Genomic DNA, 99,919 nt, shown 5'->3' on the forward strand with positions numbered 1-99,919 from the left:
GTCAGCTACGCGCTGTCGGCCGCCGCGGCCGGCCTACCCAACCTGCTTCCCGCCCCGTAACCACCCCGGTTTTCCCTCGTCCCCCCTGGAGGTACTCATGAGACGTCGCCTTTTCCTCGCCGGAGCGCTCGCCGCGGCCCTGGTCGTCGGCACCGCCGCCTGCGGTGGTGGCGACGACGCGGCCGACGGCAGCGTCGAGTCGCTGACGATCTACACGGCCCGTGACAAGAAGGTCTCGACCTTCGTGGTCGACCAGTTCACCGCGAAATTCCCCGAGTACAAGGGGAAGGTCGAGGTCCTCAACCTCGGCGCCCAGGAGATCCTCGAGCGGGTCCGGGCCGAGAAGGCCAACCCGCAGGCGGACATCTGGTGGGGCGGCACCCAACAGGGGCTGGCCGCCGGCGCGTCCGAGGACCTGCTGACCGCCTGGCAGCCGACGTTCGCCAGCAAGATGGACGCCCGGTACAAGGACGCCGAGGGCCGCTGGTTCGGCGAGATCCTGCTGCCCGAGGTCATCATGTACAACAACAAGGCGCTCACCCCTGAGCAGGCCCCGAAGGACTGGGACGACCTGCTCGCGCCGCAGTGGAAAGACAAGATCGTCATTCGCGACGTGGCCGCGTCCGGCACCATGCGGTCGATCTACGCCTCGATGATCCAGCAGCAGTCCGCCGACGGCAGCAACCCCCAGCCGGGCTACGACTGGCTCAAGAAGCTCGACGCCAACACCGGCGCGTACGCCGCGAACCCAGCGGACCTGTACCTGAAGCTCTCCCGGCAGCAGGGCCTGCTCAGCGCCTGGAACCTGCAGGACATCCTGCTCCAGGCCAACCAGTCGAACATGCCGTTCGGCTTCGTGATGCCGGCCTCCGGCGCGCCCGTGCTGGTCGACGGTCTCGCCGCGGTCAAGGGTGGCAACACCACGGGCACCCAGAAGTTCATCGAGTTCCTCTTCGACGACAAGCTCCGCGCCGACCTGGCCAAGGACTACTACCAGATCCCCGCGGTGGACATCGCCGAGGAGCCGGAGTGGCTCGCCCAGCTCCAGCTCAAGCCGATGGACGTCGACTGGGACGTGGTCGGTAAGAACGAGACCGACTGGATCAACCACTGGAACGGCGAGATCAAGAACAAGGGCTGACCGGATCGGCGCCGGACCGGGAAATCCCGGTCCGGCGCCGCGCCGGGGACGTACCGGCGCTGGACGGCCGAGGTGACTCGCGTCCGACCGGCTCCCCGGCCCGCCCCACCCCTGCGACCGGCCACGCCCGGTTCCGGACTGAGGAGAGACATCATGATCGATGTCACGCTGGAGTCGGTGAGCAAGCGCTTCTCGCGCGCCGGCGACACCGCGGCCGTCGACGACGTCGACATCACCATCGCCGCCGGGGAGTTCTTCACCCTGCTCGGCCCGAGCGGTTGCGGCAAGACCACCACCCTGCGGATGGTGGCGGGGTTCTACTTCCCGACCTCCGGGCGGATCCGGTTCGGCGACCAGGACGTCACCCGGCGCCCGCCGAACAAGCGCGACACCGGCATGGTGTTCCAGAACTACGCGCTCTTCCCGCACATGTCCGTCGCGCAGAACGTCGCGTACGGGCTGAAGATCCGCAAGGTCGGCCGGGCCGAGTCGAAGCGGCGGGTCGAGGAGGCGCTCACCCAGGTCCACCTGGCCGGCTACGGCGAGCGTCGGATCGACCAGCTCTCCGGCGGCCAGCAGCAGCGGGTGGCGCTGGCCCGCGCACTGGTCATCCGACCGCGGACCCTGCTGCTCGACGAGCCGCTCTCCAATCTCGACGCCAAACTCCGTGAGGAGACCCGGGTCGAGATCCGGCGGATCCAGCGGGAGGCCGGCACCACCTCGCTCTACGTCACCCACGATCAGGCCGAGGCGATGGCGATGTCCGACCGGATCGCGGTGATGGAGTCCGGTCGGGTGCGGCAGATCGGCGCCCCGCAGGAGATCTACCACCGTCCGGCGACCAGCTTCGTCGCCCGGTTCATCGGCCGCAGCAACGTGCTGAGCCTGCCGGTGCTGGGCGTCGGCCCGGAGACGGTCACGGTGCGGCTGCCCGACGGCAGCCAGGTCGGCGTCGCCGCTCCCGCGGATCACGGGTTGGGCACGGGGGCGACCGCCCTGGTCTCGATACGCCCCGAGCACATCGGCCTCACCTCGGCCACCGAGCCTGGCGTGGTCACCGGCCGCGTCACCGAGCTGGAGTTCACCGGCATGTCCACCAACCTCCTGGTCGACGTGGCCGGCGAGGCGGTGCAGGTGGCCGCCGTCGATCCGCCGGCCGGCCTGTCGGTGGGCGACCAGCTCGGGCTGCGGCTGCCGCGGGAGCGGATGTGGGTGGTGCGTCCATGAGCACCATCCCCGCCACCCCGAGCCCGGCCACCATTCCACCGGTCACCGGGAGCCCGGCGTCCTCCGGCGACGGACGGCGGCGACGCTTCACCGATCGGTTCACCGGCGGGACGAACTCGCGTTGGTTCCCGTACCTGCTGGTGCTGCCGCTCGCGCTGATCCTCTTCGGGTACGTGGTGCAGCCGATGTTCGCCACCTTCGCCGAGAGCGTCGGCGTCGACGGGGTGGCGAACTACACCAGCTTCTTCACCAGTTCGGGCGTCGCGCGATCATCCCTGGTCACCTCCCTGATCATCTCCGCTGCCAGCGTGCTGCTCTGCGGGATCGTCGGGGTCGCGATGGCCTTCCTGCTCAAGCGCTTCTCGTTTCCCGGCCGGCGGTTGATCGAGGCGATCATCCTGGTGCCGGCGGCGCTGCCACCGCTGATCGGCGCGATCTCATTCCAACTGCTGTACAGCGAGACCGGCATCCTGCCGCGCGGGCTTCAGCAGGTCTTCGGCACCGCCGAGCCGGTGTTGCCCTTCAGCGGCATCGCCGGGGTGCTGGTGGTGCACACCTTCACCATGTACCCGTTCTTCTACCTGTCCGCTGCCGCGGCGCTGGCCGGGATGGACCCGTCGGTGGAGGAGGCCGCCTACAACCTCGGCGCGGGTCGGGTCCGGGTCTGGCGGACGGTCCTGCTGCCGATGCTCACCCCGGCGCTGGTCTCCGCCTCGCTGCTGGTCTTCATGACGTCGCTGGCGTCGTACACCGCCCCGCTGCTCTTCGGTGTGGACCAGACCATGACCATGCAGATCTACATCAACCGCACCAACGGCGACCTGCCGATGGCGTCCACCTACGCCTCGGTGCTGGGCGTGGTCTCGGTGCTGTTCCTGCTCGGTATGCGCTGGTACGAGGGGCGGCGCAGCTACCGCTCCCAGTCCAAGGGGGTCGCCGCGCACCGCCGCGAGATCACCAACCCCTTCGGGCGTTGGGTGGCTCTGGGCGCGTCGCTGCTGGCCACCGTGGTGCTGCTGGCCCCGGTGGCGACCATCGCGCTGGTGGCGTTCTCCGCCGACGGCTCGTGGACCACCGAAGTGGTGCCCGCGGCGTACACCATGCAGAACTTCGTCACGATCTTCTCCGATCCGAACGCGTTCCAGCCGATCCTCAACTCGTTGCAGATGAGCCTGCTGGCCACCGTCGGCTGCGTCGTGGTCGGCGTACTGATCGCCTACGCGGTGCGCCGGCTCGACTTCCGTGGGCGCGGCGTCCTGGACGTGGCGGTGATGCTGGCGTGGGCGCTGCCCGGCACGGTGGTGGCGATCAACCTGATCTCGGCGTTCAGCACCGGTAACGCGTTCAGCTTCGGCCAGGTCCTGATCGGCACGTTCTGGATCATGCCGCTGGCGTACTTCGTGCGATTCCTCCCACTGGTCTTCCGGTCCAGCTCGGCCACGCTCGCCCAGATCGACCCCGCGCTGGAGGAGGCGGCCCGCAACCTCGGCGCCTCGTGGTGGCGCGCCTTCGGCTCGGTGACCCTGCGACTGATGCTGCCGGGCGTGATCGCGGGCGCGCTGCTGGCCTTCGTGCACGGCGTTGGCGAGTTCGTCGCCTCCGTGCTGATCTACACCTCGCAGACCGCGCCGATCTCCGTCGAGATCAACAACAGGATGTACTCGTTCGAGGTCGGCACCGCCGCCGCGTACGGCATGCTCCAGGTCGTTTTGATCTTCGTGGTGATGGTGGTCTCGGGTCGGCTCGAAACCGGCCGGCGGGCCTCCCGGGAGGCGGCGCAGTGGACGGCATGAGGATGTGGCCGGCCACCGGCGCGCTACTCCCGGCGGTCCGGGTGCCCGGCGGTGAGCTGGCGGCCGTGGCCGAAGCGGCGGACTTCGCGGTACTGCCGGTCGGCGCCGTCGAATGGCACGGCCCGCACCTGCCGCTGGGCACCGACCTGATCCTGGCCGAGGGCTTCGCGGGCGAGAGCGCCGCCACCTCCGGACCCCGGGGAGTGCTCTTCCCCGCCGTGCCCTACGCCGCCTGCCCCGGGCAGACCCGGCCCTGGCCGGGCACGGTGGCGATCCGGCCGGAGATCGCGGTCGGCTACCTCGCCGACGTCATCGAGGGAATCGTCGCCGCCGGGTTCCCCCGACTGCTCATCGTCAACGGCCACGACGCGAACATGTCCACGGTCCGGGCCGCGATGGAGTGGGTCTCCGGCCGGCGACAGGCCAGCCTGCTGTTGGTGAACTGGTTCCAGCTGGTCACCCCCGCGGAGACCACCGAGATCTACGGCGCCCTACCGGCGCGGGGCCACGGCGGGGCGTACGAGACCTCCGGTGTGCTCGGCTTCGACCCGGAGGCGGTGCGCCTCGACGCGGTCACCGACCTGCCGCCGAAGCCGAAACTGCCGGTGACCCACCCGTACGTGCTGGTGGAGTCCCGACCAGACCCCTGGCAGGGCTGGTCCGGGCACATCTCACTGGCCAGCGAGGAGGCCGGTCGGCGGGTCCGCGAGCTGGCCGGCGGCCGGCTGCGGGAGATCGTCGAAGCCTGGGTGGCCGCACCGCTGCCCGCGCCGCCGACCGACGACCCGCTGCCCACCTCGTCGACCCCCGGATCAGACGCGGGCCGACCGACAACCCCCACCCAGCCCGGCGACACCGCACCGATCAGGGGAGCATCATGAGCGGCGACCGTGGACTCGAGATCGTCGACTTCCACCTGCACTTCCGGATCGGTGCCGACGAGACCATCCGGGCCCGTGAGCACGAGGCCGGGATGCACCCCGGCGGTGATCACGAGCGGAGCGTCCGGGCTGCCGGTGCCGCACCGTACGCCGCCCAGTGGCGTCGGGCGTGGAGCTTCCCCGACCCGGAGCCGCCCGCCGAGCGCTGGCAGGACGAGGCCGACCGATGGGCCGAGGAGCTGCGCACGCACCACATCAGCAAGGCGGTCTTCGTCACCGGCGGCGGCAACGACAGCGTCGCCGACGTCGTCGACCGGCATCCGGACCTGCTGCTCGGCTTCGCCCATCACGACCCGTACGGCCCGGACGCCGCCGCCGAACTGGAGCGAGCGGTGACCGAGCGCGGCCTGCGCGGGCTGAAGCTCTTCGCCCCGCTCCTGCGCGGTCCGCTCGACGACCCCGCGCTGGATCCGCTCTGGGGCACCGCCCAGCGACTCCGCGTGCCGGTGCTCATCCACATCGGGCACTACGGCAGCGCGGGTGGCCTGACGTTCGGCCGGTACGGCGGCCCGGACGAGCTGGCCCGGATGGCCCGGCGCTTCCCCGAGCTGTCGGTCGTGGTGCCGCACTTCGGCGTGCAACACGTGCAGGAGCTGTTCTTCGCCGCGTGGGGCTGCCCGAACATCCTCATCGACACGTCCGGGTCCAACCAGTGGGTGCGGTGGATGCCGTACAAGCTCACCTTGGAGGATCTTTTCCGCCGCTGCTACGAGACCATCGGCCCGGACCGCATCGTCTACGGCAGCGACTCGTCGTGGTTCCCCCGGGGCTACGTCACCCGCTACCTCGACGACCAACTGCGGGTTTGTCGCGAGTTGGGCATGCCCGACGACCACCTGCGAGCCATCTTCGCCGGAAATGCCGAACGACTACTCGGCCTGACCGACTGACCGGCTGACGCCCCGGAGGCGGCGGACCCGCCGCCCCCGGCCTGGAAGGAAGTAAGGACCCTCATGAGCACCTCCGCGCTGACCACCTACCAGCGGCACCACCTACGGCCCACCTACGAGCACCACGTCGAGCACCTCTTTCCGGCGATGGTGCGAGCCAGCCAGGCCCACGTGGTGATGCTGACCGAGCGGGGGCTCATCCCCGCCGAGCGGGGCGCCGGACTGCTGCGGGGACTGGCCGTGCTGCGTGCCGACACCGCTTCCGCGCCGATCTACGACGGCAGCTTCGAGGACGTCTACTACCTGATGGAGAAGCGCCTTGCCGAGGCGTGCGGCATCCCGGCCGCCCAGCTCGACGTGCAGCTCGCCCGCAGCCGCAACGACCTCGACGCCGGGGTGTTCCGGATGCTGCTCCGTGACCAGTTGCTCGGCGTGCTCGACCGGGTGCTCGCCACCGGTGCGACCGCTCTCGACGTCGCGGACCGCTACGCCGACGTGGTCATCACCGGCTACACGCACCGCCGGCCCGCGCAGCCCACCACCATCGGCCACGCACTCGCCGGCTACGCCGAGGCGCTGGCGGGTGAGGCGGTCGCCTACGCCGACCTGATCGACCAGCTGAACATCTCGCCGCTGGGCTCCTGCGCCTTCGCCGGCACGGACCTGGACATCTCCCCGGCCCGGGTGGCCGAGCTGCTCGGCTTCAACGGCCTGGTCACCAACTCCTACGAGGCGGTGGCCGGTGCCGACCACCTGGTGCGGGTCGGCACGCTCAACGCCCAGTCGCTGGCCACCGGTGCCCGACTGGCCCGGACCCTGATGGACTGGCTGACCTGGCGCTGGGTGGCCACGCCCGGCGACTTCACCCAGGGCAGCAGCATCATGCCGCAGAAGCGCAACCCGGTGGTGCTGGAGCATCTGGTGTCGATGGCCGGCGCTGCCGCCGGGGACGCCGCCTCGGTGCTCAACAACGTCGGTGCGGCCTGGTGGGAGGACTCCAACAACGCCACCACCGACGTGCAGGTCCGGCTCTGGGACAGCAACGACCGTACGGACCGCTTCTTCGCCCTGCTCGGCGGCTTCCTGGCCGAGCTGGAGCCGCTGGAACCGCCGTCCCGGGAGGAGATTGTCGCCTCCGGTGCCACCACCACGGCCGCTGCCGACGCGCTGACCCTGCACGGGGTGCCGTTCCGGGCCGCGCACTCCGTGGTCGGCCGGCTGGTTCGGAGCGGCGCGCCGGACTCCTGGACGGAGAGCGACGTGCGCGCAGCCGCCGACGCGGTCGGCCTGAGCGCGCCGTTGGACGACGCGGCGGTCGCCGACCTGATCGCCGCCGCCGTCCGCCCGGAGCTTGTGCTGCGCCGGGCCCAGATCGACGGTCCCGGTTCGGACGCCGTCCGCGCCCAGGTGGGCGAGCTGCGCGGCGCCTTCGACACCGTCGCCGGCCGGCTCGCCGCCGTCCGGGACCGTCTCGCGGCGGCCGACGCCGCGCTGGACGAGGTCGCTGAGGTGACGGCCAGGTGACGGTACGACTGGCCGACCGCGCCGAGCAGGCCGCCGGAGCCGGAGACGTCGGCGGTCTGCTGCTCGGCATCGACTTCGGCGGCACGAAGATGGCGGTCGGGGTGGCCGACGGCTCGGGCCGGCTGCTGGCCAGCGAGCGGGTGCCGACGCACGCCGACCGGGGTGCCCGCCAGGCGCTGGACCGGGCGCTGGAGGTGACGACGAGGCTGCTCGGAGAGGTCGGTGGCCCGGTCGCGGCGGTCGGGGTCGCCTCGCCCGGTGTGGTCCGACCCGACGGCATCGACCTGGCGCCGAACGTGCCGGGCTGGGACCGGCTGCGGCTGGTCGACACGGTCCGCGACTGGCTCGGCGTACCGGCGGTCGCGGTCGACAACGACCTCAACGCCGCCGCACTGGCCGAGCTGCGGCTCGGCGCGCTACGCGACGCCGACCCCGGCCTGGTGGTCGGGCTGGGCACGGGGGTGGCGGCAGCGGTCACCGTGCGCGGCACGGTACTGGCCGGACGGCACGGGGCCGCCGGTGAGATCGGGTACGCCCTCGCTGGCGCCGCCCGTCCCGGCAGGATGCTCGAGTCGGTCTTCTCCGGGCGCGCTCTGGACCAGCTCGCCGCCGAGTTGGACGTACCGGACGGGGCGGCCGGGCTGGCTGCCCGGGCCGACCAGCCCGGCGAGGTCCGGGACGTGCTGCGCGGCAGGGTCGACGAGATCGCCCGCCATCTGATCACCTGTTGTCTGTTGGTGGATCCGCAGCGGGTGGTGCTGGTCGGCGGGGTGGCCGGCAGCGAGCTGATCCGCGGGCTGATCGTCGAACGGCTCGCCGAGGTGCTGCCATATCGGCCGGAGATCGTGCTCTCCAGCTTCGCCGCCGACGCGGCGCTGCTCGGCGCGGTGCTCCTGGCTCGGGAGGCGGTCCCGGCCGCCGGCTGACTCGACGCGGCCTGTGCCGGCCCGTACCCCCGGCCGGCACAGGCGTCGACCCGCCCGGCCGGAATCCGGTAGCGCCGCCCCGGCCGACCTGGCAGCCTGGCCGGCATGGGTCAGGCGCGGGACTTCTACTGGGTAGAGCGGGCCGACGGCGCCGTCGTGATCACGCATCACGGGCGGGTGGCCACCACGTTGCGCGGCGGCCGGGCGGCGGAGTTCCTCGCCGAGGTGGACGACGACCCGCAGCTGGTGATGGCCCGCTGGACCGGCAACTACCGCCGGGGCAACGAGCGCACCGCGAAGCACCACCCGCGCAACCGGGCCTGAACGTGAGGAAGGGCCCTTTGTTATCGCGAGGCGATAACAAAGGGCCCTTCCTCACACCGCTACAGCGGGATGTTGCCGTGTGCGCCGCGGGCGGCCGGGGCGCCGGCCAACGCCTCGGCGATCCGCCGACGGGTCTCCGCTGGCTTGATCACGTCGTCCACCACGCCGATCTCCAGCGCCCGGTTGACCCCGCCCGCCGTGCGGGTCTGCTCCTCGATCAGCTGCGCGCGCAGCGTCTCCCGCTCCTCCGCCGGAGCCGCGGCGAGCTTCTTGCGGTACAGGATGTTGACCGCCGCGCTGGCGCCCATCACCGCGACCTCCGCGTCCGGCCAGGCGAAGACCGCGGTGGCACCCAGCGAGCGGGAGTTCATCGCGATGTACGCGCCGCCGTACGCCTTGCGGGTCACCAGGGTCACCCGCGGCACCACCGCCTCGGCGAACGCGTGCAGCAGCTTCGCCCCGCGCCGGACCACGCCGTCCCATTCCTGGCCCAGGCCGGGCAGGTAACCGGGCACGTCGACGAGCACGATCAGTGGTACGCCCAGCGAATCGCACATCCGGACGAACCGGGCAGCCTTCTCCGCGCTGGACGCGTCCAGGCAGCCGCCCAGGCGCAGCGGGTTGTTGGCGATCACCCCGACCGTCCGGCCGGCGAACCGGCCCAGCGTGGTCACCACGTTCGGCGCCCACCTGGCGTGCAGCTCCACGCCGGGGGCGTCGAGCAGGGCCTTGACCACCGGCTTGACGTCGTACGCCCGGTTGGTCTCGGCCGGCATCTTCGCCGACAGGTCGTGCCCGTCCGCGTCGACGGCCGGAACGTCGTCGGGGGAGAGCCGGCCCTGACGGCCGAGCAGCGCGGCGAGCTTGCGCGACTCGACCATCGCCGCCGCGTCGTCGGCGCAGGTCACGTGCACCACGCCGGAGCGCCGGCCGTGCGGCTCGGGGCCGCCCAGGCGCTCCATGTCGACCTGTTCACCGGTGACGCTGCGGACCACCTCGGGCCCGGTCACGAAGATCCGCCCGGCGCCGCTCATCACCACGATGTCGGTCAGCGCCGGCCCGTACGCCGCGCCGCCGGCCGCCGGCCCGAGCACCACGGAGATCTGCGGTACCCGGCCCGACGCGCGGACCATGGCCGCGAAGACCTGCCCGACCGCGTCGAGCGCGACCACGCCCTCGGCCAGCCGGGCGCCGCCGGAGTGCCAGAGGCCCAGCACCGGCACCCGCTCCCGCACGGCGGTGTCGATCGCGTTGACTACGTGCCGGCACCCGTCGGTGCCCATCGCGCCGCCCATCCTGGTGGCGTCGGTGGCGTAGGCGATGGCCGGCCCGCCCTCGATCTCGCCGCGCGCCCACAGCACCCCGGAGCTGTCCCGGGGGGCCAGCAGGCGCAGCGAGCCGGCGTCGAACAGCGCCCGGAGGCGGACCTCAGGATCCCGGTAGTCCACGGTGCGGGTGTCCGCACCGAGGGCGGTGGTGGTCACGTGCGCGCCTCCAAGCTGTGGTCTCAGGGCCGGGTGAAGACCAGAGCCACGTTGTGGCCCCCGAAGCCGAACGCGTTGTTCAGCGCGGCCGGGATCTCCATGTGGCGCGCCTTGTGTGCGGCCACCTCCAGGGTGAGACCGTCATCCGGGTCGTCGAGGTTGACCGTCGGAGGTACGACACCGTCGCGGATGGCCAGGATCGTGGCGATCGACTCCAGCGCGCCGGCCGCACCGAGCAGGTGACCGGTCATCGACTTGGTCGCGGCCAGCACCGGGTGGTCGCCGAGAGACTTGTGCAGCGCGCCGATCTCCAGCATGTCGCCGACCGGGGTCGACGTGGCGTGCGCGTTGACGTGCACGATGTCCCGCTTGGCCACGTCCGCGTCCGCGATCGCCTTGGCGATGGCCCGGATCGCGCCCTCGCCCTCGGCGTGGGGCTGCACGATGTCGTACGCGTCGGAGGTGATCCCGGCGCCGGCGAGGCGCGCGTACACCCGGGCGCCCCGGGCGGCGGCGTGCTCGGCCCGCTCCAGCACCACGATGCCGGCGCCCTCGCCGAGGACGAAGCCGTCACGGCCCCGGTCCCACGGGCGGGAGGCCCGCTCCGGCTCGTCGTTGCGGGTCGACATGGCCCGCATCGAGCTGAACCCGGCGATCGGCAGCGCGTGGATGACCGCCTCGGTGCCGCCGGCCACCACCACGTCGGCCCGGCCGGCGCGGATGATGTCCAGGCCCAGCGCGATCGCCTCGGCGCCGGTGGCGCAGGCGCTGGCCACCGAGTGCACGCCGGCCTTGGCTCCCAGCTCCAGCCCGACCCACGCGGCCGGACCGTTCGGCATCAGCATCGGGATGGTGTGCGGGGAGACCCGCCGCGGCCCGGACGCCTCCAGGATGTCGTCCTGGGCGAGCAGGGTGATGGCACCGCCGATGCCGGAGCCGACGCTGACCGCCAGCCGTTCACCGTCGAGGCCGGAGTCGGCCAGGCCGGCGTCCGCCCAGGCCTGCTGCGCCGCGATGATCGCGATCGCCTCGGAGCGGTCCAGCCGGCGCAGCCGGACCCGGTCCAGCACCTCGGACGGCTCCACGGCCAGCTGGGCGGCGATCCGGACCGGCAGTTGCGCGGCCCACTCCTGGGTGAGGGCACTCACCCCGGAGCGGCCGGCGAGCATGGCGTCCCAGGTCGACGCGACGTCCCCGCCAAGCGGGGTCGTCGCGCCGAGCCCGGTGACGACGACGTCAGGACGACTCATGATCAGGACTGCGCCGCGATGTAGGTAACGGCGTCGCCGACGGTCTTGAGGTTCTGCACCTCGTTGTCCGGGATCTTGACGCCGAACTTCTCCTCGGCCGCCACCACGACCTCCACCATGGAGAGCGAGTCGACATCGAGGTCGTCGGTGAAGGACTTCCCCTCGGCCACGTCGTCCGGGTTCACCCCGGCAACCTCTTCGAGGATCTCGGCGAGTCCGGTGGTGATCTCGTCACGGGTCATTGCGGTTGGTTCCTTTCATCGGGGGGTTCTCCGGCGGCCGGCGTTGCCAGCCGCCACTCCTGGGCGCCTGTGCGCCCGAGGGGTCCTCAGGGGCAGCGGACGACCTGACCGGCGTAGGTCAGGCCACCGCCGAAGCCGAACAGCAGCACCGGGGCGCCCGAGGGCACCTCCCGCCGCTCGACCAGCTTGGACAGGGCCAGCGGCACGCTCGCCGCGGAGGTGTTGCCGGACTCGACGATGTCCTTCGCGATGATCGCGTTGGGGATGTTGAGCCGCTTGGCGATGCCGTCGATGATCCGGGCGTTGGCCTGGTGCGGCACGAACGCGGCCAGCTCCGACGGGTCGACCCCGGCCCGCTCGCAGGCCTGCAGGGCCAGCGGCGCCAGCGCGGTGGTGGCCCAGCGGAAGACCGACTGCCCCTCCTGCTGGATGTACGGGCGCCAGCCCTCGATGCGGACCGCGTCGCTCTTCTCCGGCGCCGAACCCCAGACCACCGGACCGATCCCGGCCGGCTCGTCGTCGGCGGTCGCGGTGACCACCGCGGCACCGGCGCCGTCGCCGAAGATGATGCAGGTGGAGCGGTCGGTCCAGTCGGTGAAGTCGGAGAGCTTCTCCGCGCCGATGACGATCGCGTTGCGCGACGCCCCGGCCCGGATGGCGTGGTCGACGGTGCCCAGCGCGTACGCGAAGCCCGAGCAGGCGGTGTTGACGTCGTACGCGCCCGGCGCGGCGATGCCCAGCTTGGCGGCGACCCGGCAGGCCACGTTGGGGCTGCGGTCGACCGAGGTGCAGGTGGCGACCACGACCAGGTCGATGTCGGCGGCGGTCAGGCCGGAGTTGGCCAGCGCCTTGCCGGCCGCGGCGGCGGCCATGTCGGCCACCGTCTCACTGTCGGCGATCCGCCGGGTGACGATGCCGACCCGGTCCCGGATCCACTCGTCGTTGGTGTCCACGAGCTGGGCGATGTCGTCGTTGGTCACCACCCGGGAGGGCTGGTAGTGCCCCATCGAGACGATGCGACTGCCAGTCATGAACGACCTCCGATGCGGGCGAGCGGTTGGCCCGGCGCGACCGGGTCGTCGTGGTGGGCGAGCCATTCGGTGAGGACGCCGCCCTGGTGGGCGGTCACCTCGACCGGCCCCTGCCGGGTGCCGATGTGCCCGACGACCTGGCCGGCGCGGATCGTCTCGCCCTCGGTCAGCTCGGCGGACGGGGCGAAGGTGCCGGCGGACGGCGCCACCACCACGCGGAACTGCATGGTCGGCTCGTGGCTGGGCGCCATGCCGTGCCGGGCGATCAGGTCCCGTGCGGCCGGCAGGTCGTCCGGGGTGTTCAGGGTGACGATCTCCGGTGCGCCGTCGCCCTTGAGCTCCCGCTTGACCAGCCCGGCCAGTGTGCCGGCCGGCGGTAGCTCGATCACGCCGGTCACACCGAGGTCGGCCAGGGTACGCATGCACAGGTCCCAGCGGACCGGCGCGGTGACCTGGCGGACCAGGCGCTGCAGCATGTCGCGGCCGTGGTCGACCGCGGCGCCGTCGAGGTTCGACAGCAGGATCCGGGCCGGGTCGGCCGGGGTGATGCCGGCGGCCACCGCAGCCAGCGCGGTCTCGGCCGGCGCCATGTACGGGGTGTGGAACGCGCCGGCAACCTGGAGCCGGATGATCCGGGTCTTCGCCGGCGGCTCGGCGGCGAGCTTGTCCAGCCCGTCGAGGGAGCCGGCGCCGACGATCTGCCCGGCGCCGTTGCGGTTGGCCGGGTGCAGCCCGTGTGCGGCGATCGCGGCGAGCACCTCGTCCGGGTCGCCTCCGAGCACGGCGGCCATCCCGGTCGGCTCCAGCGCGCACGCGGCGGCCATCTCCCGGCCCCGTACGCCGGCGAGGGTGATGGCGGCCTCGGCCGGCAGCACCCCGGCCAGCGCCGCGGCGCCGAGCTCGCCGACGCTGTGCCCGGCGGTGAGCGTCACGTCGTACAGCGGCAGGTGCTCGGCGGCGAGCAGCGCCGCGGCGACCAGCAGCGGCTGGGTGCGGGCGGTGTCCTTGATCTCGTCGGCGTCGGCGGCGGTGCCCAGGTGCACCAGGTCGACCCCGGCCAGAGCCGACCACCAGCGCAGTCGCGCCTCGGTGCCGGTCAGGTCGAGCCAAGGGGTCAGGAAGCCGGGTTTCTGGGAACCCTGGCCGGGACTAAGTACGGCGAGCACGACTATGACTCTCCCGGATACGCGTGGGTAACGCTGTGCCGCCCTCGACCAAACCACACTAGAAGCTTTGGAGGGTTTCTACAAAGATCGGCGGTGATCGTCGCCGGTTTGGGTGGCTTTCCGGACTGCCGGGGTCATTGTCTGGGTCGGGACCGGCGCGGTCATCGGGGTCACCGGATCCAGCCGGCCGACGGTCAGCGCCACCTGCAGGGCGAACGCGTCCCGGGGCGACAGCGGCGAGAAGCCGGTCACCTCGGCGATGCGGCGCAACCGGTAGCGCACCGTGTTCGGGTGCACGAACAGCGCCCGCGCGGCGCTCTCCAGCGTGCCACCGGCGGCCAGGAACGCGTCCAGCGTCTCCAACAGCTCGCCACCGGCGCGCACCAGGGTCGCGTACACGTCGTGCCGCAGCCGGCGGCGGGCCTCCGCGTCGCCGGCCAGGGCCCGCTCCGGCAGCAGCTCGGCGGCCGGCACCGGCCGGGGCGCCGTCGGCCAGGCCGGCGCCGCCCGGAAGCCGGCCAGCGCGGCCCGCGCCGACTCCGTCGCCTCGTCCAGACTGGGTACGGCCGGACCCACCACCACCGGCCCGTCCCCGAACGCGGTCAGCAGCTTGCCGGTGGCTCCCAGCGGGTCCGCCGCGCCGCCCAGCACGATCACCAGCCGGTCGCCGTGCACCCCGCCGATCACCTCCACGCCGATCCGCCGGGCCTGCCGGTAGACCACGTGCAGCACCGCGGAGACCTCTCCGCCGGGGGAGCGGCCGACCGCCACCGCGACCGGCGGCGCGTCCGTCCAGCCGAGCGCCGCCGCCCGGCTGGCCAGCACGTCCGGCGAGTCACCACGCAGCAGCGCGTCGACCAGCAGGGCCTGCAACCGGGCGTCCCACGCGCCGCGTGACTCGGCGGCCCGCGCGTACACCCGGGCGGCGGCGAACGCGATCTCCCGGGAGAAGCGCAGCACCGCCTCGCGCAGCTGCTGCTCCTCGCCCTCGGCGGCCAGGTGCGACACCTGCTCCTCGACAACGTCGATGGTCACCTTGATCAGCGCCACCGTCTGCTGGAGGGTGATCGACCGGGCCAGCGCCTCGGGAGCGGCGGCGAAGACCTCGTCGGAGACCTCCTGGGTGCTGTCCGCCGTGCCGCCGCCGTCGCGCAGCCACTGCACCAGCGACCGGGCGCCCGCCTGGGCCACCAGCATCACCCAGGAGCGCTGGTCGGCCGGCAGGGCGCGGAACCAGGGCAGGGTCTCGTCCATCCGGGCCACGCTGGCGGTGGCCAGCGCCCCCGCCGCGCGCTCGATCTGACGCAGCGTGGCCGTCAGCTCCCCACCGCCCGGCGTACTCACCGCCCTAGCCTGACACGCGCTGACCTGGATCTTCATGCCGGGCCGCCATGGCCCGGGATCACGGCGGCGGAGCGGGGGCGGGCAGGCCCAGCTCCTGGGCCAGGATCGCGGCTGCGCAGGTCCAGCTTCGCCAGGATCCGGCTCACGTGCGTCTTGGTGGTGCTCTCCGCCATCGCCAGCCGGTCGGCGATCTGCTGGTTGGACAGGCCCAGGCCGAGGCAGGCCAGCACGTCCCGCTCGCGCGGGGTGAGCCCGTCCAGGGCGGCCCGGGTGGCCGCCGACGACCCTGGCGCGGTGGCCGCGAAGGCCGCGATCAACCGGCGGGTCACCGCGGGGGCGATGAACCCGTCGCCGCGTGCCACCGTCCGTACCGCCGCGACCAGCCCCGCCGCGTCGGTGTCCTTGAGCAGGAAACCGGCCGCCCCGGCACGCAGCGCCCCGAAGACGTACTCGTCGAGGTCGAAGGTGGTGAGCACCAGCACGTCGGCGAGCCCTTCGGCGACGATCGCCCGGGTCGCGGAGATGCCGTCCCGGCGCGGCATCCGGATGTCGAGCACGGCGACGTCCGGTCGCAACTCCCGGCACAGCCGTACCGCCTCGTCGCCGTCGCCCGCCTCGCCGACCACCTCGACGCCCGGAGCGCCGGCCAGGATCAACGTCAGCCCGGCTCGTACCGCCGGCTGGTCGTCCGCCACGACCACCCGGACCGCCGTACCCGCGTCCCCCGGTGCCCGGGCTGTGCCAGCATCGCCCGGTGCCCGGGCCGGCCCGGTCACCCGTCCTCCCGGGTGGGCAGCGCGGCCCGGACGAGCCACCGGCCGTCGTGCGGCCCGGCGTCGAACCGGCCCGCCAGCAGCGTGGCGCGTTCCCGCATCCCGATCAGCCCGGCCCCGGCGCCGGTCAGCCCGGCGCCGCCCCGGCGCACCGGATTCTCCACCGTCAGCACCACCTCCGTCGGCCGGTACGCGATCGTCAGCTCCGCCTCGCCCGCGCCGTGCTTCAGCGCATTGGTCAGTGACTCCTGCACGATCCGGTACGCCGCGAGGTCCACGCCCACCGGCAGCGGGCCGGGCGTGCCGTCGGTGTGGACCCGTACCGCGAGGCCGGCGGCCCGGATCCGCTCGACCAGCCGGTCCGCCTCGGCGAGCCGCGCGGTGGCCGCCTCCGGCAGCGCGCCGCTGCCATCCGTCGGCGCCCGCGTGCCACCGGCACCCGGCTCGCGCAGCAGTTCGATCATCTGCCGCATCTCCGCCAGGCCCTGCACGCTGCTCTCCCGGATCACCCGCAACGCCGACTCGACCTGGCCGCGGTCCAGCCCGGGCACCGACAGCACGGCGGTGGCGTGGATGGCCACCGCGCTGAGATGGTTGGCGACCACGTCGTGCAACTCCCGGGCCATCCGGGCCCGTTCGGCGCTGACCGCCTGCCAGCGGTCCAGCTCGACCAGCCGGGCGGTCTGCTCGGCCCGAGCCCGCTCGGCCGCGGCCTGGTCGCGGTACTGCCGCACGCTGATCCCGGTCAGCACCGGCAGCAGGCCGACGAGCACCACCAGCACACCGACGGCGACCCCGCGCCACTGGTCCGAGAGGAGCACGCCGACCACCGCGCCGACCAGGCTCAGCCCGACGGTCAACCTCAGCAGCCACCGCCACAGCCGCGCCGGGCCGTACACGCAGGCGTCGTAGAGCACCTGGGTGTAGACCAGGATCGTCCCCAGCGAGCCGCCGAGCGCGATGTCCACGACCAGCGCCCCCGTGCCGACGCCCAGGCTGGAGCGCGGCGCGACCCGGCGCAGGCCGACGGCCACGCACACCGTCAGCAGCGGCGGCAGGAACAACGCGGGCGGCACGTCCGGGTGCGGACGGATCTGCGGTTGCCAACCGAGGGTCCACAGCACCAGGCCGCCGGCCAGCGACGCACCGGCCAGCGCGAGATCCCGGCCGAGCGTGCCGGAGCCGAGCCACGGTGGCGGACGCATGGTCCCGATCCCATCACAGCCGTCGAGCCCCGGACTCCGACCCGGGGAGGACTCTGCCGCAACCGGCATGCGCCGAAAGGGGTACGCCCAACGGACGCCGACCCGGAGAGAATGATCATCATGACGCACGCAGAGACCATGACCGCGCTGGCCCGCGAGATCGACACCACCTGCCGGCTGACCGGCGAGTTCGTGCTCCGCTCCGGCCGGATCGCCGACGAGTACTTCGACAAGTACCGGTTCGAGGCGAATCCCCGCCTGCTGGACCGGGTGGCCGCTCACCTGGCGCCCCTGGTGCCGGCGGACATCGAGGTGCTGGCCGGGCTGGAGATGGGCGGGATTCCGGTGGTTACCGCGCTCGGCCGGTACACCGGGCTGCCCTGCGCCTTCGTCCGCAAGGCCGCCAAGCCGTACGGCACCGCCCGGCTGGCCGAGGGGACGGAGCTGGCCGGGCGGCGGGTGCTGGTGGTCGAGGACGTGGTCACCTCCGGGGGGCAGGTGGTCACCTCCACCGGGCAGCTGCGCGAGCTGGGCGCCCGGGTGGATCACGCGCTCTGCGTCATCGACCGCGCGGAGGGTGGCGCGGCCCTGCTGGCCGAGCACGGGGTCGCGCTGCGGGCGCTGTTCACCCACGCCGACCTGGAGGCCCACCGCAGCCGCTGACCGGTTCCGGCCGGGCCGCCGCTACCGACCGTCGGCGACGATCTTGCCGGTCGCCTTCCCGGTCTGGGAGACCCTGTTCCCTCGCCGCCCGAAGCGCTGACCCCGGGGTACGCCGTGCAGACCCGTCGGTCCCTGCCAGTACGGTGGCAGGGCACGTCGGGGGGAGCACCCGCGGGTGAGTGCGAGCGTGAGGAGACCGGGATGGCGCACGGGGAGGCCGAGAACGGCTGCGCCCAGGGCGAGCCCTGCCGGCCGGGGCACCACGACCCGCAGGCGGTCGCCAAGCACCGCCGGACGGTCGGCGGCGTGCCGTCGCACCCGGCGGAGCCGACCACCGGCCGGCCCGCGGACCGGGCCGACGACGACGCCGTGGTGCCCCGCCAGCGGGCCGCCGAGCCGGTGCTGCCCGGGGAGCCCGAGCCCGACCACGCCGGCGGGTGCCGCAGCGAGATGCCCGGGTGGGCCGGCGCCCACCGGCACGGCCCGGTCCGGCCGCGCCAGCGGGCCACCCGCCGGGAGCGCCCACCGCGCCGCTGGTGCTGACCACACGACCGCCCGCGTGACATTGCAGCGGGCGGCCGTGAAGGTGGGTCGTCGGTGACGGGTCAGCGGGTGCGGCGGCGGATCAGCAGCGCGATCCCGGCGAGGCCGACCGTAATGGTCAGCATCACCGCGACGTTGAGCAGCAGCAGTCGCTGCAACTCGCCGAGCGCCTCGTCGAGGTCCCTGGCCGGGTCGAGAGTGTCCTCCGGGAGCACCCGCTCGCCACCGCCCACGCCGCCGCTGACCGTGTCGAACTGCCGCTCCAGCGGCACCCCCGCGGTGCGCAACGTCTCGGACATGCTGAGCCGGCCGAGGAACCAACCCGCGGCGGCCTTGCGGGAATCCGGCTGCTTCGCCGGCCGGTAGATCCGTGGACCGCCGGCCGCCTTGGGATACAGGTCGTACGTCTGCTTCGGGGTCTCCCCGGCGAGCACCACGACCGTGTACTTCGGACCGAGGCCGGTCGCCTTCGGCCCCTTCGCCTGGCCGGTGCGGCCGAGGAAGTTGACCTGGTCGATGACCGCTGCCACGTGCGCGGGCTGACCGTCCACACGCAACCGCAGCGGCTCGGACAGCCCCGGGCCGGTGATGTCCACCCCGGCGGGCGCCGGCTTCGGTGCCGCCTTGGCCGGGCCGGCGGTGCCGAGCGACAGCAGCGCCGCCGCCAGCGTGCCGGCCAGCACAGCGGCCCACCGCCTCATCTGTCGGACCATCCCGCCTCCTCGCCCCGTTCGATGGATGGCTTCGCCGTGACGTCCGGATCGATTGCTCGGTAGCGGAACCGACCGGGCGGTCGGTGCCACTCCTCACAGAGTCGCAGAACGTCGATGATTTGCAGCTTGTGGAGCGGTAATTGGAACTATCTGCGATCTCTGCTCGACTAATGAGGAGCCGTTGATCAGCGGGCGGATCGTACCCTTACGGAGGGGTTCATGGGGGGCAGGGTTACACGAGTGGCGCGGGTCGTGCCAGTGGTGCTCGGCGTGGCGTGCGGTGTGTCGTTGCTGGTCCCGGCGACGCCGGCCGCGGCGCACAATTCGCTGACCGGCAGCGATCCGCGCGACGGCGCCCGGGTGGCCACCGCGCCCACCCGGATCGAGCTCCGTTTCCTGGCCAAGCCGGACCCGGCTACGACGAAGATCACAGTAACCGGACCGGACAATGTGGTCGCCGGCGGGCTGCCGGCCTTCGCCAGCAGCCGCGTACGCGTGCCGTTCAAGCCCGGCGCCGCGGGGCTCTACATCGTCGGTTACCAGGTCGCCTCCGGCGACGGGCACCCGGTGAAGGGCGAGGTGCGCTTCACCCTCACCACCGGCACGGCCGCCGACCCGTCCGCGAGCCCGTCCCCCCTGCCATCGATCAGCGGTGGCACTGCCGCGACGCCGGGTGCTGCGGGCGGCTCGCCGTCGGCCGGGCCGGCCTCGGCGTCACCCGTCGCGGTGGGCGGCAGCCCGACGGCGGTCGTGCCGCTGGCGCAGGAGCGCGCCGACTCCGGTCACCGCTGGTGGCTCTGGGCACTCGGCGCGTTGGTGCTGCTCGCCGCCCTGGCGGGCGGGTTCCTGCTCCGCCGCCGGGCCACCCGCGGCTGAGCCCGATCCACAGGCTCGATCAGGTGACGCCGCCAGTTCGGTGCGGATGGCGACGTCGACGCAAGCCGCCCCACGGTGTCGTCGAGCGGGGCGGCTTGGCGCGGCGGAGGCGGTCAGACCAGGCGGAGCCGGGCGGCGCGCATCCGGGTCAGGGTGCGCTCGCGGCCGAGCACCTCCAGCGACTCGAACAGCGGCAGGCCGACGGTGCGACCGGTGACGGCGACCCGGACCGGCGCCTGCGTCTTGCCGAGCTTGAGGCCCCGCTCGGCGCCGACCGCCTCCAGCGTCGACTTCAGCGACTCGGCGTCCCAGCTGTCCAGCGCCTCGAACGCGGCGATGGCGGCGTCCAGCAGGTCGGCGGAGCCGTCCTTCATGGTCTTGGTCCAGGCCGCCTCGTCGATCAGCGGCGAGGCCAGGAAGAGGAAGTCGACGTTCGGCACGATCTCGCTGAGCACCGCGATCCGGGTCTGAGCCAGCGGCGCCACGGCGGCGAATGCGTCGGCGTCGAACTCCTCGGGCTGCCACGGCGGCGGCGCGATGGTCCCGGTGCCGGTCAGCCACGGCTGGCAGGCGTCGATGAACTCGGCCACCGGCAGCGCCCGGATGTACTCACCGTTGAACGCGCGCAGCTTCTTCTCGTCGAAGAACGCCGAGGAGAGGTTGACGTCCTCCAGCCGGAACTCGTCCTCGATCACGGACCAGGGGACGATCTCCCGGTCCCCGGAGGGCGCCCAGCCGAGCAGCATCAGGTAGTTGCGCATCGCGCCGGCGAGGTAGCCCTCGTCGCGGTACGCCTCCAGGGCGACCTTGTCCCGGCGCTTGGAGAGCTTCTGCCGCTTCTCGTTGACCACCACCGGCACGTGCGCCCAGATCGGCGGCTTGACCCCGAGGGCGTCCCAGAGCAGCTGCTGCTTGGGGGTGTTGGGCAGGTGCTCCTCGGCGCGGATCACGTGGGTGATACCCATGGTCAGGTCGTCGACGACGTTGGCCAGCAGGAAGACCGGCGAGCCGTCGCCCCGGGCGATGATGAAGTCCTCGATCAACCGGTTCTCGAAGGTGGGCTCGCCGCGGATCAGGTCGACCACCACGGTCGCGCCCTCGTCGGGCGTACGGAAGCGCAGCGCCCGGCCCTCGCCCGGGCCGAGGCCGAGGTCGCGGTGGTAGCCGTCGTAGCCCTGGTACTGCGAGCCGGTGCGGGCCTGCACGTCCTCGCGGGTGCAGTCGCAGTAGTACGCGCGGCCCGACTCGTAGAGCCGGGCGGCGGCGGCCCGGTGCTCGCCGGCGTTCTGTGACTGGAAGTACGGGCCCTCGTAGCTGCCCCTGGAGATGCCGATCCAGTCCAGCGCGGAGAGGATGCCCTCGGTCCACTCGGGCTTGTTGCGCGCCGCGTCGGTGTCCTCGATGCGCAGCACGAACACCCCGCCCTGCTGCTTGGCGTAGATCCAGTTCTGCAGCGCCGAGCGGGCGCCGCCGACATGGAACATACCGGTCGGGGAGGGGGCGAAGCGCACACGTACCGTCACGCCCCCAGCCTACGGCGACCGCCGACTGAGTAAGGAAGGGCCCCTTCTTATCGCCTGGTGTTGTACAAGGGTCCCTTCCTAACGCTTAGGGGACTGAGCGGATCTTGACGACCAGGGCGCTGCCGACCAGGGTGACCGCGGCGGTGACCGCGTAGAGCGTCGGGTAACCGCCCAGATAGACCACTAGCGGGGCGGAGAGCGCCGGGCCGAGCACCTGTGGCGCCGAGTTGGCAATGTTGATCACGCCGAGATCCTTGGCCCGGTCGGTGGCCCGGGGCAGCACCTGGGTGATCAGCGCGGCGTCCACCGAGAGGTAGACGCCGTAGCCGGCGCCGAGCAGCAGCGCGGCCACGATCGCCATCGGCCAGACCGGCGCGACCGCGAGCAGCAGCGCCGCCACCGCCATGATCAGCCCCGACGTGATCACGTAGATCTTGCGTCGCCCGGATCGGTCCGACAGCCGACCGGCGACCACGGCGGTCAGCATCATGCCGAGCGTGTAGAGCAGGATCAGGACGAGCAGGCCGCCCTCGGGGTCGGGGTGGCGTACCCCGTCGGTGAGGAAGTACAGCAGGTAGAGGGTGCCCAGAGCGTTCCCGAGCTGGACCAGGAACCGGGTGATCCAGGCCCAGGCGAAGTCCGGGTGCCGGCGCGGGTCGATCCACATCGAGGCCAGCAGCGCGCGCGTCCGCAGCACCGGCCGATGCGCGCGGGGCAGCGGGTCGTCGGGGGTGAACAGCGCGAACGGCAGGGACAGCAGCAGGATCGCCACCGCGATGGCCAGGTAACCGGCGCCGTTGCCGGTGACCAGGGCGGTGACCAGCACCGCGCCGAGCACCAGCCCGAGCGCCTGCGGGATGCCCACCCAGCCGGAGACACCGCCGCGCTGCACGACCGGCACCCGGTCCGGGATGGCCGCGGTGAGGCTGGCCAGCATCGCGTTGAAGCAGACCTGGGCGGCGACCCAGCCGAGGGCGACGCCGAGGATGGTCCGCTGCTGGGCCAGCAGCACCAGCGCCGCCGCGCCGAGCAGCGCCCCGCCGGCGGTCCAGACGTGCCGGCGGCCGAACTCCCGGCCGAAGATCCGCAGGCAGGTCCGGTCGGACAGCGCGCCCGCGAGGGGGTTGGCCAGCACCGCGGCCAGCGCGCCCAGGCCGGTGACCACGGCCAGCATGTTCTCCTTGTCGCCCGGCGCGATCTGCTCGATCTGCTGCGGCAGCAGCACCTGGATCGGGGTGAAGAACGCCATCCAGACCCCGAGGTTGGCCGCGAAGATCAGCCCGATCCAGCCGCGTCGTACCGGCGCGGTCGGCTCGGCGAGCGCGGCCGGCAGCGACGCCGGGGTCGGGTCGAGGGTGGTCACCGCGCCGACCCCGGCCGGCTGGCCGCGATCACGTCCCGCAGCCAGGTGTACGAGGACTTCGGCGTACGGGTCTGGGTGGCGTAGTCGACGTGCACCAGACCGAAGCGCTTGGTGAACCCCTCGGCCCACTCCCAGTTGTCCAGCAGGGACCACACGAAGTACCCGCGTACGTCCACCCCGTCGTCGATGGCGGCCCGCACCGCGCGCAGGTGCCCGTCGAGGTACGCGATCCGGTCCGGGTCCGCCACCCGCCCGTCCGGGTCGGGCGCGTCGTCGTACGCGCAGCCGCTCTCGGTGATCTCGATCGGGGGCAGGGCCTCGCCGTACGTGAGGCGCAGCCAGCGGAGCAGTTCGTGCAGCCCGTCGGGGGCCACCGGCCAGTCGAAGGCGGTGCGCGGGTAGCCGTCGAGCGGGACCAGTTCGAACGGCAGCGGCGACCCCTCCTCGGCGGCCCGCACGCCGGTCGGGTTGTAGTAGTTGACCCCGAGCACGTCGATCGGCGCGGCGATCGTGTCCAGGTCGCCGGCGCGGACCACGTCGGCGTCGAAGCCGGGCAGTTCCGGGTAGCCCCGGCCGAGCAGCGGGTCGGTGAAGAGGCGGTTGTGCAGGGCCTGGTACGCGGCCCCGGCGGCCCGGTCGGCGTCGCTGTCGCCGAGCACCCGCACCGGCGAGTAGTTGTTGGCGATCGCCACCGGGCTGGCGGTGCGGGCCCGCAGCGCGGCGACCGCGAGCCCGTGCCCGAGCAGTTGATGGTGGGCGACCGGAAAGGCGTCGAAGAGCAGCATCCGGCCGGGGGCGTGCACACCCATGCCGTAGCCGAGGCTCATGTGGATGAACGGCTCGTTCAGCGTGATCCAGAGCCGGACCCGGTCACCGAGCCGGGCGGCGGTCAGGTCGGCGTACTCGGCGAAGCGGGCGGCGGTGTCGCGGTGCAGCCAGCCGCCGGCGTCCTCCAGCGGTTGGGGCAGGTCCCAGTGGTAGAGGGTGGCCACCGGGTCGATGCCGGCGGCCAGCAGCTCGTCCACCAGCCGGTCGTAGAAGCCCAGGCCGGCGGCGTTGGCCGGGCCTGCGCCGGCGGGCTGCACCCGGGGCCAGGCGATGGAGAACCGGTACGCCGAAACGCCGAGCCCGGCCAGCAGAGCCACGTCCTCGGTGTGCCGGTGGTAGTGGTCGCAGGCCACCTCGCCGCTGCTGCCGTCGCTGATCCGGCCGGGGGAGTGCGCGAAGGTGTCCCAGATGGACGGCCCGCGCCCGTCGGCCGTGGTGGCGCCCTCGATCTGGTGTGCCGAGGTGGAGACGCCCCAGCGGAAGCCGGCGGGGAACTCGGGCATCGGTGCGGTCGACATGCGCCCTCCCGGTCAACGTGAAACGTGTTCGGGACTCTAGGGCGCTCCGGATGAATGCGCCATAGGCCGGGATGACGCGATGCGCAATGGTTGATCGGCGTGTCTTTTTCCAAACCCGTCCAGGTACGTCCGAATTTGCGCATAGAGTGCCGATATCGTGGGATGTCCTCAGTGGGGGAAGACGGAAATGATCCTCGTGGAACGCAGTGCGCACGTGGCGGCGCCGGTGGAAGTGGTCTGGGACGTCGTACAGCGGGCTGAGCAGTTGCCGGCCTGGCTGGCGGGGGTTCGCGCGGCCGAGGTGCTCTCGGGGGAGGGCTTCGGACGGCGGCAGTTGGTCCAGGCGGGGCGCGGCTCGGCGCACGAGGCCGAGGTGATCGCCTACCAGGAGCCGACTCTGATCGGCTGGCGGGAACGCGCCAAGGGCGCGGGCGCCCGAGCGGAGGCGCGCACCGAAATCTACGTCCAGCTCACTCCGGACGAGGAGGAGGAGGGCGGGACCATCGTGCGGCTCATCGTGGTCCGCTGGCCGGCCGGCCCGGTCAAGGCGGCCATGCTGCGCCTGGGGCTGCGTCGGGTCGGCGCGGACCTGGAGGACTCGCTGGCCCGGCTGACCGACCTGGCCGCCGTCGGCTGATCCGCCGAGTCCCCGGCGTCACCCGCCCCGGCGGTGGCCCCGGGTCCCCGCCAAGGACCCCGGACCGCCGCCGCCCCCATCTCACCCGCCGTCCGCCCGGTCGGTCGGGAGTGCGGGCGAGGGTGCGGGTGCACCAAAAAGGGCCCGGCGCACGCGCGCCGGGCCCTTCCTGGATGGTGCTGGATCAGCTGTCGCCGCCGGTCTCGCCGACCGGGGCGGCGTTCACGTCGTCGATCGCGTACTTCTTGGCGGCCTCGGCCGGCACGGTGGCCGCGACCGCGCCGCTGCGGGCGAGCTGCCGCAGCGTGGCGACCACGATCGACTCGGCGTCGACGTGGAAGTGCCGGCGCAGCGCGTGCCGGGTGTCCGACATGCCGTAGCCGTCGGTGCCGAGCGACGTGTAGTCGCCGGGCACCCAGCGGGCGATCAGGTCCGGCACCGCGCGCATCCAGTCGCTGACCGCGACCTTCGGCCCGTCCGCGTCGGCCAGCTTCTGCTGGACGTACGGCACCTTCGCCTCGGCGCCCGGGTTGAGCAGGTTGAACTCCTCGCACTCCACCGCGTCGCGGCGCAGCTCGGTCCAGGAGGTCACCGACCAGACGTCGGCGGCCACCCCCCAGTCCTGGGCGAGCAGTTGCTGGGCCTTGAGCGCCCACTGCATGCCGGTGCCGGAGGCGAGCACGTTGGCCTTCGGGCCGTCGACCTGCGGTGCCGGCGAGTAGCGGTAGATGCCCTTGAGCAGGCCCTCCACGTCCACCCCGGCCGGCTCGGCCGGCTGAAGGATCGGCTCGTTGTAGACCGTCAGGTAGTAGAGGACGTTCTCCTGCGCGTCCCCGTACATCCGGTGCAGGCCGTTCTCCAGGATGTGCGCGATCTCGAAGGAGAACGCCGGGTCGTACGCGACCACCGCCGGGTTGGTGGCGGCGATCAGCATCGAGTGGCCGTCCTCGTGCTGCAGGCCCTCACCGTTGAGCGTGGTCCGCCCCGCGGTCGCGCCGAGCAGGAAGCCCCGCGCCATCTGGTCCGCCGCCGCCCACAGCCCGTCGGCGGTCCGCTGGAACCCGAACATCGAGTAGAAGATGTACATCGGGATCATCGGCTCGTCGTGCGTGGCGTACGACGAGCCCGCGGCGGTGAACGAGGCGACCGAGCCGGCCTCGTTGATGCCCTCGTGCAGGATCTGCCCGGTCGTCGACTCCTTGTACGACAGGAACAGCTCCCGGTCGACCGAGGTGTAGCGCTGACCGTGCGGCGAGTAGATCTTCGCGGTCGGGAAGATCGAGTCGAGGCCGAAGGTGCGCGCCTCGTCCGGGATGATCGGCACCCAGCGCTTGCCGAACTCCTTGTCCTTCATGACGTCCTTGAGCAGGCGGACGAAGGCCATGGTGGTGGCCACCCTCTGCTTGCCCGAGCCGCGCTTGACGTCGGCGAACCGCTCCGGGCCGGGGATGGCCAGCCGCTTGGTGCTGGTCCGCCGGGACGGCAGGTAGCCGCCGAGCTGCTCGCGACGCTCCTTGAGGTACGCCAGCTCATCGGACTTCTCGCCCGGGTGGTAGTACGGCGGCAGGTAGGGGTTCTCCTCCAGCGCCGAGTCCGGGATGTCCAGGTAGAGGCGGTCGCGGAAGGTCTTCAGGTCCTCCAGCGTCAGCTTCTTCATCTGGTGGGTCGCGTTGCGGCCCTCGAAGTGCGAGCCGAGCGTCCAGCCCTTGATCGTCTTCGCCAGGATGACGGTGGGCTGCCCGGTGTGCTCGGTGGCCGCCTTGTAGGCCGCGTAGAGCTTGCGGTAGTCGTGCCCACCCCGCTTGAGGTTCCAGATCTCGTCGTCGCTCAGCGGCTCGACCATCTTGCGCGTGCGCGCGTCCCGGCCGAAGAAGTGCTCCCGCACGTACGCGCCGGACTCCGCCTTGTAGGTCTGGTAGTCGCCGTCGGTCGTGGTGTTCATGAGGTTGACCAGCGCGCCGTCGGTGTCCGCGGCGAGCAGCGGGTCCCACTCCCGACCCCAGACCACCTTGATCACATTCCAGCCGGCGCCCCGGAAGAACGCCTCCAGCTCCTGCATCACCTTGCCGTTGCCGCGGACCGGGCCGTCCAGCCGCTGAAGGTTGCAGTTGATCACGAAGGTGAGGTTGTCCAGCTCCTCGCGGGCGGCCACGCCGATGGCGCCCAGCGTCTCCGGCTCGTCCATCTCACCGTCGCCCAGGAACGCCCAGACGTGCTGCTGCGAGGTGTCCTTGATGCCGCGGTGCTGCAGGTACCGGTTGAACCGGGCCTGGTAGATCGCGTTCAGCCCGCCGAGACCCATCGAGACGGTCGGGAACTCCCAGAAGTCCGGCATCAGCCGCGGGTGCGGGTACGACGGCAGCCCGCCGCCCGGGTGCGACAGCTCCTGCCGGAACCCGTCGAGCTGGTGCTCGCTGAGCCGTCCCTCCAGGAACGCCCGCGCGTACATACCGGGGGAGGCGTGACCCTGGTAGTAGATGTGGTCGCCGCCACCCGGGTGGTTCTTGCCCCGGAAGAAGTGGTTGAAGCCCACCTCGTAGAGCGACGCCGAGCTCGCGAAGGTCGAGATGTGCCCACCGACGCCGATCTCCGGGCGCTGCGCCCGGTGCACCAGCATCGCCGCGTTCCAGCGGACGTAGGCCCGGATTCGCCGCTCGACGTGCTCGTCGCCCGGGAACCAGGGCTCGCGCTCCGGCGTGATGGTGTTGATGTAGTCGGTGGTGGTCAGGGGCGGAACCCCGACCTGGCGTTCGCGAGCCCGCTCCAGCAGGCGCAGCATGACGTAACGGGCGCGTTTGGCACCTCGCTCGTCAATGACACCATCAAGCGACTCGACCCATTCGCTGGTCTCTTCAGGGTCGATGTCCGGAAGCTGGCTCGGTAGGCCGTCGCTGATCACCGGGCGCTTGCGTTCCGTAGCCACAGGCGTTCCCTCGGTTGTGTGTGGGATAGGTCTCTAGCGCCATCCTGCCCCCTGGTGGCACCGGTCGTCACGTCTAGGTCCCCCCGACGCGACGAGAGACACAGGTACCCGCCGGTAACTTAGCGCTACGAGGCCTCCGCGCCGCCGTGCCCGGCGGGGGGAGACTCCGACGGGGGTGACGGTGGCGGCGGCTACTGAGCCGGCACTGCGGCAGAATGCGACGTATGCGCAGTGACGTGATCACCGTCCAGACCGGGTCCCGGCCGGCCGTCCGGGACATCACCGCTGAGGCCCAGGGGTTCGTCTCCAGCGAGGGCGACGGTCTGCTGCACGTCTTCGTGCCCCACGCCACCGCCGGCCTGGCGATCATCGAAACCGGCTCCGGCTCCGACGACGACCTGCTCAGGGTGCTGGACGACCTGCTCCCCACCGACGACCGCTGGCGGCACCGGCATGGCTCACCCGGGCACGGTCGGGACCATGTGCTGCCGGCGTTCGTCCCGCCGTACGCCACGCTGCCGGTGCTCGGCGGCCGGCTGGCGCTGGGCACCTGGCAGTCGCTCTGCCTGGTCGACACCAACGGCGACAATCCCGTCCGCCAGGTCCGCTTCTCCTTCCTCCCGGCCTGACCCGCCTCTCCCCACAAGATCCGCGCAACGTTCCGGACGTGCTGCCTCAACACGTTCCGAGGCAGCACTTTCCCTGATGTTGCGCGGATCTCGATCGCTGAGCTGAGCGGCCGGCGCCGTGCGTACGATGTGGCCGTGACGCAGGAGGTCGTTCCCGGAGCGGGTGGGCCGGTGGACCGCGCCGGCCTGGCCGCCGACGTGGTGCGCCGGATGGCACACGTGACGGCCTCCCAGCGGCACCGGCAGGGCGTTGCGTTCGCCGAGCTGGGGCTCACCCCGGCGACGGCCCGGGCGCTGCACGAGCTGAACCCGGACCGGCCGCTGCCGGCCCGCGACCTCGCCGAGCGGCTCGTCTGCGACCGGTCGAACGTGACCGCGCTGGTCGACAGGCTGGAGCAGGCCGGTCTGGTCGAGCGTCGCACCGACCCGGCCGACCGGCGGCAGAAGACGCTGGTGGTGACCGCGCGGGGCCGGGACGTGCGGGACCGGGTGGCCGCGGTGATGTCCGACTCCCGACTCCTGGCCGGGCTGACCGACCGGGAGCTCGACACCCTGCGCGACCTGGTGTGGAAGGTGTCCGACGGTGGCTGCCCGGAGCCCTGCGGCCCGGAGTGAGTCGACCCGCGCCGACCGTGTCCCACTGGGCGACCAGGGCCTGCGTCGGTAATGCTGTGCGACGTGACCACGCCGCAAGATCTCGACGACCGGTTCCGGGAGACGCTGGCGGCGCTGCCCGCCGCCGAGCGGCGGCGTGACCCCGACGACCCGGTCACCGACGACGCCCCGCTAACCGGCGCGCGACTGCTGGATCTGTTCGACGCGCAGGTGACCAGCCGGCAGCTCGACCTGGCCGGCCGCTGGTTGCGCAGCTTCGGGGAGGGCTTCTACACCATCGGCTCCTCCGGGCACGAGGGCAACGCGGCGGTCGCCGCCGCGCTGCGCCCCACCGACCCGGCGCTGCTGCACTACCGCTCGGGTGCCTTCTACTGCGTGCGCGCCGCGCAGACCACCGCCGAACCGGCGCCCGGCGCTGACGCGGCGCCACCCGACGAGCCGACCGAGCCCGAACCGGCGCCGGCCGGCGGGTTCGCGGCGTACGCGGGCGCGGCCCGGGACGTGCTGCGCGGGATGGTCGCCTCCAGCCAGGAGCCGGTCGCCGGCGGCCGGCACAAGGTGTTCGGCCGGGCCGACCTGGCCATCGTGCCGACCACCTCCACCATCGCCTCGCACCTGCCCCGGGCGGTCGGTATGGGGCTGGCCGTGGAGCGGCTGCGGCGGCTGGACAGCGCCGGACGGCGCACCGGCGCCGGAGTGCGGGTCGGCAGCGGGGCCGGCGCCGAGCACGCCCCGTGGCCACCGGACGCCATTGTGGTCTGCTCGTTCGGCGACGCCTCGGTCAACCACGCCAGCGCCAGCGCCGCCTTCAACACCGCCGGCTGGTACGACCACGCCGGGCTGCGCATCCCGGTGCTCTTCGTCTGCGAGGACAACGGGCTGGGCATCAGCGTCCGCTCCCCGGAGGGCTGGGTGGAGGCGACCCTGCGGGCCAAGCCCGGCATCCGCTACTTCAGTGCCGACGGAGCCGACCCGGTGCAGGCGTACGCGGTGGCGGCGGAGGCCGCGGCGTGGGTACGCCGGCACCGCCGGCCGGCCGTGCTGCACCTGCGCACCGTCCGGCTGATGGGGCACGCCGGGGCCGACGCGGAGTCGGCGTACCGCAGCCCGGCGGAACTGGCCGCGGACCTGGACCGGGACCCGGTGGTCGCGACCGCCCGGCTGCTCGTCGACGCCGGCGTGGCGACGGGCGAGGAGTTGCTGGCCCGGTACGACGAGACCGGCTGGCGGGTACGCCGGCTCGCTGAGGAGGTGCTGGGCGAGCCGAAGCTGACCTCCGCGGCCGACGTGGTGTCCGCGCTGGCCCCCCGCCGGCCGGTGCGGGTCGCGCGGGCGGTGGCCGACGCGGCGGCCCGGGCCAGCGGTCCGGGCGCGGGCGCCCGGGCGGAGGCGTTCGGGGGCAAGCCGCCGGAGCTGGCCGGCCCGCTGACCCTCGCGCAGAGCATCAACGGGGCGCTCGCCGACGGGCTGCTCGACCACCCGCAGATGGCGGTCTTCGGCGAGGACGTGGCCGCCAAGGGCGGCGTGTACGGGGTGACCAAGGGGCTGCGCGACCGGTTCGGGCCGGCCCGGGTCTTCGACACCCTGCTCGACGAGACCTCGGTGCTCGGGCTGGGCCTGGGCGCCGGGCTGGCCGGGATGCTGCCGGTGCCGGAGATCCAGTACCTGGCGTACCTGCACAACGCCGAGGACCAGCTGCGCGGTGAGGCGGCCACCATGCAGTTCTTCTCCCAGGGCGCGTTCCGCAACCCGATGGTGGTGCGGGTGGCCGGGCTGGCGTACCAGGAGGGGTTCGGCGGGCACTTCCACAACGACAACTCGGTTGCCGTACTCCGGGACGTGCCAGGGCTGGTGGTCGCGGTGCCGGCGCGGCCGGACGACGCCGCGCCCATGCTGCGGACCTGCCTGGCCAGCGCGGCGGTCGACGGTAGCGTCTGCGTGTTCCTGGAACCGATCGCGCTCTACCACACCCGCGACCTGTACGCCGAGGGCGACGGGGAGTGGCTGGCCGGGTATCCGGAGCCGGGCGCCTGGGTGGCCGGGCACGTGCCGATCGGCCGGGCCCGGGTCTACCGGGTCGGCTCGGCCGACGACCTGACGATCATCACCTTCGGTAACGGGGTACGGATGTCGCTGCGGGCCGCGGCCGTTCTCGCCGAGGAGGGGGTGGGCACCCGGGTGGTGGACCTGCGCTGGCTGGCCCCGCTGCCGGTGGCCGACATCATCCGGGAGGCCTCGGCGACCGGCCGGGTGCTGGTGGTGGATGAGACACGCCGATCCGGCGGGGTGGGCGAAGGGGTGATCGCCGCGCTGGTCGACGCCGGATATGTCGGTGCGGCGCGACGAGTAGCCGGAGTTGACTCGTTTGTACCATTAGGTCCAGCAGCACGTCAGGTTCTGGTCTCCGAGGAAGCCATTACCGACGGTGCCCGTACGCTGCTGGCACGGTAAATTCCGTTCCACCCGGTGCGCCACTTGCGCGCGGACGCACAACTGTGTGGACTTTGCCTGACGGCGTCGGTTCCGACGCCGCGAGCAGGGACGAGATGAGGAGGCACGCGACAGTGAGCGCGACCGCTGGTCAGGCCGCCGACGGGGTACGCAGCCTGGCGGACCGGTTCGGAATCGAACCGGGGATGGTCGTCATGGAGATGGGGTACGACGACGACGTCGACCAGGATCTCCGGGACGCCCTGACCGACCGCTGTGGAGATCTGGTCGACGAGGACACCGACGAGGTGGTCGACGCGGTGCTGGTCTGGTACCGCGACGGCGACGGTGACCTCTTCGAGCTTCTCGTCGACGCCCTCGGCCCGCTGGCCGACAACGGGGTCGTATGGCTGCTCACGCCGAAGGCCGGGCGTGACGGGCACGTCGAGCCGAGCGAGGTCGCGGAGTCCGCGCCCACCGCCGGCCTTCAGCAGACCTCGACCATCAACGCCGGGCGGGACTGGAGCGGCGCCCGCCTGGTGCTGCGCCGAGGGGCCAAGGCCAAGAAGTAGCCCAACTCGTTCCCCTCGCGCGCCCGGCGGTCCGTGCCACCGGGCGCGGCAGGCTCGTGCCTTCCCCTGACTCGACCCGAGGAGTTCGCATGCCCGTCGAGGTTGGCGCCGAGGCGCCGGACTTCGTGCTGAAGGACCAGAACAACCAGGAGGTCCGGCTCTCGAACTTCCGTGGCCGGCGCACCGTGCTGCTGGTCTTCTACCCGCTCGCCTTCACCGGCACCTGCCAGGGCGAGCTGGCCGAGGTGCGGGACAACCTCGACGAGTACGCCAACGACGACGTCCAGGTGCTGACGGTCAGCGTCGACTCGGTCTACAGCCACAAGGTCTGGGCCGACCGGGAGGGCTACCAGTTCCCCATGCTGGCCGACTTCTGGCCGCACGGCGCCGTCGCCCAGGCGTACGGGGTCTTCAACGACGTGGCCGGCTTCGCCAATCGGGGCACGTTCGTCATCGACAAGACCGGCGTCGTCCGCTTCGCCGAGCTGAACGGTCCCGGTGAGGCTCGCGACCAGCAGGGCTGGCGCAAGGCCATCGCCGCGGCCGCCTGACCACCACCGGACCGGGGTGAGCCGTGCGTCCGGGCCGGCGGCGAGCAGGGTAAGCTTGCCAGCCTCCGGCCCGCCGTACGGGCGTTCCGGGCGCGTAGCTCAGTGGGAGAGCACCCGCCTTACAAGCGGGGGGTCGCAGGTTCGAAACCTGCCGCGCCCACCCCTTCTCGCATCAGCACCGATCCGGGCGGCCGGCCAGTGACCGGCATGGGCAGCGCCCCGCCACGTCGAGCGGTAACGTCCGTCTCCATGACCAACGCGGACGAGCACGGTCACCCCGAACCGCCGATCGCCGGCGACGAGACCGCCACGCTGCTCGGCTCCCTGGACCGCCAGCGTGCCACCCTCGCGTGGAAGACCGGGGGTCTCGACGCCGCCGGCCTACGGGCGACGCTCGGCCCGTCGTCGATCACCCTGGGTGGGCTGCTCAAGCACCTGGCCCTGGTTGAGGACCTCTACTTCTCACTGAAGCTGGCCGGGCGCTCGCCGGGGCCACCGTGGGACACGGTCGACTGGGACGCGAATCCGGGCTGGGACTGGCGTTCGGCCGCCGAGGACACCCCCGAACAGCTCTACACACTCTGGCGGGAGGCGGTGGCCCGCTCCCGCGCCACCGTCGCGGAGCTGCTGGCCAACGCCGGACCGGAGCAGTTGGCCCGGGGCGACTGGCCGGACGGTCAGGCGCCGAGCCTGCGCCGGATCCTGGTCGACCTGATCGAGGAGTACGCCCGGCACGTCGGCCACGCCGACCTGATCCGGGAGTCGGTGGACGGACTCACCGGCGAGGACCCGCCCCGCTGACCACGCCTTCCTCCGTCGCCCACGTCTGCTCGACCTTGTCCGACGACCGGCGGCTCACGCCGGATGGTTCCCGACCTGGGGGCGTCAGGTGCGATCGGCGACCATCACCCGGCTGTGTGCCAGCGACCTGGCGTGGTGGATCGGCGTGTGCAGGGCCCGCGCCGTGTCGAGCAGGTCGTCGTCCCGGGTGACGGTGAAGCCGTGTCGGGCCAGCAGGGCGGCCATGGCGGCGGGCGTCCAGGTCGAGCGCCACGGCTCGTTCGCCCACACGCTCGACCGGCCGGTGGACGCCGTCAGCAGCCGTGCGATGAGGCGGCCCAGGACCACGGACGTTCCGGGCAGCTGGAAGTTGACGATCAGGCGGCTGTTCGGCGCCGAGCAGCTGGCGAGAGCCGTCACCGTGGCGGTCACCTGCACCGTGGTCAGGTATGGCACGACCCCCTCCCAGACCCAGGTCGTCGCCTGGTCGGAACGGTGCCCGGAAGCCGCCAACGCCTCGGCCAGCCGGTCGCGACCGAAGTCCACCGGAACGAACCTCGGCGGGGTGCCGGGCAGGCCTTCGGCGCGCTCGCGCTTGTCGCGCTGGGTGGCCGGCTGGTCGACCTCGAAGACCGTCACCCCGGCGAGTTCCGGCATCCGCCAGGCACGACCGTCCAGCCCCGCGCCGAGGATCACCACCTGTGGGCCGGGGTGGGCGCGTACGGCATCGTCGATGGCGACCGTACGGGGCACGATCAGCTCGGCGTTGGCGCGGACCGTCTCGTAGTCGACCCGCTGCCGCCACGGCCGGGGAGCGACGCCCTCGCGTACCCACTGGACGGCCTCCCGCTCGTCGGGACGCAGCAGGGGCATGGCCGTCGGATCGGCGAAGCGGCCGGGAGCGATCAGCCCGTCGGCGGCCGCGCGACCCTGGCAGACCAGGACCGCCGTGCGACTCGTCCGCGGGGTTGTCGGCATCAGTCGTTCCTCCGTGTCCGCCTGACCCGCCGGTCGTCGAGCCACAGCGCGATCCGATGACGGCTCGCGTACAGCACGCCCACGGTGACCAGCACCATGATGAGACCGCTCCAGAGCCAGAACCGGCCACCCACGCCGCCGGGTGGCTGCGCGTCGCGGACGCGTCCGCTCCGGACCACCTGGTCCGCGACGTCGACGGCGACCACCTGGTCCGGTGCGGTCAGCACGGTTCGCGGCGCGGTGGCGCCGGGCGTCAGTGCCAGGACCCGCACGGTGCGCACGCGCTGGTCGCTCATGGGCGGGTCGGACTGCTCCTCCAGCGGCAGGTCGGGGGCGAGGGGGTCCGGCTGATAGGCCGCCACCAGCGCCGACCCGTCCGGCGCCCAGCCGAGCAGCCGGATGGCGACGACCCCGGGCACGGCGGGCAGGCGCAGTGGACCGACGTCCCGGCCGCTGGTGGGATCGACCTGGCGCAGGGTCCACTCGGTGGTGTCCGCCCGACGGGCGGCCAGTGTCAGGTTCGTGCCGTCGGGACGCCACGCGCCCTTGCCGGCCAGCCAGGTCCCGTCGGGTAGGGCGAACGAGGAGAGCTCCCGGCCAGCCAGGTCGGTCACGGCGACCGTGCGGCCGTACTGGTAGGCGAGCCGGCCCGGCGCGGCGGCGACGACCGAGCCGACGCGCGCCTCCTGGTCGCCGGCGGCCAGCCTGGTCCAGCGCTCCCCGCCGAGGGTCACCGCACTCAGCACGGAGGTGTAGGTGGCCCCGTCGAACGCGACCGGCACGTCGTCGCGGACCACCAGCGACTGGCCGTCCGCGGACCAGCCGACCGGTATGCTCCAGACACTGCGGTCGACGGTCGACGTCAGCCGTTGGGTCCGGCCGGTGACCAGGTCGATGACCTCGACGCCCGGATCGTCCTGGTCTCCGTCCGGCCGGGCCACGTACCGGCCGTCGGGGGAGAGGTGGACCGACTCGCCGGCCAGCGACTCCCCGCCCATCCGCATGATCCGGTAGCGGTCGGAGTCCGCGTCGACCACGCCGACGACGTTCACGTCGTTCCACCCGTGCAGACGCGGTGCCGGCCCGTCGAAGATGACCGACGCGGGACCGATCCGGGGGCGGTCGGTGACGTGCAGCGTGCCGATCGGCGGCAGGGCGATGTGGTCGGGCAGCGCGGCGTCCGCCGCGGCCGGATCGAGGCCAGGGGTACGGGTCAGCGGCACCACAACGCCGGCCAACGCGAGCACCAACAACGCCGCCGCGCTGGCGGCTGACCGGCGCAGACGGTCGCGGCGCGCGGTGGCGAGCGCCCGCTCGTACACCGGGTAGGCGGGCACGTCTTCGGCGGTGGAGCGGAGCGCGTCGCGGAGTTGGGCGGTCATCGGATGCTCCTCTCCGCGACGGTGTCGACCAGTTCGGGAGCGACCGCTCTGAGCCGCCGTATCGCGTCGTGGGCGTGGCGTTTGACGGTCCCGATGGAACAGCCGAGCATCTCGGCCACCTGAGCCTCGGTGAGGTCCTCGTAGTAGCGCAGCACGATGACGGCCCGTTGGCGGGGAGTGAGGTGACGCAGCGCGGCGGTGAGGGTCAGCCGCAGCGCGGTGGTGTCGCTGTGGTCGGCGCCGGCTTGTTCGGTGGGTTCGGCTTGGAGGCGTTCGGTGAGGCGGCGGCGTCGCCACCAGGAGACCTGCTGGTGGTACATGACGCGGCGGACGTACGCCTCGGGGTCCCCGTCGCGGATCCGCCGCCAGTGCCGGTAGGTGCGGGCCAGGGCGGTCTGCACCAGGTCCTCGGCGAGCTGGTGGTCGCCGGTGAGGAGGTAGGCGGTCCGGGACAGAGCCGGCGAACGGTGCACCACGAACTCGTGGAACGTCTCGGTCATGCCCACCCCCTCGTCAGGAGAGACGCCTCCCGCCCCGGAGATGGTTGAGGCCGGGCGCGCCGGATCCTGCCCGGCGCGCCCGGTGTCCTCAGCTGGTGAAGCCGCCGTCCACGTTGACCACGGCACCGGTCACGTAGCTGGCCTCCGGGCTGGCCAGGTGCGCGATGGTCGCCGCGATGTCGGCGGGGCGAGCGTACCGGCCGACGGCGGTGAAGCCGGCGATCGCCGCAGCGTTCGGCCCGTCCGCCGGGTTGGCGTCGGTGTCCGTCGGTCCGGGGTTGACCAGGTTGACGGTGATGCCCCGAGGGCCCAGCTCGCGGGCCAGGCCCCGGGTCAGCCCGACCAGGGCGGTCTTGCTCATCGAGTAGAGGGCCAGCCCGGGGAAGACGGCCCGCTCACCGACGTTGCTGCCGATGCTGATGATCCGCCCACCGTCGCCCAGGTGCCGCAGCGCCGCCTGCGCGGCGACGTACGGCGCCCGGACGTTCACCGCGATGGTCTGCTCCAGCTCCGCGGTGCCGAGGTCGTCCATCGCGCCGACCAGGAACACCGCGGCGTTGTTCACCAGGATGTCCAGCCGGCCCAGCTCGGCGGCCGTCCGGTCGACCGCGTCCCGCACTGCGGTCGGGTCGGCGCCGTCGACCTGGATGGCCAGCGCCCGCCGGCCCAGCGCCTCGATCTGCTTCACCACGCTCGCGGCCTGCTCCGCGTTCTGCCGGTAGGTCAGCGCCACGTCGGCCCCGTCCTCCGCCAGGCGCAGCGCGATGCCCGCTCCGATGCCCCGGGAACCACCGGTCACCAGGGCGACCTTGCCGTCAAATGTCGTCGTCGTCATGCAAACGATCATGTCGCCGGGCCGCCCCCTCGTCTGGCGGCCATCAGACCCCTCGTTCCCATCCCGAGGTCCGTTTCCCGCCATCGCACCGATCGTCCGGCAGCACCCGGCCGGGCCGGGTGAGGCGGACCGCGGTCAGGGCGATCAGGAGCAGGGTCAGGGCGAAGAGCAACGCGTTGAGGACGACCGTGGGATAGCCGAGTCGGGGTACGTCGAGGAACGGGTAGAGGTAGCGGTCCTCGTTCCGGCCGAGGGCGCCGCGGACCAGGATCACCGTCAGCCACACCAACGGATAGCCGAGCAGGCTGACCGCGTACACCGGACGCAGGGCCGCTCGGGGACGGCGGGTGAGCCACTCCGCGGCGGCCAGCGGCGGCGCGACCGCGTGCAGCAGCAGGTTTCCGGCGTCGGAGACCGGCCCCCGCGCGTCGGTCGTCGCCACCATCGCGTAGCCGCTCCACGGATTCGCCAACACCAGGACGAAGACCAGGGCGGTGCCGACCAGGTAGACGGTGAGCGCGGTGCGCAGCCGGTCGCCGCCGGCCAGCAGCGCCACCAGGTAGGCCAGGTCGACCTGCACCGTGAAGTAGAACAGCAGCTCGACGGGCTCGTCACGCGCGGCGATCACGGAGAGGGCCAGCCCGACGGCGACCACCGCGCCGACGCTGACCCGCAGGACCCGGCCCGACACGCGGCGGACGCTACCATCGCCGCATCGACGGACGCCATGACGAGCAACTGCGCCGGGTGCGGGCGATCCTGGCCGCCGACGTCGACCGGGAGCCGGACTCCGGGCTCGCGCTCCTCGGCGACAAGCGGTTCCACTTCTCGCCGTCCGGGGCCAGCTTCCTCATGTACGGGGTGTGCGGCCGCTCGTGGATCGCGTTCGGGCCGCCGGTGGGGCCGGCCGCCGAGCGGTACGGGCTGCTGGCCGACTTCTGCGCGACTGCCCGGCGGGCTGGCCGACGCCCGGCGGTGTACCACGTTGGCGCGTCGCTGCTGCCCGAGCTGCGCCGGCTGGGTCTCGCCGTGCACCCGGTGGGGGAGTCGGCGAGCGTACCGCTGGCCGACTTCGCCCTGACCGGGCCGGCGCGTGGGGCGCTGCGCCGCAACTGGCAGCGGCTGGCCCGCCGCGACGACCTGTCGTTCGCGGTGCTGCCCGGCGCCGGCCTGCTCGACGAGCTGCGCCCCGTCTCGGACGCCTGGCTGGCCGGGCGGCCGGACATGTCGTTCTCCCTCGGCGGGTTCGTCCCCGGCTACCTGGCCCGGTTGCCGGTCGCCGTGCTGCGACAGCGCGGCCGGGCGGTGGCCTTCGCCGCGCTCATGCCGACGCCGCACCGGTGGGGCGTGGACCTGCTGCGGTACCACCCGGACGCACCACCCACCACGATGGACCATCTCCTCGTCGAGGTGCTGCACGAGGCGCGGGACCGGGGGCTGACCAGCGTCGAGCTGGGGCTGGCCCCGCTGTCCGGGCTGACCGGCGCGGACCCGCTGTGCCGGCTGGGCCGGGCGGTATACGAGCACGGCGAGCGCTGGTACCGCTTCCGGGGGCTGCGCCGGTTCAAGGCGAAGTTCGCGCCGGTCTGGTCCCCGCGTCACCTCGCCGCGCCTCGGGGATGGCAGCTCCCGCTGGTGCTGGCCCAGGTGGGTCGGCTGTCGTCGCGTCCGCTGCGATAACCGGCCGCAACGTCGCGTACAGGGCTGCCAGCTCGGCCAGGTAACGCGGCCCGGACCAGGCCGCCACCGCGGCCCGACCGTCCCAGATCACCGCCGCGCGCAGCTCCGGCTCGGTCAGCAGCCGGGTCAGCAACGCCCCGAACGCCGCCGCCGTGGGCTCGGCGACCGGCCGGGTGGTGGCGGCGCCGGGCCGCTCGGCCAGGGCGGCGTCCACCATGGCCACCGGCAGCCCGTGCGCCTCGGCCTCGGAGAGCGTCAGGCCCTGGGTGTCGGTGGTGGAGGCGAACGCGAGCACGTCCGCCGCCCGGTAGTGCGCGCCCACCCGGTCGTGCGGCACCGGGCGAAGCAGGTGCAGCGCGTCAGCCACGCCGAGCCGGCGGGCCGCCCGGCGGACCGCGAGCCGCTGCCGCCGCGCCCCGAGCAGCACCAGCCGTGCCGCCGGCAGCTCGCGCCGGACCCGGGCGAACGCGGCCAGCAGCAGGTCCGGGTTCTTCTCCGGCGTGGTCCGGCCCACCGCGAGCAGCACCGGCGCGTCCGCCGCGATGCCCAGCCGGGCCCGCACCAGCCGCCGGTCGTCGGCGTCGACACCCGGCGCGGCGACCGGGGTCGGCAGCACCACGATCGGGGTCCGCCCGGCCATCGGGGCCATCAGCGCCGCGGTCTTCGCCGAGGGGGTGATCAGCACGCTGGTGTGCGCCAGCAGGCACCGCCCGAGCGCCGCCAACCGGTCCTGTCGGGCCGGCCCGGGGCGGGCCAGCGCCCACAGGTCCCGGACCCGCCAGCGCAGGCCCAGCCGCAGGCCGGCGTACGCGGCGCCGATCGGCACCTCGGGGTAGTGCGCCGCGTACGCCACCAGGTCGGTGTGCCAGGTGAGCACGGTGGGTACGCCTCGCTCGGCCGCCCAGCGCAGCCCGGCAACGCCGAGCGGGCCGGTGGTGTGGACGTGCACCACGTCGGTCGGCGCGTCCGGCGGCCGGGGCGGCGCCAGCCGGTACGGCCGGGTCGGCACCGGCAGCGAGGGCACCTCACCCGGTTGGCGGCGCCGGCGGAACAGCGGGCCGGGGCAGTGCAGGACGACCCGGTGGCCGGCGGCGCGCAGCAGCGCCACGGTGGTGCCGACCGAGGTGGCCACCCCCTCCGGGTTGGCCAGGTGGCTGTCGCTGACGTGGGCGATCCGCACCCTGCCATTCTCGCCGGGCCGCGCTCATCGGGTCGCCCCGTCGAGCCTGGATCCACAACAGCGAGGCGCAATCCGGCGCAGCGGCGCCGGGGGCGCGTGTCGGATGAGCCAGCTCATGGAGGCGGAAATGGGCTGATTCGGGTCGGTGCGGGTGTGCGTACCGGCCCAGCGCAGTCTCCTCGGCAGGACTGTTCACCGGCCCAGCGGGAAACCGCCGGCGGACCGCACCCGGGAGGAGCGACGGATGACGCATGGTGCCGGACTGACCATTGGTGTGCTCGGCTCGTACGGTGGCCGGAACCTCGGCGACGAGGCGATCCTCACCGGCCTGCTCGCCGACCTGCGCGCGCAGGAGCCGAACGCCCGCATCATCGTCTTCTCCCGCCACCCGGAGCACACCCGAATCGCCCACCCCGACGTCGAGGCGGTGCCGTGGGAGGGCGTCAGCCGCACCGACTCCGCCCTGGTCCTGGCCCAGCTCGACCTGCTGATCCTGGGCGGCGGCGGGATCCTCTACGACCGGGAGGCCCGTCGCTACCTGCGGGTGGTCCGGGTCGCCCAGGAACGCGGGCTGCCCCTGATCACGTACGCGGTCGGGGTCGGGCCGCTGAGCGACGCGGTGGACACCGGGATGGTCCGGGAAACGCTCGCCAGCGCGGTCCAGGTGACCGTCCGCGACCAGGAATCCCGGATGGTGCTGGAGGAGGCGGGGCTGCTCAACCCGATCACGGTCACCGCCGACCCGGCGTTCCTGTTGCAGCCGGAGGAGTTCCCGCTCGACCTGCTCCGCGAGGAGGGGGTGCCGGCCGGCAGGCGGCTGGTCGGGATCAGCGTGCGGGAGCCGGGACGGGCCGCCGAACGGCTCGACGTGGACGGCTACCACCGGCTGCTGGCCCAGATCGGCGACTTCCTGGTGAACCGGATCGACGCGTACGTGCTGTTCGTGCCGATGGAACGCGACGACATCCGGCACGCCCACGGGGTGCTGTCCCACATGATCGCCGCCGACCGGGGGCGGATCCTGCACGGCACCTACTCGCCGCAGCAGGTGCTCGGGCTGATGCGCCACTTCGACCTGGCCGTGGGCATGCGCCTGCACTTCCTGATCTTCGCGGCGATGGTCGGCACCCCGTTCCTGCCACTGCCGTACGCCGGCAAGGTCTTCGATCTGGCCCAGCGGCTCGGCGTGCCGGCGCTGCGCGGCGTGGAACGGGAGGTCGAGGGGCCACTACTGGCCGAGGTCGACCGGCTCTGGGACGAGCGGGAGCAGCGCGCCGAGGCCACCGCGCGGCGGGTGGCCGAGGCCTGCGAGCAGGCCCGGGGCACCTCCGACGTCACCCGTGGTGTCCTCGACAGCCTCCGCAGCCAGACCCTCACCCGGGTCTGAGCCGGACGGTCACACCGCCGGGCCGGTCCACCGGTAGACCCACTCGCTGGCGTCCTCGCCCGCGGACTGCAGCTCGTAGATCTGCGCCTCGGCCAGCCCGCCGGACCCGAGGTGGTGGTGGGTCATCGGTGGACGGCCGTTGCTGTCCAGCTCGACGGTGACGCTCTCCCCGTCCGCCGTGCCGCCGACGAGGAGGATCTGCACGGATGAGGCCATACGCCCATCCTGCCCGCCGCGCCGGGACCGCGCAGCGGATAGCGGGGCAGCGGGACGGCTGGCCTGTCGCTAGGGTCGGCGAATGGCGAAGCAGACCATCGATCCGACGCTCGCCCCGGTGCTCGCCCGCACCAGCGATGAGCGCGCCGTTCTGGACTCGTTCCTCGACTTCCACCGTGCCGTGGTGGTGCGCAAGCTGCGCGGCCTCTCCGACGCCGACGCCGGCCGCCGGCTGGTGCCCTCGGCGACCACGCTCGCCGGGCTGGTCAAGCACCTGACCCTGGTCGAGCGGAACTGGTTCCCCACCCTGCTGGCTCCCGAGCCCGGAGACGTCTACCTGACCTCGGAGGAGGACGCGGTGGCGAGCTTCACGCTCGACGCACAGGACACCGTCGTCGGGCTCATCGCGGCGTACGAGCGGGCCTGCGCCCGGTCCCGGGCGGTGGCCGCGAGCTTCGACCTCGACCACGTGGTGCCGCACCCGCAGCTCGGCGAGGTGTCGCTGCGCTGGATCCTGGTGCACATGATCGAGGAGACGGCCCGGCACGCGGGTCACGCCGACATCCTGCGGGAGTTGACCGACGGCGACTCCGGCGCCGTCTGACCCCGCGCACGGTCGCCACGCCGTCAGTGCGCTGTGGCGTCAGTCGGCGGGTAACAAGCCCGGCGGGTACTCCATGCCGTCGTGGGTGCAGGCGGCGGCGGCCACCCGGGCCGCGTACCGAGCCGCGTCCGCCAGCGGCCGGCCGCGCAGCCGACCGGCGATCAGCCCGGCCGCGAAGGCGTCGCCCGCCCCGTTGCTGTCCACCACCGGCCCCGGCTGTGTGGCCGGCGGCACCGGCACCGCCGTTCCGTCGCCCGGGTACAGCTCGGCGCCGTCCGCGCCCCGGGTCACCACCACGGTGCGGGGCGCCAGCCCGCCGGCGAGCGGCACGGCCCGGTCGGCCAGCCGCACCCCGCTGACCAGGATCAGGCCCGCGACCTCGGCGAACGGCCGGTGGTAGGGGTTCGCGCCGTCCCAGTCGTGCAGGTCGGTGGAGAGCGCCACGCCCGCTGGCAGGGCGGCCCGCACCGTGGGTAGCAGCGGCACCATCCAGTCCATGATCGAGAGGTGTACGTGCCGGGCGTTCCGGACCAGCTCGGCCAGCTCCGTCGGCAGGAACGGGGAAGCACCCCGCCACCCACGCGGGTCGTACAGCGACATGCGCCGCCCGCCCGGGTCGACCAGGTTCACCGATCGCCGGGTCCCGGCGGGATCTTCGGCCAGCACCGCCGGCACGCCGGCCCGGGTCAGCGCCGCCCGGACCAGGTCCCCGGCCGGGTCCGCGCCGAGGGTGTCGACCACACGTACCCGCAGGCCGAGTGCCCGCCCGGCGAGCGCCACCCCGGCGCCGGTGTTGCCGATCCGCAGCTCGATCGGCTCGACGATGTGTGAATCGGCGGCCGGTAGCGGCAGCGCGGGCACCCGGACCCGTACGTCCACTCCGAGCCCGCCGATCACCAGCAGGTCGACCATGGCGCCGACGCTAGCTGACCGGCACCGCCTATCCTGGGCGCGGGCGGCGACGAGGGGGAGTACGTGCTGGTCATCCACGGGCTGTGGTTGCCCGGCGACGGCTCGACCGCCGGCCTCGCGGTCTGGGCCGAGGACAGCGCCGCCCCGGCCGCCGCCGCGCCACGCTCCGGCCGGGCGCCCCGCGAGCGCCCGCACCCCTTCGCCGCCGGGCACGCCACCCTGGTCACCGCCCTCGCCGACGCCGCCGAGCCGGCCCGTCCGGACACCGCGCTGCTCACCCTGCCCACCCGGGGCGGCGCGCCGACCGACTCACCGGAGCTGATCCGGACCGCCGTCGCGCCCACGGCCCGGGGAAAGCTCACCCTGGCCGGGTGGCGGGTCCCCGTGCTGGTGTACGCCCCGGACGACGCGCTGCCGCTGCTGCGCGCCCTGGACGAGCTTGCGGTGGTGCCTGGCGCCACCCTGCGTCACCTGGCAGAGCTGGCCGATTTCGCCGCCGACCTGGTGGCCCGGGGCCGTGTCCTGCCCGGCGTCGGCGCGATGCCGGGTGCGGGCGTGGCCGAGTCGGGGGACCGGCCCGCCGGAGCGTCATCGGCGGACGCTGACGTGCAGGTGCCGGCGCGGGCCATCTGGCGACCGCTGCTGACCGGCACCGATGCCGCGTGGGCGCGGTCCCTGGCGCTGGCCCTGCCGCCAGCCGCCCGGGCCGTCACCGTGCCGGCCACCACCGCATCGGCCGCTGCCTCGGACGCGATCGCGCCGGCCGCTCCCGAACCGGACAGCACCGAGTTGACGGCCGGTGCGCTGGTCGCGGACGCGCTCGACGCGCTGACCGACGCGGCCGCGCGGGCCGCCCTGGCGACCACCACGCTGGCCCGGGGGCTGCGGCCGGGCGGCCCGGCGCCGGCGTGGCTGGCGGCGCTCGCCGGCCCCCGTCGCGACTTCACCGTCGATCCGGCGGCGCTGGCCACCCTCCGCGTCGAACTGGACGCCTGGCAGCGCGACGCCGCCGGCGGTCCCGTCCGGGCCAGTTTCCGGCTGGTGGAACCGGCGCCCGACGAGGTCACCGAACCGATCCTGGCCACCCGCCCGGTGCCGGCCGGCACCGCGCCGTCGACAGCCGGAGTCGGCCTGGCCGAGGGCGGCCCGGTCGAGGCTGAGCCGGTCGGGGCTGGGCGGTGGCGGCTGGAGTTCGGGTTGCAGGCGGCCGACGAGCCGGGCCTGCACGTCGACGCCGGGCAGGTCTGGCGGGCACCGCAGACGCTCGGCGGCCTGGCCGGTCGTACCGCCAGCCCGCAGGAGACCCTGCTCGCCGAGTTGGGCCGTGCCAGCCGGCTCTGGCCGGACCTCGACGCCGCGCTGCGCACCGCCGCCCCCGAGGCGATGGACTTGGACGTCGAGGGAGCGCACCGGTTCCTCAGCGAGGGCGCCCCGGTGCTGCACGCCGCCGGCTTCGGGGTGCTGCTGCCCTCCTGGTGGCAGCGCCCGTCAGCGCGGCTCGGCGCCCGGCTGCGTGCCCGCAGCCGGACCGCACCCGGCACGGTGGCCGGCGCCGAAGCAGGGGTCGGCCTGGACGCCCTGGTGGACTACCGCTGGGAGGTGGCGCTCGGCGACCAGCCGTTGTCCGCCGAGGAGTTGGCCGCGCTGGCCGAGGTGAAGACCCCGCTGGTGCGCCTGCGCGGCAGGTGGGTGGAGCTGGACCCGGGGCGGCTCGCCGCCGGGCTGCGCCTGCTCCGCTCGGCCGGCGAGCTGACCGTCGCCGACCTGCTCCGCCTCGGGCTGGCCGACGGCGAGGACACCGGAGCGCTGCCGGTGCTGGAGGTGACCGCCGACGGGGCGCTGGGCGACCTGCTCGCCGGTGCGGTCGAGCGACGACTCACCCCGCTGGACCCGCCACCGGGCTTCGAGGGCACGCTGCGGCCGTACCAGCGGCGCGGGTTGGCGTGGCTGGCGTTCCTGCGGTCGCTGGGCCTGGGCGGCGTGCTGGCCGACGACATGGGGCTGGGCAAGACCGTGCAGTTGCTAGCGCTGCTGGCCGGGGACCCGCCGGACGCCGGACCGACCCTGCTGGTCTGCCCGATGTCCCTGGTCGGCAACTGGCAGCGGGAGGCGGCCCGGTTCACCCCGGGGCTGCGGGTGCACGTACACCATGGGGCGGAGCGGGCCCGGGGTGCGGAGTTCACGGCGGCCGCGCACGGTGCGGACCTGGTCCTCACCACCTACTCGGTGGCCGCCCGCGACGCCGTCGATCTGGCCGGCATCGACTGGCACCGGGTGGTGGTGGACGAGGCGCAGGCGATCAAGAACGCCTCGACCCGGCAGGCCGAGGCCGTCCGTGCGTTGCCCGCCCGGCAGCGGGTGGCGGTGACCGGCACGCCGGTCGAGAACCGGCTCGCCGACCTCTGGTCGATCATGCAGTTCGCCAATCCGGGCCTGCTCGGCCCGGCCGCGACGTTCCGCAAGCGGTTCGCCGAACCGATCGAGCGGCACGGCGACGCCGAGGCCGCCGAGCGGTTGCGCCGGATCACCGGCCCGTTCGTGCTGCGCCGGCTCAAGACCGACTCGTCGATCATCTCCGACCTGCCCGAGAAGCTGGAGATGGAGGTGCTCTGCAACCTCACCGCCGAGCAGGCCGCCCTGTACCGGGTGGTGGTCGACGACATGCTCGCCCGGATCGAGTCCAGCGACGGCATCGAACGGCGAGGGCTGGTGCTGGCCACCATGACTCGCCTGAAGCAGGTCTGCAACCATCCGGCCCAGATGCTGCGGGACGGTTCGCCGCTGGAGGGTCGCTCCGGCAAGCTGGCCCGGCTGACCGAGATCCTGGAGGAGGTGCTGGCGGCGGGGGAGCGGGCGCTGCTGTTCACCCAGTACGCCGAGTTCGGCGCGATGCTGCGCGGTCACCTGTCGGCCCGGTTCGGGCGGGAGGTGCTGTTCCTGCACGGTGGGCTCGGCAAGGCCGAGCGGGATGCCATGGTGCAGCGGTTCCAGTCGGCGGACGGGCCACCGCTGTTCGTACTCTCGCTCAAGGCCGGTGGCACCGGGCTCACCCTGACCGCCGCGAACCACGTCGTGCACGTGGACCGGTGGTGGAACCCGGCGGTGGAGGACCAGGCGACCGACCGGGCGTTCCGGATCGGGCAGCGGCGGCGGGTGCAGGTCCGCAAGTTCGTCTGCGCCGGCACGGTGGAGGAGAAGGTGGCGGCGCTGATCGCCGACAAGCGAAGCCTCGCCGAGCGGGTGGTCGGCACCGGCGAGCAGTGGATCACCGAGCTGTCCACCGGGCAGCTGCGCGAGCTGTTCGCCCTGGAGGCCGGGGCGGTGGTGGAGTGAGTACCGACCGGTTCGCCGACTACGGCCGTCCCCGGCGCGTCGACGGCGGCCTGCGGGCGCGCAGCGCCCGGGGAGCGATCGGCCAGTCCTGGTGGTCCCGGCGCTTCCTGGAGGTGCTGGAGTCGTTCGCGCTCGGCACCCGGCTGACCCGGGGTCGGTCGTACGCGCGAGCCGGTCAGGTGCTCCGGCTCGACATCGCGCCCGGGCTGGTCAGCGCCGTGGTGCAGGGCTCCCGGCCGAAGCCGTACCAGGTCTCCATCGCGCTGGCGCCGTTCCCGGCCGCGCTCTGGTCCCGGATCGAGGTGGAGCTGGCGGGGCAGGCGTTCTTCAGCGCCCGGCTGCTCGCCGGGGACCTGCCCGACGAGCTGGAGGAGCTGTTCGTCGCCGCCGGCGCTCCGCTCTTCCCGACCGGCGTCAAGGAGCTGACCCAGCGGTGCAGCTGCCCCGACTTCGCGGTGCCCTGCAAGCACCTTGCGGCCACGTTCTACCTGCTGGCCGAGGCGTTCGACGCGGACCCGTTCGAGCTGCTGCACTGGCGCGGCCGGGCTCGCGCGGAACTGCTCGAGCGGCTCCGGGCCCGACGCGCCGAGGCCACCGGCGCGGAGCTGTCCGGACCGGTCACCACCCCGCCCACGGATGCGGACGACGGGTCCCTTCCGGACCGGGACTTGTCCGTTGTGGACGATGCCGGGACGCCGGCCGGCGCGGCGCGGGCGCTCGCCGGGATGTCGGCGGCCCCGTTGGTCGAGGCGGTGGACCGGTTCTGGTTGCCACCGGTGCCGCTGTCCGACCGCCCGCCCCGGCTGGCGACCGGACCGGATCTGTTGCTGCGCCAGCTCGGCCCGCCAGCGCCGGCCATCGGCGGGCCGGGACTGCTGGAACGACTGCGCCGGGCGTACCGGGCGTTCGGCCCGGCCGGCCGGTGAGCGGTTACGTCCAGCGGCGGCGGAACCGCCACATGATCGCGGCGTTCGCCACCAGCACCACCGCGCAGATCGCGCCGGCCAGCCGGCCGGCGAACACGGTCATCGCTGGCAGCGACGCCCACAGCAGGATGGTCAACAACATCAGGTAGCGGCCTCGGCGGGCCCGAACACGGTGATCCAGTCGGTTGAAGAACGCCGGGTCACTCTCCCGGAGCTGACGGGTGATCTGGTCGAACCTGCGCTGATCCTCTTTGCTGAGCATGGCGCTGCCTTCCCCTCACGCGTTCAGCGGTTCGGCGGCATACCCGCTGTGGCGGCGGCTCACGCTCACCCGTTGCTGCTACTTTCCTCCGCGCGAGGGCACCTCACCTCCGGCTTATCCGAGCCTTAAGTTTGCCTGTGGTGGTGGACGGCGCTGAATGTGCCGCGTACGGCGGCGGGGCCCGTTCCGTACCCGGCTGGCGTGCGTCCGCCCTGCTGGGAAGGTACGGCCCCGGCCCCGGTACGCGGCACGCCGACACCGCGGCGCTGAGCGGTGTCTTAAGTGCCCTCGCGGGGGTCTTCCGCCCACCTTGAAGGCACCTGAGGCCTTGGTTACTTTGCCGTAGCAACCCCCTCAGGCAACAGTCGCCGCACCTGTCGCACCTGCCCGGTCGCAGCTTCCGGCGCTCTTCAGAAATCGGGATTGGTACATGGCCGACCAGAATGTGCCACCACGTCGACCGCGGGACGACCGCGGCTGGGACGGACGCCAGCACCACACCTCGGACGGGTACGACTCGCTCCACCCCCAGGATGGCTACCCGGCTCAGGCCGACCCGCGTGAGCAGTACACCGACGGGTACGGGCAGCCCGCCCCCGCCCCGCGCGGGCCGCAGTGGGTCGGCCCGGAGGGTCTCGGTCGCCCGGCCCTGGCTCGGCCGGCCGGAACCGGACTGCCCACCTTGGACGATGACGACGAGCCCGGCCCCAGGGTTGGTCGCCGCAGGGCCATGGTCGCGCTCGGCGGCACCGCCGCGGTCGTCGCCGGTGGCGCGGCGCTCGCCATGATCCCGCAGTTCCGCGGCCTCTTCGGTGACGACGCGGTGGCCGACGCGACCGGCAGCACCGTCACCGACGGCACCGCGGCCCGGCCCAGCGGTCAGCAGCCCAGCACGGTGCGCACCTACACCGAGCAGAACGAGAGCTACATGGGCTCCCGCGCCGGTGAGGCGCTGAAGAAGAACGCGCCCTCCGGCGGCCGGACGTTCTCCGGCCCGGCCGCCGCCGCGGCGGCGACCAAGGTGACCGTCAAGACCGTGCTGGCCAAGGATCCGATCCTGCACCTGGCCCGCAGGGCCACCTTCGGTGCGACGCCCGCGGTCGTCGCCGACATCAAGAGGCTGGGCATCGACGGCTGGATCCGCGCCCAGCTCGAACCGGACAAGATCGAGCCGAGCAAGGCCGAGCTGAAGCTCGCCGAGCTGCCCACGCAGAAGCTCTCGGTGCAGCAGCTGCGCGACCAGCGGGACAAGCTCAACGAGCAGGGCGCCCAGCCCGAGCGGGAGATGATCGACGCCACCCTCGCCCGGCAGATCTGGTCGAAGCGCCAGCTGTTCGAGGTGATGGTCGACTTCTGGAACGACTTCCTGCACGTCGCCGCGGAATTCGACGGCGGCGAGGTGTACCGCAACTCGTTCGACAAGGACGTGGTGCGGGCGCACGCGCTGGGCAGCTACCCGGAGATGCTGGTCGCCGCGAACAAGCACCCCGCGCTGCTGATCTACCTGAACCAGAAGGACTCCCGCAAGGACGCGATCAACGAGAACCTGGCCCGGGAGAACCTGGAGCTCTACTCGGTCGGCGTGGACGGTGGCTACAAGGAGCCGGACGTGCGCCAGGCGGCCATGCTCCAGACCGGCCGCGGCGTCGAGGACGGCAAGTACGCCTTCAAGCCCGAGCAGCACTACGTCGGCAAGGTGAAGATCCTCGGCTTCACGCACGCCAACAACTCGGCTGACCCGAAGAAGGCCGAAGCGGCGATCGACCGGTACATCACCTACATCGCGCTGCACCCGTCGACCGCGAAGTACGTGGCGCAGAGCCTGGCGACCCGGTTCGTCTCGGACACCCCGCCGAAGTCCCTCGTGGACCGGCTGGCCAAGACGTACAGCACCAACAACGGCCTGATCAAGCCGGTGTTGATGGCCCTGTTCAGCTCCTCTGAGTTCTGGGCGGGGGTCGGCCAGAAGGTACGCCGGCCGATGGAGTACCTGGTCTCCACGTACCGCGTCCTGGGCGTCTCGCCGGACCCGTCGGCGAAGAACGACAACGGCGACAACAAGCGGACCCCGTTCGCCCGCGGCCTGCGGCAGATCCAGGACAAGCTGCGCGAGCTGGGCCAGTACCCGATGGGCCAGCCCACCCCGGACGGCTACCCCGACGTCTACATCGCCTGGACCTCGGCCGGCACCATGGTCAACGGCTGGAACGAGGCCGGCGAGATCCTGGCCGGCTACCGCACCGCCTTCACGTACACGGCGCCGGAGAAGCTGGTCGCCAAGCCGCCGGCCACCGCCGGGGCGTACGTGGACGCGCTGGCCCAGCGGCTGGTGAACCAGAAGCTGAGCGCCCGGGAGAGGAACCTGATCCTCGGCGTGGCCGGCGTGTCGGCGAGCGCCAAGGTCGATGCCACGTTCAACGGGGCCATCACCGCCGTCGCGCGGGCGATCCTCGCGTCCCCTCAGCACCACCTCCGGTGAGGCACCCGATGGAGAAGACTGTGTACAACTCTTTCCCCCTGCACCCCGAATGCCCCGACCTGCGGCGGCTGGCCGACAACCCGGCCGAGGCGCTGCTGCGGGCGGAGGCCGACCTCGTCGCCGCGGAGAACGCCGCCGAGGCCGACCGCTACCGCACCCTGGAGGACCTGGAGGAGGCCCAGCAGGACGGTCGCGGCGTCACTCGACGGACCTTCGTCGCCGGTGCCGCGGCCACCGCCACCGCGCTGGCCACCGCCCAGTTCGTCACCACCTCGGCGTCGTTCGCGGCGACCAAGACCGGCACCCTGATCCACGTCTTCCTCTACGGTGGGCTGGACGGGCTGAGCCTGGTCGCGCCGGACAACGACCCGGTGCTCGCCAAGGCCCGCCCCGACCTGCTGCTCGGCAACGATTCGCTGGCCCTGGGCCGCGGCTTCAAGCTGACCAGCGCGTTCAAGCCGCTGGAGCAGTGGCTCAAGGCCGGCCAGCTGGGCTTCATCCCGGCGGTCTCCGACGAGCGGCTGTCCCGCAGCCACTTCCAGGCCGCGGACGCCTGCAACCTTGGCGGGCTCCCCAACGAGACCGGTGGCCGGGGCTGGCTCGACGGCCTGGTCGACAACCTTGGCAAGGGCACCGCGTTCCGCAGCGTCGGCGTCGGCAGCACGCTGCCCCGCTCGCTGGTCGGCAACAACGGCGCGCTCTCGCTGAACAACGTCGGTTCGCTGCGACTCAACGGCGACGACCGGTTCCGGGCCGCCACCGAGAAGGCCATCAAGGGCCTCTTCACCGGAATCAACCACCCGGTCGAGGAGGCCGTGCAGGAGGGCATGGGCGCGCTGGCCACCGCGCAGAAGCTCGCCGCCAAGCCGTACCAGCCCGCCGCGGGCATCGAGTACCAGGGCATCGGCAACGCGTTCAAGCAGCTTGCCCAGCTGATCAAGGGTGGCGCGAACGTCCGGGTCGCCACGGTCGGGATGGGCGGCTACGACACCCACGAGAACCAGGGCACCCGCGACGGCGGTCAGCTGCACCGCCGGCTGAACGAGCTGGCCAGCGCGATGGCCGCGTTCTTCACCGACCTCGGCCCGCAGGCAGCCGACGTGACGATCATGGTGTCCAGCGAGTTCGGCCGGCGGGTCGGCTCCAACAGCGGCGGCACCGACCACGGGCACGGCGGGGTGGTCACCCTGCTCTCCGGCAAGAAGCTGGCCGGCTCGCTGCTCGGCACCTGGAACGGCCTGGACAAGCTGGATTCCGGTGACGTGCCGGAGTACAACAACATGTTCAACGTCTACGGCGCGGTTGCGCAGGGCCGGTTCGGGCTCACCAACGCGGAGGTGGACAAGGTCTTCCCCCGCCAGAAGTACGCCCCGATGAAGCTGTACGCGTGACGCGTTCGCACACCCACGCCGCCGGCCGCCGTACCGGGACCACGTCCTGGCACGGCGGCCGGTCGGCTGCGCCCGTACCCCCGCAGACCCCGGCCCGGCGCGGCCCCGGCGGCCGGCGGTTGCTGGCCGCGCTGCTCCTGGTCGGCCTGCTCGCCAGCGTGCTGCCGTGGTGGCTGGGCACCCCCGCCGGCTCGCTGCGGACCACCGCGGCGACCCTGACGGCCGCCGGCCGGATCACCGGTTTGGTCGCCGGCTACCTGCTGCTGGTGCAGGTGCTGATGATGAGCCGGCTGCCGGTGCTGGAGCGGTGGATCGGCGGCGAGCAGCTGGCCCGCTGGCACCGTGACATCGGTGCCACCCTGCTCGTCGCCGTGCTGGCGCACGTGTCGCTGACCCTGGTCGGCTACGCGGACCTGCGGAACCAGTCGGTCTTCGCCGAGGTCGGCACGTTGCTCGGCGACTACGAGGACATGGTCTCGGCGTTCGTCGCCGCCGGCATCATGGTGCTGGTCGGGTTCAGCAGCATCCGGGCGATCCGGCGGGCACTGCCCTACGAGCTGTGGCACCTGCTGCACCTGTCCAGCTACCTGGTGCTGCTACTCGGCTACGCGCACCAGTTCACCCACGGCGCGCAGCTCTACAAGCCCGGGCCGGTACGGACCGGCTGGATCGCGCTCTACCTGCTGGTGGTCGCCGCCCTGCTGTGGGGCCGGGTGATCGCGCCGCTGGCGTTCAACCTGCGGTACCGGCTGCGGGTCGCCGACGTGGTCGCGGAGAGCCCCGACACGATCTCCATCTACCTCACCGGTGAGCGGCTGGACCGGCTGGCGGTGCTCGGCGGACAGTACTTCCGCTGGCGCTTCCTCACCCGGGGCTGCTGGTGGCAGTCGCACCCGTTCTCCGTCTCCGCCGCGGCCAACGGTCGCTGGCTGCGGCTCACCGTCAAGGTGGTCGGCACGCACACGGCCGACCTGCGCGACCTGGACCCGGGCACCCGGGTCTGGGCGGAGGGTCCGTCGGGCACCTTCACCGCCGCGCACCGGGTCCGCGACCGAGCACTGCTGATCGCCGGCGGCAGCGGCATCACGCCGATCCGGGCCATGCTGGAGGAGTTGCCGCCGGGCGCGGCGCTGATCTACCGGGCCCGTACCCCGGCCAACGTGCTCCTGAGCCGGGAGCTGGACTGGCTGGCCCAGGCCCGGGAGACCTCGATCTGGTACGTCATCGGCTCCCGCGACGACCCCGGCCCCCGCCAGCTGATGAGCCCCGACGGGCTGCGCCAACTGGTGCCCGACGTGGCCCGACGCGACGTCTACCTCTGCGGGCCGCCCGGGCTCGTCGAGCAGTCGGTGCGCGCGCTGCGCCGGGCCGGCGTGCCCCGCCGGCAGATCCACCTGGCCACCTTCGAGTTGTAGGAAGGCATCGCATGCGTCGCGCGTTCCTCGCGATCACCGGTCTGGCAGCCAGCACCACCGCGCTGGTGGTCCTCAAGGGCTCGCCGGGCACCACCCAGGTCGCCCAGGACCTGCCGGCCGCCCAGCCGGTCAACCCCACCCCGCAGGGTGCGGACCCGAGCGTCGCCCCGGCGGGCGTGGCCCTGAAGCCGTCGGTGAGCGCCGACGCGCCCTCCTCACCCAGGGCGAGCAGGAGCGGCAGCACCGCGCGCCCGCCCGGCACCCGCACCACCACGAAGGCTCCGACCACGCCGCGGACCACCACCAAGGCGCCGCAGCCGACCACCCGCCGGGTCACCGGGCCGGGCGTGGACAACGAGTACGGGTACGTGCAGGTGCAGATCGTGGTCTCCGGCAACCGCATCGTCGAGGCCATCTCGCTGTCCCTGCCCAGCGGGGGTGAGTCCGACATCCACAGCGGCGACGTCCGGGACCGGTACAACGGCACCGGCGGCGAGGTGGTGCAGAAGCAGAGCGCCAACCTGAACACCGTCTCCGGCGCCACCGAGACCAGCAACTCCTACAAGCAGTCGCTGCGGGGCGCGATCGAGCAGGCGTTCTGACGTGCCGGCGGCGATGACCCGACCCGGGCTGTGCCGGGTCGAGCAGATCATGGGTACGGCGATCACCCTGGATCTCGCCGACGACCTACCGCCGGCGACCCTGCACGAGCTGGCCGATCAGGTCTTCACCTGGATGCGCGAGGTGGACGCCCGGTTCAGCACGTACCGGGCGGACAGCGAGGTGTGCCGCTTCGACCGGGGTGAGGTGCTGCTCTCCGAGGCGTCGGAAAACCTGCGGTTCGTGCTGGAGGCCTGCGCCGACCTGTGGGGCGCCACCGACGGGTTCTTCGACGCGTACGCCACCGGCGGGCTCGACCCGTCCGGGTTCGTCAAGGGCTGGGCGGCGCAGGTCGCCTCGGACCGGCTGCTCGCAGCCGGCGCGGCGAACCACTGCGTGAACGCCGGCGGCGACGTGCGGGTGCGTGGCCACTCCCCGTCGGGGGAGCCGTGGCGGATCGGCATCCGACACCCGTGGGACGCGATGGCGACCTGCCTGGTGCTCACCGGGACCGATCTGGCCGTGGCCACCTCCGGTGTCTACGAGCGCGGCCGGCACGTGCTGGACCCGCGCCGGGGCGCTCCAGCCGGTGGGCTGCGCTCGGTGACGGTGGTCGGCACCGACCTGGGGGTGGCCGACGCGTACGCGACCGCGGCCCTGGCCATGGGGGTCACCGGCATCGGCTGGCTGGACCGCCTCGCCGACCACACCCACGCCGTCATCACCGACGACGCGTACCAGTTCCTCTCCGCCAACCTGCCCCTGACGGACTAGCGGAGCGGGCGGTGGGTGCCGGCGGGGCGGGTGCCGGTGGGGCGGGGCCGACCGGGGCGCGAGCCGGACGGGCGAGTGCCGGCCCAGCGGTGCCGCGGGTGGCTGCGGCGGGGCGGTTCGGTGCCGCCGGGATGAGACGCTCTGTCGTCCGTGGACATCATTCCCCCGCTCGTGGCGCGCGTTCGCGCCGTCCTCCTGTCAACGAGGACCGGCACCCCGGCGACGCTGTCGGCGACGGGATCGAATTGGCTGCCGGGGCGCGTTCACATGCCTCGCCGGGGCAGCGGCAGGTGACCGGGGAGCAGGTCGGGGGTGAGTGTCACACCGGTGGCGCGCAGCGCCTCGATCAACGTGTTCTGCACCAGGTAGGAGTCCGGGAGCTGCCAGCGGGCCTGCTCCGGGGCGACCGCCCAACGGACCGTCCCCTCCGGCAGCCGGGTGGGTGGCGCCGGGATCCACGAGCCCGGCCCGTGCCGGACCACGTGGAAGCAGTGCTCCAGCTCCGGCCGGAGCGGATCACCGGGGCGGACGAGGAACATCCAGCGGCCGGTGGGGGTGACCAGCACCGGCCCGCGTACGCCGGTGCCGGCCGGGTGGATCTGCACCGCGTCGAGCACGCGTCGGCCGAGGTGGGCCGGCACCTCCAACACGTCGAAGGCCCGACCGGTGGGCAGCAGCAGGCCGTGCGGGCGGCTCCGCCACCAGGTGGCCACCCGGGCCGGGTCGGCGCTGGCCGCCAGCTCCCAGTTCTCCAGCGCCGGGTGGCAGCCCACGGTGGGGCAGCCGGCCCGGCCGCAGACGAACCGGCTGCGGGCCAGACACGCCCCCGGGGTCACCTCCCACCCGTGCGCGGCGTACCGCACGGCGACCCGGCGCAGCCGGACCCGTTCCAACGGCGACAGTTCGGCGACGCGCGGTCCGACGTTCCCCCACATGTGTGCCATCTCCCCTCATCGGGCCCGGCGAACGCCAGGTCGCAGTTCGAGCACCGTCACTGCCGTAACCCACGATCGTTGAGGTTGACGAACGGCTCGTGCAACTTGCACGAAAAGTACGAGGATTGGCTGTACGGCTGACGCACTGGCTGTGCGACCAGCGAAAACCTGAAGATGAACGAGGTTCGCCGCACCCGCGGACATCGCCCGGACCCGATGGCCGGGGCGTCAGGGGGAGGGATGGGCAGATGGACGAGCTACCCATAGGGCGGCGAGTGGCCTACTGGCGGGGGCGACGCAAGATGTCGCAGCAGGTCTTCGCGGACCGGTTGGGCAAGTCGAAGAGCTGGGTGGACAAGGTCGAGCGCGGCGTCCGTCGGTTGGACAAGTTCTCGGTCCTCTACGAGATCGCCGACATCCTCCAGGCGGACGTGCAGCTGCTGATGGGCAAGGACCCGGAGCGGCGGACCGACGCGTTGAACTGCATCGATCAGGTCGAGGTGCAGGAGATCAGGGCCGCGCTGGAGCGGTACGACTCGATGAGCGCGTACTTCGACGCGGCACCGTACCCACCCCCGCTGGACGACATGCGCAAGGCCGTCAACCACGCCTGGCTCACCTACCAGTACGGCCGCTACGGGATGCTCACCCGGGCGCTGCCGAAGCTGCTGCGGGACGCTCAGGCGGCCGACGCCGGCTACGGCGGCGAGCAGGCCCCGGAGGCGGCGCACCTGCTCGGGCAGGTCTACCAGATCGCCTCCTCCGTGCTGCGCAAGCTCGGCGAGTGCGAGCTGGCCTGGCTGGCCGCGGACCGCTCGATGGCGGTGGCCCAGCGGGCCGACGACCCGCTGCTGGCCGGCATCGCCACCACCCGGGTGTGCAACGCGCTGGTCGCGATGGGGCGTGCCCGTCCGGCGCTGGAGCTGAACGTCCAGATCGCCAACCGGCTCGCACCCGGTGGCGGCAACGAGGTGTCCCCGGCCCGGCTCTCCGTCTACGGCATGCTGCTGCTCCAGGGCGCGATGGCCGCCTCCCGGATCGGTGACTCGGCGACCGTCGACGACCTCATCAACGGCGCCGAGGAGGCGGCCACGCTGCTCGGCGGCGACCACAACCACTACTGGACCTCGTTCGGCCCGACCAACGTGGAGCTGCACCGGGCCGCGGCCGCGGTGGAGCTGGGCGACGGGGGGCGGGCGGTGGAGGTGCACCAGCTGCGCATCGTGGAGCCCTCCTTCAACGCGTTGCTGCCCGAGCGCCGGGCGCACCACCTGCTCGACATCGCCCGCGGTTTCGCCCAGGTCGGCGACGTGGCGAACGCTGGCGAGATGCTGCTGCGCGGCGACCGGCTCGCCCCGTCGGAGATCCGCTGCCGGCCGATCGCGCACGAGGTGATGTCGGACATCCTGCGTCGCACACGTGGTGCGCCGCCTTCTCCGGTAGCGGAGTTGGCTGAGCACATGGGAGTAGGGGTATGAGCGCGGAGCCGGTTTGATGGCCGGTTCACAGCGCACCAGCGGGCACCGCGAGGTGCTCTATGTCATCGCCTGCGGTTCGCCGCTGGCCCGGCACGTCGGCCGCCTGGTCGACCTGGCCCAGCAGGACGGCTGGGAGGTCTGCGTGGTCGCCACGCCGGACGGCGCCAAGTTCGTCGACAGGTCCGCCCTGATCCGGCAGACGGGTCACCCGGTGCGGACGCACTACAAGAACCCCGGCGACCCGGACGTGCTGCCGCCAGCCGACGCCATGATCGTCTGCCCGGCCACCGTGAACACGGTCAACAAGTGGGCCGCCGGGATCGCCGACACCCTCGCGCTCGGCCTGCTGGTCGAGGCGCAGGGCAAGGGCGTCCCCATCGTGGCGGTGCCGTACACCAACGCCGCGATGGCCGCCCACCCGGCGTTCCGGGCCGGCCTGGCCCGGCTGGCCGAATGGGGGGTCACGGTGCTCTTCGGCGATCACGTGGTCGCCCTGCACCCGCCGGGAACGGGCGAGCAGCACCTGCACGCGTTTCCCTGGCAGATGCCGCTGGCCGCACTGCTCGCCGGCTCCAGCCGCGCCGCCTGACCGCCGGGCGGGCACGTCCGGCTCGCCGCCGGATCGTCGGGCGGACGTGTCCGGCTCGCCGCTCGGCCGGCGCGGCCGGGCCGGGCATCGCCGCCCTGCGGCCCGCGCGACGGTAAGCTGGCCCGCCGTGAGCGTATGCGGATCCACCCCCACGGTGACCGACGTGGTGGCCGAGCTGGAACGGCGCTACCCGCCGGTCTGGGCGGAGGAGTGGGACCGGGTGGGTCTGGTGCTCGGCGAGCCGACGGCCCCGGTCCACCGGGTGCTCTGCGTGGTCGACGTGGTGCCCGAGACGGTCGCCGAGGCGCTGGCTGCCGGCGTCGACATGATCGTCGCGCACCACCCGCTGCTGCTGCGCGGGGTCTCCTCGGTCGCTCCGACGACGTTCAAGGGGCGGATCGTCCATCAGCTGATCCGGGCCGGGGTGGCGCTCTACGTGGCCCACACCAACGCCGACGTGGCCTCCCCGGGTGTCTCCGACGCCCTCGCTGCCCGGTTCGGGTTGACCGGGCTGCGCCCGCTGCACCGGCCCGCGCCCGGGTCGCCCGCGTACGGCGACGAGCGGGGTATCGGCCGGATCGGCGAGCTGCCCCGCCCGATGACCCTCGCCGAGCTGACCCGGCACGCCGCCGCGGTGCTCCCCGTCACGTCGTGGGGAGTTCGCGCCGCGGGGGATCCCGGGCGTATGGTTCGTACCCTCGCCGTCAGCGGCGGGTCGGGGGACAGCTTCCTCGGCGCCGCGACCGCCGCCGGGGTGGACGCGTACCTCACCGCCGACCTGCGGCACCACCCGGCCGGCGAGCACCTCGCCGCCGATGGTCCCGCCCTGATCGACGCCGCCCACTGGGCGACGGAACGACCGTGGCTGGACGACCTGGCCGCCCTCCTGCGGGAGGCGCCGGGCGTCGAGACGCTGGTGTCCGACCTGGACACCGACCCGTGGACCGTGCACGCCGCCGCACCCGTTGTGGACGACAAGGAGCCCGACCGTGAAGGCTGACCCCCAGGTGCAGCGCCGCCTGCTCGACCTCCAGGCGATCGACACCAACCTCGCCCAGCTCGCCCACCGCCGGCGTTCGCTGCCCGAGCGGGCGGAGCTGGAGGCGCTGGCCCGGGAGCTGTCGTCGCTGGAGGACGAGCGGGTCCGCGCCCAGGTGGCGGTCGACGACCTGGACCGGGACATCGCCCGGCTGGAGAAGGACGTCGACCAGGTCCGGGCCCGCAAGGAGAAGGACCAGAACCGGCTGGCTGCCGGCACCGGGCCGGCCCGGGAGCTGGAGGCGCTCCAGCACGAGCTGGTCTCGCTGAACCGGCGCCAGGGCGACCTGGAGGACGCCGAGCTGGAGTTGATGGAGCAGCGGGAGACCGCGCAGGGCGTGCTGGACGGCGTGGAGCAGCGGCTGGCCGAGACCCGGGAGAAGCGGGCCGCCACCGAGCAGCGCCGGGACGAGGCGCTGGCCGAGATCGCCAAGGACGAGGAGTTCAAGCGGGGGGCCCGTCAGCCACTGGCCGCCGACCTCCCGAGCGAGCTGGTCACCCTCTACGACAAGATCCGCCAGGACACCGGGCTGGGCGCCGCGCTGCTCACCGCGGGCCGCTGCGGCGGCTGCCGGTTGGAGCTCTCCGGCGCCGACCTGGCCCGGATCCGCAAGGCCGCCCCGGACGACGTGGTCCGCTGCGAGGACTGCCGGCGGATCATGGTCCGCACCAACGAGTCGGGCCTGTAGGTCGTGGCGCCGCGCGTGGTCGTCGTCGAGGCCGACGGCGGGTCCCGGGGCAACCCGGGCCCGGCCGGCTACGGCGCGCTGGTGCGCGACCCGGGGACCGGCGAGGTGCTCGCCGAGCGTTCCGAGTCGATCGGTACGGCGACCAACAACGTCGCCGAGTACCAGGGCCTGATCGCGGGGCTGACGGCCGCCGCCGAGCTGGGCGCCGCCGAGGTGGACGTCCGGATGGACTCCAAGCTGGTGGTCGAGCAGATGTGCGGCCGGTGGCAGATCAAGCACCCCGGCCTGCGACCGCTCGCCGCCCAGGCGGCCAGCCTGGTGGGCCGGTTCGCGGCGGTCCGGTTCGCCTGGATCCCCCGCGAGCAGAACCGGCACGCCGACGCGCTGGCAAACGCCGCGATGGACGCCGCCGCCGGGCGACCCGCGGCGACGCCGACCACCGCCGCGCTGGACGCCACCGTCGGGCGACCCGCGGCGACGACCACCGGCAGCGACCCGGCGACCGCGCCGGCCTCCTGGGAGCCGCGACCGAGCTTCACCGCCACCCGGCTGATCCTGGTCCGGCACGGCGAGACCGCGTACACCGAGCAGCGGCGCTACTCCGGCCGGGGCGACGTGCCGCTCTCCGAGCGCGGCCGGGCCCAGGTCCGGGCCACCGCCACCCGGGTGGCCGCGCTGGCCCCGTCCGTCGCGGCCGTGCTCAGCTCCCCGCTGTCCCGGTGTACGCAGACCGCGGCGGCGATCGCCGGGGCGCTCGGCGACGTCCCGGTACGCACCGAGGACGACCTGATCGAGTGCGACTTCGGGGACTGGGAGGGGCGCACCTTCACCGAGGTGCGCGCGCAATGGCCGGGGGAGATGGACGCCTGGCTCGCCTCACCCCGGATCGCCCCGCCAGGTGGTGAGTCGTTCACCCAGGTGGCCGAGCGCTGCCACCGGGTGGTCGCCGGGCTGATCAAGGCGTACCCCGGGGAGACCGTGGTGGTCGTCTCGCACGTCTCGCCGATCAAGCTGGTGCTGCGGGACGCGCTCGCGGCCAGCGACGGCTTCCTGCACCGGCTCTTCCTGGACGCGGCCGGCATCTCGGTGCTCGACATGTGGCCCGACGGCGGCGTCGCGGTGCGCACGGTCAACGACACCGCCCACCTCTCCGCCGGCTGATCCGGCCGGACCTGCTCGCCCGTCGGCCCGACCGGTCGCGCCGTTCGGCGCATGCCGTCGGCCGCTCGGCGCAGCACCCTTCGCGCAGCGCGCGTGACAGCGGTCACAGAGTCGTAGCCTCCGGCCGTTACATCGCGAGCCATTCTTCCCGGAGGTGTGTCACATGGCTGCACCGGAACCGGAGGCGCCCACCACGGCGCCGCCCAGGGCGAAGGACCACAGCCCCTGGAACTGGTTGCTTTTCATCCCCATCGTGGTGCCGCTGATCCCGGCTTTCTTCAACGGCGACTCTCCCCGAATCTTCGGGTTCCCGCGTTACTACTGGCTGCAACTCGCCTGGATCCTGCTCGGCGTGGCCACCACGACGCTGGTCTACCAGATGACGAAGAAGCGGGGTGAGCACTGATGTGGCGGGACCATCTCACCGAGATCATCGTCTTCTCCCTGCTCTTCCTACTGGTCAGCGGGATGGGCTTCGTGGCCGCCCGGTGGCGTGCCCCGAAGGACATGGCCCACCTCGACGAGTGGGGGCTGGGCGGGCGCAGCTTTGGCGGCTGGATCACCTGGTTCCTGGTCGGCGGTGACCTCTACACCGCGTACACCTTCGTGGCGGTGCCGGCGCTGATGTTCGGGGCCGGCGCGGCCGGGTTCTTCGCGGTGCCGTACACCATCGTGATCTACCCGTTGGTCTTCCTGGTGCTGGTCCGACTCTGGTCGGTGTCGCACCGGCACGGGTTCGTCACGCCGGCCGACTTCGTCCGCAACCGGTTCGACTCGCCGGTGCTGGCGCTGTTGATCGCGATCACCGGCATCGTGGCCACCATGCCGTACATCGCGTTGCAGTTGGTCGGCATCGAGGCGGTCCTCAAGACGATGGGGGTGACCGGCGACAACGCGCTGGCCCGGCACCTGCCGATCATCATCGCGTTCGCCATCCTGGCGGCCTACACCTACCAGTCGGGGCTGCGCGCGCCGGCGCTGATCGCGTTCGTCAAGGACACGCTGATCTACATCGTGATCCTGGTGGCGATCGTCTACCTGCCGTACAAGCTGGGCGGCTGGGGTGACATCTTCGCCGCCGCGGACGCGAAGTTCGACGCCTCACCGAACCCGAACGACGGGATCCTGCTCAACGGCAACAACCAGCTCCAGTACGTCACCCTGGCGTTCGGCTCGGCGCTGGCGCTCTTCCTCTACCCGCACAGCATCACCGGCGTGCTGGCCAGCAGGAACCGCGACGTGATCAAGCGGAACATGTCGGCGCTGCCCGCGTACAGCCTGCTGCTCGGGCTGATCGCGCTGCTCGGTTACATGGCGATCGCGGCCGGCGTGAAGCCGCTGCCGGGTGCGTCGGAAGGCAGCGTGGACAACAACACCATCGTGCCGCTGCTCTTCGACCAGCAGTTCCCGGACTGGTTCGCCGGTGTCGCGTACGCGGCGATCGGCATCGGCGCGCTGGTGCCGGCGGCGATCATGTCGATCGCGGCGGCGAACCTGTTCACCCGCAACGTCTACAAGGAGTACCTGAAGCGGGACGCCAGCCCGGCGCAGGAGGCGAACGTTTCGAAGATCACCTCGCTGGTGGTTAAGGTCGGCGCGGTGGCCTGCATCGTCTTCCTGGACCCGCAGTTCTCCATCGACCTCCAGCTGATCGGCGGCGTGATCATCCTCCAGACGCTGCCGGCGGTGGCGCTGGGTCTCTACACCCGCTGGTTCCACCGCACCGGGCTCATCGTCGGCTGGGCGGCCGGCATGGGGCTGGGCATGTGGATGCTCTACCAGGTGGCGAGCCCCACCCGGAAGCACTTCGGTGGCTCGGCGTTCCCGCTCTCGGAGTTCGGGTTCGACACCACCAAGACGATCTACGTGGGCATCGTGGCGGTGCTGGTGAACCTGGCGGTCGCGGCGCTGGTGACGCTGGCCGTGCGCGCCGCCAAGGTGGCCGAGGGGGTCGACGGCACCACGCCGGACGACTACTTCGCCGACGAGGGTGACCCCCGGGTCACCGCCGGCACGGAGCGCGACGTCGACTCCGCCCGGGAGCCGGTCGCCTGACGTCCCGTGAAAGGAAGGGCCCCTTGTTAACGCCTGGCGTTAACAAGGGGCCCTTCCTTTCACTGCGTGCGGCGCGGCTCAGCGGGGGCGGTTGCGCGCTTCCAGGGCCTCGTTGAGGCGGCGCAGCAGCACCGCGAGGGTCTCCCGGTCCTCGGCGGGCCAGTCGCCGAGCATGTCGCCGTAGAGCCGGGTCCGCGCGGCCCGGACCGCGGCCATCCGTTGCAGGCCGGTGGCGGTGGGGGAGATGACGGTGCCCCGGCCGTCGGACGGGTCCGGGGTACGGGTGATCAGGCCGTCGCGCTGTAGCGCGGACACCTGCCGGGTCACGGTCGAGCCGTCCAGGTTGAGTCGGGCGGCGAGCGCGGAGACGTTCTGCGGGCCGGCGGTGTCCAGATGACGCAGGATCACGTACGCCGCCCGGTCGAGCACCCGGTGCTCGGCGGTGCCGGTGGCCCGTCGGGTCGCCTCGCCGAAGCGCATCAGCAGGGCCACCTCGGTCTCGATCCGGCCCAGGGTGACCTCGTCGGTCTCGGCCTCGGCGTCCCGGTAGGGGTCATCGCTCATAGCTGTATGATACAGGATAAGTACCTGTACTATACAGCTAATTGGGGAGTTGGAGTGGATCGGCGTTCCGAACCGAACCGCAGTGCCATCTACGCCACCACACTGGTGGCCTTCCTCGCGATCGCCGGCATCGCCGTCGTCGACCCGATCCTGCCGGCCATCGGCGACGCGATCGGGGTCACCGCCTGGCAGGTCGAGCTGCTGTTCACCGCGTACATCGCGGTGATGGCCCTCGGCATGATCCCGGCGACCCTGGCCAGCGGCCGGTTCGGCTTCAAGCCGGTGCTGATCGCCGGAGTCTCCGTGGTCGGCCTGGCCGCGATCCTCGCCTCGTTCAGCGACAACATCGTGCAGCTGTCCGTGCTGCGCGGCGTCTGGGGACTGGGCAACGCGATGTTCTTCGCCACCGCCATGGTGGTGCTGGTCAACCTCGCCGTCGACCGGGAATGGGTGGTCGGCCTCTTCGAGACCGCCCTCGGCCTCGGCTTCGCCGTCGGCCCGCTGATCGGCGGCCTCCTCGGCGAGGTGAGCTGGCGACTGCCGTTCTTCGTCTGCGGCGTGTTCATGGTCCTCGCCCTCGGCGTGGCCGCCCGCAAGCTGCGCGAGCCGACCAACCGGCAGGCCCCGGTGCGCGTCGGTCAGATCTTCGCCACCTACCGCCGTCCCGCGTTCATCGCGCTCTGCGTGGTGACCGGCACGTACAACTTCGTGTTCTTCGTGGTGCTCGGCTACACACCGCTCTTCCTGGGCCTGGACATCATCCCGCTGGGGCTGGCGTTCACCGGCTGGGGACTCGGCCTGGCCACCGGCATCCTGCTGATCGGCCACCGCCTGGCCCACCGGATCGGCGCGGTGCAGACCGTCGGCGTGGCCATCGCCGGGCTGCTGGTCTGCATGGTCCTCTTCGCCACCTCCACCAGCACCACCGAGGCACTCGTCGTGCTGGTGCTCGCCGGGCTCTGCATGGGGCTGGCCAACGCCAACCTCACCGACCTGGCGCTCGGCCTCGGCTCCAGCGACCGCCGGGTGGCCACCGGCGCCTTCAACCTCGTCCGCTGGGGCGCCGCCGCGCCCGCGCCGATCATCTCCGGCAAGCTCGCCGAGCACTCGCTGTCGCTGCCGTTCTGGGTCGGCTTCGGGGTGCTCACCGTCGGCGTGCTGGTCTACCTGGCCTTCGCGCACGTGATGGCCGCCGGCTACGGCGAGCGGGTGCTCTGGTCCCGGTGGAACCGCGCCGCAGCCGACACCGAGCACGCCCCGGAGGAGCCGGTCGGCGAGGCGTACTGACCGCGCATCCCCGCCGCCGCCGGTGTCAGCTCAGGGCGCGCCAGAGCAGGTAGAGCCCGATCACCGTGCCGAACACCACGATGATCGTCTTGAGCAGCACCGGCGGCAGCCGGCGGACCAGCCGGGCGCCGACGTACCCGCCGATCAGCGTGGCCGGCGCGACCACCGCGACGGCGGCCCAGTTCACCGGCCCGAACAGGGCGAACACCACCAGCGTGGTGAACCCCACCACCGCGGAGAGCAGATTCTTGATCGCGCTCACCCGGGCCAGCGTCGCGTCCAGCACCAGCGCCAGCCCGGCGACCAGCATCACGCCGAGCGCCGCACCGAAGTACCCGCCGTACACCGCACCGAGCCCGACCATCGTCTGCACCGCGATCGTCCGCTGGCGCGGCGACATGTCCCGCGGGTGACCGACCAGCCGGCGCAGCGGGTCCTGGAAGGCAAGCACGGCGGTCGCGCCGAGCACGAGGAACGGCACGACCACCTCGAACGCGCGGGCCGGGGTTGCCAGCAACAGCAGCGCCCCGAGGATGGTGCCGACGATCGTGGTGGGCACCAGCGTGGCCAGCGCCCGCCCGCGCGGAAGGTCCGCGCGACTGCCCGCCACGCTGGCCAGGTACCCGGGAAACACGGCGACGGAGTTGCTGACGTTCGCCGGCACCGGGGGCAGCCCGACCGCGATCATCGCTGGAAAGGTGATCAGCGAACCGCCACCGGCCACCGCGTTGACCGTGCCCGCGGCGAGACCGGCGGCGAGCAGCAGCGCGGCGTGGGAGAGATCCATAGCCCCACGAGGCTAGACCCCGCCCGCTCGGGCGGGAACGCCGGACTCCCGCCCGATGAACGCCGCCACCGCCCCTGAGCTGCGCGATCTTGATCAGGCGGGGCGGCAATACCGGTGGGCCGCCCGTCGTTAGGATGAGAGCGCGACGGACGAGTCGACCGGGCGGCCGCGTCGGCGGGCTTCGGCCCGCCGCCGAGGAACGTCCGGACTCCACAGGGCAGGGTGGTTGTTAACGGCAACCCGGGGTGACCCGCGGGACAGTGCCACAGAAAACAGACCGCCGGCCCCATCGGGGCCGGTAAGGGTGAAACGGTGGGGTAAGAGCCCACCAGCACCCCGGGTGACCGGGGTGGCTCGGTAAACCCCACCCGGAGCAAGGCCAAGCAAGGGCCGTCACCGCAAGGTGACGACCCGGCGCAGACGCTTGAGGGCTGCCCGCCCGATGTCTGCGGGTAGGCCGCTGGAGCCTGCCGGCGACGGCAGGCCGAGATGGATGGCCGCCGCCGGCGCAGACCCCTTTGGGGTACGCGCCGCGCACAGAATCCGGCGTACAGGTCGACTCGTCCGTCGCCCACCAGGCCGCAGCCCCCGGGCCACTCGATCGAGGCTCCCACCATCCGCGCTGTCACGACAGGCGCGGTTGCTGCCGAGCCCCGTGGTGCGCCGGGTGGGTGTGCGGCTTCGCTGACAGCGGCGAGCAGCAACTGGATGCGGCGAGACGCTCGTCAGATCATTTACGTGGCAGTGCTTCGGGCGTTCGCTGACTTGACGCTGAGAACCGTGTCGAGGTAGTCGGCGATTGCGTCTCTGTTACGGGTCAGGCACTCGATGCGTTCGGATAGCCGAGCTTGTTCGCGTTCCAGTGTGGCGATCATTTCGGGTGTCACGTTGGGGACGTAGATGGTCTGCGGCTTGTCCAGGCACGGCAGGAGCTGCTGAATGATTCGGGTCGGCAGTCCGGCATCGAGCAGTCCCTTGATCTGCTGCACGATGTACACGTGTGACTCTTGGTACTCACGGTAACCGTTGAGGGCGCGGCTGGGTGTGAGCAGCTGCTGCTCCTCGTAGTAGCGCAGTAGTCGACGGGATGTGCCCGTACGCTCCGCGAGTTCTCCGATCTGCATGTGCTCAAGCCTACACTTGACACTCACATCAGTGTGAGGGTTCAACCTTGGGTGGGTGGACCGAGAACAGTTTCTGCGGCGGCCACGACAATCACGACTACAGCGGAGGGCTTAGAATGAAACTCGGACTTCGGCTGCCCCAGAGATTGGGAGTCGACCTACAACACGACCTGGTCGAAGCAGCCAGAACGGCCGAAGCGAGCGGATACGCCAGTTTGTGGACGTATGAGCGGTTGCTGTTCCCCGAGACACCGGCCGAGCCATACTCCGCTCTGCCTGATGTGCCGTGGCCGTCAACCCAACGCCAGGCGGCCGACCCCCTGGCAGTTCTCACGGCAGCGGCGGTGGCGACCGAAAAGGTGCGCCTCGGTACCGCTGTGCTGATCGCTCCACTCCACACTCCCATCCAGCTGGCGAAGGCGCTGGCCACGATCGATCAGATCAGCGGCGGCCGCATGGTCGCTGGCCTCGGCGCCGGCTGGTCCACCGACGAGTTCCGGGCCACTGGCGCCACCGGAGCGGATCGCGGCCGCTTCCTCGACGAGACGCTGGACGTCTTCGATGCCGCGTGGGGGCCGGACCCGGTGACCGTCCGAGGTCCTCGCGTGGTCATCGACAACGCCTCGGTCCTGCCCAAGCCCGTTTCGAAGATCCCCGTGATGCTGGGCGGTGGTGGCAGCAACATAGGCCGCAGCACCCGTTCCAAGGCCGTGGAACGCATTGCCAGACGCGCGGACGGCTGGCTGCCGTTCCTCAGCAAACCTGGACCAGCGGGAGCCGCGGAACTGCGCGCAAGCTGGGCTCGTATCCGGGAAATGGCTTCCGGGTATGGCCGGGACGCGAGCCGGATGGAGATGGTCGTGGTGGGAAACGTGACCTTCACTGACCGTCCGGCAGGACCTGACCGATCCCCGTTCGTCGGCACTCTCGACCAGATCATGGACGATGTCGAAACGGCCGCAGAGGCTGGCGCAGACGAGCTCATCGTGGATCTGAATCTGCAGGACTGGTTCACCAGCACTCGGCAGATGCTTGAGACGGCGGTGGAGATCCGCGAACGGGCCACGGTCTCGTGACCGATGGCACCCCGGGTGCGGGCGCAACCCGCCTCGAACTGTCTGCGCCGAATGCGCCCGACGTGACCATATGCGTTCAGAGGCGAGTGCTTGTATGGCCGCGACCACGACGTCTTCCGTTCTAGGGCCTGTGTCGAAGTCGGTCACAGCCACTCGTTGATGGCGGCGATGTGGACGGTGGCTTCGTAGCGGACGGCGAGTTTGTCGAAGCGGGTCGCTACGGCTCGGTTGCCCTTGAGCCGGTTGATGCCGCACTCCACGGCATGACGTTGCTTGTACCGCTCGGGATCGAAGATCGGTGGGCGGCCGCCCTTGGACCCCAGCTTGAGCCGGTTTGCGTCTTGGTCGGTCTTTGTGGGGATCGTCGCGGCGATGCCGCGTCGGCGCAGGTAGCGGCGGTTGGCCCTCGACGTGTACGCCTTGTCGGCCAAGACCCGATCCGGGCGGGTCCGAGGCCGACCCGAGCCCAGGCGGGGCACCCGGATCCCGTCGAGCACCGCCATGAACTGCGGGCTGTCCCCGCGCTGCCCAGCGGTCAACACGATCGACAACGGCTTCTGACCCTGCTCGCAGGCCAGGTGCAGCTTCGTGGTCAGCCCACCCCGCGACCGACCGAGCGCGTGATCGGTCGGCTCCACCGTGACCCCACCCGGCGGCTCGGCCTGCAGATCCCCCTTTTACGCGCCCCGGCGGCGTGCTGATGAGCCCTGGCAACCGTCGAGTCCACCGACACGTCCCAGACAATGCGTCCCACCACATCAGCCAGCGCCTGCAACACGGTCAGGATCTTCGCCCAGGTCCCATCACGCTGCCAACGCCGAAACAGCCCATACGCCGCAGCCCAGGATCCGTAGCACTGCGGGACATCCCGCCACGGGGCACCGACCCGTGTCCGCCACCGAATCCCATCAATGAGCTGCCGTTTCGTCCATGTCGGCGGCCGACCTGGCCTACGCCCCGCAGGCAGCAACGGCTCCAGCGCCACCCACTCTGCGTCGGTCAGGTCGTGCCGCCTCGCCACCGCTAGGGTGTCCACGAGGTCTCCGGTGTTCGGGTTCTGCTTGGTCGCTGAACCAGATACCGGAGATCTCGCTATATCTCGAACACCGACACGCGAAGATCCGCACCCAATAGCTCAAGCCCTGGCAGCGACTTCGACACAGGCCCTAGGCTCCGACATATGGCGTCCGCGTGCCTCCGTCGAACTGGCACACACTTCCGGTCAGCGCCTTTGTCGAACATGCCCTCCAACAAGCTCAAGCGGAGAGGAAGGCACGCATGGCTGTCAAGACCAAGACTCGTCCGGGCACCACGGAGATCCGGCCGTTCACGGTGGAAATTCCCCAGGCGGACCTCGACGACCTGAAAAGGCGGATCGCGGCCACCCGATGGCCGGAAAAGGAAACCGTCGACGACCAGTCGCAGGGCGTGCCACTCGCGATGATTCAGGCCGTGGCCCGCTATTGGGAGAACGAGTACGACTGGCGCAAGGTCGAGGCGCGGCTGAACGCCGTACCGCAGTTCATGACCACCATCGACGGGGTGGACATCCACTTCATCCACGTCCGCTCCAAGCACGAGGACGCGCTGCCGCTCATCGTGACGCACGGGTGGCCGGGTTCGGTGATCGAGCAGATGAAAATCATCGAACCGCTCACCGACCCCACGGCGCACGGCGGGAGCGCGTCGGACGCCTTCCACCTGGTGATCCCGTCACTGCCCGGCCACGGCTTCTCGGGCAAGCCGACCGCGTCGGGCTGGAACCCGCAGAAGATCGCGACCGCCTGGACCGAGCTGATGAAGCGGCTCGGCTACGACCGGTTCGTCGCGCAGGGCGGCGACTGGGGCGCGGTCGTCGTGGACCAGATGGGCATCCAGGCGCCTCCGGAACTGCTCGGCATCCACACCAACATGCCCGGTGCGGTCCCGCCCGAGATCGACCTGCTGTTCCAGGGCGACACCACCGGCGCGAACAACGCCATGGGTTCGCTGCCATCCGGTCTGTCCGACGACGAAATGCGTGCTGCCGAGGAAGTCAACTTCGTCTGGAAGCACGTGGCCTATGCCCTCATGATGGCGACACGTCCGCAGACGCTGACCGGGCTGACGGATTCTCCGGTCGGCCTGGCGGCCTTCCTGCTCGACCATGACGCGAAAAGCCTGGATTTGATCTCGCGGGTCTTCGACGGGGCCAAAGAGGGGCTCACCCGCGACGACATCCTGGACAACATCTCGCTCTACTGGCTGACGAACACCGCGATCTCCGCGTCCCGTCTGTACACGGAGAACAAGCTGTCATTCTTCGCCGCCAAGGGCGTGAACGTCCCGGTCGCCGTGAGCGTCTTTCCCGACGAGCTCTACGAGGCGCCGCAGAGCTGGGCCGAGCAGGCGTACCCCAACCTCATCTACTACAACAAGCTCGACAAGGGCGGGCACTTCGCGGCCTGGGAACAGCCGAAGATCTTCTCCGAAGAGCTGCGTACCGCCTTCCGGTCGCTTCGCTAGATGGCCGTGTTCGGGCGTCCACACCTGCCCCCGCTCGACGGGGCGGTCGAGTGGCTCAACTCCGAGCCACTCGGCCCCGCCGACCTGCGTGGGCGCGTCGTCCTCGTGAACTTCTGGACGTTGACGTGCATCAACTGGCTGCGCCAGGAGCCGTACGTGCGCGCGTGGGCGCAGGCGTACCGCGACGACGGGCTGGTCGTTCTCGGGGTGCACACGCCGGAGTTCTCGTTCGAGCACGACGTCGACCAGGTGCGACAGGCGATCACCGCGCGCGGGATCGGCTACCCGGTCGCGGTCGACAACGACTACGCGATCTGGAGGGCCTTCGGGAACCTGTACTGGCCGGCGCTCTACTTCGTCGACGCGGACGGGGTCATCCGCGACGAGCACTTCGGCGAGGGGCGCTACGAGCAGTCCGAGCGGGTGCTCCAGGACCTGCTCGGCGTCGAGCGTGCGCCGGTGCCCGTCGACGGCCTCGGCCCGGAGGCAGCGGCCGACTGGGACGAACTGCGGACGCCCGAGACGTACCTCGGTTTCAGCCGCGGCGAACACTTCGCGTCGCCGAACGGCGCCGCGCTCGACGAACGCCGCGCCTACCAGTTGCCGGAGAGCCTGGCCCTGAACCAGTGGGCCCTGGCGGGCGAGTGGACGATCGGGTCGGAGAACGTCGTGGCGGACCGGGCCGGCGGCAGCATCGCCTTCCGGTTCCACGCTCGCGACGCGCATCTCGTGCTGGCTCCCGGGGCGGGACAGTCGATCCCGTTCCGCGTGCTGCTCGATGGCGCGGCTCCCGGCCCGTCGCACGGCGTCGACATCGACGAGGACGGCAACGGCGTACTCCAGGACGGCCGCCTCTACCAGCTCGTACGCCAACACGACGCGGTCCGTGAGTCGACCCTGGAGATCACGTTCGGCGAGCCAGGCGCGGAGGCGTACGCCTTCACCTTCGGATAGGCGCGGTCACTTTCGCCAACACGGCCGGGATAGTGTCGACTGCTGTGACAGCGCCCGAGATCACCATCGCCACCTCAGCGGACCGCGACGCGGTGGTCGGTTCGCTGGTCGCCGCGTTCGTCAAGGATCCCGTGCTGCGGTACCTGTTCCCGGACGAGGACACCTACCCGCGGTACGCCGCCGCCTTCTTTGGGCATCTCTTCGACAAGCGGGTGCACAGGTCGTCGATCTGGACGATCGGCGGGGGTGCCTCGGTCGCCATCTGGGAGCCGCCGGCTGAACTGTCGGCCGAGCTGTCGGCCGCCGGGCACGAATCGCCGGACAGCGGCTTCGCCGCTCATTTCCCCGCTGACGTGCTGGCCCGCGTTCAGGGCTATGACAAGGCCGTGCATGCCGCCCTGCCGGCGTTCCCGTTCTGGTATCTCGGCGTCCTGGGCACGCACCCTGACAGCGCTGGACGCGGTTGGGGGCGCGCCGTCATGAGGGCCGGGCTGGATCGCGCCGCCGCCGACGGTCTGCCGGCCATCCTGGAGACCAGCAACCCGGCCAACGTCGAGCTGTATCGCCGCGCCGGCTGGGAGGTGGTGGACTCCCTCTCGGAGCCCGTCCCCACCTGGATCATGCGGCAGCCGACTCGCTGACCCCGACTACCGCTTCGGCTGTTCCTGACTGGCGAAGATGCGCGCGTAGATCTCGTCGATGACGGGGTTCTTCGCCAGGCTGTAGTCGCGAGGCCGGTGCGCGGTGTCCCGCGCGAGGCGCCGCTTGGTAGCGGCGTACAGCTCCCGGTCCTGCGGATGCGAGCGCAGCCAGTCGCGAAAGAGCCGATGCCGGACGGGTTCGGGTGCGGCCCGCGGCCAGACGTGCAGGTTGACGTCCTCGGCGGGGCTGAGGAGCATCCGGTGCCCGTGCCACCAGGGCTCCCGGAGGGCGAGTCGGTATCCGAGCCGTTCCAGGGCGGGGAGATAGGTGGACTCCTCCGCTGTGTCCTCGATCGTGAGGTCGATGTCGATGACGGGCTTGGCTGCCAGTCCCGGCACCGCGGTGGACCCGATGTGTTCCACCCCGATGATCAGGTCCTCCAACGCCGTGGAGAGCGACGCGTGGACGGCGGCGAACCGCTGCGCCCAGGTCGGGTCGTACTCCTCGATGACGACGGACCCCCAGGTGCGTGGCGGCTCGCCCACCAGGCCGGCGTCCACCTGCTCGGGGGTGCCGTGGAAGCGCTGAACGACGTCCTGCGGATACTCGGCCACGTCAACCTCCTTGAGAAGCAAAGTCCGCCAGGCTACGACATCGGCGGTGCACGCCGAGGCGGCGACCGGGGGCAGACCCGACCGTTGCGGGCACCGGATGTCGGGTGCGGCATCTGCCCCGCGACCTAGCGTCAGTGCTCGAAAGGGAAGGAGGCCCGGGTGCTGGAGCGGCTCAACGAGGCCCTGGCGTACATCGAGCGGCACCTCGACCAGCGAATCGAGGTGGCCGACCTGGCGCGGATCGCACTCACGTCGGAGTACCACTTCCGGCGGCTGTTCTCCGCGCTGGCCGGGATGCCGCTGTCGGAGTACATCCGTCGTCGTCGGCTCACCGTCGCCGGCGCGGACGTCCTGGCGGGGGAGCGGACCTTGCTCGACGTCGCCGTGCACTACGGCTACGGCTCGGCCGAGGCGTTCGCCCGGGCGTTCCACGCCGTGCACGGCGTGGGTCCCGGAGAGGCTCGGCGTACGGGGGCAGCGCTGCGTGCCCAGCCCCGGATGTCCTTCCGTCTCACCGTCGAAGGGAGCGGCAGCATGGAGTACCGAATCGTCGGCAAGGACGCGTTCACACTGGTGGGGCGGAAGGCCCGAGTCCCGCTGGTGCACGAGGGGATGAACCCGGCGATCGTCGCGTTCATCCGGGGCATCGACAAGGAGACGACCGGGCGGATCGAGGCGCTCTCCGATCAGGAGCCGAGCGGGATCGTCAACGTCAGTGACAACCTCGCCGGCAGTCGGGCGGAGGGCACCGAGCTGGACTACTGGCACGGGGTGGTCACCGGAGCCGCACCGCCGGACGACCTGGACGCGCTGCCGGTTTCGGCCGGGACGTGGGCGGTGTTCACCACCTCCGGGGCGTTTCCGCAGGCGGTGCAGTACCTGTGGCGGGACGTGTTCACGCAGTGGTTTCCGTCCAACCCGTACCGCAGCCGACCTGGACCGGAGATCTCCCGGGTCCGGGTGTCCGCGGACGGCACCGAGGCGGACGCCGAGTTGTGGATTCCCGTCGAACGGGTACCCACCCCTATGTAGAGACCCGATACAGTGGTCGGATGCGGATCACCATTCCGGTCGCCAAGGTGCTCGCGGCGCTGCTCGCCGAGCCCGACGCGCAGCGCTACGGGCTGGACCTGATGCGATTGACCGGCCTGCCCAGCGGCACCCTCTACCCGGTGCTGCACCGGCTGAGAGGGGCCGGCTGGCTGGCCGCCGACTGGGAGGCGATCGACCCCGTCGCGGCCGGCCGGCCGGCCCGCCGCTACTACCGCCTGACGGCCGAAGGGGTGGCGCAGGCCCGGCGGGCGCTCGCCGACCTGCGCGCCGCGATCCCCGACGGCCGTCCCTCGTGGGGCGGCACCGAGCCCACCGGGGCGCCAGCGTGGTGACCCGCCGGTCCGCCGAATTGCTGCTGGAGATGGCCGCGCGCCGCTGGCCGGCCGACGTCCGCGACGACCTGCGCCGCGAGTGGGCCGCCGAGTTGCACGTCCTCGCCGAGAGCGGTCGCTGGACGAAGATGGTCGGTTTCGCGGTGAGCCTCGCCGTCAGCCGCGCCGGTGCCCCGCTCGTCGATCGCAGCCTGATGCGCGGTCGGGCCCGCCGTACGGTGGCCGCGTTGCTGCTGTCCCCGATCGCCTGCGTCGGGATCGTGGTCGGCGGCGCCTTCGCCGTGTACCCGATCGAGGTCGGGCTGACGGGAGTGGGCTGGTCGGAGCGGTCGCAGAAACCGATCTGGACGGCGCTCACCGTCGGGTTGGCGGTGCTGCTGGCGGCGTACGCCGCCCGATGGGCCCGGCACACCGCACTCGACGGCCCGCTGCGCATCGCGCTCGGCGTGGTGCTCCCCATCGGTGCGGTCGCGGTCCCGCTCCTGTACGTCATCTACCCGGACGACCTGGCCCGCGCCGTACCCGGTCTGTTGTTCTGGCTGGTCGGCCTGACGCTGGCTCTCTGGGCCGCCGCGAGCCTCGCCACCCGGAACCGGCTCCGCGGAGCCTGGTGGCTGGGCGTCCTCGGCGCGCTCGCAGCGGCCGACCTTGCGGTGATCCGCGTCGTTGTCGACATCATGCCGGCGGGCAGCGGTGCTGGCCCGCTCAGCGGTGCGCTGTCACCGGACAGCGTCGACTGGCTCTCCGCGCCGCTGTGGCTCTTCGCCGCCTGGACGGACTGGAACGTCGGCCCACCCGGGCCCATCTCAGTGGAGATCTTCCAGCTGATCACCTACCAGGTGCAGGTGGAACCCATGCTCTACCTGGCGTGCACGCCCTACGCGCTCGCGTACGCCATCCGGGCGGCCCGGTCGGCGCCCGCCGCCGTCGCGCCGACACCGACCCCGTCGTCGGTCTGATCCGTGCAGCTCAGTCGGGCACGTCGTCCCACGTCGTGCCCGGCTCCAGGTACCCGGCCGACTGGTTCTCGCGCAGCGCGTAGGCGATGACCAGCAGGGCGTGCTTGTCCAACTCGGGCAGCCGGTCCAACGGAAACCACCGCACGGCCAGCGACTCATCGTCGTTGACCCGGGCGGTGCCGGCCACCAGTCGGCAGAGGAAGCCCAGGTTGAGGTATTCGCAGCGGTCCCCGTTGGGGTACGTGTGCGGGTGCGAGACGGCGCTGGACAGCCGTACCGGCACCACGTCCAGGCCGGTCTCCTCCCGCACCTCGCGGACCAGCGCGGTGGCCGGCTGCTCGCCCGGCTCGACGAACCCGCTGATCACCGACCAGCGTCCGTCGTCGGCGCGCTGGCCGAGCAGCAGCTCACCGGCGTCGTTGCGGACCACCGCGCTGACGCTGGGCAGCCACAGCAGGTCGTGGCCGACGTGCTTGCGCAGCCCCACGATGTAGTCCGGTGTTCCCATCCGGCGATCATAGGCACGACCCCACCGGGCAGCGCCGTCCCGTCGCGCCAGGTCAGCGTCAGGCCGACCAGCTGACGGTACGGCGGAAGCGCTCGTACTCCCTGGCGAGTTCGGCGTCGATCCGTTCCATGCGGGCCTCGGTGAGGACCACCGCGGGGTCCTGCCACGGGCGGTCGGTGAGCATGCGGCGGCGCAGTCCGATCGGTGGGTGGGCGGCGAACAGCGACGCCTCGTCGCGGACCGACAGTTGGCGCAGCAGCGGCAGCCGATCGGCGCTCGCGGCGCGGGCCTCAGCCAACGCCGAACGCCACCGGTCCGGGCCGTGTCCCGCCTGGGTCTCCCGACGCACCGCCAGCGCCATCGACTCGCCGCCGAGCAGGGCGTCGAGCAGCTCGGTCGCGGCAGTCGAGCCGGCCACCCGGGCGGCGAGTTCGTCGGCGAGGTACTCGGCGCGTTGGCTGTCCCGAAGCGCCATGCTCACCAACAGCAGGTGGGCGACGAACAGCACCCGGGACACCACCCACTGGAACGCCCGGCCCAGCGCGTCACCCACCATCTCCACCAGCCCGGCGCCGACGCTCGTTCGTACCGGCCGGAAGAGGTCGGCGGCGGAGCGGAGCATGGTGAACGCGGGCTGCGTGAGCAGCCCCCGGCGCGGGTCACCGTTGACGAAGTGGCCGAGCTCGTGACCGAGCAACGCCACCCGCTCGCTGGCGGTGAGTGAACCCCACAACGGCAGTCCGAGGCAGAGCACCTTCCGGCGCCGCACGCCGACCGCTCCCGCGTACGCGTTGATGTCGCTGTCGACGCCGACCACGTCCGGCGCCGGTGCCCCGATCGCGGTGGCCACCTCGCCGATCAGCGCGAACAACTCCGGCGCCCGGTCGCGGGAGAGCACCTCCAGTTCCGGGTCGAGCCGGTCGAACCGGGGCCGCAGGGCGACCGCCAGACCGGCCATCGCTACACCCGGCAGGATCGCCAGGTTCGGAAACGGGAACGCCACGATCAGCCATGCGCCGGTGACCGCCAGCGCGAGTACCGCCGCGACGAGCGCCAGCGACGCCACTGCGGTCAGCGTCCGGGCGCTGTTGGACCCGTTGGCGCCCAGCGGTCGCCCGGCCAGCTGGGTGAACTGCCGGCTGGTCGTCCGGAACGCCATCCGGTAGGTCCACCGGTCGACCCAGGTCCAGCCAAACTCGCGTTCGCGCCGCACCGGGTCGTACGTGTCCAGATTCCACTCGCAGCGTGGGCACCATGGCACCGCGTCGCGTACGGACTCCGTCTTGGCCCCACACCCCGGGCACGCCCCCGTGCCGGTCACCGTGTTGATCACGGGACGATCCTGCCCCAGGCCCGTCGTACGCCGGAACCGGCCGTTCAGCCGACGGCCGGCGGCGGGCGCGAAGTATCCCGGCCTGGCCTTCTTTTGGTGTTCCGGCCCGACAGACGCAATGCATATCTACTGTGGAGAGGGTCGGCTACTTGTGCGATCCGGTGGCGGCCGGTCGGTTCGCGGTGCACAGTGATTCCCATGAGCGACAGCGGACGTGGTGGGCAGTTCTACTGGTGCACCCGGCACCACCGGGTCGAGACGGGCGCCGACGTGTGCCCGGCGAAGCATGTCCTCGGCCCGTACGACTCGGCGGCCGACGCGGAGAACGCCCTGCAACGGGTGCAGGAGCGGAACGAGGCGTGGGACGCCGAGGACGCCCGGTGGGCCGGGGAGGACAGGTAGACGGCGCGGGACGGCCCGCGCCGAGGTATTTCGTGCTCCGCGAGGACGCACGCGAGAGCACGTCCCCAAGGAGGGAACCACGATGGCCGAAGCACAGCAGGCCACCACCCGCCCGGCCGCCCGGCGTACCACCGCGAAGAAGACCGCCGCGGCAGAGCGGAACACGGCAGCGAGCCGAACCACCCCCGTGCGCAAGTCCACCACGGCTGCGGCGAAGGCGCCGGCCCGCAAGGCGGCCGGCGGGGCGGGACGTGCCCCGGCCAAGAAGACCACCACGGCGGCCAAGGCCCCGGCGAAGAAGGCCGCCACCAAGACCACCACCGCGGCCAAGAAGGCGCCGGCGAAGGCCTCGACCGCCACCCGCAAGACGACCACCGCCGCCAAGAAGGCCCCGGCGTCGGCGGCGAAGAAGACCACGGCCAGCACGGCGCGGAAGACCGCCGGTACGGCGAAGAAGACGACCAGCGCCGCGAAGAAGACGACCGGCGCCGCGAAGAAGACCACCGGCGCCGCGAAGAAGACGACCGGCGCCGCGAAGAAGACCACCACGGCGGCGGCCAGGAAGACCACCGCCGCGGCGAAGGCGCCGGCGCGCAAGGTCGCGACCAAGGCGTCCACCACGAAGAAGACGGCCGCCAAGAAGGCCCCGGCGAAGAAGACGGCGGCGAAGAAGGCCGCGTCCACCGGCCCGAGCGGTGGTGCCCGCCAGGCCCCTGCGAAGAAGGCGCCGGCCGCGAAGTCGACCGCCACCTCGTCGACCACCACCCGCAAGGCGGCGGCGAAGAAGGCCCCGGCGAAGAAGACCGTGGCGGCCAAGGCTCCGGCCCGCAAGGTGACCGCCCGCAAGTCACCGGCACGTCCGGTCGCCGCCCGGACCACCGCCCCGCGTGGCACCCGGACCGCCGCCCGGAAGGCGACCGGCTGACCGTAGGCCGCCCCAACCGGGCGCTTCCCGACACGCCGGTCCGAGATCTCGGCCGGTCACCGGAAGCGGATCACCGGCGGCGCTGTCAGGATTGACCCGTGGTCATCCGACGCGTACTCGCGCCCCGCATCGACTTCGGCGCGCTGCGCCGCGAGCTCGGCCTGCCCGAGGGCTTTCCGACCGCCGCCCAGAAGGAGGCCGACGAGGCGGCCGCCGCACCGCCGCGGCCGCCCGTCGACCGCACCGACGTGCCGTTCGTGACGGTCGACCCCGCGACGTCGCGGGACCTGGACCAGGCGATGCACCTCGCCCGCCGGCCGGGCGGCGGCTACCGGGTGCGGTACGCGATCGCCGACGTCGCCGCGCACGTCCGCCCGGGCGGCGCGCTGGAGGCGGAGACCTGGCGGCGGGGGCAGACCGTCTACCTGCCCGACGGGCACGTGCCGCTGCACCCGCTGACGCTCAGCGAGGGCGCCGCCAGCCTGCTGCCCGACGACGACCGGGCCGCCGTCGTCTGGACCATCGACCTGGACGCCGACGGCGGCACGGTGGCTGTCGAGCTGGAACGCGCCCTGGTCCGCAGCCGCGCCAAGCTCGACTACGCCGGGGTGCAGGCCGCGGCCGATGCCGGTCGGCTGCCCGAGCCGATCGCGCTGCTGCCCGAGATCGGCGACCGGTTGACCGCCCGGGGCCTGCGTCGTGGCGCCATCAACCTGCCGCTGCCCGAGCAGGACGTGGAGCCCGACGGCGACGGCTGGCGGCTGGTGCTGCGCGGCCCGGTGCCCATGGAGGAGCACAACGCGCAGATCTCGCTGCTGACCGGGATGGCCGCCGCCGACATCATGCTGGCCGGCCGGATCGGCCTGCTGCGCACCATGCCAGCGCCGAAGCCGGAGGCGGTGCAGCGGTTGCGGGCCGCCGCCACGCCGCTGGGCGTCCACTGGCCGGACGACACCAGCCCGGGCGAGGTGATCGCCGGGCTGGACGCCGCCCAGCCACGAGCCGCCGCGTTCATCGACCAGGCGGCCGAGCTGATGCGCGGCGCGGCGTACACCGCGTTCGACGGGACGCTGCCCGAGCAGCCGGAGCACGGCGGTGTGGCCGCCGCGTACGCCCACGTCACGGCGCCGTTGCGGCGCCTGGCCGACCGGTACGCCACCGAGGTCTGCCTGGCCCTGCACGCGGGCCGGCCGGTGCCCGACTGGGCGCGCGCCGCGATGCCCCGACTGCCCGAGGTGATGGCCACGACCGACCGGACCGCCTCGGCGGCCAGCCGGGGTGCCGTCGAGCTGGCCGAGGCGGTGCTGCTGGCGCACCGGGTGGGTGAGACCTTCGACGCGGCGGTGCTCGACGTGGACGCCCCACCGAACGGCCGCTCCCGCCCCCGACCGCCCGGCGGAACGGTGGCCCTGGACGCGCCGCCGGTACGCGCCCGCTGCCTCGGTGAGTTGCCGCTCGGCGAACGGGTCCGGGTCCGGCTGGTCACCGCCGACCCGGAGGCCCGCTCGGTCCTGTTCGAGCTGGCCTGACCCGGCCGCGGCGGGCGGCAGCGGGGATTGTCACAGCGCCTGGCGCTGCTGCCGGACCGGGCGGTTTGCGAGGATGAGCCCATGGCATACGACGCGAGCACGCTGCCCGACGTGTCCGGACTGACGGTCGGCATCATCGGTGGCACCGGCGACCAGGGGCGGGGCCTCGCCTACCGGTTCGCCCAAGCCGGGCAGACGGTGCTGATCGGCTCCCGGTCCGCGGAGCGGGCCGCCGAATCCGCCGCCGAGATCGCCGCCCTGCCCCGGATGCCGGCCGACGCCAGCATCACGGGTGCCGCCAACGACGAGGTGGCCCGCCGCAGCGACGTGGTCATCATCGCCGTGCCGTGGGACGGGCACGCCGCGACCGTCGCCGCTCTCGCCGAGCCGCTCGCCGGCACGATCGTCGTCGACTGCGTCAACCCGCTCGGCTTCGACAAGCAGGGCCCGTACGCGCTGACCGTCCCCGAGGGCAGCGCCGTGCAGCAGGCCGCCGCGTTGCTGCCCGACTCCCGGGTCTGCGCGGCGTTCAACCACGTCAGCGCTCCGCTGCTGGCTGACCCCGAGGTCGACCGCATCGACCTTGACGTGCTGATCTGCACCGAGGACCGCGAGCTGGTCGACGTGGTCGGCGCGCTCGCCGCCCGGATCCCCGGGATGCGCGGCATCTACGCCGGCCGGCTGCGCAACGCCCACCAGATCGAGGCGTTCACCGCCAACCTGATCGCCATCAACAAGCGGTACAAGGCGCACGCCGGCATCCGCGTCACCGACCTCTGAGCGGCAACCACCGCCGAGCCCGTTTGCCGGGGCCGCGTACCGGCGAGTCTGTCCGACGGGGTTACCGGTCGGCGGCCCTGATTCGGCCGATGGCCCGTTTGGCTCGTCGGCCTGCGCGTGTCTTGTCGATGGTCAGCGGCGTCTTCACGTGCGCCGGTGGTATTGGTTGCGGCGGGGGAGGCGGTCGGGATCGAGCCAGGCTGGTGGGACGAACTCGGGTGGCCGTCGCCGCTCTGTCGGACGGTCCAGTCGTTGTGGTGGATGTGTCGGTGGTGGTGTGCGCAGAGCAGCACGGCGTTCGTCAGGCTTGTGTCGCCGCCGTCGGCCCAGTGTCGGATGTGGTGGGCGTCGCACCAGCGGGGTGGGCGGTCGCAGCCGGGGAAGGCGCAGCCGCGGTCTCGTAGGACCAGGGCGCGTCGGAGGGGCCCGGTGATGAGGCGGCGTTGTCGGCCCACGTCGAGCGGTTGAGCGGCGCCGCCGAGGACGGCGGGCAGGATGCTTGCGTCGCAGGCGAGTCGGCGGACCGTCTCTGGGGTGAGTTGGAGGCCGGTGTCCAGGGTGCCGGCGTTGAGGTGTCGGGCCAGGGCGTCGAAGCTGGTGGTGATGACGATCTGGGCGGGCTCGCTGCCGTGCTCGGGGAGCTCACCGGTGCGCAGGGTGAGCCGGCAGAGGTCGGCGAGCGCGTCGTGTCGGCGTTGCCCGGGGGTGCGCGGGTCGTGCGGGCCCGACGGCGCGGTCAGCGGGTCGATCGCGGCGCGCAGCAGGCCGGCGGTCTCGGCGTCCAGGCTGCCGGTCAGCCGCAGGCGGCCATCGTGCAGCTCGGACAGGGTGACGTGACGGTCTCGGGCGGCTCGGTGGGTCTCGGCTTCCACCGCGGCCCGGGCGGCGGCTTCGGCGGCCTCGGGAGCGACGTGGTCGAGGATTCGTGCGCTCAGCCTGCGGAGCAGCACGGGATCGAACTGCCCTGCCCATTCGACGAGCACGCCGACGGCCTTGTCGGCGGCCGCGACGCCGGCGGTGGCGTGCACGGTGTTGACGGTGTCGCCGATGACCCGCGCCTGCTCCAGGCTGATGGCCCCGTCGGCCAGCGCGCGGCGCACTCCGGGGGCGCCGGCGTCCAGGGTGCTGGCGAGGTCGACCAGCCGCCGGGCGGTGGGGACGGTGAGCCGTAGTCGATCTCGCAGCCAGAGCGCCGTCGAGGACGCGCCCTGGGCGCGGGCGGTGCCTCGGCCGTCCAGCTCGCGCACGAGGGTCAGTTTGACGGCCGCCAGGCGCTGCTCGAGCCGGTGTGTGGCGTCGAGCGCCGCGACGAGGTCGTGCTCCGCGACGGCCCAGGTGGCCACGTCGAGGCACGCCGCCACCGCGTCCTCCGCCTGCGCCAACTCCTCGACCACGACCAGAGACTAGAACAGGTGTACGACAATCTCAGTCATCTTGATCGATTGGACTGCCGCTGTCGTTTGGAGAGGCAGCGAGGCAGCGACCGCGACCCAGCGACCCCGACCCAGCGGCGGGGCCGGCCGGCGAGCGGAAACGCCGTGCCGGCCGGCCCGCGCCGCCCACTGTCCTAGAAGGTGTGCTCGGCGGCCGGGAACTCGCCGCCGCGGACCTCGTCGGCGAATCGACGGGTGGCGTCGGTGAGGGCGCCGGCGAGATCCGCGTACCGCTTCACGAAGCGTGGTGCCTTGCCGGTACGCAGGCCGGCCATGTCCTGCCAGACCAGCACCTGCGCGTCGGTGGCCGGGCCCGCCCCGATGCCGACCGTGGGGATCGGCAGCTCGTGGGTGACCTGCTTGGCCACCTCACCCGGCACCATCTCCAGCACCACCGCGAACGCGCCGGCCTCGGCCACCGCCCGCGCGTCGGCCAGCACCTCGTCGGCCGCGTCGCCCCGGCCCTGCACCCGGTAACCGCCCAGGGTGTGCTCGCTCTGCGGGGTGAAACCGATGTGCGCCATCACCGGGATACCCGCGCCGACGATCGCGGCGATCTGCGCGGCGCAGCGGCGGCCACCCTCCAGCTTCACCGCGTGGCAGCCACCCTCCTTCATGAACCGGACGGCGGTGCGCAGCGCCTGGGTCGGGCCCTCCTCGTACGAGCCGAACGGCAGGTCACCGACGATGAGTGCCTGCCGGGTCGCCCGTACGACGGCCCGCACCAGCGGGAGCAGTTCGTCGGCGGTGACCGGCAGGGTGGTCTCGTAGCCGAACACGTTGTTCGCGGCCGAGTCGCCGACCAACAGCACCGGAACTCCGGCCTGGTCGAAGATCGCCGCCGTGTACTGGTCGTACGAGGTGAGCATCGGCCACCGTTCGCCGCGCTCCTTGGCGGCGATGAGGTCGCGGGTACGGACTCGTCGCGTGGCCGGCCCGCCGTACAGGGCGGTCACCTCGTTCGGAGTGGACTCCACCATCACTGTCTCCTTCCTCGAGGCCGCCTGCGCGGTCCCCGGGTTCCGCAGCGATCGTCGCACCGCGGAAGGGGGTGACGGCAGGGCGCAGTGCGAGATGTCACTCCACCGCACCCGGGCGACTCAGCCGTGCTCGCGCCACCGGCTGGTGATCGGCAGCCGACGGTCCCGCCCGAACGCCTTCATCGAGATCTTCGCGCCCGGAGCGGACTGCCGTCGCTTGTACTCGGCGGTATCCACCAGCCGCAGCACCTTGTCCACCACCGCCGGGTCGTGGCCCGACTCGACGAGCCCGTCCCGGCCGAGGTCGCCGTCGACGTATCCGATCAGGATCGGGTCCAGCACGTCGTAGTCGGGCAGGGTGTCGCTGTCCAGCTGGCCCGGGCTCAGCTCGGCGCTCGGCGGCTTGCCGATCGAGTTCTCCGGGATCGGCGCGGTCTCGCCCCGCCGCATCGCGTCCGCGTTGCGCCACTTCGCGAGCCGCCAGACCAGCGTCTTCCAGACGTCCTTGATGGGGTTGAAGCCGCCCACCGAGTCGCCGTACAGGGTGGAGTAGCCGACCGCCAGCTCGCTCTTGTTGCCGGTGGTCAGCACCAGGTGGCCCTCCTGGTTCGACAGGGCCATCAGGATCACGCCGCGTACCCGGGCCTGAAGGTTCTCCACCGCCACCCCGGAGAGCGACAGGTTGGCCAGGAAGCCGTCCACCATCGGCTGGATCGGTTCCACCCGGTAATCCAGCCCGGTGCGCTTGGCCAGGTCGGCGGCGTCCTCCCGGGAGTGCTCCGAGGAGTGCTGGCTGGGCAGCGACACCCCGACCACCCGGTCCGGGCCGAGCGCGTCGACGGCGAGCGCGGCCACCACCGCGGAGTCGATGCCGCCGGAGAGGCCGAGCACCACCGACGGGAACCGGTTCTTGTTGACGTAGTCGCGCAGGCCGAGCACCAGCGCCTGCCACACCTCGGCCTCGTCGGCCACCGGCTCGATCGACCCGCCGATCGCGGGCGGCCCGGACGGCGTGGGCGGGATGACGTCCACCGTGCTGTGCGCCACCCGCATGGCGTCCGCGACGGCCTCCACGGCCGGTGTCTCGGCGGCGGCCGGGAGCTCCACGTCGTGCACGAGCAGGTGCTCGACGAACTGCGGGGCCCGGGTCAGCAGCTCACCGTCGGCGCCCACGATCATCGAGTCGCCCTCAAAGACCAGCTCGTCCTGGCCGCCGATCATGTTGACGTACGCGATGGCGGCGCCGGCCTCGGCGGCCCGGCGGCGGACCAGCGGCAGCCGGATGTCGTCCTTGTTCAGCTCGTACGGCGAGCCGTTGATGTTGACCACGAGGCCGACCCTGGCCTGCCGGGCGGCGGCGAACGGGCCGCCGGCCTGCCACAGGTCCTCGCAGATGGTCAGCGCGACGTCCACCCCGCCGATCCGCACGACGGTCAGCGTGTCGCCGGAGACGAAGTAGCGATCCTCGTCGAAGACGCCGTAGTTGGGCAGGTGGTGCTTGAAGTAGCGGGCGGCCACCGCGCCCCGGTGCAGCAGGGCGGCGGCGTTGCGGGCGCCCCGGCCCGGCTCGGCGTCCCCGCTGACCTGCGGCGGCCCGTCGGCGTCCAGGTAGCCGACCACGACCGGCAGCGCGCCGAGGCCGTCTGCCGCGAGGTCGGCGGCGAGCCGCTCCAGGGCGGCCCTGGACGCGGCGACGAAGGAACGCCGGAAGACCAGGTCCTCGACCGGGTACCCGGTCAGCATCATCTCCGGGAAGAGCACCAGCTGGGCGCCGGCGTCGGCGGCCTGGCGTGTCCAGCTGCGGACCAGGTCGGCGTTGCCGGCGAGGTCGCCGACGCTCGGGTTGACCTGGGACAGGGCGAGACGCAGGGTGGGCATGCCCTCATCTTGCCCCAGCCGCTCGGGGCGGACACGGCGCCCGGCGGGAGATGCGGGCCACGCGCCGCTGGGCTCGGCCACCCACCGGACGGCCGGCTCACGTCGGGCCGCTGTCCGCGCGCGGGCACCTCGGCGGCCACGGCAGGACGGCGGCCGGGCGTTGGCGTAACGTCGGCGTAACCGGGCCCGTGGAGACTGGTCGGTCAGGCCCGGCCAGCCCGGCCGGTGATGGCAAACAGGTGTCGCGAGGGGTGGAAGTGGACCGTCAGCAGGAGTTCGTCCTCCGTACGCTGGAAGAGCGGGACATCCGGTTCGTCCGGCTGTGGTTCACGGACGTGCTGGGCACGCTCAAGAGCGTGTCGGTGGCGCCCGCCGAGCTGGAGGCAGCCTTCGAGGAGGGCATCGGCTTCGACGGCTCGGCGATCGAGGGCTTCGCCCGGGTCTTCGAATCCGACATGGTCGCCATGCCCGACCCGACGACCTTCCAGGTCTTCCCGTTCGAGGGCGGGGTCAGCGGCGAGAGTGCCCGGATGTTCTGCGACATCCTGCTGCCCGACGGGGGGCCTTCCTGGGCCGATCCGCGACACGTGCTGCGCCGGGCGCTGTCCAAGGCCGCCGAGAAGGGCTTCACCTTCTACACCCACCCCGAGATCGAGTTCTTCCTGCTGGAGAACGGCCCCCAGGACGGCTCGGTGCCCATTCCGGTGGACACCGGCGGCTACTTCGAGCACACCACCCACGCCGTCGCCCGGGACTTCCGGCGGCAGGGCGTGCTGGCGCTGGAGCGGATCGGGATCTCGGTGGAGTTCAGCCACCACGAGGTCGCCCCCGGCCAGCAGGAGATCGACCTGCGTTACGCCGACGCGCTCACCACCGCCGACAACATCATGACCTTCCGGCACGTGGTCAAGGAGGTGGCGCTCTCCACCGGCGTGCAGGCGAGCTTCATGCCGAAGCCGTTCACCGACCAGCCGGGCAGCGGCATGCACACCCACCTGTCGCTGTTCGAGGGCGAGCGCAACGCCTTCCACGACAACGGCGACCCGATGAAGCTCTCCAAGGTGGCGAAGTCGTTCATCGCCGGCCTGCTGGTGCACGCCCGCGAGTACACCGCGGTCACCAACCAGTGGGTCAACTCGTACAAGCGGCTCTTCCCGCAGCACCTGCCGGACCGGATCACCGAGAGCCCGGCGTACGTCTGCTGGGGGCACCTGAACCGGTCCGCGCTGGTCCGGGTGCCGGCCTACGGCAAGCCCAACTCGGCCCGGGTCGAGGTCCGTTCGCCGGACTCGGCGGCCAACCCGTACCTCGCCTTCGCGGTGCTGCTCGGCGCCGGCATGAAGGGCATCGAGGAGGGCTACGAGCTGCCGCCGGGCGCCGAGGACGACGTCTGGTCGCTGACCAACGCCGAGCGGCGGGCGATGGGGTACGAGGCGCTGCCGGAGAACCTCGCCGAGGCGATCGACGTGATGGCCGGGTCCGAGCTGGTCGCCGAGGTGCTCGGCGAGCACGTCTTCGACTTCTTCCTGCGCAACAAGCGAGCCGAGTGGGAGCAGTACCGCCGCGAGGTCACCCCGTACGAGCGGCAGCGCTACCTGGCGCTGTAGCCACGGGGGCTGACGCCGTTGCGCGCTGCCGCTATCGTCTCGATCACCGCGCCGGTACCCCTCCGGGCGGAGAGTCGGGAGGCAGTCGGTGCTGGAGGATCTGCTCAGCGGTGCCTGGCAGAGCGTCTTGTTCGGTGTCGTCGGCGTGGGGCTGATGGCGGCCGGGTTCGGGCTGGTCGACCTGCTCACTCCCGGCCGCCTGCGGGACCTGATCTGGGTGGACCGCAACGCCAACGCGGGGCTGCTGCTCGCCGCCAACCAGCTGGGCATCGCCGGGATCGTCTTCACCGCGATCCTCACCAGCTACAGCGACTTCGGCAAGGGGCTCGCCTCCACCGTGGTGTTCGGGCTGCTCGGTCTGGCCATCATGGCGCTGGCCTTCGTGGTGCTCGACCTGCTCACCCCGGGCAAGCTCGGCGAGGTCATCTGCTCGCCGGAGCCGCACCCGGCGGCCCGGGTCAGCGCGGTCACCCACTTCGGCGCGGCGCTGATCGTCTGCGCCTGCATCGCCTGAGCGCGGTCGTCGTACCCCGGCCGTAGCGTGCCGGGCATGAACCGCACGGACCGCCTCTACGCCCTGGTCGAGGAGCTGCGGGCGATGTCGCCCCGGCCGCGTAGCGCCCGCTGGCTGGCCGCGCGTTTCGAGGTGAGCAGCCGGACCATCGAGCGCGACATCGGCGCCCTGCAGGAGGCCGGCGTGCCGATCTGGGCGGAGCCGGGGCGCACCGGCGGCTACGTGCTGGACCGCGCCCGCACCCTGCCCCCGGTCAACCTCACCGCCGCCGAGGCGGTGGCGATGGCCGTCGCGCTGCACCGGCTCGCCGGCACGCCGTTCGCCGGGCCCGGTGCCACCGCGCTGCGCAAGCTGGTGGCGGTCCTGCCGGCCGCCGACGCGGCCGAGGCGCACCGGCTCGCCGGCCGCGTGCACCTGATCGGCGACGGGCCGGCCACGCCCGTCCCGGCCATCGTCGCCGACGCGGTCGCAGCGCGGCGGGTGCTGCGCATCCGGTACGCGAACCGCGACGGCGCTGATTCGGCACGCGACGTCGAGCCGCTCGGCTACCTCGGCAACCCTCGACACTGGTACCTGCTCGCCTGGTGCCGGCTGCGCGACGAGCTGCGCTGCTTCCGCACTGACCGGATCCGGGGCGTGCGGGCACTGCCCGAGGTGGTGGCCCGGGAGCTGCGCCCGGCGGATCTCGACATCCCGCAGGAGCGGGTCCGACGGCTCAGCCTGGTCTGAGACCGACGGCGCGGGTCGCGTCGGGCACGGCCCGGCCGGCGCGGACCCCGTCGGGTGATCCGGAAACACCGACAGGACGGTGTCGTGGACGGCCCCGAGACTGCTCCTGACGACGGCCGCACGGCCGGCACGGGAAACCTGGAGGCAGCAGATGTCCACGACGCCCATCACCTGGTTCGAGATCGGCACCGATCGGCCGGAGGAGGCGGAGCGCTTCTACGGCGAGTTGTTCGGTTGGACCTTCGAGGAGCAGGGCGCGGCCAACGGCGGGTCCTACCGGGTGACCGGCGCCGGTGGCGACACCGGAATCGGCGGGGCGATCCGGGCGACCGACGGGACGTCGCCGAACTACGCCGTGTTCTACGCCGAGGTCGCCGACGTGGCCCAGACCTGCCAGCGGGCCGAGGCGGCCGGCGGCAAGGTGCTGGTGGCGGCGCGTACGACCCCGAGCGGGCTCACCCTCGCCCATCTGCTCGACCCGGCCGGCAACCACCTCGGCGTGTTCACGCCCCCGCCCGCCCCCGCCGGCTGACGGTCTGGTCGGTGGCGGCCCCGCCCGGTCGGGCGGGGCCGCCGACGGTCACCTGCCGGCCGTACCGCCGGGGCCGCCGTGTCCGCCCGGCCCGCCGTGACCACCCGGACCGCGGTGGCCGCCCGGGCCGGGGAAGACACCGGCCTCGACGGCCTTGGTGATCGCGTCGGCCTGCTCCTGGGTGAGCTTGCCGTCCTTGACCGCCTGGTCGAGCCGCTCCTTGAGCGCGGCCTGCCGGTCCTCGGTGGACGGCCGCTCCGGCCGGTCAGCGCGCTGCTGCTCGCGGACCTTCTCCAGCGCGGCGGTCACCTTGTCGGGGGAGACGCCCAGCTCCTTGGCGAGCGCCTCGGCGAACTCGCCCTGCCGGTCGGCCTTCGTGCCCGGGCCGTCGGCGGTGCTACTGGCGCTCGGCGTCGACGTGGCGTCCGCGGCGAACGCGATCGTCGGGGCCGCGATCCCCACGCCGAGGACGCCGGCGGTGGCCAGACCGGCCAGCAGGTGCTTCTTGCGGATGGTGCGGGACATGCTCTCCTCCAGATTCTCGGTGGTGCTGCGATGTCATCACCGACAGTGACCAGCCCGGCTGGGTGGAACCCGTGCCGAAGCTGTCCGCCAGCTGGCAATCCGGCCCGCCGAGTCGGACAAACGGGTTGCCTCGGTACGCCCGATGGGTGAGGGTGGTTCCTCGCCGTGCCCCGGGTGGGCCGAGCCGTGCGGGCCCGGTCGACCGGGATCCACCGACGGAAGGCAGCCTCTCGTGACGTCCACACCGATCCGGGAACTCCCGATCACCGACCCGCAGGCCGGGCCGTACGGCATCACCACCGGCCCCGACGAGGCCCTATGGCTGACCCTGGTCCACGCCGGCGCGATCGCCCGGGTGGACGTGGATGGTTCGGTGCGCCGCTGGGCGGCCGGCGATCCGGGCAGCCGGCCCTTGATCGTCACGTCCGGTCCGGACGGCGCGCTCTGGTTCACCCGCTCCGGGGACGACCGGATCGGCCGGATCACCACCGACGGGGAGCAGCGCGAGGTCGCGTTGCCGGCGGGCACCGGCCCGTGCGGCATCGCCGCGGGCCCGGACGGCGCCCTCTGGTACGCCGGGATGAACTCCGACACCGTCGGACGGGTGAGCACCGACGGGGTGGTCACCGAGGTGCCGTTGCCGGTCTCCGGGGCGTTCGCCTCGATGGTGGCGGCCGGCCCGGACGACGCCGTCTGGTGCACCCTCAACCAGGCGAACGCGATCGCCCGGGTCGGCATGGACGGCGCCGTACGGGTGCACCCGTTGCCCACCGAGCGCGCCGCACCGGTCGGTATCACCGCGGGCGTGGACGGGGCGCTCTGGTTCGTGGAGATCGGGGCCGGTCAGGTCGGGCGGATCAGCCCCGACGGTCAGATCGAGGAGTACCCGCTGCCGGACCGGACGGCCCGGCCGCACGGCATCGTCGCCGATCCGTCCGGGGGCGCCTGGTTCACCGAGTGGGCCGGAAACCGCATCGGCCACGTCGACCCGACCGGCCGGGTCGACACCTACGAGCTGCCCACCCCGAACTCCGAGCCGCACGGCCTCACCGTCGCCCCCGACGGCAGCATCTACGCAGCCTTGGAGAACGGCCACCTGGCCCGCCTCACCTTGTGACGCGGGCGAGGGGAGCGGGTCAGGCGACGGCGGGGGAGACGGTGAGGGTGGCCGTGGTGGTGTCGAGGGTGGCCTGGGTGCCGACGGGGACGGTCAGCTGGCCGGGGCCGTGGCCGATCGGCAGTCCGCCGAGCACCGGTACGCCGAGGCCACCGAGGCGTTCGCCGAGTACGTCGACGATCGTGGTGTCCCAGCCGTCGGCGCAGTCGGTGAACTGGCCGACCGCCACCCCGGCCAACCCGTCCAGCGCGCCGGCCCGGCGCAGGTGGGTGAGCATCCGGTCGACCTTGTACGGAGGTTCCTGCACGTCCTCGATCAACAGCACCGCCCCGGTCAGGTCGGGCAGGTCCGGCGTGCCGATCGACGCGGCGATCATGCACAGGTTGCCGCCGAGCAGGGTGCCGGTGGCCCGACCCGGGACGCGGACCGGATAGGTCTCCTCGCCGGCCACCGCGGTGACCGTCACCGGTTCGGTCGTCATCAGCGCGGCGTGCAGCGACTCGGCCGAGCGCAGCGGGGTGCGTTCATCCCGCCAGGCCGCCCCCGGGCCGTGCACCCCGGCGAGCCGGGCGCCCCGCCAGAGCGCGAACTGCAGCGCGGTGATGTCGGAGAAGCCCGCCACCACCTTCGGGTCGCGGCGGACCGCGGCCATGTCGATGGCGTCCACCACCCGCTGGGCCCCGTATCCGCCACGGGTGCAGATCACCCCGCGCACCTGCGGGTCGGCGAACGCGGCGTTCAGGTCGGCGGCGCGCAGCTCGTCCGCGCCCGCCAGGTAGCCCTGCCGGGCGTACGCGTTCGGCGCCGGCACCGGCCGCAGGCCCCAGCCGGTGAGCAGTTCCATCCCACGGGCCACCCGCTGCGGCGAGGTCGGCCCGGACGGCGACACCAGCAGCACCGTGTCGCCCGGGCGCAGCGCGGGCGGGCGGATGACGGTCAGGTCCTCGCTGATCACAACCGCAGAGCCTATCGACCCCGCTGCGCCGGGTCGGCGCACGTTGGCGGGGGCGGAGAGCGCGGGGCCGTGGCGGGGCGTGGCGCCCGGCGGCGCACCGGCTAGCCTCGACGGGTGGCAACCGCGCTGGTGATCGAGAACGACCCGTCGGACGACCTGCGCCGACTGGGCGAATGGCTGACCGAGGCTGGGCTGGAGCTGTGGGTGGTCCGCCCGCACGCCGGCGACGAGCTCCCCGCCGACCTGGAGGGGTACGCGGCGCTCGTGGTGCTCGGCGGCGAGCAGCAGGCGTACCCGCTGCCGGACGGCTCGCCCGGCGCACCCTGGTTCCCGGCGGTGGAGGGGCTGCTGCGCAAGGCGGTCCGCCACCGGGTGCCCACGCTGGCCGTCTGCCTGGGGGCGCAGCTGCTCGCCGCCGCGCACGCCGGGCTGGTCGAGCGGAGCCCGTCCGGGCCGGAGATCGGCCCCGGCGTGGTCGGCCGGCGGGACGCCGCAGAGAACGACCCGCTCTTCCGGTACGTGCCGCTGATCCCGGACGTGCTCCAGTGGCACTCGGACGAGATCACCGAGCTGCCCCGAGGCGCCACCCTGCTGGCCGCCTCCACCCGCTACCCGAACCAGGCGTTCCGGCTCGGTGACCGGGCCTGGGGGCTGCAGTTCCACATCGAGTGCGACACCGCGATGATCGCCGACTGGGCCGCCGACTCGACGCTCCTCGCCGACCTGGGCTACGACCCGGAGCTGGTGGTCGCGGCCTGCGCCTCGGTGATGGTCGACGTGGAGGAGGTCTGGCAGCCGTTCGCCGCCCGGTTCGCCGCGCTGGCCCTCGGTGAGCTGGACGACAGCACCGTGCGGCGTGGCCTGCCGCTGCTCGGGCACTGATGAGCCGGCCGACCAGGGCGTCGGGCCGGCTCGCCCGGTACGGCTTCGGCACCGCCGAGGGCGACGGCGGGGCGCGCGCCGCCGACCTGCTCGGCCCGGACGGGCTGCGGTTGTGGCGGCCGGCGGAGCAGGAGCCGGTCGACGAGCCGGCCGTGGAGCTGCTCGCCGCGCTGTCCCGGGCCGCCGACCCGGACCTGGCGCTTCGCCAGCTGCACCGCATCGTCGAGGCCGAACGCCGCACGAACGGCGGCACCGCGCCCGGCGTGACCGACCCCGGGTCGCCGCTGCTCGCGGAGCTGCACGCCGACTCCGGGTTGCGGCGGCGGCTGATCGCGGTGCTCGGCGCCTCGTCGGCGCTCGGCGACCATCTGGTGGCCCACCCCGAGCACTACGCGGCGCTGCGCACCGCCCCGGACGGGCTCGCCCCCACCGCCGAGGGGCGGCTGGAGCCGGCCGGCGACGGCAACCCGGTGGCGGTGCTGCGGTCCGCGTACCGGCTGGCCCTGCTGCGGATCGCGGCGGCCGACCTGACCGGCGGGCGCGGCCTGGAGCAGACCATGGCCGCGCTCTCGGCGCTGGCGGACGCGACGCTGGCCGCGGCGTACGAGGTCGCGGTCGCGGAGCTGCCCGCGGGCACCGCGCGGCCCCGGCTGGCCGTGGTGGCGATGGGCAAGTGCGGCGGCGACGAGCTGAACTACGTCTCCGACGTGGACGTCATCTTCGTGGCCGCCGAGGACGCCGACCTCTCCGCCGCCACCCTGGTGGCGACCCGGCTGATCCACATCTGCGGGCTGGTCGCCTGGCCGGTGGACGCGGCGCTGCGTCCGGAGGGCAACCGGGGCCCGCTGGTGCGGACCCTCGCGAGCCACCTGGCCTACTACCGCCGGTGGGCGCGCACCTGGGAGTTCCAGGCGTTGCTCAAGGCCCGCCCGGCCGCCGGTGACCTGCCGCTGGCGAAGGAGTGGATCGACCAGCTCGCGCCGCTGGTGTGGCGAGCGGCGGAACGGCCCGAGGCGGTCGAGGACGTCCGAGCGATGCGGCGCCGGATCATCGACAACATCCCGCCGAAGGAGCTGGAGCGCGAGATCAAGCGCGGCTCCGGCGGGCTGCGCGACATCGAGTTCGCCGTTCAGCTGTTGCAGCTCGTGCACGGTCGTGGCGACGAGACGCTGCGGGTGCCCGGCACCATCCCGGCGTTACGCGCGCTCGTCGCCGGCGGCTACGTCGGTCGTGCCGACGGCGAGGCGCTGCTGCGCGGCTACCGCTTCCTGCGCGGCATCGAGCACCGACTCCAGTTGCAGGGCCTGCGGCGCACCCACACCGTGCCCACCGAGCCGGCCGCGCTGCGCTGGCTCGCCGCCGCGCTGGACTACACGGCGACGCCGGGGCGCAGCGCCGTGGAAGCCTTCCGGGCCGAGTGGGTGACGCACGCCGCCGAGGTACGCCGGCTGCACGCCAAGCTGCTGTACCGACCGCTGCTGGAGTCGGTCGCCCGGGTGCCGGCCGACGGGCTGCGGCTCACCCCGGAGGCGGCCCGGCACCGGCTGGAGATCCTCGGCTTCGCCGACCCGGCCGGGGCGCTGCGCCACCTCCAGGCCCTCACCGGAGGGGTGAGCCGCACCGCGGCCATCCAGCGGACCCTGCTGCCGGTCCTGCTCAGCGAGTTCGCCGACGCGCCGGAGCCGGACCGGGGGCTGCTCAACTACCGACAGGTCTCCGACAAGCTGGGCAGCACCCCCTGGTATCTGCGGCTGCTGCGCGACGGTGGCCCGGTCGCCCGACGGCTGGCCCGGGTCCTCGCCCTCTCCCGGTACGCCGCCGACCTGCTCGCGCGGGATCCGGAGGCGCTGCGGCTGCTGGCCGAGGAGAACGAGCTGGCGCCCCGCCCACGCGAGGTGCTCCGGGAGGGGTTTCTCGCGGCGGCGGCCCGGCACACCGACCCGGTCGAGGCCACCCGGGCGGTGCGCGCGTTGCGCCGCCGGGAGCTGGTCCGGGTGGCGTGCGCCGACGTGCTCTGCCGGGCCGGTTCGCTCGCGCCCACCCCCACCCGTACGGACGGCGGAACCCGGCCGGCCCCCGGGCTGGCCGACATCACCGCCGTCGGCACGGCGCTCGCCGACGTCACCGACGCCACCCTGGCCGCCGCGCTGCGAGCCGCCCAGGCCAGCCAGCCGGCACCGCCCGGACTGCGGTTCGCGGTGATCGGCGTGGGCCGGCTCGGCGGGTACGAGTCGAACTACCTCTCCGACGCCGACGTGCTCTTCGTCTACGACCCGCCCGCCGGGAGCAACGAGAGCGCGGCCAGCGCCGCCGCCCACGCGATCGCCGAGGAGCTGCGCCGGCTGCTCGGCGTGCCCGCGCCCGACCCGCCGCTCGGCGTCGACGCCGACCTGCGCCCCGAGGGCCGGCAGGGCCCCTTGGTGCGCAGCCTCGCCGCCTACGCCCAGTACTACGCCCGCTGGTCGCGCGTGTGGGAGGCCCAGGCGCTGCTGCGCGCCCGGTTCGTCTGCGGTGACGCCGACCTGGGCGCCGAGTTCGAGGCGCTGATCGACCCGGTGCGCTACCCGGCCGAGGGGCTCACCCGCGAGCAGGTCGTCGAGATCCGCCGGATCAAGGCCCGGGTGGAGACCGAGCGACTGCCCCGCGGCGCCGACCCGGCCACCCACACCAAGCTGGGCCGCGGCGGGCTGGCCGACGTGGAGTGGGCGGTGCAGCTGGTCCAGCTCCGGCACGCCGGCGCGGTCCCCGCGCTGCGCGGCACGCGTACCCTCGACGCGCTCGCGGCCGCCGAGCGGGCCGGCCTGATCGACCCGGCGGACGCCGCCGAGATGGCGGCCGGCTGGTCCCTGGCCGCGCAGGTCCGTAACGCGTTGATGCTGGTCCGTGGTCGGGCCGGCGACCAACTGCCCCGGCACGGGGTCGAGTTGGCCGGGGTGGTCGCGCTGCTCGGCCGGGACGACCCGGGGGAGTTCCTCGACGAGTACCTGCGCACGGGCCGCCGCTCCCGCGCCGCGGCGGAACGGGTCCTCGATGCCTGACGCGCTGACCCAGCCGACCGGTACACCGGCCGGCCGGCGGACCGGACGCGCCCGATCCCCGTACGCGGTCTGGGCGCCGGCTGCCGGGGTCGCGGTGTTGCTCGCGGCCGTGTTCCTGCTCGCGCCGCGGATGGGCACCGACCTCGCCGCCCAGGTGGCCCGTGCCGAGTTCGCCGACCGGTACGGTGCCACGCCCCTCGACCTCGGCTGGTACGGCGGCGTCAACCAGTACGGCTACAGCCTGTTCACGGCCCGGTTGGGCGCACTGATGGGCGTGCGTCCGCTGGGCGCCGTGGCCGCCGTGCTCGGCGCGGCCGCGCTGGGCTGGCTGTTCCACCGGAATCGGGCTCGCCGGCCGCTGCTGGCCGGCGTCCTCGGTGCCGTGGTGCTGGTCGGCAACCTGGCGAGCGGCCGGATCACCTTCGCCGTGGGGCTGACGTTCGGGCTGCTGGCGCTCTGCGCGGTCAGCGCGGAGCGTCCACCGCGTTCGGTACGGCTGGCGCTCGCCGCCGCCTGCGCCGCCCTGGCGACGGCCGCGAGCCCGGTCGCCGGCCTGTTCACCGGGCTGGCCGGCGGGGCGTTGCTGCTGGCCGCCCTGCGCCGCGGTGACGGGCCGGGCCGCCCACTGCCGGGTGGCTGGCGGGCGGAGCGACCGTTGGCGGAGGGCGTCGTCCTGGCCGTGGCACCCGCGGTCACGCTGGCTCCGATCGCGTTGTTCTTCGGCAACGGAGGCACCCAGCCCTACTCGGCTGAGTCGATGCGGATCAACGTCGCGCTCGCGGTGCTGGTGGGCGTCGTGCTGCCCCGTCGTCGCCGGGTGCTGCGCGTCGGCGCGGTGCTCACGGTGCTGCTCCTGGTCGGGGCCTACTACGTGCCCAGCCCGATCGGTTCCAACGCGTTGCGCCTGCCGATGCTCTTCGCCCTGCCCGTGCTGGCCGGGTACGCCCCGCTTCCGGGGCCGTGGCTGGCCGGGCTGCTCGCCGCGACCGTGTGGTGGCAGCCCCCGGTGATGGTGAGCGACGTCGTCCGGGCCGGCGCCGCGGAGAGCGCCGCGGCGTTCTACCGGCCGCTCGTCGCGGAACTGGAGCGGCGGCAGCCGGTCGGGCGGGTCGAGGTGGTGCCGCTGCGGGACCACTGGGAGTCCGCGTACCTGCCGCCGACCGTGCCGCTGGCCCGCGGTTGGGAACGCCAGGTCGACAGCGATCGCAATGCGCTGTTCTACGACGGCGGCCTGAGCGCGGAGACCTACGAACACTGGTTACGCGACGTGGCGGTGACCTACGTGGTGCTCGCGGACGCTCCCGCGGACCGCTGGGGCCGCGACGAGGCCGAGCTGATCCGCACCGGCCTGCCGTACCTGCGGGAGGTCTGGCGTGATCCGACCTGGCGGATGTATGCCGTGGTCGATCCGACTCCGCTGGTCGGGGACCCGGGCCAGCTCGTCGCCGCAGACCGGGGCTCGGTCCGGTTGACCGCCGCGCCGGGCGACGTGCTGGTTCGGGTCCGCTGGTCGCGCTGGCTGTCGCTCACCGGCCCGGACGGCTGCGTGCGGCCCGGCGCGAACGGGTGGACCGAGGTGCGGGTTCGCGCCGCCGGTGACTACTCGATCTCCAGCGGCCTCGCACCGGCGAACCACTGCTGACCGGCCGGGGACGCACTCCGGCCGGGTGCCTGCCGTCGGCTCCCCGCCGACGGGCTGGCAGCATGTCGGACGTGCCTCACCACCTCGCGCGCTGGACCGGCCTGGCCGGCTCGACGCTGCTCGCGCTGTCCGCCTTCCTCGGGGGCGCGTTTCCCGGCGGCCCGCTGCGCAGCACCCCGGTCAGCATCTGGCAGGGTCCGAACGGACCGCTGATCCTCGCCGCGTGGGCGGTCGGCATCGGCCTGATGGCATACGCCTGGTGGGCTCTGCGCGACGGGGGGCCGTCGACCCGCTGGGCCCTGGTCACCGTGGCGCTCTGGCTGCTGCCGCTGCTCGTCGCGCCGCCCACCGGCAGCCGGGACGTGTACGCGTACGCCTGCCAGGGCGCCAGCTTCGTCGGCGGCATCAGCCCGTACGAGCAGGGTGTCTCCGCCCTGCCCTGTCCCTGGCTGGACACGGTCTCCTACATCTGGCGGGACACCCCGGCGCCGTACGGTCCGCTGTTCGTGCTCATCGCGGGTGCGGTGGTCAAGGTCGCCGGTTCGCTGACCGCCAGCATCGTGCTGTTCCGGGCGTTGTCGCTGGTCGGGGTGGTGTTGAGCGCGTCGGCACTGCCGGCGCTGGCTCGTCGAGCCGGCGTGCCGGCCAAGCGGGCGGTGTGGCTGGCGCTGGGCTGCCCGCTGGTCGCCGCGCACCTGATCGGTGGCCCACACAACGACGTGCTGATGCTCGCCGCGCTGGTCGGTGGGCTGGCCGTGGTGGCGTCCCGGCCGGGACGGCGTGGGCTGCTGCTGGTTGGCGGGGTGCTGCTCGGTGTCGCGGTGGCGATCAAGGTCACCGCCGTGGTGGTGGTGCCGTTCGCCGCGCTGGCGGCCACCGCCGGGCCGTTCCGGATCCGGACTCTGATCCGCGACGGCGGCTGGGTGGTCGGCGGCGCGGTCGCCACCGTTGTGGGCGTGACCGCCGCCGGTGGGCTGGACTTCGGCTGGGTCGGCGGGTTGTCCCAGGGAGGCGCCGCCGTCGCGTGGACATCCCCGCCGACAGCGGTCGGACAGACGGTCGGCATTGTCGCGGCGCTGTTCGGCGGGCACGTTGACGCGCTGCCGGTGACGCGCGGGATCGCCGTCGTGCTCCTGGCCGTACTCCTGGTCTGGCTCTGGTGGCGGGCTCGCACCCGCGATCCGCTGTTCTACGCCGGCCTCGCGCTCGCCCTCACGGTCGCGCTCTCTCCCGTGGTGCATCCCTGGTACTGGACCTGGCCGTTGTTCGTGCTGGCGGCCACCGCCCGGCGGACCCGGTGGTTCACCGTGGTGGCCCTGGTCGCGTCGTTCCTGGTGCTGCCCGATGGCACCGGCCTGCCCCGGTACACCAAGTCGGTCGGGGCGCCGCTGATGACGCTGTTGGTGATCGTGGTGGTCATCCGGTTGGTACGGTCGGCTCGGGCGGCCCGCCAGCCGGTCGCCGCCGACTGAGGGAAGGTGCGCCGGTGACCGCTCCCGGCGCCCCACCACCATCCGCCGCTCCCGGTCCGCTGACGGCGCGTGCCGCCCGGTACGGCGGCCTGGCCGGCGCGGCCCTGCTCGCCGTTGCCGGGTACCTCGGCGGGGCGCTGGCCGACGCCCCGCTGGGCGCGACGCCGGTGTCGATCTGGCGCTCCCCGGGCGGCCCGGCGACGCTGATCTGCTGGCTGGGCGGCACCGCACTGCTGGTCGGGGCGTGGTGGTCGCTGCGCGAGGGCGCGCCGTCGACGCGGTGGGCGTACGTCACCGCCGGCCTGTGGGCGTTGCCGCTGCTGCTCGCGCCGCCGTTGGGCAGCCGGGACGTGTACTCGTACGCCTGCCAGGGCTGGACGTACGCGCACGGCCTCGACCCGTACGCCACTCCGGTGGCGGCGGCGGGCTGCCCGTGGCTGGACACCGTGGCGTCGATCTGGCGGGACACCCCCGCCCCGTACGGGCCGGTCTTCGTGTTGCTCGCGGCGCTCGCGGTCGGCCTCGGCGGCGGGCTCACCGGGGCGATCGTGCTGCTGCGGGTGATCGCGGTGGCGGGCCTGCTGCTGGCCGCGTTCTGTCTGCCCGCGCTGGCCCGCGCGGCCGGGGTGCCGACCCGACGGGCCGCCTGGCTGGCGCTGGCCAGCCCGCTGGTCGGGGTGCACCTGGTGGCCGGCGCGCACAACGACGCGGTGATGCTGGGCCTGCTGCTGTGCGGGCTGCTGGTGGTGATCCGCCGGCCGGGCCGACCTGCGGCGCTGCTGCTCGCCGGGGCGCTGCTCGGGCTGGCGGTGACGGTGAAGGCGAGTGCCGTGGTGGTGGTGCCGTTCGCCGCGCTGGCCGCGGTGCACGGCCGGTACACCGTGCGGGCGCTGCTGCGCGACGGCGGGTGGCTGGCCGGCGGGCTGCTCGCCGCGCTGCTGGTCACCTCGGCGCTGTCCGGCCTCGGGTTCGGCTGGGTGGGCGGGTTGACCCACAGCGGGGACTCCGAGCAGTGGACGTCGCCGCCCACTGCGGTCGGTTTCGTCGTCGACTACGCGGGCGCGCTGGTCGGCGGGGGCCCGGCGGCGGTGCCGGTGGTCCGGGCGGTCGCGCTGCTGCTGCTCGCCGGAGTGCTGGTGGTGCTCTGGTGGCGGGCCTGGCGGACGCTGCGCGCGTCGAACGACGTCCGGGTGGCCCGGATCGACGCGACCCGCCCCCGGGTGGCGCTGCACGGCGCGGCGCTGGCGCTGGTCGCCACCGTCGTCCTGTCCCCGGTCTTCCACCCCTGGTACGCGACCTGGCCGCTGGCGCTGCTCGCCCTCACCGCCATGCGGACGACGTGGTTCGTGCTGCCGGCGGCCGTGGCGGCCTTCCTCGCACTACCCGACGGCACCAACCTGGCCCGCTTCACCAAGGCCCCCGGCGCCGTGGCGATGACCGCCCTACTCCTGACTGTGCTCCTGCGCGCCCTGCGCCAGCATCCCCGACCGCGCTGATCATGAGGTTAGCGGCGGGCGCCGCAGGCAGGGCAGGAGGCGCGGGGTCGGGCCAGTCGGGCGCGCAGGGCGAGCGCCAGCGGCAGCAGGGCGGGGCCGACCAACGCGACCAGGACAGCCGTCGCGGCGAGCGCCGCCCAGCTCGGGACGAGCCTGCTCGGCAGGCCGTCCGCCGCCCCCGCCAGCGGCTGCAGGGCCAGCAGGCCCACCGGTGTGAGCAGGATCAGGCCGGCCCAGCCGCCCCGGTGGTCGCGGCGCAGCACCAGCCCCGCGCCGAGCAGCACCACCACGGCGAGCACCGCCACGGCGGCGCTCGGCAGAACCGGGACCACGGTCCAGGTGTAGTAGCTCGAGGCGAACACGTCCGGGGGCAACAGATTCGTCCCCGCGAGGCTGGCGGCGCCAGCGGCGACCAGCGGCACCGCCCGCAGCGGCGCCGGCAGCCCGTCGGATGCGCCGAGCGCGACCAGGCCCAACGCGACCTGCGGTAGCAGCACGAACAGCGGCGGGCGCGGCAGGCCGGTGAGTGCGGCGGCGGGGACGAGTGCGACCGTGAGGAGCACCGCGAGCGTGATGGCGCGCCGGGTCCACCGACCGGGCGTCAGGGCATGCACCACCGCGGCGAGCAGCCAGGCGGTCCACGCCATGATGCCGAGCGAGACGAACGGCCCGGCGGCTGGCTCGCCGAAGCCGGGCGGAGCGGGGCGTAGCTCCAGCACCGCCCAGACCCCGGCGAGCGAGGTGGCGGCGAGGAGGGCCAGGACAGCCGCGAGGCGTACGCCTGGCACCAGGTCGGCCGCGCCGGCAGCGCGCACCCGCTGGCGGAGCCCGCCGCGCAGGACGTCCGCGGCGTCCGCGGGCGAGGGCCAACGCCGACCGGGTGCGGCCAGGTCCAGGTAGGTGCCGACGATTTCGGCGCCGCGGGCGCGCCGGTAGTCGGCGGGGTAAATGCGCAGCAGCCGGAGGTAACGGCGTTCCAGGTCGTTCATGCCAGCCCTCCGGCCGTGCGCGGGGTGATCGGGTGGGCGGCGCGAGTCCGCTTGGACAGCCGCGCGGTGGCGGCTTCGACGTTGCGGCGCAGCCGCTCGGTCTCGGCGCTCAGCGTGGCGTCGCCAGCGGGGGAGAGCCGGTAGTAGCGGCGCAGCCGGCCGTCCACCACCTCTTCCCGGTCGACCTCGACGAGGCCGGCGTCGACCAGCCGGTCGAGCGCCCCGTAGAGCGTCCCGGGGCGGAGGGACACGCGGTTGTCGGAGAGGGTGGCGACCTCACCGATCAGCCCGTAGCCGTGCATTGGCTCGGCGGCGAGCGCGGTGAGGATCAGGAAGGTGGGTTCGCGCAGCGGTGTTTCCACCGCCTCAATATATCGGAGACGAAGGTATATCGGGGGGCGTTATAAAGCGGCTGGGGGGGGGGGGGGGGCGCGGGGGGGGCCGCCCCCCCCCGGCCCCCCCCCCCCCCCCAATCAGTGCCACCTTAGCCACTTAACGTATTAGTGGTATTGGTAGGGGGGGGGGGGCTGGG

At 72.9% G+C, this 99,919-nt stretch carries 93 protein-coding genes, 1 tRNA gene, 1 other RNA gene and 3 pseudogenes (1 of these 98 cut by a window edge); 61 read left to right on the plus strand and 37 right to left on the minus strand.

The window, feature by feature from the left end:
- The 9 genes from ACFYPS_RS09240 to ACFYPS_RS09280 form a co-directional block, all read left to right on the plus strand.
- Nucleotides 1-60 carry the final stretch of an ROK family protein gene (locus ACFYPS_RS09240; RefSeq protein WP_354965461.1) on the plus strand. It extends 1,104 nt beyond the left edge of the window, so the window shows 60 of its 1,164 coding nt (coding positions 1,105-1,164); the start codon falls outside the window, past its left edge; it ends in the stop codon at nucleotides 58-60.
- 37 nt (nucleotides 61-97) lie between these two features.
- The gene (locus ACFYPS_RS09245) at nucleotides 98-1,141 is read left to right on the plus strand and encodes an extracellular solute-binding protein (protein WP_354965460.1); all 1,044 of its coding nucleotides are present in this window, start codon (nucleotides 98-100) and stop codon (nucleotides 1,139-1,141) included.
- A gap of 153 nt (nucleotides 1,142-1,294) precedes the next feature.
- Nucleotides 1,295-2,368: an ABC transporter ATP-binding protein gene (locus tag ACFYPS_RS09250; RefSeq protein WP_354965459.1), complete on the plus strand. Its 1,074-nt coding sequence runs from the start codon at nucleotides 1,295-1,297 to the stop codon at nucleotides 2,366-2,368.
- Complete coding sequence (locus ACFYPS_RS09255) at nucleotides 2,365-4,161, plus strand: iron ABC transporter permease (protein ID WP_354965458.1); 1,797 nt, start codon at nucleotides 2,365-2,367, stop codon at nucleotides 4,159-4,161. Before ACFYPS_RS09250 ends, ACFYPS_RS09255 begins: the two co-directional genes overlap by 4 nt.
- Complete coding sequence (locus ACFYPS_RS09260) at nucleotides 4,158-5,042, plus strand: creatininase family protein (protein ID WP_354965457.1); 885 nt, start codon at nucleotides 4,158-4,160, stop codon at nucleotides 5,040-5,042. Before ACFYPS_RS09255 ends, ACFYPS_RS09260 begins: the two co-directional genes overlap by 4 nt.
- Entirely contained in the window at nucleotides 5,039-5,992 is a 954-nt protein-coding gene (locus tag ACFYPS_RS09265; RefSeq protein ID WP_354965456.1) for an amidohydrolase family protein, read from the plus strand. The genes ACFYPS_RS09260 and ACFYPS_RS09265 overlap by 4 nt, the downstream gene beginning before the upstream one ends.
- Before the next feature lie 63 nt (nucleotides 5,993-6,055).
- Entirely contained in the window at nucleotides 6,056-7,516 is a 1,461-nt protein-coding gene (locus tag ACFYPS_RS09270) for a lyase family protein (RefSeq protein WP_354965455.1), read from the plus strand.
- Nucleotides 7,513-8,442, plus strand: a complete 930-nt coding sequence (locus ACFYPS_RS09275) for an ROK family protein (protein ID WP_354965454.1) — start codon at nucleotides 7,513-7,515, stop codon at nucleotides 8,440-8,442. Before ACFYPS_RS09270 ends, ACFYPS_RS09275 begins: the two co-directional genes overlap by 4 nt.
- Nucleotides 8,443-8,547: 105 nt before the next feature.
- Nucleotides 8,548-8,766: a hypothetical protein gene (locus ACFYPS_RS09280; protein ID WP_354965453.1), complete on the plus strand. Its 219-nt coding sequence runs from the start codon at nucleotides 8,548-8,550 to the stop codon at nucleotides 8,764-8,766.
- A gap of 59 nt (nucleotides 8,767-8,825) precedes the next feature.
- Here the strand turns inward: ACFYPS_RS09280 and ACFYPS_RS09285 are convergent, their stop codons facing one another.
- From ACFYPS_RS09285 to ACFYPS_RS09320, 8 genes are all read right to left on the minus strand, one after another.
- Nucleotides 8,826-10,250, minus strand: coding sequence for a carboxyl transferase domain-containing protein (locus ACFYPS_RS09285; protein ID WP_354965452.1), 1,425 nt, complete (start codon nucleotides 10,248-10,250; stop codon nucleotides 8,826-8,828).
- Between the two features lie 23 nt (nucleotides 10,251-10,273).
- Nucleotides 10,274-11,500, minus strand: a complete 1,227-nt coding sequence (fabF, locus tag ACFYPS_RS09290) for a beta-ketoacyl-ACP synthase II (RefSeq protein ID WP_354965451.1) — start codon at nucleotides 11,498-11,500, stop codon at nucleotides 10,274-10,276.
- A gap of 2 nt (nucleotides 11,501-11,502) precedes the next feature.
- On the minus strand, nucleotides 11,503-11,742 hold the full coding sequence (locus tag ACFYPS_RS09295) for an acyl carrier protein (RefSeq protein ID WP_074313380.1): 240 nt from the start codon (nucleotides 11,740-11,742) through the stop codon (nucleotides 11,503-11,505).
- 86 nt (nucleotides 11,743-11,828) lie between these two features.
- Nucleotides 11,829-12,773: a beta-ketoacyl-ACP synthase III gene (locus tag ACFYPS_RS09300; RefSeq protein ID WP_210917650.1), complete on the minus strand. Its 945-nt coding sequence runs from the start codon at nucleotides 12,771-12,773 to the stop codon at nucleotides 11,829-11,831.
- Nucleotides 12,770-13,939 carry an acyltransferase domain-containing protein gene (locus ACFYPS_RS09305; RefSeq protein WP_354965450.1) on the minus strand — a complete coding sequence of 390 codons (1,170 nt, stop codon included), beginning with the start codon at nucleotides 13,937-13,939 and terminating at the stop codon, nucleotides 12,770-12,772. Before ACFYPS_RS09305 ends, ACFYPS_RS09300 begins: the two co-directional genes overlap by 4 nt.
- Before the next feature lie 78 nt (nucleotides 13,940-14,017).
- The gene (locus tag ACFYPS_RS09310) at nucleotides 14,018-15,283 is read right to left on the minus strand and encodes a PucR family transcriptional regulator (protein ID WP_387323765.1); all 1,266 of its coding nucleotides are present in this window, start codon (nucleotides 15,281-15,283) and stop codon (nucleotides 14,018-14,020) included.
- Between the two features lie 32 nt (nucleotides 15,284-15,315).
- Nucleotides 15,316-15,984, minus strand: coding sequence for a response regulator (locus ACFYPS_RS09315; RefSeq protein WP_387323982.1), 669 nt, complete (start codon nucleotides 15,982-15,984; stop codon nucleotides 15,316-15,318).
- Between the two features lie 71 nt (nucleotides 15,985-16,055).
- The gene (locus ACFYPS_RS09320; RefSeq protein ID WP_354965449.1) at nucleotides 16,056-17,261 is read right to left on the minus strand and encodes a histidine kinase; all 1,206 of its coding nucleotides are present in this window, start codon (nucleotides 17,259-17,261) and stop codon (nucleotides 16,056-16,058) included.
- 120 nt (nucleotides 17,262-17,381) lie between these two features.
- Between ACFYPS_RS09320 and pyrE the strand changes: the two genes are divergently transcribed.
- Together pyrE and ACFYPS_RS09330 are read left to right on the plus strand one after the other, a co-directional pair.
- On the plus strand, nucleotides 17,382-17,924 hold the full coding sequence (pyrE, locus tag ACFYPS_RS09325; protein WP_354965448.1) for an orotate phosphoribosyltransferase: 543 nt from the start codon (nucleotides 17,382-17,384) through the stop codon (nucleotides 17,922-17,924).
- 201 nt (nucleotides 17,925-18,125) lie between these two features.
- A complete protein-coding gene (locus ACFYPS_RS09330) occupies nucleotides 18,126-18,467 on the plus strand; it encodes a hypothetical protein (RefSeq protein ID WP_354965447.1) in 342 nt (113 codons plus the stop codon).
- A gap of 62 nt (nucleotides 18,468-18,529) precedes the next feature.
- Here the strand turns inward: ACFYPS_RS09330 and ACFYPS_RS09335 are convergent, their stop codons facing one another.
- A complete protein-coding gene (locus tag ACFYPS_RS09335) occupies nucleotides 18,530-19,180 on the minus strand; it encodes a hypothetical protein (protein ID WP_354965446.1) in 651 nt (216 codons plus the stop codon).
- Between the two features lie 240 nt (nucleotides 19,181-19,420).
- Between ACFYPS_RS09335 and ACFYPS_RS09340 the strand changes: the two genes are divergently transcribed.
- Entirely contained in the window at nucleotides 19,421-20,056 is a 636-nt protein-coding gene (locus ACFYPS_RS09340) for a copper resistance protein CopC (RefSeq protein WP_387323770.1), read from the plus strand.
- A gap of 113 nt (nucleotides 20,057-20,169) precedes the next feature.
- Here ACFYPS_RS09340 and gltX read toward each other — a convergent pair whose 3' ends face one another.
- From gltX to ACFYPS_RS09355, 3 genes are all read right to left on the minus strand, one after another.
- On the minus strand, nucleotides 20,170-21,579 hold the full coding sequence (gltX, locus tag ACFYPS_RS09345) for a glutamate--tRNA ligase (RefSeq protein ID WP_354965444.1): 1,410 nt from the start codon (nucleotides 21,577-21,579) through the stop codon (nucleotides 20,170-20,172).
- Between the two features lie 85 nt (nucleotides 21,580-21,664).
- The gene (locus tag ACFYPS_RS09350) at nucleotides 21,665-22,942 is read right to left on the minus strand and encodes an MFS transporter (protein WP_354965443.1); all 1,278 of its coding nucleotides are present in this window, start codon (nucleotides 22,940-22,942) and stop codon (nucleotides 21,665-21,667) included.
- On the minus strand, nucleotides 22,939-24,288 hold the full coding sequence (locus ACFYPS_RS09355; RefSeq protein ID WP_354965442.1) for a GH1 family beta-glucosidase: 1,350 nt from the start codon (nucleotides 24,286-24,288) through the stop codon (nucleotides 22,939-22,941). The genes ACFYPS_RS09350 and ACFYPS_RS09355 overlap by 4 nt, the downstream gene beginning before the upstream one ends.
- Nucleotides 24,289-24,475: 187 nt before the next feature.
- Between ACFYPS_RS09355 and ACFYPS_RS09360 the strand changes: the two genes are divergently transcribed.
- Nucleotides 24,476-24,925 (plus strand): SRPBCC family protein, encoded by a 450-nt coding sequence (locus ACFYPS_RS09360; protein ID WP_354965441.1) that lies wholly within the window; start codon nucleotides 24,476-24,478, stop codon nucleotides 24,923-24,925.
- A gap of 184 nt (nucleotides 24,926-25,109) precedes the next feature.
- Here ACFYPS_RS09360 and aceE read toward each other — a convergent pair whose 3' ends face one another.
- The gene (aceE, locus tag ACFYPS_RS09365; protein ID WP_354965440.1) at nucleotides 25,110-27,848 is read right to left on the minus strand and encodes a pyruvate dehydrogenase (acetyl-transferring), homodimeric type; all 2,739 of its coding nucleotides are present in this window, start codon (nucleotides 27,846-27,848) and stop codon (nucleotides 25,110-25,112) included.
- Between the two features lie 224 nt (nucleotides 27,849-28,072).
- Between aceE and ACFYPS_RS09370 the strand changes: the two genes are divergently transcribed.
- The 7 genes from ACFYPS_RS09370 to ACFYPS_RS09400 all read left to right on the plus strand — a co-directional run bounded on the left by ACFYPS_RS09370 (nucleotide 28,073) and on the right by ACFYPS_RS09400 (nucleotide 33,446).
- Nucleotides 28,073-28,477, plus strand: coding sequence for a YjbQ family protein (locus ACFYPS_RS09370; protein WP_354965439.1), 405 nt, complete (start codon nucleotides 28,073-28,075; stop codon nucleotides 28,475-28,477).
- 135 nt (nucleotides 28,478-28,612) lie between these two features.
- Nucleotides 28,613-29,092, plus strand: a complete 480-nt coding sequence (locus ACFYPS_RS09375; RefSeq protein WP_387323775.1) for a MarR family winged helix-turn-helix transcriptional regulator — start codon at nucleotides 28,613-28,615, stop codon at nucleotides 29,090-29,092.
- A gap of 51 nt (nucleotides 29,093-29,143) precedes the next feature.
- A complete protein-coding gene (locus ACFYPS_RS09380; RefSeq protein ID WP_354965438.1) occupies nucleotides 29,144-31,543 on the plus strand; it encodes a thiamine pyrophosphate-dependent enzyme in 2,400 nt (799 codons plus the stop codon).
- Nucleotides 31,544-31,656: 113 nt separating this feature from the next.
- Nucleotides 31,657-32,094, plus strand: a complete 438-nt coding sequence (locus ACFYPS_RS09385; protein ID WP_354965437.1) for a DUF3052 domain-containing protein — start codon at nucleotides 31,657-31,659, stop codon at nucleotides 32,092-32,094.
- 89 nt (nucleotides 32,095-32,183) lie between these two features.
- Nucleotides 32,184-32,645 carry a peroxiredoxin gene (locus tag ACFYPS_RS09390; protein WP_354965436.1) on the plus strand — a complete coding sequence of 154 codons (462 nt, stop codon included), beginning with the start codon at nucleotides 32,184-32,186 and terminating at the stop codon, nucleotides 32,643-32,645.
- A gap of 88 nt (nucleotides 32,646-32,733) precedes the next feature.
- A tRNA-Val gene (locus ACFYPS_RS09395) sits at nucleotides 32,734-32,805 on the plus strand.
- 89 nt (nucleotides 32,806-32,894) lie between these two features.
- Nucleotides 32,895-33,446, plus strand: a complete 552-nt coding sequence (locus ACFYPS_RS09400) for a DinB family protein (protein WP_354965435.1) — start codon at nucleotides 32,895-32,897, stop codon at nucleotides 33,444-33,446.
- A gap of 84 nt (nucleotides 33,447-33,530) precedes the next feature.
- Here the strand turns inward: ACFYPS_RS09400 and ACFYPS_RS09405 are convergent, their stop codons facing one another.
- From ACFYPS_RS09405 to ACFYPS_RS09425, 5 genes are all read right to left on the minus strand, one after another.
- Entirely contained in the window at nucleotides 33,531-34,403 is an 873-nt protein-coding gene (locus ACFYPS_RS09405; RefSeq protein ID WP_354965434.1) for a class I SAM-dependent methyltransferase, read from the minus strand.
- The gene (locus ACFYPS_RS09410) at nucleotides 34,403-35,785 is read right to left on the minus strand and encodes a hypothetical protein (RefSeq protein ID WP_354965433.1); all 1,383 of its coding nucleotides are present in this window, start codon (nucleotides 35,783-35,785) and stop codon (nucleotides 34,403-34,405) included. The genes ACFYPS_RS09405 and ACFYPS_RS09410 overlap by 1 nt, the downstream gene beginning before the upstream one ends.
- Entirely contained in the window at nucleotides 35,782-36,285 is a 504-nt protein-coding gene (locus ACFYPS_RS09415; RefSeq protein WP_354965432.1) for a SigE family RNA polymerase sigma factor, read from the minus strand. Before ACFYPS_RS09415 ends, ACFYPS_RS09410 begins: the two co-directional genes overlap by 4 nt.
- Nucleotides 36,286-36,373: 88 nt before the next feature.
- Complete coding sequence (locus ACFYPS_RS09420) at nucleotides 36,374-37,120, minus strand: 3-oxoacyl-ACP reductase family protein (RefSeq protein WP_354965431.1); 747 nt, start codon at nucleotides 37,118-37,120, stop codon at nucleotides 36,374-36,376.
- A gap of 43 nt (nucleotides 37,121-37,163) precedes the next feature.
- Entirely contained in the window at nucleotides 37,164-37,811 is a 648-nt protein-coding gene (locus tag ACFYPS_RS09425; protein ID WP_354965430.1) for a Pr6Pr family membrane protein, read from the minus strand.
- Nucleotides 37,812-37,867: 56 nt separating this feature from the next.
- On the opposite strand from ACFYPS_RS09425, the gene ACFYPS_RS09430 reads away from it, so the two are divergent.
- Entirely contained in the window at nucleotides 37,868-38,800 is a 933-nt protein-coding gene (locus tag ACFYPS_RS09430) for a phosphatidylglycerol lysyltransferase domain-containing protein (RefSeq protein ID WP_354965429.1), read from the plus strand.
- Here the strand turns inward: ACFYPS_RS09430 and ACFYPS_RS09435 are convergent.
- Nucleotides 38,685-39,980 (minus strand): glycosyltransferase, encoded by a 1,296-nt coding sequence (locus tag ACFYPS_RS09435; RefSeq protein WP_354965428.1) that lies wholly within the window; start codon nucleotides 39,978-39,980, stop codon nucleotides 38,685-38,687. The two genes, ACFYPS_RS09430 and ACFYPS_RS09435, sit on opposite strands and share 116 nt — an antisense overlap.
- 244 nt (nucleotides 39,981-40,224) lie before the next feature.
- On the opposite strand from ACFYPS_RS09435, the gene ACFYPS_RS09440 reads away from it, so the two are divergent.
- Nucleotides 40,225-41,367 (plus strand): polysaccharide pyruvyl transferase family protein, encoded by a 1,143-nt coding sequence (locus ACFYPS_RS09440; protein WP_354965427.1) that lies wholly within the window; start codon nucleotides 40,225-40,227, stop codon nucleotides 41,365-41,367.
- A 9-nt stretch (nucleotides 41,368-41,376) separates the two neighbouring features.
- Here ACFYPS_RS09440 and ACFYPS_RS09445 read toward each other — a convergent pair whose 3' ends face one another.
- The gene (locus ACFYPS_RS09445; protein ID WP_354965426.1) at nucleotides 41,377-41,583 is read right to left on the minus strand and encodes a hypothetical protein; all 207 of its coding nucleotides are present in this window, start codon (nucleotides 41,581-41,583) and stop codon (nucleotides 41,377-41,379) included.
- An 82-nt stretch (nucleotides 41,584-41,665) separates the two neighbouring features.
- Here ACFYPS_RS09445 and ACFYPS_RS09450 point away from each other — a divergent pair, with 82 nt between their 5' ends.
- Nucleotides 41,666-42,187, plus strand: a complete 522-nt coding sequence (locus ACFYPS_RS09450) for a DinB family protein (RefSeq protein WP_354965425.1) — start codon at nucleotides 41,666-41,668, stop codon at nucleotides 42,185-42,187.
- Between the two features lie 39 nt (nucleotides 42,188-42,226).
- Here ACFYPS_RS09450 and ACFYPS_RS09455 read toward each other — a convergent pair whose 3' ends face one another.
- Nucleotides 42,227-43,099: a PfkB family carbohydrate kinase gene (locus ACFYPS_RS09455; protein WP_354965424.1), complete on the minus strand. Its 873-nt coding sequence runs from the start codon at nucleotides 43,097-43,099 to the stop codon at nucleotides 42,227-42,229.
- A gap of 63 nt (nucleotides 43,100-43,162) precedes the next feature.
- Between ACFYPS_RS09455 and ACFYPS_RS09460 the strand changes: the two are divergent.
- The 3 genes and pseudogenes from ACFYPS_RS09460 to ACFYPS_RS09470 form a co-directional block, all read left to right on the plus strand.
- Nucleotides 43,163-44,159: pseudogene (locus ACFYPS_RS09460) on the plus strand (ATP-dependent helicase); the annotation flags it as partial.
- 107 nt (nucleotides 44,160-44,266) lie between these two features.
- A pseudogene (locus ACFYPS_RS09465) lies at nucleotides 44,267-46,432 on the plus strand (DEAD/DEAH box helicase); the annotation flags it as partial.
- Complete coding sequence (locus tag ACFYPS_RS09470) at nucleotides 46,429-47,358, plus strand: SWIM zinc finger family protein (RefSeq protein ID WP_354965422.1); 930 nt, start codon at nucleotides 46,429-46,431, stop codon at nucleotides 47,356-47,358. The pseudogene ACFYPS_RS09465 and the gene ACFYPS_RS09470, both read left to right, overlap by 4 nt.
- A 4-nt stretch (nucleotides 47,359-47,362) precedes the next feature.
- On the opposite strand, the gene ACFYPS_RS09475 is transcribed toward ACFYPS_RS09470, so the two are convergent.
- Entirely contained in the window at nucleotides 47,363-47,620 is a 258-nt protein-coding gene (locus ACFYPS_RS09475; protein ID WP_354965421.1) for a DUF3040 domain-containing protein, read from the minus strand.
- A 430-nt stretch (nucleotides 47,621-48,050) separates the two neighbouring features.
- Between ACFYPS_RS09475 and ACFYPS_RS09480 the strand changes: the two genes are divergently transcribed.
- From ACFYPS_RS09480 to ACFYPS_RS09500, 5 genes are read left to right on the plus strand one after another with little or no spacing between them, the layout of a single operon-like run.
- Nucleotides 48,051-50,099: a DUF1800 domain-containing protein gene (locus ACFYPS_RS09480; RefSeq protein ID WP_354965420.1), complete on the plus strand. Its 2,049-nt coding sequence runs from the start codon at nucleotides 48,051-48,053 to the stop codon at nucleotides 50,097-50,099.
- Between the two features lie 8 nt (nucleotides 50,100-50,107).
- Nucleotides 50,108-51,490 carry a DUF1501 domain-containing protein gene (locus tag ACFYPS_RS09485; RefSeq protein ID WP_354965419.1) on the plus strand — a complete coding sequence of 461 codons (1,383 nt, stop codon included), beginning with the start codon at nucleotides 50,108-50,110 and terminating at the stop codon, nucleotides 51,488-51,490.
- Nucleotides 51,487-52,905 (plus strand): ferredoxin reductase family protein, encoded by a 1,419-nt coding sequence (locus ACFYPS_RS09490; RefSeq protein WP_354965418.1) that lies wholly within the window; start codon nucleotides 51,487-51,489, stop codon nucleotides 52,903-52,905. The genes ACFYPS_RS09485 and ACFYPS_RS09490 overlap by 4 nt, the downstream gene beginning before the upstream one ends.
- 11 nt (nucleotides 52,906-52,916) lie before the next feature.
- The gene (locus ACFYPS_RS09495; RefSeq protein ID WP_354965417.1) at nucleotides 52,917-53,507 is read left to right on the plus strand and encodes an FMN-binding protein; all 591 of its coding nucleotides are present in this window, start codon (nucleotides 52,917-52,919) and stop codon (nucleotides 53,505-53,507) included.
- Nucleotides 53,508-53,556: 49 nt separating this feature from the next.
- A complete protein-coding gene (locus ACFYPS_RS09500) occupies nucleotides 53,557-54,279 on the plus strand; it encodes an FAD:protein FMN transferase (RefSeq protein WP_354965647.1) in 723 nt (240 codons plus the stop codon).
- Nucleotides 54,280-54,542: 263 nt separating this feature from the next.
- On the opposite strand, the gene ACFYPS_RS09505 is transcribed toward ACFYPS_RS09500, so the two are convergent.
- Nucleotides 54,543-55,214, minus strand: a complete 672-nt coding sequence (locus tag ACFYPS_RS09505) for a bifunctional DNA primase/polymerase (protein ID WP_354965416.1) — start codon at nucleotides 55,212-55,214, stop codon at nucleotides 54,543-54,545.
- Nucleotides 55,215-55,462: 248 nt separating this feature from the next.
- On the opposite strand from ACFYPS_RS09505, the gene ACFYPS_RS09510 reads away from it, so the two are divergent.
- The 7 genes from ACFYPS_RS09510 to mctP all read left to right on the plus strand — a co-directional run bounded on the left by ACFYPS_RS09510 (nucleotide 55,463) and on the right by mctP (nucleotide 62,224).
- Nucleotides 55,463-56,692 (plus strand): helix-turn-helix domain-containing protein, encoded by a 1,230-nt coding sequence (locus ACFYPS_RS09510; protein WP_354965415.1) that lies wholly within the window; start codon nucleotides 55,463-55,465, stop codon nucleotides 56,690-56,692.
- Between the two features lie 16 nt (nucleotides 56,693-56,708).
- Complete coding sequence (locus ACFYPS_RS09515; protein ID WP_354965414.1) at nucleotides 56,709-57,281, plus strand: flavoprotein; 573 nt, start codon at nucleotides 56,709-56,711, stop codon at nucleotides 57,279-57,281.
- A 163-nt stretch (nucleotides 57,282-57,444) separates the two neighbouring features.
- Nucleotides 57,445-58,281 carry a Nif3-like dinuclear metal center hexameric protein gene (locus ACFYPS_RS09520; RefSeq protein ID WP_354965646.1) on the plus strand — a complete coding sequence of 279 codons (837 nt, stop codon included), beginning with the start codon at nucleotides 57,445-57,447 and terminating at the stop codon, nucleotides 58,279-58,281.
- A complete protein-coding gene (locus tag ACFYPS_RS09525; protein WP_354965413.1) occupies nucleotides 58,271-59,008 on the plus strand; it encodes a C4-type zinc ribbon domain-containing protein in 738 nt (245 codons plus the stop codon). Before ACFYPS_RS09520 ends, ACFYPS_RS09525 begins: the two co-directional genes overlap by 11 nt.
- A 3-nt stretch (nucleotides 59,009-59,011) precedes the next feature.
- Nucleotides 59,012-60,169: a bifunctional RNase H/acid phosphatase gene (locus tag ACFYPS_RS09530; RefSeq protein WP_354965412.1), complete on the plus strand. Its 1,158-nt coding sequence runs from the start codon at nucleotides 59,012-59,014 to the stop codon at nucleotides 60,167-60,169.
- A gap of 163 nt (nucleotides 60,170-60,332) precedes the next feature.
- A complete protein-coding gene (locus ACFYPS_RS09535) occupies nucleotides 60,333-60,575 on the plus strand; it encodes a DUF3311 domain-containing protein (protein ID WP_354965411.1) in 243 nt (80 codons plus the stop codon).
- Nucleotides 60,575-62,224 (plus strand): monocarboxylate uptake permease MctP, encoded by a 1,650-nt coding sequence (gene mctP, locus ACFYPS_RS09540; RefSeq protein WP_354965410.1) that lies wholly within the window; start codon nucleotides 60,575-60,577, stop codon nucleotides 62,222-62,224. Before ACFYPS_RS09535 ends, mctP begins: the two co-directional genes overlap by 1 nt.
- A gap of 78 nt (nucleotides 62,225-62,302) precedes the next feature.
- Here the strand turns inward: mctP and ACFYPS_RS09545 are convergent, their stop codons facing one another.
- Entirely contained in the window at nucleotides 62,303-62,788 is a 486-nt protein-coding gene (locus ACFYPS_RS09545; RefSeq protein WP_354965409.1) for a MarR family transcriptional regulator, read from the minus strand.
- 54 nt (nucleotides 62,789-62,842) lie between these two features.
- On the opposite strand from ACFYPS_RS09545, the gene ACFYPS_RS09550 reads away from it, so the two are divergent.
- Nucleotides 62,843-64,075 (plus strand): MFS transporter, encoded by a 1,233-nt coding sequence (locus ACFYPS_RS09550; protein WP_354965408.1) that lies wholly within the window; start codon nucleotides 62,843-62,845, stop codon nucleotides 64,073-64,075.
- A gap of 25 nt (nucleotides 64,076-64,100) precedes the next feature.
- Here ACFYPS_RS09550 and ACFYPS_RS09555 read toward each other — a convergent pair whose 3' ends face one another.
- On the minus strand, nucleotides 64,101-64,862 hold the full coding sequence (locus tag ACFYPS_RS09555) for a sulfite exporter TauE/SafE family protein (protein WP_354965407.1): 762 nt from the start codon (nucleotides 64,860-64,862) through the stop codon (nucleotides 64,101-64,103).
- Between the two features lie 150 nt (nucleotides 64,863-65,012).
- On the opposite strand from ACFYPS_RS09555, the gene rnpB reads away from it, so the two are divergent.
- Nucleotides 65,013-65,429, plus strand: an RNA gene (gene rnpB, locus ACFYPS_RS09560) — RNase P RNA component class A.
- A 167-nt stretch (nucleotides 65,430-65,596) separates the two neighbouring features.
- Here the strand turns inward: rnpB and ACFYPS_RS09565 are convergent.
- Nucleotides 65,597-65,986, minus strand: coding sequence for a MerR family transcriptional regulator (locus ACFYPS_RS09565; RefSeq protein ID WP_354965406.1), 390 nt, complete (start codon nucleotides 65,984-65,986; stop codon nucleotides 65,597-65,599).
- A 116-nt stretch (nucleotides 65,987-66,102) separates the two neighbouring features.
- Between ACFYPS_RS09565 and ACFYPS_RS09570 the strand changes: the two genes are divergently transcribed.
- Nucleotides 66,103-67,062, plus strand: coding sequence for a TIGR03619 family F420-dependent LLM class oxidoreductase (locus ACFYPS_RS09570; protein WP_354965405.1), 960 nt, complete (start codon nucleotides 66,103-66,105; stop codon nucleotides 67,060-67,062).
- A 143-nt stretch (nucleotides 67,063-67,205) separates the two neighbouring features.
- Here ACFYPS_RS09570 and ACFYPS_RS09575 read toward each other — a convergent pair.
- A protein-coding gene (locus ACFYPS_RS09575; RefSeq protein ID WP_387323985.1) for an IS5 family transposase occupies nucleotides 67,206-68,083 on the minus strand; the annotation gives its coding sequence in 2 pieces (ribosomal slippage) (nucleotides 67,206-67,687 and nucleotides 67,687-68,083; 879 coding nt in all).
- 257 nt (nucleotides 68,084-68,340) lie between these two features.
- On the opposite strand from ACFYPS_RS09575, the gene ACFYPS_RS09580 reads away from it, so the two are divergent.
- Genes ACFYPS_RS09580 through ACFYPS_RS09590 form a run of 3 tightly spaced genes read left to right on the plus strand, consistent with a single transcriptional unit; the run spans nucleotide 68,341 to nucleotide 71,162 of the window.
- A complete protein-coding gene (locus ACFYPS_RS09580; protein WP_354968540.1) occupies nucleotides 68,341-69,567 on the plus strand; it encodes an epoxide hydrolase in 1,227 nt (408 codons plus the stop codon).
- Nucleotides 69,568-70,521 carry a redoxin domain-containing protein gene (locus ACFYPS_RS09585; protein ID WP_354968513.1) on the plus strand — a complete coding sequence of 318 codons (954 nt, stop codon included), beginning with the start codon at nucleotides 69,568-69,570 and terminating at the stop codon, nucleotides 70,519-70,521.
- 44 nt (nucleotides 70,522-70,565) lie between these two features.
- On the plus strand, nucleotides 70,566-71,162 hold the full coding sequence (locus ACFYPS_RS09590) for a GNAT family N-acetyltransferase (protein ID WP_354968514.1): 597 nt from the start codon (nucleotides 70,566-70,568) through the stop codon (nucleotides 71,160-71,162).
- Between the two features lie 6 nt (nucleotides 71,163-71,168).
- Here ACFYPS_RS09590 and ACFYPS_RS09595 read toward each other — a convergent pair whose 3' ends face one another.
- Nucleotides 71,169-71,777, minus strand: a complete 609-nt coding sequence (locus ACFYPS_RS09595) for a GrpB family protein (protein ID WP_354968515.1) — start codon at nucleotides 71,775-71,777, stop codon at nucleotides 71,169-71,171.
- Between the two features lie 159 nt (nucleotides 71,778-71,936).
- Here ACFYPS_RS09595 and ACFYPS_RS09600 point away from each other — a divergent pair, with 159 nt between their 5' ends.
- From ACFYPS_RS09600 to ACFYPS_RS09610, 3 genes are read left to right on the plus strand one after another with little or no spacing between them, the layout of a single operon-like run.
- Nucleotides 71,937-72,809 carry an AraC family transcriptional regulator gene (locus ACFYPS_RS09600; RefSeq protein ID WP_354968516.1) on the plus strand — a complete coding sequence of 291 codons (873 nt, stop codon included), beginning with the start codon at nucleotides 71,937-71,939 and terminating at the stop codon, nucleotides 72,807-72,809.
- Nucleotides 72,810-72,829: 20 nt separating this feature from the next.
- Nucleotides 72,830-73,162 carry a PadR family transcriptional regulator gene (locus ACFYPS_RS09605; RefSeq protein ID WP_354968517.1) on the plus strand — a complete coding sequence of 111 codons (333 nt, stop codon included), beginning with the start codon at nucleotides 72,830-72,832 and terminating at the stop codon, nucleotides 73,160-73,162.
- A complete protein-coding gene (locus ACFYPS_RS09610; RefSeq protein ID WP_387323797.1) occupies nucleotides 73,159-74,121 on the plus strand; it encodes a hypothetical protein in 963 nt (320 codons plus the stop codon). The genes ACFYPS_RS09605 and ACFYPS_RS09610 overlap by 4 nt, the downstream gene beginning before the upstream one ends.
- 10 nt (nucleotides 74,122-74,131) lie before the next feature.
- Here ACFYPS_RS09610 and ACFYPS_RS09615 read toward each other — a convergent pair whose 3' ends face one another.
- Nucleotides 74,132-74,629 carry an NUDIX domain-containing protein gene (locus tag ACFYPS_RS09615; protein WP_354968519.1) on the minus strand — a complete coding sequence of 166 codons (498 nt, stop codon included), beginning with the start codon at nucleotides 74,627-74,629 and terminating at the stop codon, nucleotides 74,132-74,134.
- Between the two features lie 58 nt (nucleotides 74,630-74,687).
- Nucleotides 74,688-75,962: a M48 family metalloprotease gene (locus tag ACFYPS_RS09620; RefSeq protein ID WP_354968520.1), complete on the minus strand. Its 1,275-nt coding sequence runs from the start codon at nucleotides 75,960-75,962 to the stop codon at nucleotides 74,688-74,690.
- A 198-nt stretch (nucleotides 75,963-76,160) separates the two neighbouring features.
- Here ACFYPS_RS09620 and ACFYPS_RS09625 point away from each other — a divergent pair, with 198 nt between their 5' ends.
- The 4 genes from ACFYPS_RS09625 (at nucleotide 76,161) to npdG (ending at nucleotide 79,598) form a co-directional block, all read left to right on the plus strand.
- Nucleotides 76,161-76,364, plus strand: a complete 204-nt coding sequence (locus ACFYPS_RS09625; protein ID WP_354968521.1) for a hypothetical protein — start codon at nucleotides 76,161-76,163, stop codon at nucleotides 76,362-76,364.
- An 82-nt stretch (nucleotides 76,365-76,446) separates the two neighbouring features.
- Nucleotides 76,447-77,289: a histone gene (locus ACFYPS_RS09630; protein WP_354968522.1), complete on the plus strand. Its 843-nt coding sequence runs from the start codon at nucleotides 76,447-76,449 to the stop codon at nucleotides 77,287-77,289.
- Between the two features lie 98 nt (nucleotides 77,290-77,387).
- A complete protein-coding gene (locus ACFYPS_RS09635; RefSeq protein WP_354968523.1) occupies nucleotides 77,388-78,818 on the plus strand; it encodes an RNB domain-containing ribonuclease in 1,431 nt (476 codons plus the stop codon).
- 81 nt (nucleotides 78,819-78,899) lie between these two features.
- Entirely contained in the window at nucleotides 78,900-79,598 is a 699-nt protein-coding gene (npdG, locus tag ACFYPS_RS09640) for an NADPH-dependent F420 reductase (RefSeq protein WP_354968524.1), read from the plus strand.
- A 144-nt stretch (nucleotides 79,599-79,742) separates the two neighbouring features.
- Here npdG and ACFYPS_RS09645 read toward each other — a convergent pair.
- The 3 genes and pseudogenes from ACFYPS_RS09645 to ACFYPS_RS09655 all read right to left on the minus strand — a co-directional run bounded on the left by ACFYPS_RS09645 (nucleotide 79,743) and on the right by ACFYPS_RS09655 (nucleotide 83,889).
- Nucleotides 79,743-80,992 (minus strand): annotated as a pseudogene (locus tag ACFYPS_RS09645) (DUF222 domain-containing protein).
- Nucleotides 80,993-81,165: 173 nt separating this feature from the next.
- Nucleotides 81,166-82,011, minus strand: a complete 846-nt coding sequence (gene panB, locus ACFYPS_RS09650; RefSeq protein WP_354968525.1) for a 3-methyl-2-oxobutanoate hydroxymethyltransferase — start codon at nucleotides 82,009-82,011, stop codon at nucleotides 81,166-81,168.
- Nucleotides 82,012-82,131: 120 nt separating this feature from the next.
- Complete coding sequence (locus ACFYPS_RS09655) at nucleotides 82,132-83,889, minus strand: NAD+ synthase (RefSeq protein WP_354968526.1); 1,758 nt, start codon at nucleotides 83,887-83,889, stop codon at nucleotides 82,132-82,134.
- Nucleotides 83,890-84,146: 257 nt separating this feature from the next.
- On the opposite strand from ACFYPS_RS09655, the gene glnA reads away from it, so the two are divergent.
- From glnA to ACFYPS_RS09675, 4 genes are all read left to right on the plus strand, one after another.
- Complete coding sequence (glnA, locus tag ACFYPS_RS09660; protein ID WP_354968527.1) at nucleotides 84,147-85,496, plus strand: type I glutamate--ammonia ligase; 1,350 nt, start codon at nucleotides 84,147-84,149, stop codon at nucleotides 85,494-85,496.
- 88 nt (nucleotides 85,497-85,584) lie between these two features.
- The gene (locus ACFYPS_RS09665; protein WP_387323805.1) at nucleotides 85,585-86,010 is read left to right on the plus strand and encodes a DUF350 domain-containing protein; all 426 of its coding nucleotides are present in this window, start codon (nucleotides 85,585-85,587) and stop codon (nucleotides 86,008-86,010) included.
- 36 nt (nucleotides 86,011-86,046) lie between these two features.
- Nucleotides 86,047-86,739 carry a WYL domain-containing protein gene (locus ACFYPS_RS09670; protein WP_354968529.1) on the plus strand — a complete coding sequence of 231 codons (693 nt, stop codon included), beginning with the start codon at nucleotides 86,047-86,049 and terminating at the stop codon, nucleotides 86,737-86,739.
- Nucleotides 86,740-86,890: 151 nt separating this feature from the next.
- Entirely contained in the window at nucleotides 86,891-87,271 is a 381-nt protein-coding gene (locus ACFYPS_RS09675; RefSeq protein WP_354968530.1) for a VOC family protein, read from the plus strand.
- A gap of 48 nt (nucleotides 87,272-87,319) precedes the next feature.
- Here the strand turns inward: ACFYPS_RS09675 and ACFYPS_RS09680 are convergent, their stop codons facing one another.
- Complete coding sequence (locus tag ACFYPS_RS09680) at nucleotides 87,320-87,796, minus strand: hypothetical protein (RefSeq protein WP_354968531.1); 477 nt, start codon at nucleotides 87,794-87,796, stop codon at nucleotides 87,320-87,322.
- A 232-nt stretch (nucleotides 87,797-88,028) separates the two neighbouring features.
- Between ACFYPS_RS09680 and ACFYPS_RS09685 the strand changes: the two genes are divergently transcribed.
- Entirely contained in the window at nucleotides 88,029-88,913 is an 885-nt protein-coding gene (locus ACFYPS_RS09685; RefSeq protein WP_354968532.1) for a virginiamycin B lyase, read from the plus strand.
- A 19-nt stretch (nucleotides 88,914-88,932) separates the two neighbouring features.
- Here the strand turns inward: ACFYPS_RS09685 and ACFYPS_RS09690 are convergent, their stop codons facing one another.
- A complete protein-coding gene (locus ACFYPS_RS09690) occupies nucleotides 88,933-89,868 on the minus strand; it encodes an LD-carboxypeptidase (protein WP_354968533.1) in 936 nt (311 codons plus the stop codon).
- Between the two features lie 114 nt (nucleotides 89,869-89,982).
- On the opposite strand from ACFYPS_RS09690, the gene ACFYPS_RS09695 reads away from it, so the two are divergent.
- From ACFYPS_RS09695 to mptB (ACFYPS_RS09715), 5 genes are all read left to right on the plus strand, one after another.
- Nucleotides 89,983-90,750 carry a type 1 glutamine amidotransferase gene (locus ACFYPS_RS09695; protein ID WP_354968534.1) on the plus strand — a complete coding sequence of 256 codons (768 nt, stop codon included), beginning with the start codon at nucleotides 89,983-89,985 and terminating at the stop codon, nucleotides 90,748-90,750.
- Nucleotides 90,750-93,788, plus strand: coding sequence for a bifunctional [glutamine synthetase] adenylyltransferase/[glutamine synthetase]-adenylyl-L-tyrosine phosphorylase (locus ACFYPS_RS09700; protein WP_354968535.1), 3,039 nt, complete (start codon nucleotides 90,750-90,752; stop codon nucleotides 93,786-93,788). The genes ACFYPS_RS09695 and ACFYPS_RS09700 overlap by 1 nt, the downstream gene beginning before the upstream one ends.
- Nucleotides 93,781-95,430, plus strand: coding sequence for a hypothetical protein (locus tag ACFYPS_RS09705; protein ID WP_354968536.1), 1,650 nt, complete (start codon nucleotides 93,781-93,783; stop codon nucleotides 95,428-95,430). The genes ACFYPS_RS09700 and ACFYPS_RS09705 overlap by 8 nt, the downstream gene beginning before the upstream one ends.
- 71 nt (nucleotides 95,431-95,501) lie before the next feature.
- The gene (mptB, locus tag ACFYPS_RS09710; protein WP_354968541.1) at nucleotides 95,502-96,902 is read left to right on the plus strand and encodes a polyprenol phosphomannose-dependent alpha 1,6 mannosyltransferase MptB; all 1,401 of its coding nucleotides are present in this window, start codon (nucleotides 95,502-95,504) and stop codon (nucleotides 96,900-96,902) included.
- A 14-nt stretch (nucleotides 96,903-96,916) separates the two neighbouring features.
- Entirely contained in the window at nucleotides 96,917-98,398 is a 1,482-nt protein-coding gene (gene mptB / locus ACFYPS_RS09715; RefSeq protein WP_354968537.1) for a polyprenol phosphomannose-dependent alpha 1,6 mannosyltransferase MptB, read from the plus strand.
- An 8-nt stretch (nucleotides 98,399-98,406) separates the two neighbouring features.
- Here mptB (ACFYPS_RS09715) and ACFYPS_RS09720 read toward each other — a convergent pair whose 3' ends face one another.
- Nucleotides 98,407-99,387: a hypothetical protein gene (locus ACFYPS_RS09720; RefSeq protein ID WP_354968538.1), complete on the minus strand. Its 981-nt coding sequence runs from the start codon at nucleotides 99,385-99,387 to the stop codon at nucleotides 98,407-98,409.
- On the minus strand, nucleotides 99,384-99,749 hold the full coding sequence (locus ACFYPS_RS09725; protein ID WP_354968539.1) for a helix-turn-helix transcriptional regulator: 366 nt from the start codon (nucleotides 99,747-99,749) through the stop codon (nucleotides 99,384-99,386). Before ACFYPS_RS09725 ends, ACFYPS_RS09720 begins: the two co-directional genes overlap by 4 nt.
- Nucleotides 99,750-99,919: the final 170 nt, after the last annotated feature.

Origin of the sequence: Micromonospora sp. NPDC005087, assembly GCF_042872965.1 — a bacterium.
Taxonomy (GTDB): domain Bacteria; phylum Actinomycetota; class Actinomycetes; order Mycobacteriales; family Micromonosporaceae; genus Micromonospora.

Excerpts from the sequence above, each read along its gene's own strand:
- ACFYPS_RS09245 (WP_354965460.1), top strand. The coding sequence starts at position 98 with ATGAGACGTCGCCTTTTCCTCGCCGGAGCGCTCGCCGCGGCCCTGGTC.
- ACFYPS_RS09250 (WP_354965459.1), top strand. The coding sequence starts at position 1,295 with ATGATCGATGTCACGCTGGAGTCGGTGAGCAAGCGCTTCTCGCGCGCC.
- ACFYPS_RS09255 (WP_354965458.1), top strand. The coding sequence starts at position 2,365 with ATGAGCACCATCCCCGCCACCCCGAGCCCGGCCACCATTCCACCGGTC.
- ACFYPS_RS09260 (WP_354965457.1), top strand. The coding sequence starts at position 4,158 with ATGAGGATGTGGCCGGCCACCGGCGCGCTACTCCCGGCGGTCCGGGTG.
- ACFYPS_RS09265 (WP_354965456.1), top strand. The coding sequence starts at position 5,039 with ATGAGCGGCGACCGTGGACTCGAGATCGTCGACTTCCACCTGCACTTC.
- ACFYPS_RS09270 (WP_354965455.1), top strand. The coding sequence starts at position 6,056 with ATGAGCACCTCCGCGCTGACCACCTACCAGCGGCACCACCTACGGCCC.
- ACFYPS_RS09280 (WP_354965453.1), top strand. The coding sequence starts at position 8,548 with ATGGGTCAGGCGCGGGACTTCTACTGGGTAGAGCGGGCCGACGGCGCC.
- fabF (WP_354965451.1), bottom strand. The coding sequence starts at position 11,500 with ATGAGTCGTCCTGACGTCGTCGTCACCGGGCTCGGCGCGACGACCCCG.
- ACFYPS_RS09295 (WP_074313380.1), bottom strand. The coding sequence starts at position 11,742 with ATGACCCGTGACGAGATCACCACCGGACTCGCCGAGATCCTCGAAGAG.
- ACFYPS_RS09300 (WP_210917650.1), bottom strand. The coding sequence starts at position 12,773 with ATGACTGGCAGTCGCATCGTCTCGATGGGGCACTACCAGCCCTCCCGG.
- ACFYPS_RS09320 (WP_354965449.1), bottom strand. The coding sequence starts at position 17,261 with ATGCGTCCGCCACCGTGGCTCGGCTCCGGCACGCTCGGCCGGGATCTC.
- pyrE (WP_354965448.1), top strand. The coding sequence starts at position 17,382 with ATGACGCACGCAGAGACCATGACCGCGCTGGCCCGCGAGATCGACACC.
- ACFYPS_RS09330 (WP_354965447.1), top strand. The coding sequence starts at position 18,126 with ATGGCGCACGGGGAGGCCGAGAACGGCTGCGCCCAGGGCGAGCCCTGC.
- ACFYPS_RS09335 (WP_354965446.1), bottom strand. The coding sequence starts at position 19,180 with ATGGTCCGACAGATGAGGCGGTGGGCCGCTGTGCTGGCCGGCACGCTG.
- ACFYPS_RS09355 (WP_354965442.1), bottom strand. The coding sequence starts at position 24,288 with ATGTCGACCGCACCGATGCCCGAGTTCCCCGCCGGCTTCCGCTGGGGC.
- ACFYPS_RS09360 (WP_354965441.1), top strand. The coding sequence starts at position 24,476 with ATGATCCTCGTGGAACGCAGTGCGCACGTGGCGGCGCCGGTGGAAGTG.
- ACFYPS_RS09370 (WP_354965439.1), top strand. The coding sequence starts at position 28,073 with ATGCGCAGTGACGTGATCACCGTCCAGACCGGGTCCCGGCCGGCCGTC.
- ACFYPS_RS09380 (WP_354965438.1), top strand. The coding sequence starts at position 29,144 with ATGCTGTGCGACGTGACCACGCCGCAAGATCTCGACGACCGGTTCCGG.
- ACFYPS_RS09390 (WP_354965436.1), top strand. The coding sequence starts at position 32,184 with ATGCCCGTCGAGGTTGGCGCCGAGGCGCCGGACTTCGTGCTGAAGGAC.
- ACFYPS_RS09400 (WP_354965435.1), top strand. The coding sequence starts at position 32,895 with ATGACCAACGCGGACGAGCACGGTCACCCCGAACCGCCGATCGCCGGC.
- ACFYPS_RS09405 (WP_354965434.1), bottom strand. The coding sequence starts at position 34,403 with ATGCCGACAACCCCGCGGACGAGTCGCACGGCGGTCCTGGTCTGCCAG.
- ACFYPS_RS09410 (WP_354965433.1), bottom strand. The coding sequence starts at position 35,785 with ATGACCGCCCAACTCCGCGACGCGCTCCGCTCCACCGCCGAAGACGTG.
- ACFYPS_RS09415 (WP_354965432.1), bottom strand. The coding sequence starts at position 36,285 with ATGACCGAGACGTTCCACGAGTTCGTGGTGCACCGTTCGCCGGCTCTG.
- ACFYPS_RS09420 (WP_354965431.1), bottom strand. The coding sequence starts at position 37,120 with ATGACGACGACGACATTTGACGGCAAGGTCGCCCTGGTGACCGGTGGT.
- ACFYPS_RS09440 (WP_354965427.1), top strand. The coding sequence starts at position 40,225 with ATGACGCATGGTGCCGGACTGACCATTGGTGTGCTCGGCTCGTACGGT.
- ACFYPS_RS09445 (WP_354965426.1), bottom strand. The coding sequence starts at position 41,583 with ATGGCCTCATCCGTGCAGATCCTCCTCGTCGGCGGCACGGCGGACGGG.
- ACFYPS_RS09450 (WP_354965425.1), top strand. The coding sequence starts at position 41,666 with ATGGCGAAGCAGACCATCGATCCGACGCTCGCCCCGGTGCTCGCCCGC.
- ACFYPS_RS09455 (WP_354965424.1), bottom strand. The coding sequence starts at position 43,099 with ATGGTCGACCTGCTGGTGATCGGCGGGCTCGGAGTGGACGTACGGGTC.
- ACFYPS_RS09475 (WP_354965421.1), bottom strand. The coding sequence starts at position 47,620 with ATGCTCAGCAAAGAGGATCAGCGCAGGTTCGACCAGATCACCCGTCAG.
- ACFYPS_RS09480 (WP_354965420.1), top strand. The coding sequence starts at position 48,051 with ATGGCCGACCAGAATGTGCCACCACGTCGACCGCGGGACGACCGCGGC.
- ACFYPS_RS09485 (WP_354965419.1), top strand. The coding sequence starts at position 50,108 with ATGGAGAAGACTGTGTACAACTCTTTCCCCCTGCACCCCGAATGCCCC.
- ACFYPS_RS09495 (WP_354965417.1), top strand. The coding sequence starts at position 52,917 with ATGCGTCGCGCGTTCCTCGCGATCACCGGTCTGGCAGCCAGCACCACC.
- ACFYPS_RS09500 (WP_354965647.1), top strand. The coding sequence starts at position 53,557 with ATGGGTACGGCGATCACCCTGGATCTCGCCGACGACCTACCGCCGGCG.
- ACFYPS_RS09505 (WP_354965416.1), bottom strand. The coding sequence starts at position 55,214 with ATGTGGGGGAACGTCGGACCGCGCGTCGCCGAACTGTCGCCGTTGGAA.
- ACFYPS_RS09510 (WP_354965415.1), top strand. The coding sequence starts at position 55,463 with ATGGACGAGCTACCCATAGGGCGGCGAGTGGCCTACTGGCGGGGGCGA.
- ACFYPS_RS09515 (WP_354965414.1), top strand. The coding sequence starts at position 56,709 with ATGGCCGGTTCACAGCGCACCAGCGGGCACCGCGAGGTGCTCTATGTC.
- ACFYPS_RS09535 (WP_354965411.1), top strand. The coding sequence starts at position 60,333 with ATGGCTGCACCGGAACCGGAGGCGCCCACCACGGCGCCGCCCAGGGCG.
- mctP (WP_354965410.1), top strand. The coding sequence starts at position 60,575 with ATGTGGCGGGACCATCTCACCGAGATCATCGTCTTCTCCCTGCTCTTC.
- ACFYPS_RS09545 (WP_354965409.1), bottom strand. The coding sequence starts at position 62,788 with ATGAGCGATGACCCCTACCGGGACGCCGAGGCCGAGACCGACGAGGTC.
- ACFYPS_RS09555 (WP_354965407.1), bottom strand. The coding sequence starts at position 64,862 with ATGGATCTCTCCCACGCCGCGCTGCTGCTCGCCGCCGGTCTCGCCGCG.
- ACFYPS_RS09565 (WP_354965406.1), bottom strand. The coding sequence starts at position 65,986 with ATGCAGATCGGAGAACTCGCGGAGCGTACGGGCACATCCCGTCGACTA.
- ACFYPS_RS09570 (WP_354965405.1), top strand. The coding sequence starts at position 66,103 with ATGAAACTCGGACTTCGGCTGCCCCAGAGATTGGGAGTCGACCTACAA.
- ACFYPS_RS09580 (WP_354968540.1), top strand. The coding sequence starts at position 68,341 with ATGGCTGTCAAGACCAAGACTCGTCCGGGCACCACGGAGATCCGGCCG.
- ACFYPS_RS09585 (WP_354968513.1), top strand. The coding sequence starts at position 69,568 with ATGGCCGTGTTCGGGCGTCCACACCTGCCCCCGCTCGACGGGGCGGTC.
- ACFYPS_RS09605 (WP_354968517.1), top strand. The coding sequence starts at position 72,830 with ATGCGGATCACCATTCCGGTCGCCAAGGTGCTCGCGGCGCTGCTCGCC.
- ACFYPS_RS09615 (WP_354968519.1), bottom strand. The coding sequence starts at position 74,629 with ATGGGAACACCGGACTACATCGTGGGGCTGCGCAAGCACGTCGGCCAC.
- ACFYPS_RS09625 (WP_354968521.1), top strand. The coding sequence starts at position 76,161 with ATGAGCGACAGCGGACGTGGTGGGCAGTTCTACTGGTGCACCCGGCAC.
- ACFYPS_RS09630 (WP_354968522.1), top strand. The coding sequence starts at position 76,447 with ATGGCCGAAGCACAGCAGGCCACCACCCGCCCGGCCGCCCGGCGTACC.
- npdG (WP_354968524.1), top strand. The coding sequence starts at position 78,900 with ATGGCATACGACGCGAGCACGCTGCCCGACGTGTCCGGACTGACGGTC.
- panB (WP_354968525.1), bottom strand. The coding sequence starts at position 82,011 with ATGGTGGAGTCCACTCCGAACGAGGTGACCGCCCTGTACGGCGGGCCG.
- ACFYPS_RS09655 (WP_354968526.1), bottom strand. The coding sequence starts at position 83,889 with ATGCCCACCCTGCGTCTCGCCCTGTCCCAGGTCAACCCGAGCGTCGGC.
- ACFYPS_RS09670 (WP_354968529.1), top strand. The coding sequence starts at position 86,047 with ATGAACCGCACGGACCGCCTCTACGCCCTGGTCGAGGAGCTGCGGGCG.
- ACFYPS_RS09675 (WP_354968530.1), top strand. The coding sequence starts at position 86,891 with ATGTCCACGACGCCCATCACCTGGTTCGAGATCGGCACCGATCGGCCG.
- ACFYPS_RS09680 (WP_354968531.1), bottom strand. The coding sequence starts at position 87,796 with ATGTCCCGCACCATCCGCAAGAAGCACCTGCTGGCCGGTCTGGCCACC.
- ACFYPS_RS09700 (WP_354968535.1), top strand. The coding sequence starts at position 90,750 with ATGAGCCGGCCGACCAGGGCGTCGGGCCGGCTCGCCCGGTACGGCTTC.
- ACFYPS_RS09705 (WP_354968536.1), top strand. The coding sequence starts at position 93,781 with ATGCCTGACGCGCTGACCCAGCCGACCGGTACACCGGCCGGCCGGCGG.
- ACFYPS_RS09720 (WP_354968538.1), bottom strand. The coding sequence starts at position 99,387 with ATGAACGACCTGGAACGCCGTTACCTCCGGCTGCTGCGCATTTACCCC.